Source organism: Acidovorax sp. 106 (genome assembly GCF_003663825.1).
Classification (GTDB): Bacteria; Pseudomonadota; Gammaproteobacteria; order Burkholderiales; family Burkholderiaceae_C; genus Acidovorax.
This window is the reverse complement of record NZ_RCCC01000001.1, coordinates 1-111,694: the sequence shown is the minus strand read 5'-3', so window position 1 is coordinate 111,694 and position 111,694 is coordinate 1. Positions and strand designations below refer to the sequence as shown.

Annotated in this window: 110 protein-coding genes, 8 tRNA genes and 1 pseudogene (1 of these 119 cut by a window edge); 76 read left to right on the top strand and 43 right to left on the bottom strand. The window is 62.7% G+C overall.

The window, feature by feature from the left end:
• Positions 1-1,178: the start of a trifunctional transcriptional regulator/proline dehydrogenase/L-glutamate gamma-semialdehyde dehydrogenase gene (putA, locus tag C8C98_RS00590; protein ID WP_121455934.1), read on the bottom strand. It extends 2,569 nt beyond the left edge of the window; 1,178 of the gene's 3,747 nt are visible here — the first part of the coding sequence; it begins with the start codon at positions 1,176-1,178; its stop codon lies beyond the left edge, outside the window.
• Between the two features lie 139 nt (positions 1,179-1,317).
• On the opposite strand from putA, the gene C8C98_RS00585 reads away from it, so the two are divergent.
• The 3 genes from C8C98_RS00585 (at position 1,318) to rlmD (ending at position 3,804) form a co-directional block, all read left to right on the top strand.
• Positions 1,318-1,794: an Lrp/AsnC ligand binding domain-containing protein gene (locus tag C8C98_RS00585; RefSeq protein WP_099655997.1), complete on the top strand. Its 477-nt coding sequence runs from the start codon at positions 1,318-1,320 to the stop codon at positions 1,792-1,794.
• Positions 1,795-1,944: 150 nt separating this feature from the next.
• A complete protein-coding gene (locus tag C8C98_RS00580; RefSeq protein ID WP_099655996.1) occupies positions 1,945-2,250 on the top strand; it encodes a hypothetical protein in 306 nt (101 codons plus the stop codon).
• Positions 2,251-2,331: 81 nt separating this feature from the next.
• Positions 2,332-3,804 carry a 23S rRNA (uracil(1939)-C(5))-methyltransferase RlmD gene (gene rlmD, locus C8C98_RS00575; protein WP_121452711.1) on the top strand — a complete coding sequence of 491 codons (1,473 nt, stop codon included), beginning with the start codon at positions 2,332-2,334 and terminating at the stop codon, positions 3,802-3,804.
• Between the two features lie 143 nt (positions 3,805-3,947).
• On the opposite strand, the gene C8C98_RS00570 is transcribed toward rlmD, so the two are convergent.
• Entirely contained in the window at positions 3,948-4,313 is a 366-nt protein-coding gene (locus C8C98_RS00570; protein WP_121452710.1) for a hypothetical protein, read from the bottom strand.
• 486 nt (positions 4,314-4,799) lie between these two features.
• On the opposite strand from C8C98_RS00570, the gene C8C98_RS00560 reads away from it, so the two are divergent.
• Positions 4,800-5,207, top strand: coding sequence for a heme-binding protein (locus tag C8C98_RS00560; protein WP_121452709.1), 408 nt, complete (start codon positions 4,800-4,802; stop codon positions 5,205-5,207).
• A 197-nt stretch (positions 5,208-5,404) separates the two neighbouring features.
• On the opposite strand, the gene hemP is transcribed toward C8C98_RS00560, so the two are convergent.
• From hemP to C8C98_RS00505, 11 genes are all read right to left on the bottom strand, one after another.
• On the bottom strand, positions 5,405-5,575 hold the full coding sequence (hemP, locus tag C8C98_RS00555) for a hemin uptake protein HemP (protein WP_370450432.1): 171 nt from the start codon (positions 5,573-5,575) through the stop codon (positions 5,405-5,407).
• A 231-nt stretch (positions 5,576-5,806) separates the two neighbouring features.
• The gene (locus C8C98_RS21715) at positions 5,807-5,947 is read right to left on the bottom strand and encodes a hypothetical protein (protein WP_158600120.1); all 141 of its coding nucleotides are present in this window, start codon (positions 5,945-5,947) and stop codon (positions 5,807-5,809) included.
• A gap of 246 nt (positions 5,948-6,193) precedes the next feature.
• A complete protein-coding gene (locus C8C98_RS00545) occupies positions 6,194-6,604 on the bottom strand; it encodes a biopolymer transporter ExbD (protein ID WP_099655990.1) in 411 nt (136 codons plus the stop codon).
• 3 nt (positions 6,605-6,607) lie between these two features.
• Positions 6,608-7,327, bottom strand: a complete 720-nt coding sequence (locus C8C98_RS00540) for a MotA/TolQ/ExbB proton channel family protein (protein ID WP_121452706.1) — start codon at positions 7,325-7,327, stop codon at positions 6,608-6,610.
• Between the two features lie 15 nt (positions 7,328-7,342).
• Complete coding sequence (locus C8C98_RS00535; RefSeq protein WP_099655988.1) at positions 7,343-8,035, bottom strand: energy transducer TonB; 693 nt, start codon at positions 8,033-8,035, stop codon at positions 7,343-7,345.
• Between the two features lie 101 nt (positions 8,036-8,136).
• Positions 8,137-8,409 carry a bacterioferritin-associated ferredoxin gene (locus C8C98_RS00530; RefSeq protein WP_121452705.1) on the bottom strand — a complete coding sequence of 91 codons (273 nt, stop codon included), beginning with the start codon at positions 8,407-8,409 and terminating at the stop codon, positions 8,137-8,139.
• A 160-nt stretch (positions 8,410-8,569) separates the two neighbouring features.
• The gene (locus C8C98_RS00525; RefSeq protein ID WP_121452704.1) at positions 8,570-9,685 is read right to left on the bottom strand and encodes an alpha-hydroxy acid oxidase; all 1,116 of its coding nucleotides are present in this window, start codon (positions 9,683-9,685) and stop codon (positions 8,570-8,572) included.
• A 101-nt stretch (positions 9,686-9,786) separates the two neighbouring features.
• Complete coding sequence (locus C8C98_RS00520; RefSeq protein ID WP_121452703.1) at positions 9,787-10,476, bottom strand: Fe2+-dependent dioxygenase; 690 nt, start codon at positions 10,474-10,476, stop codon at positions 9,787-9,789.
• 48 nt (positions 10,477-10,524) lie between these two features.
• The gene (locus C8C98_RS00515) at positions 10,525-12,723 is read right to left on the bottom strand and encodes a TonB-dependent siderophore receptor (protein WP_121452702.1); all 2,199 of its coding nucleotides are present in this window, start codon (positions 12,721-12,723) and stop codon (positions 10,525-10,527) included.
• Between the two features lie 367 nt (positions 12,724-13,090).
• On the bottom strand, positions 13,091-13,408 hold the full coding sequence (locus C8C98_RS00510; RefSeq protein WP_099658705.1) for an SWIB/MDM2 domain-containing protein: 318 nt from the start codon (positions 13,406-13,408) through the stop codon (positions 13,091-13,093).
• Positions 13,409-13,630: 222 nt separating this feature from the next.
• Positions 13,631-14,590 carry a DMT family transporter gene (locus C8C98_RS00505; RefSeq protein ID WP_121452701.1) on the bottom strand — a complete coding sequence of 320 codons (960 nt, stop codon included), beginning with the start codon at positions 14,588-14,590 and terminating at the stop codon, positions 13,631-13,633.
• Between the two features lie 28 nt (positions 14,591-14,618).
• Here C8C98_RS00505 and C8C98_RS00500 point away from each other — a divergent pair, with 28 nt between their 5' ends.
• The 12 genes from C8C98_RS00500 to C8C98_RS00445 all read left to right on the top strand — a co-directional run bounded on the left by C8C98_RS00500 (position 14,619) and on the right by C8C98_RS00445 (position 25,404).
• Positions 14,619-15,026: a gamma-glutamylcyclotransferase gene (locus C8C98_RS00500; RefSeq protein ID WP_121452700.1), complete on the top strand. Its 408-nt coding sequence runs from the start codon at positions 14,619-14,621 to the stop codon at positions 15,024-15,026.
• Between the two features lie 269 nt (positions 15,027-15,295).
• The gene (gene aceA, locus C8C98_RS00495; RefSeq protein ID WP_121452699.1) at positions 15,296-16,627 is read left to right on the top strand and encodes an isocitrate lyase; all 1,332 of its coding nucleotides are present in this window, start codon (positions 15,296-15,298) and stop codon (positions 16,625-16,627) included.
• A 293-nt stretch (positions 16,628-16,920) separates the two neighbouring features.
• Positions 16,921-18,840, top strand: a complete 1,920-nt coding sequence (gene thrS / locus C8C98_RS00490) for a threonine--tRNA ligase (protein WP_121455933.1) — start codon at positions 16,921-16,923, stop codon at positions 18,838-18,840.
• A 79-nt stretch (positions 18,841-18,919) separates the two neighbouring features.
• Positions 18,920-19,525, top strand: a complete 606-nt coding sequence (gene infC / locus C8C98_RS00485) for a translation initiation factor IF-3 (RefSeq protein ID WP_121452698.1) — start codon at positions 18,920-18,922, stop codon at positions 19,523-19,525.
• 199 nt (positions 19,526-19,724) lie between these two features.
• Complete coding sequence (gene rpmI / locus C8C98_RS00480) at positions 19,725-19,928, top strand: 50S ribosomal protein L35 (RefSeq protein WP_008904041.1); 204 nt, start codon at positions 19,725-19,727, stop codon at positions 19,926-19,928.
• Positions 19,929-19,954: 26 nt separating this feature from the next.
• The gene (gene rplT, locus C8C98_RS00475; RefSeq protein WP_121420463.1) at positions 19,955-20,314 is read left to right on the top strand and encodes a 50S ribosomal protein L20; all 360 of its coding nucleotides are present in this window, start codon (positions 19,955-19,957) and stop codon (positions 20,312-20,314) included.
• Positions 20,315-20,415: 101 nt separating this feature from the next.
• Positions 20,416-21,468 carry a phenylalanine--tRNA ligase subunit alpha gene (pheS, locus tag C8C98_RS00470; protein ID WP_121452697.1) on the top strand — a complete coding sequence of 351 codons (1,053 nt, stop codon included), beginning with the start codon at positions 20,416-20,418 and terminating at the stop codon, positions 21,466-21,468.
• Between the two features lie 122 nt (positions 21,469-21,590).
• Positions 21,591-24,041 carry a phenylalanine--tRNA ligase subunit beta gene (gene pheT / locus C8C98_RS00465; RefSeq protein WP_121452696.1) on the top strand — a complete coding sequence of 817 codons (2,451 nt, stop codon included), beginning with the start codon at positions 21,591-21,593 and terminating at the stop codon, positions 24,039-24,041.
• A 13-nt stretch (positions 24,042-24,054) separates the two neighbouring features.
• Entirely contained in the window at positions 24,055-24,396 is a 342-nt protein-coding gene (locus C8C98_RS00460; RefSeq protein WP_121452695.1) for an integration host factor subunit alpha, read from the top strand.
• 100 nt (positions 24,397-24,496) lie between these two features.
• Positions 24,497-24,913 (top strand): MerR family transcriptional regulator, encoded by a 417-nt coding sequence (locus C8C98_RS00455; RefSeq protein WP_121452694.1) that lies wholly within the window; start codon positions 24,497-24,499, stop codon positions 24,911-24,913.
• 35 nt (positions 24,914-24,948) lie between these two features.
• A tRNA-Pro gene (locus tag C8C98_RS00450) sits at positions 24,949-25,025 on the top strand.
• Between the two features lie 79 nt (positions 25,026-25,104).
• Positions 25,105-25,404: a single-stranded DNA-binding protein gene (locus C8C98_RS00445; RefSeq protein WP_121452693.1), complete on the top strand. Its 300-nt coding sequence runs from the start codon at positions 25,105-25,107 to the stop codon at positions 25,402-25,404.
• Positions 25,405-25,536: 132 nt separating this feature from the next.
• Here the strand turns inward: C8C98_RS00445 and C8C98_RS00440 are convergent, their stop codons facing one another.
• From C8C98_RS00440 to C8C98_RS00410, 7 genes are all read right to left on the bottom strand, one after another.
• Positions 25,537-25,728, bottom strand: coding sequence for a hypothetical protein (locus C8C98_RS00440; RefSeq protein WP_121455932.1), 192 nt, complete (start codon positions 25,726-25,728; stop codon positions 25,537-25,539).
• Positions 25,729-25,948: 220 nt separating this feature from the next.
• Positions 25,949-26,024, bottom strand: a tRNA-Thr gene (locus C8C98_RS00435).
• Positions 26,025-26,036: 12 nt separating this feature from the next.
• Positions 26,037-27,044 carry a class 1 fructose-bisphosphatase gene (locus tag C8C98_RS00430; RefSeq protein ID WP_121452692.1) on the bottom strand — a complete coding sequence of 336 codons (1,008 nt, stop codon included), beginning with the start codon at positions 27,042-27,044 and terminating at the stop codon, positions 26,037-26,039.
• Positions 27,045-27,059: 15 nt separating this feature from the next.
• Complete coding sequence (pepN, locus tag C8C98_RS00425; protein ID WP_121452691.1) at positions 27,060-29,801, bottom strand: aminopeptidase N; 2,742 nt, start codon at positions 29,799-29,801, stop codon at positions 27,060-27,062.
• Positions 29,785-30,462, bottom strand: a complete 678-nt coding sequence (locus C8C98_RS00420) for an HAD family phosphatase (protein ID WP_121452690.1) — start codon at positions 30,460-30,462, stop codon at positions 29,785-29,787. Before C8C98_RS00420 ends, pepN begins: the two co-directional genes overlap by 17 nt.
• Positions 30,463-30,584: 122 nt before the next feature.
• Positions 30,585-31,689, bottom strand: a protein-coding gene (prfB, locus tag C8C98_RS00415) for a peptide chain release factor 2 (protein WP_121452689.1) whose coding sequence is annotated in 2 segments (ribosomal slippage) — positions 30,585-31,607 and positions 31,609-31,689 — 1,104 coding nt in all. Because the reading frame shifts where the segments join, the coding sequence is not laid out codon by codon here.
• Positions 31,690-31,913: 224 nt separating this feature from the next.
• A complete protein-coding gene (locus C8C98_RS00410; protein ID WP_121452688.1) occupies positions 31,914-32,822 on the bottom strand; it encodes an alpha/beta fold hydrolase in 909 nt (302 codons plus the stop codon).
• Positions 32,823-33,420: 598 nt separating this feature from the next.
• Between C8C98_RS00410 and C8C98_RS00405 the strand changes: the two genes are divergently transcribed.
• From C8C98_RS00405 to C8C98_RS00335, 15 genes are all read left to right on the top strand, one after another.
• A complete protein-coding gene (locus tag C8C98_RS00405) occupies positions 33,421-34,260 on the top strand; it encodes a MurR/RpiR family transcriptional regulator (protein WP_121452687.1) in 840 nt (279 codons plus the stop codon).
• A 217-nt stretch (positions 34,261-34,477) separates the two neighbouring features.
• On the top strand, positions 34,478-35,509 hold the full coding sequence (locus C8C98_RS00400; RefSeq protein ID WP_121455931.1) for an amino acid ABC transporter substrate-binding protein: 1,032 nt from the start codon (positions 34,478-34,480) through the stop codon (positions 35,507-35,509).
• Positions 35,510-35,542: 33 nt separating this feature from the next.
• The gene (locus tag C8C98_RS00395) at positions 35,543-36,526 is read left to right on the top strand and encodes an ABC transporter permease subunit (protein WP_121452686.1); all 984 of its coding nucleotides are present in this window, start codon (positions 35,543-35,545) and stop codon (positions 36,524-36,526) included.
• Between the two features lies 1 nt (position 36,527).
• Entirely contained in the window at positions 36,528-37,598 is a 1,071-nt protein-coding gene (locus C8C98_RS00390) for an amino acid ABC transporter permease (protein WP_121452685.1), read from the top strand.
• Entirely contained in the window at positions 37,595-38,338 is a 744-nt protein-coding gene (locus tag C8C98_RS00385) for an amino acid ABC transporter ATP-binding protein (RefSeq protein WP_305001305.1), read from the top strand. Before C8C98_RS00390 ends, C8C98_RS00385 begins: the two co-directional genes overlap by 4 nt.
• The gene (locus tag C8C98_RS00380) at positions 38,335-39,294 is read left to right on the top strand and encodes an isoaspartyl peptidase/L-asparaginase family protein (protein ID WP_121452684.1); all 960 of its coding nucleotides are present in this window, start codon (positions 38,335-38,337) and stop codon (positions 39,292-39,294) included. Before C8C98_RS00385 ends, C8C98_RS00380 begins: the two co-directional genes overlap by 4 nt.
• Positions 39,295-39,464: 170 nt before the next feature.
• A complete protein-coding gene (locus C8C98_RS00375; protein ID WP_121455929.1) occupies positions 39,465-40,475 on the top strand; it encodes an AraC family transcriptional regulator in 1,011 nt (336 codons plus the stop codon).
• A 200-nt stretch (positions 40,476-40,675) separates the two neighbouring features.
• On the top strand, positions 40,676-41,965 hold the full coding sequence (andAc, locus tag C8C98_RS00370; RefSeq protein ID WP_233574403.1) for an anthranilate 1,2-dioxygenase large subunit AndAc: 1,290 nt from the start codon (positions 40,676-40,678) through the stop codon (positions 41,963-41,965).
• A gap of 11 nt (positions 41,966-41,976) precedes the next feature.
• Positions 41,977-42,459 carry an anthranilate 1,2-dioxygenase small subunit AndAd gene (gene andAd, locus C8C98_RS00365; protein ID WP_121452683.1) on the top strand — a complete coding sequence of 161 codons (483 nt, stop codon included), beginning with the start codon at positions 41,977-41,979 and terminating at the stop codon, positions 42,457-42,459.
• A 7-nt stretch (positions 42,460-42,466) separates the two neighbouring features.
• The gene (gene andAb / locus C8C98_RS00360) at positions 42,467-42,844 is read left to right on the top strand and encodes an anthranilate 1,2-dioxygenase ferredoxin subunit AndAb (RefSeq protein ID WP_233574402.1); all 378 of its coding nucleotides are present in this window, start codon (positions 42,467-42,469) and stop codon (positions 42,842-42,844) included.
• 59 nt (positions 42,845-42,903) lie between these two features.
• Positions 42,904-44,130, top strand: coding sequence for an ABC transporter substrate-binding protein (locus C8C98_RS00355; RefSeq protein ID WP_121452682.1), 1,227 nt, complete (start codon positions 42,904-42,906; stop codon positions 44,128-44,130).
• A 200-nt stretch (positions 44,131-44,330) separates the two neighbouring features.
• Positions 44,331-45,251, top strand: a complete 921-nt coding sequence (locus C8C98_RS00350; RefSeq protein WP_121452681.1) for a branched-chain amino acid ABC transporter permease — start codon at positions 44,331-44,333, stop codon at positions 45,249-45,251.
• Between the two features lie 3 nt (positions 45,252-45,254).
• The gene (locus C8C98_RS00345; protein WP_233574401.1) at positions 45,255-46,271 is read left to right on the top strand and encodes a branched-chain amino acid ABC transporter permease; all 1,017 of its coding nucleotides are present in this window, start codon (positions 45,255-45,257) and stop codon (positions 46,269-46,271) included.
• The gene (locus tag C8C98_RS00340; RefSeq protein ID WP_121452679.1) at positions 46,268-47,026 is read left to right on the top strand and encodes an ABC transporter ATP-binding protein; all 759 of its coding nucleotides are present in this window, start codon (positions 46,268-46,270) and stop codon (positions 47,024-47,026) included. The genes C8C98_RS00345 and C8C98_RS00340 overlap by 4 nt, the downstream gene beginning before the upstream one ends.
• Positions 47,023-47,742 carry an ABC transporter ATP-binding protein gene (locus C8C98_RS00335; RefSeq protein ID WP_121452678.1) on the top strand — a complete coding sequence of 240 codons (720 nt, stop codon included), beginning with the start codon at positions 47,023-47,025 and terminating at the stop codon, positions 47,740-47,742. The genes C8C98_RS00340 and C8C98_RS00335 overlap by 4 nt, the downstream gene beginning before the upstream one ends.
• A 123-nt stretch (positions 47,743-47,865) precedes the next feature.
• On the opposite strand, the gene C8C98_RS00330 is transcribed toward C8C98_RS00335, so the two are convergent.
• A complete protein-coding gene (locus C8C98_RS00330) occupies positions 47,866-48,828 on the bottom strand; it encodes an IS1595 family transposase (RefSeq protein WP_121452643.1) in 963 nt (320 codons plus the stop codon).
• A gap of 217 nt (positions 48,829-49,045) precedes the next feature.
• Here C8C98_RS00330 and C8C98_RS00325 point away from each other — a divergent pair, with 217 nt between their 5' ends.
• On the top strand, positions 49,046-50,107 hold the full coding sequence (locus C8C98_RS00325; protein WP_121452677.1) for an aldo/keto reductase: 1,062 nt from the start codon (positions 49,046-49,048) through the stop codon (positions 50,105-50,107).
• A gap of 124 nt (positions 50,108-50,231) precedes the next feature.
• Here the strand turns inward: C8C98_RS00325 and C8C98_RS00320 are convergent, their stop codons facing one another.
• Positions 50,232-51,647 carry a M20 family metallopeptidase gene (locus tag C8C98_RS00320; protein WP_121452676.1) on the bottom strand — a complete coding sequence of 472 codons (1,416 nt, stop codon included), beginning with the start codon at positions 51,645-51,647 and terminating at the stop codon, positions 50,232-50,234.
• 6 nt (positions 51,648-51,653) lie between these two features.
• The gene (locus tag C8C98_RS00315) at positions 51,654-52,658 is read right to left on the bottom strand and encodes a tripartite tricarboxylate transporter substrate binding protein (protein WP_121452675.1); all 1,005 of its coding nucleotides are present in this window, start codon (positions 52,656-52,658) and stop codon (positions 51,654-51,656) included.
• 203 nt (positions 52,659-52,861) lie between these two features.
• Here C8C98_RS00315 and C8C98_RS00310 point away from each other — a divergent pair, with 203 nt between their 5' ends.
• The 3 genes from C8C98_RS00310 (at position 52,862) to plsY (ending at position 55,138) form a co-directional block, all read left to right on the top strand.
• A complete protein-coding gene (locus C8C98_RS00310; protein ID WP_121455926.1) occupies positions 52,862-53,827 on the top strand; it encodes a LysR family transcriptional regulator in 966 nt (321 codons plus the stop codon).
• A gap of 76 nt (positions 53,828-53,903) precedes the next feature.
• Entirely contained in the window at positions 53,904-54,395 is a 492-nt protein-coding gene (gene ybaK / locus C8C98_RS00305) for a Cys-tRNA(Pro) deacylase (protein ID WP_099655958.1), read from the top strand.
• 113 nt (positions 54,396-54,508) lie between these two features.
• Entirely contained in the window at positions 54,509-55,138 is a 630-nt protein-coding gene (plsY, locus tag C8C98_RS00300; RefSeq protein WP_121452674.1) for a glycerol-3-phosphate 1-O-acyltransferase PlsY, read from the top strand.
• A 42-nt stretch (positions 55,139-55,180) separates the two neighbouring features.
• Here the strand turns inward: plsY and C8C98_RS00295 are convergent, their stop codons facing one another.
• Genes C8C98_RS00295 through C8C98_RS00285 form a run of 3 tightly spaced genes read right to left on the bottom strand, consistent with a single transcriptional unit; the run spans position 55,181 to position 57,362 of the window.
• The gene (locus C8C98_RS00295) at positions 55,181-56,209 is read right to left on the bottom strand and encodes an HD-GYP domain-containing protein (protein ID WP_121452673.1); all 1,029 of its coding nucleotides are present in this window, start codon (positions 56,207-56,209) and stop codon (positions 55,181-55,183) included.
• Between the two features lie 11 nt (positions 56,210-56,220).
• A complete protein-coding gene (locus C8C98_RS00290) occupies positions 56,221-56,868 on the bottom strand; it encodes a TIGR02281 family clan AA aspartic protease (protein ID WP_121452672.1) in 648 nt (215 codons plus the stop codon).
• Positions 56,869-56,876: 8 nt separating this feature from the next.
• Positions 56,877-57,362: a YajQ family cyclic di-GMP-binding protein gene (locus tag C8C98_RS00285; protein WP_099655954.1), complete on the bottom strand. Its 486-nt coding sequence runs from the start codon at positions 57,360-57,362 to the stop codon at positions 56,877-56,879.
• Positions 57,363-57,434: 72 nt separating this feature from the next.
• On the opposite strand from C8C98_RS00285, the gene murB reads away from it, so the two are divergent.
• Positions 57,435-58,508, top strand: a complete 1,074-nt coding sequence (murB, locus tag C8C98_RS00280; RefSeq protein WP_121452671.1) for a UDP-N-acetylmuramate dehydrogenase — start codon at positions 57,435-57,437, stop codon at positions 58,506-58,508.
• Between the two features lie 29 nt (positions 58,509-58,537).
• Here the strand turns inward: murB and C8C98_RS00275 are convergent, their stop codons facing one another.
• Both C8C98_RS00275 and C8C98_RS00270 read right to left on the bottom strand, forming a co-directional pair.
• A complete protein-coding gene (locus C8C98_RS00275; RefSeq protein ID WP_121452670.1) occupies positions 58,538-60,949 on the bottom strand; it encodes an ATP-binding protein in 2,412 nt (803 codons plus the stop codon).
• Positions 60,919-61,368 carry a hypothetical protein gene (locus C8C98_RS00270; RefSeq protein ID WP_121452669.1) on the bottom strand — a complete coding sequence of 150 codons (450 nt, stop codon included), beginning with the start codon at positions 61,366-61,368 and terminating at the stop codon, positions 60,919-60,921. The genes C8C98_RS00275 and C8C98_RS00270 overlap by 31 nt, the downstream gene beginning before the upstream one ends.
• 94 nt (positions 61,369-61,462) lie before the next feature.
• On the opposite strand from C8C98_RS00270, the gene C8C98_RS00265 reads away from it, so the two are divergent.
• Positions 61,463-62,217, top strand: a protein-coding gene (locus C8C98_RS00265; RefSeq protein ID WP_121452668.1) for an IS5 family transposase whose coding sequence is annotated in 2 segments (ribosomal slippage) — positions 61,463-61,796 and positions 61,796-62,217 — 756 coding nt in all. Because the reading frame shifts where the segments join, the coding sequence is not laid out codon by codon here.
• Between the two features lie 163 nt (positions 62,218-62,380).
• On the opposite strand, the gene argG is transcribed toward C8C98_RS00265, so the two are convergent.
• The 4 genes from argG to C8C98_RS00245 all read right to left on the bottom strand — a co-directional run bounded on the left by argG (position 62,381) and on the right by C8C98_RS00245 (position 65,429).
• A complete protein-coding gene (argG, locus tag C8C98_RS00260) occupies positions 62,381-63,718 on the bottom strand; it encodes an argininosuccinate synthase (protein ID WP_099741534.1) in 1,338 nt (445 codons plus the stop codon).
• A 28-nt stretch (positions 63,719-63,746) separates the two neighbouring features.
• Positions 63,747-64,064: a pyrimidine/purine nucleoside phosphorylase gene (locus C8C98_RS00255; protein ID WP_121452667.1), complete on the bottom strand. Its 318-nt coding sequence runs from the start codon at positions 64,062-64,064 to the stop codon at positions 63,747-63,749.
• Between the two features lie 146 nt (positions 64,065-64,210).
• Entirely contained in the window at positions 64,211-64,873 is a 663-nt protein-coding gene (locus tag C8C98_RS00250) for a glycine zipper 2TM domain-containing protein (RefSeq protein ID WP_121452666.1), read from the bottom strand.
• A 175-nt stretch (positions 64,874-65,048) separates the two neighbouring features.
• The gene (locus C8C98_RS00245; protein ID WP_121455925.1) at positions 65,049-65,429 is read right to left on the bottom strand and encodes an arsenate reductase; all 381 of its coding nucleotides are present in this window, start codon (positions 65,427-65,429) and stop codon (positions 65,049-65,051) included.
• Between the two features lie 46 nt (positions 65,430-65,475).
• Between C8C98_RS00245 and folC the strand changes: the two genes are divergently transcribed.
• The 11 genes from folC (at position 65,476) to C8C98_RS00190 (ending at position 71,981) form a co-directional block, all read left to right on the top strand.
• Positions 65,476-66,801, top strand: a complete 1,326-nt coding sequence (gene folC, locus C8C98_RS00240; RefSeq protein WP_121455924.1) for a bifunctional tetrahydrofolate synthase/dihydrofolate synthase — start codon at positions 65,476-65,478, stop codon at positions 66,799-66,801.
• 23 nt (positions 66,802-66,824) lie between these two features.
• On the top strand, positions 66,825-67,616 hold the full coding sequence (locus C8C98_RS00235) for an SPOR domain-containing protein (protein WP_121452665.1): 792 nt from the start codon (positions 66,825-66,827) through the stop codon (positions 67,614-67,616).
• Between the two features lie 24 nt (positions 67,617-67,640).
• Complete coding sequence (locus C8C98_RS00230) at positions 67,641-68,135, top strand: CvpA family protein (protein ID WP_121452664.1); 495 nt, start codon at positions 67,641-67,643, stop codon at positions 68,133-68,135.
• Positions 68,136-68,212: 77 nt separating this feature from the next.
• A complete protein-coding gene (purF, locus tag C8C98_RS00225; protein WP_121452663.1) occupies positions 68,213-69,718 on the top strand; it encodes an amidophosphoribosyltransferase in 1,506 nt (501 codons plus the stop codon).
• A gap of 104 nt (positions 69,719-69,822) precedes the next feature.
• The gene (gene gltX / locus C8C98_RS00220; protein WP_121452662.1) at positions 69,823-71,235 is read left to right on the top strand and encodes a glutamate--tRNA ligase; all 1,413 of its coding nucleotides are present in this window, start codon (positions 69,823-69,825) and stop codon (positions 71,233-71,235) included.
• 61 nt (positions 71,236-71,296) lie between these two features.
• Positions 71,297-71,372, top strand: a tRNA-Ala gene (locus C8C98_RS00215).
• Positions 71,373-71,409: 37 nt separating this feature from the next.
• Positions 71,410-71,485: transfer RNA gene (locus C8C98_RS00210), tRNA-Glu, on the top strand.
• A gap of 50 nt (positions 71,486-71,535) precedes the next feature.
• A tRNA-Asp gene (locus C8C98_RS00205) sits at positions 71,536-71,612 on the top strand.
• A 53-nt stretch (positions 71,613-71,665) separates the two neighbouring features.
• A tRNA-Ala gene (locus tag C8C98_RS00200) sits at positions 71,666-71,741 on the top strand.
• Positions 71,742-71,778: 37 nt separating this feature from the next.
• Positions 71,779-71,854: transfer RNA gene (locus tag C8C98_RS00195), tRNA-Glu, on the top strand.
• Positions 71,855-71,904: 50 nt separating this feature from the next.
• Positions 71,905-71,981, top strand: a tRNA-Asp gene (locus tag C8C98_RS00190).
• A 258-nt stretch (positions 71,982-72,239) separates the two neighbouring features.
• Here the strand turns inward: C8C98_RS00190 and C8C98_RS00185 are convergent.
• From C8C98_RS00185 to C8C98_RS00165, 5 genes are all read right to left on the bottom strand, one after another.
• Complete coding sequence (locus C8C98_RS00185; RefSeq protein WP_121452661.1) at positions 72,240-72,998, bottom strand: 3-hydroxyacyl-CoA dehydrogenase; 759 nt, start codon at positions 72,996-72,998, stop codon at positions 72,240-72,242.
• 160 nt (positions 72,999-73,158) lie between these two features.
• The gene (locus tag C8C98_RS00180; RefSeq protein WP_121452660.1) at positions 73,159-74,211 is read right to left on the bottom strand and encodes an extracellular solute-binding protein; all 1,053 of its coding nucleotides are present in this window, start codon (positions 74,209-74,211) and stop codon (positions 73,159-73,161) included.
• Positions 74,212-74,358: 147 nt separating this feature from the next.
• Positions 74,359-74,778 carry an RNA-binding S4 domain-containing protein gene (locus tag C8C98_RS00175; protein ID WP_099655939.1) on the bottom strand — a complete coding sequence of 140 codons (420 nt, stop codon included), beginning with the start codon at positions 74,776-74,778 and terminating at the stop codon, positions 74,359-74,361.
• Positions 74,779-74,802: 24 nt separating this feature from the next.
• On the bottom strand, positions 74,803-76,260 hold the full coding sequence (locus C8C98_RS00170; protein ID WP_121455923.1) for a sensor histidine kinase: 1,458 nt from the start codon (positions 76,258-76,260) through the stop codon (positions 74,803-74,805).
• A gap of 31 nt (positions 76,261-76,291) precedes the next feature.
• A complete protein-coding gene (locus tag C8C98_RS00165; protein WP_099743496.1) occupies positions 76,292-76,981 on the bottom strand; it encodes a response regulator transcription factor in 690 nt (229 codons plus the stop codon).
• A 189-nt stretch (positions 76,982-77,170) separates the two neighbouring features.
• On the opposite strand from C8C98_RS00165, the gene C8C98_RS00160 reads away from it, so the two are divergent.
• The 12 genes from C8C98_RS00160 (at position 77,171) to C8C98_RS00100 (ending at position 91,650) form a co-directional block, all read left to right on the top strand.
• A complete protein-coding gene (locus C8C98_RS00160; RefSeq protein WP_121452659.1) occupies positions 77,171-78,127 on the top strand; it encodes a tripartite tricarboxylate transporter substrate binding protein in 957 nt (318 codons plus the stop codon).
• Positions 78,128-78,213: 86 nt separating this feature from the next.
• A complete protein-coding gene (locus tag C8C98_RS00155; RefSeq protein ID WP_121455922.1) occupies positions 78,214-78,732 on the top strand; it encodes a tripartite tricarboxylate transporter TctB family protein in 519 nt (172 codons plus the stop codon).
• Between the two features lie 12 nt (positions 78,733-78,744).
• Positions 78,745-80,259 carry a tripartite tricarboxylate transporter permease gene (locus tag C8C98_RS00150; protein WP_121452658.1) on the top strand — a complete coding sequence of 505 codons (1,515 nt, stop codon included), beginning with the start codon at positions 78,745-78,747 and terminating at the stop codon, positions 80,257-80,259.
• Between the two features lie 407 nt (positions 80,260-80,666).
• Positions 80,667-81,428: a DUF2325 domain-containing protein gene (locus C8C98_RS00145; protein ID WP_121452657.1), complete on the top strand. Its 762-nt coding sequence runs from the start codon at positions 80,667-80,669 to the stop codon at positions 81,426-81,428.
• A 112-nt stretch (positions 81,429-81,540) separates the two neighbouring features.
• Positions 81,541-83,079: a sigma-54-dependent Fis family transcriptional regulator gene (locus C8C98_RS00140; RefSeq protein ID WP_121455921.1), complete on the top strand. Its 1,539-nt coding sequence runs from the start codon at positions 81,541-81,543 to the stop codon at positions 83,077-83,079.
• Positions 83,080-83,248: 169 nt separating this feature from the next.
• On the top strand, positions 83,249-84,451 hold the full coding sequence (locus tag C8C98_RS00135; protein WP_121452656.1) for a substrate-binding domain-containing protein: 1,203 nt from the start codon (positions 83,249-83,251) through the stop codon (positions 84,449-84,451).
• Positions 84,452-84,810: 359 nt separating this feature from the next.
• The gene (locus tag C8C98_RS00125) at positions 84,811-85,596 is read left to right on the top strand and encodes an ABC transporter ATP-binding protein (RefSeq protein WP_121452655.1); all 786 of its coding nucleotides are present in this window, start codon (positions 84,811-84,813) and stop codon (positions 85,594-85,596) included.
• Positions 85,593-86,324 (top strand): ABC transporter ATP-binding protein, encoded by a 732-nt coding sequence (locus tag C8C98_RS00120; protein ID WP_121452654.1) that lies wholly within the window; start codon positions 85,593-85,595, stop codon positions 86,322-86,324. The genes C8C98_RS00125 and C8C98_RS00120 overlap by 4 nt, the downstream gene beginning before the upstream one ends.
• A 103-nt stretch (positions 86,325-86,427) precedes the next feature.
• Complete coding sequence (locus tag C8C98_RS00115; RefSeq protein WP_121455920.1) at positions 86,428-87,411, top strand: branched-chain amino acid ABC transporter permease; 984 nt, start codon at positions 86,428-86,430, stop codon at positions 87,409-87,411.
• A 12-nt stretch (positions 87,412-87,423) separates the two neighbouring features.
• Positions 87,424-88,497, top strand: a complete 1,074-nt coding sequence (locus C8C98_RS00110; RefSeq protein WP_121452653.1) for a branched-chain amino acid ABC transporter permease — start codon at positions 87,424-87,426, stop codon at positions 88,495-88,497.
• Between the two features lie 88 nt (positions 88,498-88,585).
• A complete protein-coding gene (locus C8C98_RS00105) occupies positions 88,586-90,718 on the top strand; it encodes a D-(-)-3-hydroxybutyrate oligomer hydrolase (protein ID WP_121452652.1) in 2,133 nt (710 codons plus the stop codon).
• Between the two features lie 68 nt (positions 90,719-90,786).
• Positions 90,787-91,650: an alpha/beta fold hydrolase gene (locus C8C98_RS00100; protein ID WP_121452651.1), complete on the top strand. Its 864-nt coding sequence runs from the start codon at positions 90,787-90,789 to the stop codon at positions 91,648-91,650.
• A gap of 29 nt (positions 91,651-91,679) precedes the next feature.
• On the opposite strand, the gene C8C98_RS00095 is transcribed toward C8C98_RS00100, so the two are convergent.
• Positions 91,680-91,934 carry a DUF2789 family protein gene (locus C8C98_RS00095; RefSeq protein ID WP_121452650.1) on the bottom strand — a complete coding sequence of 85 codons (255 nt, stop codon included), beginning with the start codon at positions 91,932-91,934 and terminating at the stop codon, positions 91,680-91,682.
• Positions 91,935-92,101: 167 nt separating this feature from the next.
• Positions 92,102-92,344, bottom strand: coding sequence for a glutaredoxin (locus tag C8C98_RS00090; RefSeq protein WP_121452649.1), 243 nt, complete (start codon positions 92,342-92,344; stop codon positions 92,102-92,104).
• Positions 92,345-92,469: 125 nt separating this feature from the next.
• Between C8C98_RS00090 and C8C98_RS00085 the strand changes: the two genes are divergently transcribed.
• From C8C98_RS00085 to C8C98_RS21475, 9 genes are all read left to right on the top strand, one after another.
• Entirely contained in the window at positions 92,470-93,036 is a 567-nt protein-coding gene (locus tag C8C98_RS00085; RefSeq protein ID WP_121452648.1) for a lipocalin family protein, read from the top strand.
• Positions 93,033-94,070 (top strand): NAD(P)/FAD-dependent oxidoreductase, encoded by a 1,038-nt coding sequence (locus C8C98_RS00080; protein ID WP_121452647.1) that lies wholly within the window; start codon positions 93,033-93,035, stop codon positions 94,068-94,070. The genes C8C98_RS00085 and C8C98_RS00080 overlap by 4 nt, the downstream gene beginning before the upstream one ends.
• 43 nt (positions 94,071-94,113) lie before the next feature.
• Positions 94,114-95,691 (top strand): cryptochrome/deoxyribodipyrimidine photo-lyase family protein, encoded by a 1,578-nt coding sequence (locus C8C98_RS00075; RefSeq protein ID WP_121452646.1) that lies wholly within the window; start codon positions 94,114-94,116, stop codon positions 95,689-95,691.
• 3 nt (positions 95,692-95,694) lie between these two features.
• Positions 95,695-95,877, top strand: coding sequence for a DUF2256 domain-containing protein (locus tag C8C98_RS22215; RefSeq protein WP_121452645.1), 183 nt, complete (start codon positions 95,695-95,697; stop codon positions 95,875-95,877).
• Entirely contained in the window at positions 95,874-97,190 is a 1,317-nt protein-coding gene (locus C8C98_RS00065; RefSeq protein WP_121452644.1) for a DASH family cryptochrome, read from the top strand. Before C8C98_RS22215 ends, C8C98_RS00065 begins: the two co-directional genes overlap by 4 nt.
• Positions 97,187-98,749 (top strand): cryptochrome/photolyase family protein, encoded by a 1,563-nt coding sequence (locus C8C98_RS00060; protein ID WP_121455919.1) that lies wholly within the window; start codon positions 97,187-97,189, stop codon positions 98,747-98,749. The genes C8C98_RS00065 and C8C98_RS00060 overlap by 4 nt, the downstream gene beginning before the upstream one ends.
• A gap of 186 nt (positions 98,750-98,935) precedes the next feature.
• The gene (locus C8C98_RS00055) at positions 98,936-99,658 is read left to right on the top strand and encodes an SDR family NAD(P)-dependent oxidoreductase (protein WP_199726533.1); all 723 of its coding nucleotides are present in this window, start codon (positions 98,936-98,938) and stop codon (positions 99,656-99,658) included.
• A gap of 173 nt (positions 99,659-99,831) precedes the next feature.
• The gene (locus C8C98_RS00050) at positions 99,832-100,794 is read left to right on the top strand and encodes an IS1595 family transposase (protein WP_121452643.1); all 963 of its coding nucleotides are present in this window, start codon (positions 99,832-99,834) and stop codon (positions 100,792-100,794) included.
• 114 nt (positions 100,795-100,908) lie between these two features.
• Complete coding sequence (locus C8C98_RS21475; protein ID WP_147436313.1) at positions 100,909-101,913, top strand: hypothetical protein; 1,005 nt, start codon at positions 100,909-100,911, stop codon at positions 101,911-101,913.
• Positions 101,914-102,104: 191 nt separating this feature from the next.
• Here C8C98_RS21475 and C8C98_RS00040 read toward each other — a convergent pair whose 3' ends face one another.
• Positions 102,105-104,036, bottom strand: a complete 1,932-nt coding sequence (locus tag C8C98_RS00040; RefSeq protein WP_121452641.1) for a sigma-54-dependent Fis family transcriptional regulator — start codon at positions 104,034-104,036, stop codon at positions 102,105-102,107.
• Between the two features lie 274 nt (positions 104,037-104,310).
• Between C8C98_RS00040 and C8C98_RS00035 the strand changes: the two genes are divergently transcribed.
• From C8C98_RS00035 to C8C98_RS00010, 7 genes and pseudogenes are all read left to right on the top strand, one after another.
• Positions 104,311-105,786, top strand: a complete 1,476-nt coding sequence (locus C8C98_RS00035) for a benzaldehyde dehydrogenase (protein ID WP_121452640.1) — start codon at positions 104,311-104,313, stop codon at positions 105,784-105,786.
• Positions 105,787-106,006: 220 nt separating this feature from the next.
• Positions 106,007-106,774: a coniferyl-alcohol dehydrogenase gene (locus C8C98_RS00030; protein WP_121452639.1), complete on the top strand. Its 768-nt coding sequence runs from the start codon at positions 106,007-106,009 to the stop codon at positions 106,772-106,774.
• Between the two features lie 181 nt (positions 106,775-106,955).
• Positions 106,956-107,396, top strand: coding sequence for an alpha/beta hydrolase fold domain-containing protein (locus C8C98_RS21840; protein WP_199726532.1), 441 nt, complete (start codon positions 106,956-106,958; stop codon positions 107,394-107,396).
• Positions 107,397-107,474: 78 nt separating this feature from the next.
• Entirely contained in the window at positions 107,475-107,723 is a 249-nt protein-coding gene (locus tag C8C98_RS22210; protein WP_199726627.1) for a hypothetical protein, read from the top strand.
• A gap of 363 nt (positions 107,724-108,086) precedes the next feature.
• Positions 108,087-108,774, top strand: a pseudogene (locus tag C8C98_RS21945) (transporter).
• A 171-nt stretch (positions 108,775-108,945) separates the two neighbouring features.
• A complete protein-coding gene (locus C8C98_RS00015) occupies positions 108,946-109,365 on the top strand; it encodes a YkvA family protein (RefSeq protein WP_370450291.1) in 420 nt (139 codons plus the stop codon).
• A gap of 114 nt (positions 109,366-109,479) precedes the next feature.
• The gene (locus C8C98_RS00010) at positions 109,480-110,106 is read left to right on the top strand and encodes a glutathione S-transferase family protein (RefSeq protein ID WP_370450290.1); all 627 of its coding nucleotides are present in this window, start codon (positions 109,480-109,482) and stop codon (positions 110,104-110,106) included.
• A gap of 106 nt (positions 110,107-110,212) precedes the next feature.
• On the opposite strand, the gene C8C98_RS22205 is transcribed toward C8C98_RS00010, so the two are convergent.
• The 3 genes from C8C98_RS22205 to C8C98_RS22195 form a co-directional block, all read right to left on the bottom strand.
• Entirely contained in the window at positions 110,213-111,109 is an 897-nt protein-coding gene (locus C8C98_RS22205) for a S16 family serine protease (protein WP_370450289.1), read from the bottom strand.
• The gene (locus tag C8C98_RS22200) at positions 110,998-111,273 is read right to left on the bottom strand and encodes a Lon-insertion domain-containing protein (RefSeq protein WP_370450287.1); all 276 of its coding nucleotides are present in this window, start codon (positions 111,271-111,273) and stop codon (positions 110,998-111,000) included. Before C8C98_RS22200 ends, C8C98_RS22205 begins: the two co-directional genes overlap by 112 nt.
• Positions 111,173-111,694 (bottom strand): AAA family ATPase (locus C8C98_RS22195; protein ID WP_370450285.1); only part of this gene is annotated, 522 nt, incomplete at its 5' end. The genes C8C98_RS22200 and C8C98_RS22195, both read right to left, overlap by 101 nt.

The following is a 111,694-nucleotide window of genomic DNA, read 5'->3' as shown; positions in this document are numbered from 1 at the left end:
TCGGTGTGCACCTTGCGGGTGTAGACGGGGTAGTCCTCCAGGCCATCGACCTGGGCGCGCTTGATTTCGCTGTCCCAGTACGCGCCCTTGACCAGGCGCACCATCAGGCGCCGCTGGGTGCGGCGGGCCAGGTCGACCACGTAGTCGATGACGAAGGGGCAGCGTTTTTGGTAGGCCTGGATCACAAAACCAATGCCGTTCCAGCCCGCCAGGGTGGGTTCGTGGCACAGGCGCTCCAGCAGGTCCAGCGACAGCTCCAGCCGGTCGGTTTCTTCGGCGTCGATGTTCAGGCCAATGTCGTACTGCTTGGCCAGGGCCGTGAGGCGCGCTACCTGCGGGTACAGCTCGTCCATCACGCGGCCAAACTGTGCACGGCTGTAGCGCGGGTGCAGGGCCGAGAGTTTGATAGAGATACCCGGCCCTTCGTAGATGCCGCGACCGGCAGAGGCCTTGCCAATGGCGTGGATGGCTTGCTCATACGAGGCGTAGTAGTGCTTGGCGTCTTCGCTGGTCAGCGCGGCTTCGCCCAGCATGTCGTACGAATACCGAAAGCCCTCAGCTTCCATCGTGCTGGCGTTGCGCAGCGCTTCGTCGATGGTTTCGCCGGTCACAAACTGCTCGCCCATCATGCGCATCGCCATGTCCACGCCCTTGCGGATCAGGGGCTCGCCGCCCTTGCCGATCAGGCGGCTGAGCGAGTTGCCCAAGCTACCTTCGCTATGCGTGGCCACCAGCTTGCCGGTGATAAGCAGGCCCCAGGTGGCGGCGTTGACGAAGAGCGACGGGCTCTTGCCCAGGTGGGCATCCCACTGGCCGTGGCTGATCTTGTCGCGGATCAGCGCGTCGCGTGTGGCCTTGTCGGGGATGCGCAGCAGGGCCTCGGCCAGGCACATCAGCGCCACGCCTTCTTGCGACGACAGCGAAAACTCCTGAAGCAGCCCCTGCACGATGCCCGCACGCCCGGCGCTGGCCTTGCGTTCGCGCAGCGCCTTGGCAATGCGCAGCGCCAGTTGCTCGGCGGACGCTGCTTGATCGGCAGGCAGGCGGGCCTGGGCCAGCAGCGGGGCCAGGGCCTCGGGCTCGGGGCGGCGGGTGGCGGCGGTGATGGCTGCGCGCAGCGGGTTGTTCAGCGGTGTGCGGGGAGCGAAGTCGGCAAACGGGGCGGAGGGCTGCGTCATGGCGGTGTCTTTCAGGGATTTGGCGGGGCCCAACACGGTGGGAAGTGTTGGTTGGGCGCGTTATTGGCGATGATCCTTGGGTTGGCGATGAATAAATGGTCGAAAATTGGCATTGAAGCCGAATAAAACTCTAATCGACATGCAAACAGAACCCGATCTGGACCGGATTGACCGCAAGATACTGTCAATCCTGCAGGAAGACGGCCGCATTGCCAACCTCAAGCTGGCCGAGGCGGTGGCCCTGTCGCCCACGGCCGTGCTGGCGCGGGTGCAGCGTCTCACGCGCGATGGCTTCATCCTGGGCTACGAGGCGCGCCTGAACCCCCTGAAACTGGGTGCTGGCATGTTGGTATTTGTGGAGGTGCTGCTGGACCGCACCACGCCCAATGTGTTCGACCAGTTCAAAGCCGCCGTGCAGGTGCACCCCGAGATCATGGAATGCCACATGGTGGCGGGCGGGTTTGATTACCTGCTGAAAACCCGCTCGGCCGACATGAACGCCTACCGTGTGTTTGCGGGCAATGTGCTGTGGCAGCTGCCCGGCGTGCGCGAGACACGCACCTATGCGGTGATGGAGGAGGTCAAGCACACCAACCATTTGCACCTGCACATTTGACGGTGGGTGACTGCCTGAGGTGTGGCAAGCAGCTGTATCCAACTGTTTCGAGCGGCTGGCAGTGGCTGCGGATGCAACGTTTGCGCTTGGGCTGCGAGGGGGTGGCGCCGCATAATGCAACCAATTTCAGTCTATACCGAGGAGAAGAAGATGCCCGCATTGCCTTACGCAGCCGCTGCCGCAGCATTGGCCGCCACGTTGTTCAGCCCCGCTGCATCGGCCGCCTGCTATTACATCTATGCCGCAGATTCCGAGCTGATCTACCGCTCGTACGAAGCCCCGGTGGACCTGTCCTTCCCGCTGCACCAAACGCTGTCTTCGGTGGCGCCGGGCGGCAAGATGGTATTCACCCTGGACACACAAGGCTGCGAAGTCGTCATCAACAAGCTGCCCAGCCGCACCAAGCCTTCGGCAGCCAGCGCAGCCCCCCGCGCACGGCGCGCTGACCGGGGCTAAACCCCTCTCAGGCCAGCCCTCAAACACCGGCTGGCCACCCATCGGGCGGCCCAGGGGTCCCGAGCCTGAGACAATCGGGGGATGAGCGAACAGACAGAACCACACTCCCCACCAGAAATTCAAGACACCGCAAACCTGCCAGACCTTCCGGATCTTCCCGAGGGCTGGCTTGCGGTGCAGTCCATGGACCTGGACGCCCAGGGTGTTGCCCGCAAGCCCGATGGCAAGGTCGTCTTCATTGATGGCGCCCTGCCGTTTGAGTGGGTCAGTGCCAACACCCACCGCAAAAAGAACAACTGGGAACAGGCCAGCCTGACGGACATCCACCGCGAGTCCTCGCAGCGCGTGCGCCCAGGCTGCCCGCATTTTGGCCTGCACGGCGGCTCCTGCGGCGGCTGCAAGATGCAGCACCTGGACACGCGTGCCCAGGTGGCCGTCAAGCAGCGGGCGCTGGAGGACAACCTCTGGCACCTGGGCAAGGTGAAGGCCGAAACCATCCTGCGCCCCATCGAGGGCCCCGCCTGGGGCTACCGCTACCGCGCTCGCCTGGCCGTGCGCCATGTCATCAAAAAGGGCACGGTGCTGGTGGGCTTCCATGAGCGCAAGAGCCGCTACGTGGCCGACATGGAAGTCTGCCCCGTGCTGCCGCCCCATGTCAGCGCCATGCTCATGCCCTTGCGCGGCCTGATTGCCGACATGGATGCGCGGGACACCTGCCCGCAGATTGAGCTGGCCTGTGGCGACCACGTCACGGCCCTGGTGCTGCGCCACCTGGAGCCTTTGTCTGCCGAAGACATCGCCCGCTTGCGCGCCTTTGCGGCCCAGCACCAAGTGCAGTGGTGGCTGCAAGCCAAGGGGCCTGACACCGTCAAGCTGCTGGACGAAGACAGCGAGCCACTTTCGTATGCGCTGCCCGACTTTGGCATCACCATGCCGTTCAAGCCCACCGACTTCACGCAGGTGAATCCGCACATCAACCGCGTGCTGGTGTCGCGTGCCCTGCGCCTGCTGGATGTGCAAAAGCACGAACGTGTGATCGACTGGTTCTGTGGCTTGGGCAACTTCACGCTGCCATTGGCCACCCAGGGGCGCGAGGTGCTGGGCATTGAAGGCAGCGAGGCGCTGGTGGCCCGCTCGCGTGAAAACTACAAGTCAAATCAGGCTCTAAGGCAAGAGAAGCAAGCGCTGGCAGCTACTGATTTCGTAGCGCGCAACCTGTTTGAAATGACGCCTGCCATGCTGATCGCCGACGGAGTCGCCGACAAATGGCTGGTGGACCCCCCACGCGAAGGCGCCTTTGCGCTGGCCAAGGCCCTGGCAGACATCGAGCAGGCCCGCCAAGGTGCCGAAGATGTGCCCCCCTTGCCCGAGGGGGCGGAGCACTGGACCCCTCCGAAGCGCATTGTGTACGTGAGCTGCAACCCCGCCACCTTGGCGCGTGATGCCGGTTTGCTGGTGCACTTGGCAGGCTACCGCTGCGTGGCGGCGGGCATGGTCAACATGTTCCCGCACACCGCGCACGTCGAGAGCATGGCGGTGTTTGAGCGCGCCTGACGGTTCAGGGCCAGCGCTTTCGTCGCTCTGGTCCTGCCCTCCAACCACCAAGCCACATGCCCACGCGCTGGGCTGGGGGCGTCTCTTATAGGCTGTTTGGGTTGGGGCTTTAAATGCGGGGCTTGCCCGCACCGGCCGCGCCGTCAGTGCTTTGCGCTGGCGCTTTTGCTGTCGGTAGATGCAGACGCGGAGGCTGCCTTCTTTTCCGGTTTGTCGGTCTTTTCGATGACCGATGGGCTGCCTTCGAGCTTGTTCTCGCGCATGTAGGCGTCCATCTCCTTCCAGCCTGCAAACACCGATGCCTTGGAGGCCTTGGGGTTCAGGGTGTAGCAGTCTTCCAGCCCGCGCAGGGCATGGCGGCAGGCGCCGCCAATGGCTTTGGATTCCTCCTCGCGCTGGGCAATGCGCGGGTCGGGCCAGATGCCTGGAATCTCGCAGCCAGCCAGCAGCAGCACCGCAGAAACGGCAAACGCTTTGAGCAGGGCAGGGTGGGGGTGTCTGGATCGCATGTACCTCCATTATCGGCATCGGCACGCACTTATTGAGAACCTGTTTACGATCTTTTCGGGGTCGCGCAAGTGCCTTGCCGGGATGGGCTGCTAGGCGCAGCGCGCAGCCAATAGCCCGTGCTATTGGCAAGCGTTGCAACAACGCAGACTGCCCGGCAAGGCACTTGCCCGAAGGGTTGGAGTGAAATCGGGCGATTGGACGCCCCAGCTGCTTGCATGGGCACGAGCCCATGCGGCGCAACCGAGGCATCCACTCATCCCGATTGCACTCCAACACGATCCCCTAAAAGGCCGTAAACAGGTTCTCAGGCCTGCCGGGTGCTCGATGTCAACAAAGCGCGGCAAAGCCATGGCGCGCCGGAGGCACAAGCCAGCGGCCCGTGGCCTTGTGCCCTGCAGGCCGCTATGCTTGGCGTGCTTTTTGCCCGCATGGCTGGCTTGCCCTGCCATCCAACGACTTTTTTCTTCCAAACCGGTAACACTTTCATGAAGACCAAACACGAACTCGAACTGGCAGACATCAAATGCATTGCCGCAGCCGCTGAAGCCGAAGCGCTGAAGAACCAATGGGCCGTCACCATCGCCATCGTGGACGATGGCGGCCACCTGCTGTGGTTGCAGCGCTTGGATGGCGCCGCTGCGGTGTCCTCGCACATCGCCCCCGCCAAAGCCCGCACGTCCGCCCTGGGCCGCCGTGAGAGCAAGGGGTATGAAGACGTCATCAACGGTGGCCGCACTTCGTTCCTGAGTGCTCCCACTCTGGAAGGCATGCTCGAGGGTGGCGTGCCGATCCTCAAGGACGGGCAGTGCCTGGGTGCTGTGGGTGTGAGCGGCGTGAAGTCGACGGAAGACGCGCAGATTGCCCGCGCTGGCATTGCCGCCCTGGGCCTGTAAGGGTGCCCTTGGGCGCTGGAGCGCACCGCCCGCCGTAAACCAGGCGGGCACAAAAAAACCGGTCACTGACCGGTTTTTTTGATGGGGGAAACGATGTCGCGGGGAAAAAAAGCCTGGCTACGCGGGATAAACCGTTGGCTGGCAAAAACGACCCTTTCGGACTGCTGATGAGCCCGGGAGTCGCCCCACGATGAAACTCATTTGGTCAGGATCAACTTGCCCAGTTTGGTGGCCTGCAGGCGGTACAAGGAGCCGTTGTGGCTGATTGCCACGGCTTTTTGCCCCTGCAGCAGGGTGCTGCTGTCCACCGCCAGCGCCGGGCCTTCCGAGGCGGCCGATGGCACGGCAGTGGCGTTGGCCGAGGCCATGGAAGAGCGCAAGAACGAGGCGGTGGTCAATGTGGCTTGCATGTCTGTGTTCCTGAAGCGGTGTGATGCTGATCGATGTGCTAATGATAACGATTCGCAATTACTTGGCAAGCGATTTCTGAAAATATTTCAGATATTTCTGTGCCGAGGTGTGACAAGGCGATGTTTGGGTGGCTGCTTGCCGCCAGAGCGCCACGGTTCGTGGCAGTCCATCGTCGGGCAAGGCGCCAGTCACCGCTCGGTATCGTTGCCTTGCTTGCCAGTGACGGCGGAGACAAAAATCTCGATCGCTAGAAACACCACGTACAGAACGCCCGCCAACCTGCCTTGCCCGGCGAACAGCAGGCCCAGGCAGATGGCAGCGCAGACCATGTGGATGGCGGGGTGGAGTTTTATCAGCGTCTCCTGAGCGTTTGTGCCTGGCCCGCCCACGGTGGCAAGGCTGTGGCATCGGGTGTGTGCGTATTCTGGCGGCGGGGTATGCCGTGCCCTGGACCAAGGCCGCACCTGCGGCCACAGGCCTCCCAACGCAAAAAGCCCCGTGCACAAGGCCCGGGGCTTTGAGAGGGGCTCCTTGCGGAGCCTGGGGGTGTGGAGCGGTCCACAGCGCCTGCTGGGTTACTGCTGCGGGTCCGTCACAAACCCGATCTTGCGCACGCCAGCACGTTGGGCGGCCGCCATGGCGGTGGCCACCTTCTCGTAGCGCACGGCCTTGTCGCCACGGATGTGCAGGTCGGGCTGCGGCTCCTTGGCGGCTTCGGTTTGCAGGCGGGGGAAGAGTTCCTCTTCCGTCACTTCCGACTCGTTCCAGTAGTACTTGCCTTCGGACGACACGCTCAGGCGCACGGTTTCGGGCTTCACGTCCTCGGGCTGGTTGGTGGCCCGTGGCAGATCGACATTGACCGAGTGTTTCATCACCGGCACGGTGATGATGAAGATGATGAGCAGCACCAACATCACGTCCACGAGAGGCGTCATGTTGATCTCGTTCATCACCTCATCGGAGCTGTCCTGGGTTCCAAACGACATGGCTTAGCCGCCTTTCTTCATGGGCAGCACCTTGCCTTGTTCGCCACCGGCGTTCACGCGGGCACCGGTGACGAAGTAGGCGTGCAGGTCATGGGCAAAGCTGTTGAGGCCGCCCAGAATGGACTTGTTGCCGCGCACCAGGGCGTTGTAGCCCAGCACCGCAGGGATGGCCACGGCCAAGCCCAGGGCGGTCATGATCAGCGCTTCACCGATGGGGCCGGCCACTTTGTCGATGGTGGACTGGCCCGACGTGCCAATGGCCAGCAGCGCGTGATAGATGCCCCACACCGTGCCAAACAAGCCGATGAACGGAGCGGTGGAGCCCACCGAGGCCAGGATGGCCAGGCCCGACTGCAGGCGGGCGGTGAATTCGTCAATGGTGTTGCGCAGGCAGCGCGTGACCCAGTCGCTCACGTCCAGCGCATCGTGCAGGTGCGCCTTGGTGTTGCGGTGGTGGGCGGTGGCTTCGCGGCCTTCCAGGGCCAAGTGGCGGAAGGGGTTGGTGGGGTCAGCACCCAGCTTGTTCATGCCGGCGGCAAAGTCTTCGCTGTGCCAGAAGTCTTGCGCAGCGCGGGCGTGCTTCTTGAACTTGATGATGTCGATGGCCTTGATCAGGATGACGATCCACGAGGCCAGGGACATGCCCAGCAGCAGAATGGCCACGGCACGGGTAACAAAGTCGCCTTGAATCCAGACATTGGCGATACCGAATTGCGATTCCATGAAAACTCCTGATGATTATTCGAGAACAAAATTGACGGGGACCAGGTTCCACATGGTTTCGGGAACACCGTTGCGTTTACCGGGCACAAAGCGCCAGCGCATCACGGCCTCCTGGGCCTGGCGGTCCAGGCGTTCGTAGCCGCTGGACTTGTTGACTTCCACCTTCTGCGGTGTGCCGTCGGTGCCGATCAGCACACGCAGCACCACCTTGCCTTGCTCACCCATGCGCTTGCTGATGGCGGGGTAGCTCGGCTTGGGGTTGTTGAGGTAAGCCGCATCGCTCGACGGCAGCTCAATCTTGGGTGGGGCCGGGGGGGCCGGGGGGGCTGCAGGTGCGGCGGCCACGGGCTCGGTGATGGGGGGCGCGGGGGGCTGCGGCGTGGTGGCCCCGGTGGGCGCGTTGGGCGCCGGGGTGGGGTCGTTGATGGCCAGCGGCATGGGCGCTGGCTTGGGGGCTTGCACTTTGGGGGCTGTTTTGGGCGCAGGCGGTGTCGGCGCGGGCTTGGGTGGTGGCGGCGCTACCTTGGGGGCCGGCGGGTTGATGAACTCGCTGAGCAGTTCGGCAGGAACAATGATCTCTGCCGCCTTGCGCACCAAGCCCGACTGCAGGGCCCAGATGGCAGCCACGTGAAAAAGCACGACGCTGCTGACGATGACGGTGTTGCGACTCAAGCCCCCGGCAGGGGCAAAACGATCAGGCTGCGACATAAAAATGATAGCTGCTAGCGCTTACAGAATAAGCGCTAGAGGCCTAAATGACCTTTGATTTTATTTGCGAAAGATCCACCAGGCGGAGCCCGCCACCAGGATCAGGCTGCCTGCGAGTGTAGAGAGGAGGTCCATGCCTTGCTTTCCGTGATGGAGCTGGCAAGCTGGATCGTCTGCGGCACAGATTCATTGTGCACCGCAGCCATCGGATGGGTTGCACTGCATTGCGCCACCACGTCGCGGGCGCAGCTTTCGCAGCGGCCGCATTGGGTGGCAACGCCCAGCTCGAACTGGATTTCGTCAAAGCTCAGACCTGCCCGGGCGTGGCGGGCAATTTCTCGGTCCGAAACTCGGCGGCATACGCAGACGATCATGGCGGCAAGCTCAGTAGCTGGCTGTTGGTAATGATCGAATTATAAATACGAATCCATCGCATTTGCAATGCATTCCCTTGCGCCCGTGTGGTTGACAGTGCGCAAGTCGCTTTGGAACTGGGTCTTGCGCCGGTTCAATGGCTGCCCAGCAGTCTGCCCATCAGTCTGCCGATAGTGCTGCCGGTGCATCTGCCAGGATTTTGCAGCCTGTGAGCGCCATGGCCACTTCCAGCTCGTCGCGCAGCAAGCGCAGCACGTGGGCGACCCCCGCTGCACCTGCATGGGCCAGCCCGTGTACGGCGGGCCTGCCCACCAGCACTGCGCTGGCACCCAGCGCCATGGCCTTGAGCACATCGGTGCCCCGGCGTATGCCGCCATCCACCAGCACGGGCACGGCGCCCGCCACGGCTTGCGCAATGCGGGGCAGGGCCACTGCGGTGGGCGGGGCGGTGTCGAGCGTGCGGCCACCGTGGTTGGAGACGATGATCCCGTCGGCCCCCACCGCCATCGCCTGGACAGCGTCGGCCGGGTGCAACACGCCCTTGAGCAGCACGGGCAGGCGGGTGATGGATTTGAGCCAGGCGATGTCGTCCCAGGTGGGGGCTTGGTGCAGCAGGCCATCGAACAGCGCGCTTTGCCCAGGCTGCAGGGCTGGGGTGGGCGGGGGCTGCAGGCCGGCCAGGTTCACCGGGCCGATGCCGGGCGGCAGGTGGAAGTGGGCGCGGCGCTCCCGGTCGCGGATACCGCTGGTGGGGGCATCCACGGTCAGCACCAGGGCTTCGTAGCCTGCGGCTTCGGCGCGTTGCACCAGGGCCTGGGTAAAGCCCCGGTCGTGTTGCAAATACAGCTGAAACCACAGTGGCCCACGCCCTGGGTCGCTGAGCACGGCCTGGGCGACATGCTCCAGCGGCAGGCTGGCCTGGGTGCTGAGCACCAGCCCCGCGCCCAGCGCGGCGGCGGCATAGGCGGTGGCCAGTTCGCCGTCGGGGTGGGCCATGCGCTGGAATGCAATGGGCGCCAGCAAGATGGGGTGCGCCAGCGTGCGGCCCAGCAGGCTGACGCGGGTGTGTCCGCCCGCCAGGGGGCGCAGCACGCGCGGCCACAGGGTCAGGGCATCCCACGCGCTGCGGTTGGCGCGCAGGGTGATCTCATCGGCCGCGCCGCCACTGAAGTAGGCCCAGGCGTTATCGTCCAGGTGCTGCCGGGCGTGCTGTTCGTGGTCGGCCAGGCAGACCACGGTGGGGGGAACCTTTTGCAGTGCGGGGGAATGGGTCATTGCAATGAAAAAAGCACCTGGCGCTTGTTCTGTAAGCGCAAGGTGCTATCAAATAAGGAGTGATTCGGGGCAGATGCCATTCGGGGATGGTGCCATGGCCCTCACACATCGGCCCACATACGCAGCAGGTTGTGGTACGTGCCGGAGAGAGCAATCACTGCAGGGTCGGTCTCGCCCACGCTTTGGCGCAGCTTGAGCAAGGCCATATCCATGTCAAACAGCAGCTGGCGTTGCTCCAGCCCGCGCACCATGCTCTCCACCCAGAAGAAGCTGCAGATGCGGTGCCCGCGTGTGACAGGCGAGACCTGGTGCACGGTGCTGCTGGGGTAGAGGATCAGGTCGCCCGCGGGCAGCTTGATGCGCTTTTCGCCCAGGGCCTGGGCGATGACGAGTTCTCCACCGTCGTAGTCTTCCGGCGGGGTCAAAAACAGGGTGCACGACAGGTCGCTGCGCACCCAGCAGCCATCGGCCTTGGAGTGCATGACGGCGCTGTCCACATGGTTGCCGTAGTGGTTGGCGCCGTCGCCGTAGTTGTTGAACAGCGGGTTGAAGATGCGCCGTGGCAGGGCCGCTGAAAAAAACAGGGCGCTGCGGTGCACGGCCGCCTTGACCTTGGCCTGCAGCTGGGCTGACAGCTCGCTGCTTTGCGACAGCTGCAGGTTGTTCTTCTGGTGCAAAGCCTGGCCCCCGGCACTGCGTGCTCCGTCCACCCAGGGGGCGTCTGCACCGAGCGATTGCCTGAAAAAGGCGATTTCCTCTGGGGTCAGAACGTTCTGGATGTGCAGGAACATGGTGTGCAGGTGGTTGCAGGCTTTACAGGCAGCGGGTTGGGCTGCGGGTCAGAAGCGGGTCTTCAGGGTGAGCTGGACCGAGCGGGCAGCGCCAGGGACGTAGAAGCCGCGGTACAGCGAGTCGGCATAGACCTTGTCAAACAGGTTGTTCACGTTGAGCTTGACGGAGGTCTTGTCGTCGATAGCGTACTCGACCATGGCATCGATCACGCCGAAGCCGCTGGCGTACACCGCACGCGAGCCTTCGGGGTTTTGCTTGCCACGGTAGGTCACGCCAGCGCCCGCACGGATCTTAGATGTGATCGCGTAGGTGCTCCACACGCTGCCGCTGTGCTTGGGGGTGAGGCCAGGGCGGTCGCCTTGCACCTGTGCACCACCACCGTTGGCGGCCAGGGCCACATTGCTGCGGTCGATCTTGGCTTCAGGAATCCAGGTGTGGTTCCAGAACACTTCCCATTGGGGCGAGATGCGGCCAGCCAGGTTGAACTCCATGCCGGTGGCGTGGCGCTTGCCCGACAGCAGCTCTTGCGCAGCGGCGGTGTCAGGGTCGGTGTTGCGCTCGTTGTATTTCTCGCTGTAGAACATGGCCACACCCAGCAGGGCGCGGCGTTCAAACAGCTCGAACTTGCTGCCGATTTCGATGTTGCGGCTCTTTTCAGGCGGCGTGTTGGCCGTGCGGTTGGTGGCGCTGCTCAGGTTGATGCCGTACTGGTACGTGTCGCCCGAGGTGTTGTACGAAGTGCCGTACGACACGTAGTACGAAGACAGTTCGTTGGGCTGGAAGATCAGGCCGACACGGGGGCTGACCAGGCTGTCGGAGACTTCGTTGGTGACGGAGCCTGCCGTATTGCGGTAGGAGTTCTTGAAGTCGTCATAGCGCAGGCCGCCCACCAGCTTCAGCGTGTCGGTCAAAGACAGGGTGTCTTGTGCGTACAGGCCCAGGTTGCGCGACTTGAAGGTGTTCCACTGCACAGGGGTGCGGCCATCGACCACGGCAGCGCCGTTGTCGGGTGCGCCCACGATGGTGGTGGGGCGGGCCGTGGTGTTGGCGTAGTTCTGGTTGCGCTTGGCATCGTCGTCGTAGTAGTCGACGCCAGCCAGCACGGCGTGCTTCTTGCCACCCCAGTTGAAGGTGTTGCTGTAGTCGCTTTGCGCTTGCAGCACATCGCTTTCGCCAATGCGGCCCTTGGAGCCACGGGTCAGCACGGTGCTGTCGTTGATCTGCCCGAGGGTGATGGCGCTGTTCTGGAAGCCAATCGTGCTGGCCAGCATGTCGCGCTTGTAGTTGCCCCAGCGCAAGCGGGTGTTCAGCTCGCCGCCGTCGTTAAAACGGTGGATGTGCCCCAGCGTGACGTACTTCGACTCGGTGTTGTTGTAGTCGCTTTGCAGCCCGTAGAAGTTGCGGGCAGGCAAGGTGGTGTTGATCTTGCCGTCGGCCGACAGGCGCCAAGGGTGGTTGTAGATCGGACGGCCTTCGGTGGTCAGGTAGTAAGCGCCGATCGAGAATTCGTCGCGGGTGCCAATGCCCCAGGCGAAGGTAGGCGCAATGCCGCGCTTGTCTTGCTTGGCGCCGAAGTTATCGGATTCCTGCACCATGGCGTTCAGGCGGAAGGCTGCGTTTTCGCCGGTGATGAAGTTGAAGTCGCCTGTGGCGCGGTGGGTGTTGCCCGTGCCGTAGGTGTAGGAGGCTTCGTGCTGGTTGATCAGCAAGGGGGCCTTGCTCACCTGGTTGACCACGCCGCCGGTCGAGCCCTTGCCAAACAGCATGGAGGCCGAACCCTTGAGCACTTCAACGCGGTCGTTGTTGAACGTGTCGCGCTCCAGCAGGGGGGCGTCTTTCATGCCATCGTTGTAGATGTCACCGGCCTGGCCCAGCGAGAAGCCGCGCAGACGCACGTCTTCCTCGCCCGTTTCGCCCGCCAGGAAGGTCACGCCCGCCGTGGTGCGCAGCACTTCGCGGAAGTCGTCCTGGTTGCGGTCGTTCATCAGCTTTTCGGTGAACACCGTGACGGACTGGGGGATGTCCTTGATGTCTTGCTTGCCCTTGCCCACTGTGGTTTGCTTGAGCAGCAGGGTGTCCTTGCCTTGGGGGGCGGCTTGCTCTTTCACCGTCACGGTGGGCAAGGCGACCTCAGGGGTGGCGCTGGATTGTGCCCAGCTGCCCATGGATGCGGCCAGCATCATGGCGCCCAGAGGCAGCAGGGCTTTGTCGGACTGGGGGGCAATGGATGGTGTGGATTGCAGCATGCTGCTGCCGCGCGGTGCGCTTGTTGTTGCCAAGATGGCCTCCGTGGATGGTGTGGTGCGGGTGGTGTGACCCAGTCCCGAAGCGCTGCAACGGCAGTTGCACGGAGAGCGAACGGTGGGCGTACCAAAGCAGACCAGAGGCAGTGGCTAGAACCGCAGCGCTGCGCTGGGTTGTACATGGCTGTGCATTGTCGGCTGTCACACATTCTATCAAATGAGGGTCATTCTCATTTGTATTGATGTTTGCAAACAACAACTTTACACGGGCCTTAGAGCGGGCTCCTGGGTTCGCCAGGGCGGGATTTATGTGCCCCAAAAGCAAAAAGCCGGCAAAGCCGGCTTTTTGCTTGACCGATCGGGTGCCCGATCAGCTGACGTGCTTGCCAATCAGGCCAGCCAATTCAAACATGGAAACCTGGGGCTTGCCAAACAGTTCCTTGAGCTTGGCATCGGCGTTGATGTTGCGCTTGTTGGTGGCGTCTTGCAGGTTGTTGGCCTTGATGTAGACCCACAGCTTGCTGATGATCTCCGTGCGTGGCAGCGGTGCGGCACCGACCACCGCAGCCAGAGCTGGGCTGGGGGTGAGGGCCTTCATGAAGGCCGCGTTAGGGGTGCGCTTTTTTGCCGGTGCTGCAGCCTTGTCGGCGGCGGCTGTCTTTGCCGGAGCTTTTTTTGCAGTTGCCATGTTGGGTTTTTCCTTTTTGGACATCAATCTTCACCAGAGAAAAGCTGCTTTCCCACTGGCCGCCCGATGCTACTTTGAAAAAAACGGGTTTCCAAGGGAGAAAAGGCTTTTTTTGCCTCGATTTGTAGCAAGGGCTACCCCTTGTCACCGATGGGGGTTCCTGTGCTTGACAAATTTTTGACAAAGCGCTGTTTTTGAGCGACTGCACCAGCTGTCAAGATGTCATTGCGGCCCATGGCCCACCCGGGCTGCTGTGCGCGATGGAACGGTGGCCAGCAGCACGCTGCCCAGCGCAATACCCAGCGCCAGCATCTGGATGCCCGTCAGTTGTTCGCCCAGCACCAGTACACCCACCAGCGCCGCGCTGACCGGCAACATGACGGTGAAGATGCCGCCTTGCGCTGCAGGCACCGATTTGAGCCCGGTCATCCAAAGCCACACCGTCCACATGCTGGCAGCCAGTGCATAAAACACCAGCAGCACCCAGTGGCCCGTGCTGACCTGCGCAAAATTGAAGCTCCAGGCGGTGTAAAGGCCCAGCGGAGTGGCCAGCACAAAGCCCCACAAGTTGATGAGGGAGGTGATGCGCTTGGGCCCCAGGCTGCCGGTGAGTTTTTTGCCGATGACTGAGTAGGCCGCCTCGCACAGTACCGCACCAATCAGCAGCAACTGGCCCAGCCAGACCAGGTTGGATGAATTTTTGCCTTCTAGGGCAATCGATCCGTGCGCTGGGTGCTCTGTTTTTGATAGTGATAGCAGGGCGATGCCCAGCACGGCCAGCGCCACGGCGGCCCAGGTGCGGGGGGCAATGCGTTCGCGCAGAAAGGCCCAGCTCATCACGGCCACTGCCGCAGGAATGGCCGCCATGGTCACCCCGGCGGAGAGTGCATTCGTCAGGCTGACGCCAAACAGCATGCACAGGGTGAACAGGAAGTTGCCCAGCAATGACTCCAGAAAGAGCAGTCTTTTGGTTTGGGGGCTCAGCGGGGGCTCTTGCACCGGTTTGCGCAACCAGCTCAGCATGGCCAGCCCGCCGATGCCAAAGCGCAACCACGCCAGCAAAAACACGGGAATGGCGGCCGCCAGAGGCTTGGACAGCGCCACGTAGCTGCCCACCAGGGCCATGCTGAGTGCCAGGCAAAAGTACGCAACGGTGCGGTTGGGGTGGGGCACTAGACTCATCGGTTCACCAAATCAAGGAGCCCGCATCATGCCCGATGAGCCATTGCCGCCACGGCAGGCGCGCTGTGTTTTTGTTTATGGCACTTTGCGCGCGGGTGGGGCCAACGACATAAGGCGGCTGCACCCTGCACCGCGATGGGTGGGGGCTGCCCATGTGTCTGGCGATCTGTACCACCTTGGTGCCTACCCCGGCTTGCTGCTGCGTGCAGGCGGCCCGCCCGTGGTGGGCGAGGTGTACCAGATAGATCCCGCTCTGGAGCCCGTGCTGGATGCGATCGAAGGCTTGTCGGGGCCGTACGCAACGGACGAGTATGTGAAGCGTGAAGTGCCTGTGCTCTGCAATGGGGCGGTGCTGCACTGTCTTGTGTATGAAATCAACCCTCGTTATGTTGATAGTGCGGCATGCATCGTGCATGGGGATTGGATGAAGGCCTGACTCTTTTGGGTGTTTGTTTTTTGTATTACGGAAATTGATTTTTGCAATACGAAATAAGGAGTTTGGTGCGGCGTCGCAAATTTTCTCAATATGAGAAAACAACTCTCGCATTGAGATATTTGTACTCTAAGTATTTGTTTTAAAACAAGAAAATTTATATCTTCTATAAGACATAAGAGCTTGCTCAACTCTTATAGAAGACTTAGAGTTATCTCCATGGGCAGCAGCGAAGCCGCCCGGTGTTTTCAACCAACCTCAGGAGTGTCCACATGCCTCAATCCCTCAACGAACAACTGAGCCGCGAACAGCAAATTGCCGCCCTGGAAAAAGACTGGGCGACCAACCCCCGCTGGAAGGGTGTGAAGCGCGGTTACTCCGCTGCCGACGTGGTGCGTCTGCGTGGCTCGCTGCCCATTGAGTACACCCTGGCCAAGCGTGGTGCTGAAAAACTGTGGGACAAGATCAACGGCGGTGCCAAGAAGGGCTATGTGAACGCGTTCGGCGCCATCTCTGCTGGTCAAGCCATGCAGCAAGCCAAGGCGGGCCTCGAAGCCGTGTACCTGTCGGGCTGGCAAGTCGCCGCCGATGGCAATACCTCCGAAACCATGTACCCCGACCAGTCGTTGTACGCCTATGACTCGGTGCCCACCATGGTTCGCCGCATCAACAACACCTTCAAGCGCGCTGACGAAATCCAGTGGGGCCGTGGCATCAACCCCGGTGACAAGGAGTTCATCGACTACTTCCTGCCCATCGTGGCGGATGCTGAAGCCGGTTTCGGCGGCGTGCTGAACGCCTTCGAGTTGATGAAGAACATGATCCAGTCGGGCGCTGCTGGCGTGCACTTCGAAGACCAACTGGCTGCCGTGAAGAAGTGTGGCCACATGGGCGGCAAGGTGCTGGTGCCAACTCAAGAGGCCTGCGAAAAGCTGATCGCTGCACGTTTTGCGGCTGACGTGATGGGTGTGTCCACCATCGTGCTGGCCCGCACCGATGCAGAAGCTGCCAACCTGATCACGTCCGACCACGACGCCAACGACAAGCCTTTCCTGACCGGCGAGCGCACGCAAGAAGGCTTCTACCGCGTGAAGAACGGCCTGGAACAAGCGATTAGTCGGGGTGTGGCCTACGCCCCCTACGCCGATCTGGTGTGGTGCGAAACTGGCGTTCCCGACATCGGCTTCGCCCGCGAATTTGCGCAAGCCGTGCACGCTGCCTGCCCTGGCAAGCTGCTGTCGTACAACTGCTCGCCCTCGTTCAACTGGAAGAAGAACCTCAACGACAAGCAGATCGCTTCTTTCCAGGAAGACCTGTCGGCCCTGGGCTACAAGTACCAGTTCATCACGCTGGCTGGCATCCACATCAACTGGTACAACACTTTCCAGTTCGCCCATGCATACGCCAACGGCGAAGGCATGAAGCATTACACCGAAATGGTGCAAGAGCCTGAATTTGCAGCACGCGAAAAGGGCTACACCTTCGTGTCGCACCAACAAGAAGTGGGCGCAGGCTACTTCGACGACGTGACCACGGTGATCCAAGGCGGCTCGTCCTCCGTGAAGGCCCTGTCGGGTTCGACCGAAGAAGAGCAGTTCCACTGATCTGCGCGGCTGGTCGCGCTATCTGAGCCCGGGCATGCCCGGGCTTTTTTCTGTCTGCTGGCAAGGGATGGTTAAAATATCAGCAAGATTGATTCACAAGAGCGAGAAAGGCATCCTGGTTATGACACCGCGAACTACGACGGAGATCCTTACCGGCCACTAGTGGCTGGCCGTTCGCGCCTGTACGAGATGCACTCTCCCCTCCAAAAAGCGCGGCCGGTTCCGCGCTTTTTTGTTTTGAATTTTTCGTGGGCCTTTGCTGCCCGCTGCCTCTTATCTTTATGGACATCCCCATGATTCACATTACGCTCCCTGATGGCTCGCAGCGCGAATTTCCTGGCCCGGTCACGGTGGCTGAAGTCGCTGCATCGATCGGCACTGGCTTGGCCAAAGCGGCACTGGCGGGCAAGATTGGCGAGAAGGTGGTGGACACCAGCTACCAGATCACGGCAGACAGCCCCTTGTCCATCGTGACCGCCAAGGATGCCGATGGCCTGGAGGTCATTCGCCACTCGACCGCGCACTTGCTGGCTTATGCGGTCAAGCAGCTGTTTCCTGATGCGCAGGTGACCATTGGTCCGGTGATCGAAAACGGCTTTTATTACGACTTTGCCTACAAGCGCCCCTTCACGCCAGAGGACTTGGTGGCGATCGAAAAGCGCATGGCCGAATTGGTCGCCAAAGACGAGCCGGTGGTGCGTCGGGTGCTGCCGCGCGACGAGGCTGTGGCTTATTTCAAGGGCCTGGGCGAGCACTACAAGGCAGAGATCATTGCCAGCATCCCCAGCAATGAAGATGTGAGTCTGTACCGAGAGGGTGATTTTGAAGACCTGTGCCGTGGCCCTCACGTGCCCAGCACCGGCAAACTGAAGTTCTTCAAGCTCATGAAGGTGGCGGGCGCTTATTGGCGCGGCGATCATCGCAACGAAATGCTGCAGCGCGTGTATGGCACCGCCTGGGCGTCCAAGGATGATTTGCAGCAGTACCTCACGATGCTGGAAGAGGCTGAAAAGCGTGATCACCGCAAGCTGGGGCGTGAGTTGGATCTGTTCCACATCGACGAGCACTCGCCCGGTACGGTGTTTTGGCACCCCAAGGGCTGGACGGTGTGGCAAGAGGTGGAGCAGTACATGCGCCGCGTGTACCGTGACAATGGCTACCAAGAAGTCAAAGGCCCGCAAATCCTTGACCAGAGCCTGTGGGAGAAAACCGGGCACTGGGACAAGTACCGCGAAAACATGTTCGTGACGGAGTCGGAAAAGCGCGATTACGCGCTCAAGCCGATGAACTGCCCTGGGCACATCATCATTTTCAAGCAGGGCATCAAGAGCTACCGCGACCTGCCGCTGCGGTTTGGCGAGTTTGGCCAATGCCACCGCAACGAACCCACGGGAGGGTTGCACGGCATCATGCGTGTGCGCGCTTTCACACAAGACGATGGGCACATTTTCTGTACTGAAGATCAAATCCAGTCTGAAGTGGTGGCGTTCACCCGGTTGCTGCAAAAGGTCTACAAGGACTTTGGCTTTTCGGACATCATTTACAAGCTGTCCACCCGCCCAGAAAAACGCATTGGCTCCGAAGAAAGCTGGGATCGTGCCGAGCAGGCTTTGGCCGACGGCTTGCGCGCGTCAGGCTGCGATTTTGAATACCTGCCGGGCGAAGGCGCGTTCTATGGTCCCAAAATCGAATACACGCTGAAGGACGCGTTGGGTCGCCCGTGGCAATGCGGCACGATCCAGGTGGACCCCAACCTGCCCGAGCGCCTGGATGCGGAGTTTGTGGGTGAGGACGGCGCACGCCACCGGCCCATCATGCTGCACCGCGCTATCGTGGGCAGTCTGGAGCGCTTTATTGGCATCTTGATCGAGCAGCACTCTGGTGCGTTGCCCACTTGGCTCGCGCCAGTGCAGGTTTCGGTGCTCAATATCACCGACTCTCAAGCCGATTACTGTCGTGAAATTGCAGCAAAACTGCAAAAAGCGCTGCCCAATCAAGGCCTTAGAGTGGCAGTGGACCTGCGCAACGAGAAGATTACGTATAAAATACGTGAGCATTCGTTGCAGAAGCTGCCCTACATCCTCGTCGCGGGTGACAAGGAAAAGGCGGCAGGAGCCGTCGCAGTGCGCGCCCGAGGCAATCGTGACCTCGGTGTAATGTCTGTGGATGCGTTCATCGAACTCATCGCCAAAGACATTGCTGACAAAGCCTGATTTTGAATGAATCTAGCTCTGGGGTGCGCCAGTTGCGCGGGTGTAGCTACAATTTTCGTAGCATTTTGATTCAAGGAAGATAGCCATCGCTACTGAATTTCGTGATCGTCGCCACCGTGAAGAGCGCAAACACCGCCTGAACCGTGAAATCATGGCCCCAGAAGTTCGTCTCTCTGGGCCTGAGAACGAGCCTTTGGGTGTGGTGAGTTTGATGGAAGCCTTGCGCATGGCGGGCGAACTGGATGTGGATCTGGTGGAGATTGCTGCTACAGCCAATCCCCCGGTGTGCCGCCTGATGGACTACGGTAAGTTCAAGTATCAGGAGCAAAAACGCGCTGCTGAAGCCAAGGCCAAGCAGACGGTCATCGAGATCAAGGAAGTCAAGTTCCGTCCCGGTACGGACGATGGCGACTACAACATCAAGATGCGCAACATTCGTCGCTTTTTGGCGGATGGTGACAAGTGCAAGATCACCTTGCGTTTCCGCGGGCGCGAAATCACCCATCAGGAACTCGGTTTGGCTCTGCTCAACCGTATCCGTGATGAGTTGGCAGACTCCATCCTCGTCGAGCAGTTTCCCAAGTTGGAAGGCCGCCAGATGATCATGATGATTGCCCCTGGTAAGAAAAAGCCTGCTGCTGCAAAGCCTGCAGCGGAGAATGCCCCTGGCGGTACTCCTGCTTGAGTAGGGATCGTTCTGGCGTGATTCAGATTCGATAGGTTTGTTGGTGTGCCATCTGTAAAAGGATGGGGCGCCTGGCAAAGGCGGTGCTTGCACCGTCAAACCTTGAGGGGCAACCTTCGGGGTAGAAGTGGCTCGGGGCCAACAAGTTTGCAGATCGGTTTGCAAACGCCTCACGAGCACAACTAAAAGGAGCATTCAAATGCCCAAAATGAAAACCAAGAGCAGCGCGAAAAAACGTTTCCGCGTTCGTCCAGGTGGCACCGTCAAGCGCGGTCAAGCCTTCAAGCGTCACATCTTGACCAAGAAGACCACCAAGAACAAGCGCCATCTGCGTGGTGCGGTTGCTGTGCACGAGACCAATATGGGCTCGATTTCACAGATGCTGCCCGGCATGGGCGTTTAATTTACTGACGAACAAGGAGTACATACATGCCTCGCGTCAAACGTGGTGTAACGGCCCGTGCCCGTCACAAGAAAGTTCTCGCCCTTGCTAAGGGTTTCCGTGGTCGCCGCGGTAACGTCTACCGTATCGCCAAACAGGCGGTAATGAAGGCTGGGCAATATGCCTACCGTGACCGCCGCACCAAGAAGCGCGTGTTCCGCCAGTTGTGGATCGCCCGTATCAATGCCGCTGCCCGTGAACTGGGCCTGACCTACAGCCAGTTCGCCAACGGCCTCAAGAAGGCATCCATCGAGATCGACCGCAAGATGCTGGCCGACCTCGCCGTGCACGACAAGGCTGCTTTCGGCAGCATCGTGAACCAAGTCAAGGCCAAGCTGGCTGCTTGAGATCACGATAAGGAGCTATCATTTTGATAGCTTCTTGCGCAATAACAGCAAGGGCTAGAGCTTGAAAAGGCACTAGCCCTTGTTTATTTTCAAGAGTCGATATGAACGAGTTGGATTCTCTGGTCGAAAGCGCAACGCAGCTGTTTGCGCAGAGCGCTACCCCTGCTGATCTGGAAAACGCCAAGGCGCAGTTTCTGGGCAAATCAGGCCGTGTGACGGAGCTCATGAAGGGGATGGCGCAGCTGTCCGTCGAAGAGAAGAAGTCCCGTGGCGCCGCCATCAACCTGACCAAGCAAGCGATTGAGGCTGCGTTGACTGCGCGCCGGCAGGCTCTGGCGGATGCGGAGCTGCAAGCCCAACTCAAGGCTGAGGCCTTGGATGTGAGTCTGCCAGGTCGTCAGCGCGGCCAAGGTGGCCTGCACCCTGTTTCGCTCACGCTGGAGCGTATTGAGGGCATTTTTGGCTCCATGGGTTTTGATGTGGCCGAAGGCCCCGAGATCGAGACCGACTGGTTCAATTTCACCGCACTGAACACGCCGGAAGACCATCCCGCGCGTTCCATGCATGACACCTTCTACGTGGAGGGCGGCACTGCCACCGCCCCCAACCTGCTGCGCACGCACACCAGCCCGATGCAGATTCGCCATGCCGTGCAGCATGTGAAAAAGCACCGCGCTGCACTGGATGCGGGCCAGTCCATGCCTGAAATCCGTGTCATCGCCCCAGGCCGCACCTACCGTGTGGACAGCGATGCCACGCACTCGCCCATGTTCCACCAGTGCGAAGGCCTGTGGATTGGCGAGAACGTGAGCTTCAAGGATTTGAAGGTCATCTTCACAGACTTCTGCCGCACCTTCTTCGAGAGTGACGACCTGGTGCTGCGCTTTCGCCCGAGCTTCTTCCCCTTCACAGAGCCGAGCGCCGAGATCGATATCCAGTTCCAGACAGGGCCCTTGGCGGGCCGTTGGCTGGAAGTGGCTGGCTCGGGCCAGGTGCACCCCAACGTGGTGCGCAACATGGGGCTCGATCCTGAGAAGTACATCGGCTTCGCCTTCGGCATGGGGCCTGACCGCCTGACCATGCTGCGCTATGGCGTGAACGACCTGCGCCTGTTCTTCGACGGCGACATCCGTTTCCTGTCGCAGTTCCAATAACGCAAAAAAGTGAGCACGCAGCGCATGTATCTATTGGGTTTCAGAGTCTTTTAAGGCTGAAACCATTGGTTAAAAAGCGCTAGCAGCTCCTTTTTTAAGAGCAAACGCCAAAGAATCTCACTATGCAATTTCCCGAGTCCTGGTTGCGCGAATTCTGCAATCCACCGCTGACCACCCAAGAGCTGGCCGACACCCTGACCATGGCAGGGCTGGAGGTTGAGGAGCTGCGCCCCGTCGCTCCGCCCTTCACCAAGATCGTGGTCGGCGAGATCAAGGAGGCTGTGCAGCACCCTGATGCCGACCGCCTGCGCGTGTGCCAGGTCGATGTGGGGCAGGGCGCCTTGCTCAACATCGTTTGCGGGGCGCCCAATGCCCGTGTGGGCATCAAAGTGCCTTGCGCGTTGGTGGGCGCTGAGTTGCCCCCGGGTGATGATGGAAAGCCTTTCCTGATCAAGGTGGGCAAGCTGCGTGGAGTGGAAAGCCAGGGCATGCTGTGCTCAGCCCGTGAATTGAAGCTGTCGGAAGACCATGGCGGTCTGCTGGAGCTGGACGCCTCGGCCCCTGTGGGTCAGGACATCCGCGCACATTTGAATCTGGATGACACACTGTTCACTCTCAAGCTCACGCCCAACCTTGCGCATTGCCTGAGCGTCTACGGCATTGCCCGTGAAGTGTCTGCTTTGACAGGGGCGCTGCTGCGGCAGCCCTCGTTCCCGGCAGTGCCAGCCCAGCTGGCAGACAAGCTGCCCGTGAAAGTGAGCGCTCCCGATTTGTGCGGTCGTTTCTCGGGTCGCATCGTGCGCAACGTGAACACGCGCGCTGCAACCCCCCAATGGATGCTGGACCGCCTGGCCCGCTGCGGTCAGCGCGGTGTGTCGCCACTGGTGGACATCTCGAACTACGTGATGTTTGAGCTGGGCCGCCCCTCGCATATTTTTGACCTGGACAAAATCCACGGTGGCCTTCAAGTCCGCTGGGGCAAGGCGGGTGAGCAGCTCAAGCTGCTCAATGGCAACACCATCACCGTCGATGACAAGGTGGGTGTGATCGCCGATGACAGCCAGGTCGAATCGCTGGCCGGCATCATGGGTGGTGATGCCACGGCGGTGTCTGATGACACACGCCACATCTACATCGAAGCTGCTTTCTGGTGGCCCAAGGCCGTGGCGGGGCGCTCGCGCCGTTTCAACTTCTCCACCGACGCAGGCCATCGCTTTGAGCGGGGTGTGGACCCCAGCCTCACGGTGGAGCACATCGAGCGCATCACACAGCTCGTTCTCGATATCTGCGGCACGGCCGATGCGGCTTGTGGCCCCATCGATGACCACACGGTCAATCTGCCCATGGCACAGCCTGTCGCATTGCGCGTGGCGCGCGCGGCCAAGGTCATCGGTATGCCGCTGACCCAGGCTCAGTGCGTGGACGCGCTCCAGCGCCTGGGGCTGCCGGTGTCTGAATCTGACGGTGTGGTGACGGTAACCCCGCCCAGCTACCGCTTCGACATTGCCATCGAGGAAGACCTGATCGAGGAAGTGGCCCGCATGGTGGGTTACAACAACCTGCCCACCACACCGCCCTTGGCGCCCATCACCCCCAAGCTGCGTGCCGAGGCCCAGCGCAGCCCGTTCGCTGTGCGCCGTGCGCTGGCAGGGTTGGGGTACCAAGAGACCATCAATTTCAGCTTTGTGGAAGAGCGCTGGGAGCAGCAGTTGGCAGCCAATGCCAACCCTATCAAGCTGCTCAATCCGATTGCCAGTCAGATGAGCGTGATGCGCTCCACCTTGCTGGGCTCGTTGCTGCAAGTGCTCAAGTTCAACCTGGACCGCAAGGCCGAGCGGGTGCGCGTGTTTGAACTGGGCCGCGTGTTTTTGCGCGATGCCTCTGTGGCCAACACCGACACCACGGTCGAGGGCTTTCACCAGCCCATGCGGGTAGCGGGCGTGGCCTATGGTGCCAGCGACATCCTTCAGTGGGGCCGCAAAGAGCAAGGCATTGATTTCTTCGACGTTAAGGGGGATGTCGAGGCCTTGTTGGCGCCACTGCGTGCCACCTTTGAACCCGCAACCCACCCTGCCATGCACCCTGGCCGTTGCGCCCGCGTGCTGGTGCAAGGCCGTGCCGTGGGCTTTGTGGGCGAGTTGCATCCCCAATGGCGCCAGTCTTGGGAATTGCCCCAGGCGCCCGTGATGTTCGAGCTGGAGCTGGATGCCGTGCTGCTGCGCACGGTGCCCCGTTTCACCGCCGTGGCCAAACACCAGGCCGTGGAGCGTGATCTGGCCATCGTCGTGGCAGAGCGTGTGACGCACAGCGAAGTCATGGCGGCGGTCGAGTCTGCCGTGCCAAGCACCTTGCTGCGCTCTGCCGTGTTGTTTGACGTGTACCGTCCCAAGGCGCTGAAGCCCGGCGAAGAGCCATCCACCACTGCAGGCGTGGCGGCCGGTGAAAAGAGTTTGGCGGTGCGCCTGACCTTGGGCAGTGGCGAGGCTTCGCTCACTGAAGCCGAGATTGAAGCGGCGGTGCAGGCCGTCATGGCCCAACTGGTGGCGCGCACGGGCGGCCGCCTGCGCGTTTGATACTGGCGTGGAGATGGCCCAAGTGATTGAATTCGCAGTCGACAGCCTAGAGACCAACGCGCTGACCAAGGCTCAGCTGGCAGACCTTTTGTTTGACCAGATTGGGCTGAACAAGCGCGAGTCCAAAGACATGATTGACGCATTCTTTGACCTCATCGTGCAGAGCCTGATTGAGGGCAAGGATGTGAAGCTGTCGGGGTTTGGTAACTTTCAGATCCGAACCAAAGCCCCCCGGCCCGGGCGCAACCCGCGCACGGGTGAGGCCATTCCCATCCAGGCCCGGCGGGTCGTCACTTTCCATGCCAGCAGCAAGCTTAAAGAGCAGATTCAGGGTAGCGCGGCAGAGTCCGTGTGAACCTTTTCCTGTTTTGAATGGGAATCCGTGGATTCGCGCTGGCGGCCATGCGGCCTCTGCAGTACGCTAAGCGGTTTTCGAGTACACCTGTCTTCCCTTCATGGGCACAACGCTTCCTCACATTCCAGCCAAGCGTTACTTCACCATTGGTGAAGTCGCTGAACTCTGCGGCGTAAAGCCTCACGTGCTGCGCTACTGGGAGCAGGAGTTCACGCAACTGCGTCCCATGAAGCGGCGCGGCAACCGCCGCTATTACCAGCACCATGAAGTGTTGATGATCCGGCGGATACGGGATTTGCTGTACGACCAGGGCTTCACCATCAGCGGCGCACGCAACCGGTTGCAAGAGCTGACGCACCTTGAGCGCGACAACAGCGTTGCGTTGGAGGACGATAGCCCGGACGTGTTGGGTGCAGAGCTTGCCGATCCTTCTGCTATGGCGGTGCGAAACGACAAGGTTTTGGACTTTGCCGCAGTCCGCCAAGAATTGTTGGAGATAAAGGCTCTCCTTTCCTAAGGGGCCTGTTTTTGTGTATATAATCTAAGTCTTGTCGGCGTGTAGCGCAGCCTGGTAGCGCACTTGCATGGGGTGCAAGGGGTCGCGAGTTCGAATCCCGCCACGCCGACCATTGATAGCAAAAGCCCGGTTCCGTAAGGAGCCGGGCTTTTTTGCTTTTGGCCAGAGTCTGTCTGGAAGTGGAGGATCAGATGATTGATGGTTTGGTGGCAGGCAGGCTGTGGAGTGCTGCGGAGCGTCGGGTGGACAAGGCGGGCAAGTCCTATACGGTGGCGCGCTTGCGCGTGACGGGCGTGGATGTCGATGGCGTGCTCGTCAATCTCATCGCCTTTGATCCCAGGGTGTGCGAGCTTTTGCACGAGGCCCAAGAGGGCGAGGCCGTGTCCGTGTCGGGTGCGTTGACCCCCAAGGTCTGGACCGACAAGCAGGGCAATACCAAACCCGCACTGGACATGGTGGTGCACCGCGTCTTGATGGTGCGTCCAGACTGACAGGAGGCACTGCATGCCAAGGTATGCACGGGGTTTCAATGAGCCTGATGAGTCAGCACAGCAAAAGGTACTGATGGTTCAGGCAACGATGTCTATAGCCTTTCAACGACTGTGCAAGCCCATGGCGGGCCGTCAGGGCCTGTTTGGCTTTGGTGTCGTGTCAAAGCCGAGTGCAATGAGCTCTTCGGGCGAAAGCTCAATCTCTACGACCTCCGGCTGCCGGGGCTCAATGGTTCGGCGCCGCTCATAGCTGGCGGGTGGCTCATTTTGCGTTTGCCGGCGGTCGATGCCGCTTCTGCGGTCGGTGGGGGTTCTGTTTTGCATGGTGTGATGGCCTTTCCTGCTTTGCGCGGAGTCCCGATAATTGCGGGCTGTCCGCCTGTACATGGCAACCCAGCGGGCGTTCCAAGTGTCCACAATTTGCCGCCATTCGCAAACAAAGTTTGCGCCAACCCACTGAATTTCAGAAGGGGCCGAGTGGTCTGTCGGCACAGCCAAAGCCCATGAAAAAAGCCCTGACTCTTGCGAATCAGGGCTTTTCATTTGGTGCCGGAGAGATGAATCGAACACCCGACCTTCTCATTACGAATGAGCTGCTCTACCGACTGAGCTACACCGGCGTTAGCCTCAAATTATAGCGTCGAATGGTAGCTGGTGACCCGCTCCACCTCGTTCTTGGAGCCGAGGATGACGCTGACGCGTTCGTGCAGTTGCTGTGGCTGGATGTCCAGGATGCGGCCTTTGCCGTTGGTGGCGGCACCGCCAGCTTGCTCTACCAGCCAGCCCATGGGATTGGCTTCGTACATCAGGCGCAGCTTGCCGGGCTTGTGGGGTTCGCGCTTGTCCCAGGGGTACATGAACACGCCGCCACGGGTCAGGATGCGGTGCACGTCGGCCACCATCGAGGCAATCCAGCGCATGTTGAAGTCTTTGCCGCGCGGGCCTTCCTTGCCTTGCAGGCATTCGTCGATGTAGCGCTTTACCGGCTCATCCCAGTGGCGCATGTTGCTCATGTTGATGGCAAATTCCTTGGTGTCTTCAGGAATGCGCACGTTCTCTTGCGTCAGCACGAAGGAGCCTTGCTCGCGGTCCAGGGTGAACATGGCCACGCCGTCGCCCACGGTGAGTACCAGGGTGGTTTGCGGGCCGTAGATGCAGTAGCCAGCGGCCACTTGGCGGTTGCCGGCCTGCAGGAAGTCGCCTTCCTCCACGCCACGGTCGTCATCGGGCTTCTTGAGCACGCTGAAGATGGTGCCGATGCTCACGTTCACATCGATGTTGCTGGAGCCATCCAGGGGATCGAACAGCAGTAGGTATTCGCCTTGCGGGTAGCGGTTGGGCACCAGGTAGATGCCGTCCATTTCTTCCGAGGCCATGGCCGCCAGGTGGCCGCCCCATTCGTTGGCTTCGATGAGCACTTCGTTGGCGATGATGTCCAGCTTTTTCTGGACTTCGCCTTGTACGTTCTCGCTATCGGCGCTGCCGAGCACGCCGCCCAGCGCGCCCTTGTTGACGGCTTGGCTGATGCCTTTGCAGGCCCGCGCCACCACTTCCAGCAGCAGGCGCAGTTGAGAGGGAATATGGCCGTCAACGCGCTGTTGTTCGACCAGGTAGCGGGTGAGGCTGATGGGTTTTGCCATGGGGAGACTCCTTGTTTATTCGGCCAGTGCGCGGTTGACGACTTCGCGCACGTCGTTGCTCAGGCCCTCGCGGGCGGCCACGCGGGCGATGGCTTCGCGGGCGGCGGTGCGCCAGGGCTCGGCCAGCTTCTTCCAGCGGTCCAGTGCACGGGCCAGGCGGGCGGCCACTTGCGGATTGATCGCGTCCAGCTCGATCACGCGGTCGCTCCAGAACACGTAGCCACCCGCATCCAGGCGGTGGAAGGCGCCGGGGTTGGCGCTGCAGTAGCTGAAGATCACGCTGCGCGCGCGGTTGGGGTTCTTGAGACTGAAGTCGGGGTGCTGCATGAGCTGGCGCACGGCGGGCAGCACGTTGCCGCCCCGGTCGGGCGCGCCCGCTTGCAGGGAAAACCACTTGTCGATGACCAGCGGCTCGTTCTTGAACAGTGCATGAAAGCGCGCCAGGGCAGGGGCTGCCAGTTCGTGGCCGCTGGCCACCAGGGCCGTGAGGGCGTTGAAGCGGTCGGTCATGTTGCCCGCGTCCTTGAAGCGCTGGTAGGCCTTGCCGGGCCACACGGCATCGCCCGTGATCTGCGCCGCGATGCACAGCATGTGCAGGGCCATGCCGCTCAAGGCGCGGCGACCGCTGGAGACGCTGTCAGGCTGGTAGCCGCCGGTGTTCTGGTGCTGCTCCCAGGCGGCTTCCCAGTCGGCGCGCAGGGCCAGCGCCAGTTCTGTGCGCATGGCTTCGCGCACGGCATGGATGCGCTGCGGGTCCACCACGTCCAGCTGCTCGGCGATGTAGGTCTCCGACGGTAGGGTGAGCACCAGCTCTTTGAAGGCTGCGTCCAGCCCGGGGTGGCGCAGCACGGCGCGCATGGCCTCGACGAAGGCCGCGCCCAGGATTTTGGGCTCAGAAGTGGCTGTGGCGTTCGCCAAATCAGCGCTACTAGCTATGCTATTGATAGCAATGCGCAGCGCCAGGCGCTGGCCTGCTTCCCAGCAGTTGAAGGCGTCGGTGTCGTGCGCCAGCAGGGTGAGCAGCTCAGCGTCGGTGTAGTCGATGTCCAGCACCACCGGGGCGCTGAAGTTGCGCAGCAGCGAGGGCACCGGGGCGCTGTCGAGGTTGGTGAAGGTGAAGGTTTGCGATGCCTCGGTCAGCACCAGCACTTGCGACAAGGCGCCGGTGGCGGCCTCGCCCGCCAGCTGCAAGGGCTGGGGGGAGCCTGAGGTGCTCATCAGGCCCAACTCCACGGGGATGACGAACGGCTCCTTGGTCGGCTGGCCGGGCGTGGCGGGGCAGCTTTGCGACAAGGTGAGGGCGTAGCAGCGCGTGGCGGCGTCATACACCCCGGTCGCACGCACGCGGGGCGTGCCCGCCTGGCTGTACCAGCGCTTGAACTGCGGCAGGTGCTGCGCCAACGGGCTGGCGGGGTTGGCATCGGCTATTGATCGCACGAAGTCGTCGCAGGTCACGGCCTGGCCGTCGTGGCGTTCGAAGTACAACTTCATGCCCTTGGCAAAACCTTCGCGGCCCACCATGTTGTGCTGCATGCGCACCACCTCGGAGCCCTTTTCGTAGATGGTGACGGTGTAGAAGTTGTTGATCTCGACGTAGCTGTCGGGCCGCACCGGGTGGGCCATGGGGCCCGCGTCTTCGGGGAACTGGGCGGTGCGCAGCACGCGCACGTCTTCAATGCGCTTGACGGCGCGGGCGGACGGGCTGCCCGCCAGGTCCATGCTGAATTCCTGGTCGCGGAAGACGGTGAGGCCTTCCTTCAGGCTCAGCTGGAACCAGTCGCGGCAGGTCACGCGGTTGCCTGTCCAGTTGTGGAAGTACTCGTGGCCGACCACGCTTTCGATGTTGGCAAAGTCGGTGTCGGTGGCGGTGGCTTCGCTGGCCAGAACGTACTTCGTGTTGAAGATGTTCAGGCCCTTGTTCTCCATGGCGCCCATGTTGAAGTCGCTGGTGGCGACGATCATGAAGCGCTCCAGGTCCAGCGGCAGGCCAAAGCGCGCTTCGTCCCAGGCGATGCTCGCCATCAGCGAATTCATGGCGTGCTCAGTCTTGCCCAGGTCGCCCGGGCGCACATACACCTGCAGCAGGTGGTCCGTGCCCGCGCGGGTGCGGATTTTTTGCTCGCGCGCCACCAGCTTGCCCGCCACCAGGGCGAACAGGTAGCAGGGCTTTTTGTGGGGGTCCACCCACTTGGCAAAATGCCGCGCACCGTTGGGGCCGTCTTCCAGGTCGCCACTGTCCACCAGGTTGCCGTTGGACAGCAGCACCGGGTATTGCGCCTTGTCGGCCCGCAGCGTCACGGTGTAGCTGGCCATCACATCCGGGCGGTCCAGGAAGTAGGTGATGCGGCGGAAACCCTCGGCCTCGCACTGCGTGAAGAACGACTCGTTGCTCACGTACAGGCCCATGAGCTTGGTGTTCTTGGCGGGTGCGCAGGTGGTGAAGATCTCGATGGCGCAGGGCTCGTCGCCTTCGGGCAGGTTCTCCAGCACCAGCTGGCCGCCGTCCATCTTGAACGAGGTGCCCTGGCCGTTGACGAGCACGCGCGCCAGGTTCAGGTCTTCGCCGTGCAGGCGCAGGGGTTGCGCGGCCACGTCGGGGTTGCGGCGCAGCACCATGCGGTTGAGCACGCGGGTCTTGGCAGGGTCCAGGTCGAACGTGAGTTCGACGCTGTCGATCCAGTAGGCGGGGGCGGTGTAGTTCTCGCGGTGGATGGCTACAGGCACGGCCTGTCCGTCTTCTTTAGACAGTTGCAACATGGATGCTCTCCAAAAAGTCGGTGTTCATGAGTTCGGTGTAATCGCGCACGGCGGCCAGCACATGGGGCCCCGCCAGTTGCGCGGGGCTGTGCGTGCTGCACACCGCCACGGCGCGCATGCCAGCGCGGCGGGCGGCTTCAATGCCAAAAGGGGCGTCTTCAAAAACGATGCAGTGCGCAGCGGGCACGTCCAGCCTGCGGGCGGCTTCCAAAAAAATCGAGGGCTCCGGCTTGCCAGGCAGGCCTTCATCGCCGCGCACCACCGCCAGGGGCTGCGGCTGCATCTGCAGGCGCGACATGGCGAACTCCACGTTGTGGATGTCGCCCGCCGTGCCCACGGCCACCTTCAGGCCGCGGTCCGCCACCTGTTGGGCAAATTGGCGAAAGCCCGCCACCTCGGCAAATTGCGGGCCAAACAGTGCGCGGTAGATGTCTTCTTTTTCACGGGTCAGCGCGTCGGCCTCGTCCTGCGACACCTCGCGGCCCAGCAGCTCGCGGATGCATTCGGTGCCGTTGCGCCCGGTGGTGCGCGCCATGAGGTCGGGCACATCCAGGGCCATGTCGCGGCGGCGGGCAAACTCCACCCAGGCCTTGGCGTGCCAGGGCATGGAGTCGATCATGGTGCCGTCCATGTCGAAGATGATGGCTTGGGTGGGTGTCATGCCGCCTTTCGGGTGCGGGTTGGGTGCAGGGTGTGGGGTTCAGTGGCTGGTCAGCGGCCAGAGGGCGCGGCGCCCACCGCACGCAGGCGGTGGGCGGGTGGCGGCGCAGTGCGCTGCGCCCATCACACCCCTTGCTTGAGCGAGGCCTCGATGAACGCGTCCAGGTCGCCGTCCAGCACCTTTTGCGTGGCCGAGATTTCGACGTTGGTGCGCAGGTCCTTGATGCGGCTGTTGTCCAGCACATAGCTGCGGATCTGGTGGCCCCAGCCCACGTCGGTCTTGGTGTCCTCCAGCTTCTGCTGCTCTTCCATGCGCTTGCGCATCTCAAAGTCGTACAGGCGGCTGCGCAAGCGCTGCCATGCCACGTCACGGTTGCTGTGCTGGCTGCGGCCGTCTTGGCACTGCACCACGATGCCGGTGGGGATGTGCGTCAGGCGCACGGCCGAGTCCGTCTTGTTGATGTGCTGCCCGCCCGCGCCCGATGCGCGGAAGGTGTCGGTGCGCACGTCGGCTGGGTTGATGTTGATCTCGATGGAGTCATCGATTTCGGGGTACACGAACAGCGACGCGAACGAGGTGTGGCGGCCGCCCGAGCTGTCAAACGGGCTCTTGCGCACCAGGCGGTGCACGCCGGTTTCGGTGCGCAGCAGGCCGAAGGCGTACTCGCCCTCGATCTTGATGGTGGCGCTCTTGATACCGGCCACGTCCCCCGGGGTTTCGTCTTCGACAGTGGCCTTGAAGCCCTTGCGTTCGGCGTACTTGAGGTACTGGCGCAGCAGCATGCTGGCCCAGTCGCAGGCCTCGGTACCACCGGCGCCCGCCTGGATGTCGACGAAGCAGTTGAGCGGATCGGCCTCGTTGCTGAACATGCGGCGGAACTCCAGCTCTTCCACGGCAGCGCGCATCGTGGCGACTTCGGCCTCGATGGTCAGCAGGCCGGCTTCATCGCCTTCTTCCTTGCTCATCTCGTACAGCTCGGCGTTGTCGGCCAAGTCGCGGGTGAGCTTTTCCAGTGTGACGACCACGCTGGAGAGCGACTTTTGTTCCTTGCCCAGCTCCTGGGCCTTCTTCGGATCGTTCCAGACCGAAGGGTCTTCCAGCGAGGCGTTTACCGTGCGCAGGCGTTCAAATTTGGCATCGAAGTCAAAGATACCTCCGTAACTCTTGCGTGCGCAGAGCCAGGTCTTCGAGGGTGGTGCCGATGAGGTTGGTGCGTTCTGCGTCCATGATTCTTGTCCTGCGTGTTCTGTGGAATAACCCGCGATTTTCTCATGGGAAGTGAATCTGCCCTACCAATGCCCCCAGCGGGGCTTTGCGTCTGCACAGCCGGGGCAGGCGGCTGCTCGGTGTTTCGGATGCCTTGTCAAAAATGATAGCTGCCAGCGCTTGATTTATAAGCGCTGGAGGCCATTTTGATGCATGGTGGCTTCGCTGGTGGTTTAACTGGTGGTTCAGGCGGCGTCCAGAAATTGCTCCATGAGCTGCGCCACTTGCTGCGGCTGGTCGTGGTGCAGCATGTGCCCGGCGTCCTGCACGACGGCGGTGCGCACGTCGCGCACATGGGTCAGGCGCTGGTGGTATTCGGCCAGGCTGTATTTGCCTTTCCACCACAGGCCCAGGCTGTCGTCGCTGGCCTCCACGGCCAGCAAGGGGGCGGTGATGTTTTCGTAGAGCGCCAGCGCCTCGTCCAGGCGGTACAGCTGGGCGCTGGAGATCTTGTGGGCCGGGTCGCCCAGGATGGCCCACTGGCCCTGGACATTGGGCCGTGCCCAGTGGCCCGCCAGCCATTGGGCCTTGTCTTCGGACAGGCGCGGGTTGGTTTTCATCAGGCGGCGGGCCACGCCGTCCTGGCTGTCGTAGCTTTTCAGGGCCACATCGCCCTGGTGCAGTTGCTTGATCTCGTCGATCCATTGCCCGTAGCGCTTGGGCGCCTGCTCGGGCCGCGTGGCAGGCATGCCAAAGCCTTCCAGGTTGACGAGGCGGCGAATGCGCTGCGGCCGCACACCCGCATACATCATGGCCACGTTGCCGCCCATGCTGTGGCCCACCAGGTCCACGGCTTCGCCGGGTGCGTAGTGGTCTAGCAGCAGGTCCAGGTCGGCCAGGTAGTCGGCAAACACATAGTGGTCCACCGGCGCGCCGGTGGTCAGGCCAAAGCCGCGCCAGTCGGGCGCGATGATGCGGCGCTCGCGCTGCAGCGCGTCCACCGTGAACTGGTACGACGCACCCACGTCCATCCACCCGTGCAGCAGCACCAGCGTGGGCAGCGGGCTGGTATCGGGCCCCCAGTGGCGGACGTGGTAGTTCAGGTGGCGCAGGGCCCGTGTGCTGCTGCGCGAGGGTTTGAGGACTTGGTACATCGGTGCTGGGGTGATCGCGGGAAAAAGGGGGAGGGAGGCTAGGCGGCCAGTGTGTGGCGGGATGTTACGTCGGGCACCCCGGTCTCGCTGGCGCAGGGCTGTCGCGCAGGCGGCTTGCAGCGGCACGCCGAATTCCCCTTGCGTCGTTGTCCGGTCCTGTTGTGCTGCTTGTGGTGTCTGCGACGGAACACCTATGGCGGAGCTGTCGGGATTGGAAGTCGTTGGGGGCCCATGCGGCCCATGCGGCACACATGGCTCTGGCTGGAATCGTGGTTGCGTTCGGCGTTCCCAGTCCGACAGCCTCCCGAAGCACTTGGTCTGCTGGGAGCCGCTGGGCTTGGTGTCGGTGCTCTGGCATCGGTGTGCCGCCACGGGTGTTGCAACCCAGGTGGCAGGGTGTGGGCGGGTATTGATGTGCGACTGCATCAGAGGCCATGCCCGAGCGCTACCCCGGATTTTCACCGGCGCGGCATCGCCACGAATCCGCACGGTTCCCAAGCAGGCCCAGAAAAGGCCCAAAAAGATCAAAATGAATGGATTCATTCATGTAAACTAATGTTTGAATAAATTCATTCATCAACCTTTTGGTGAGTTCTCCATGAGTGTTTTGCAAGGCTTGCGGCATTCGGCCCAGTCAGGCTCCCCGGCGATTCGCAAGGTGGGCGAGTGGATGGCGCTTCATCCGCTCAAAGCGATTTCCTTGTCTGCGGACGAGATTGCTGTCCAGGCCCATGCATCGCAATCGGCGGTCAATCGGTTTGCCACGCATGCGGGTTTTTCCAGCATGGCAGAGCTGAGGGCGGCCCTGATGGCTGAGTTGCAGGACGTGCAGGAGCCGATTGCGAAGTTGCAACGCAGTGGTGATTTGTCCAGCGAACACCCCTTTGCAGATGCCCAGTCGGGCCTGTTGCAGGCCGCCCATGGGCTGGACATTCAGGCGCTGGAGCGGTGTGCCAGCACTTTGCTGAAAGCCCGCCATGTCTACACCCTGGGGCTTGGGATGAGCCACTTTGCTGCCGGATTTGCCGCCAGTGCGCTGCTGCCGTATGTGCAAGGGGCCACCCATGTCTCTGAGGGGGGCGGGGCCGAGCAGATTGCCCGCCGCATGATGCATCTGGGCCAGGGCGATGTGCTGATGGCAATCGCTGTTCCGCGCTATTCGATGGACACCGTGACCCTTGCCGGCGCCGCACGTTCGCGCGGTGCGTTCGTGGTGGCTGTCACCGACAAGATGGCATCGCCCCTGGCACCCGTGGCCGATCTGGTGATGCTTGCTCCTGCCGAACACCGCGTGATGTCGCACAGCTATGTCTCCATCGTGGCATTGATCGAGGCGGTGACGGCCAGCGTGATGCGGCTGAACTCAAAGGCTGCATCCATCACCACCGACATGTACGACGCCGTGCTCCCCCATCTGTTGCAGATGCGTCGGCGTTAGCGCCTGAGCAACCTGCTATGCCCATGATCCCCTGCTTGAGCGGTCACGCCGCAAGCGTGGCCGATCCATTCACTGCAGGCATTGGCCGCTCGGTGTGTGCGGCGGTTTTTGGGTGGCCTGGGTGGTGCGGGTGCTGTGGCTACGCCGCGGGGTCTTGCGGTCATTTGCGTTTGTTTGTTTGTCCCATGCAACTTTTCACTCACAGGAGATGATTTTTATGAAACTGGCCAAAACCTTCACCGGCGCTTGTTTGGCTGCCGTAGCGCTGTGCATGTCTGTGCCCGCCATGGCGGGCAAGGTGCTTGATGGTGTCAAGAAGAACGATGTCTTGACTTGCGGGGTGCACACAGGCCGCGCGGGCTTTGCGCAGGCTGATGGCTCGGGCAATTGGAGCGGGCTGGATGTTGACTTCTGCCGGGCTGTTGCGGCTGCCGTGCTGGGCGATGCCAAAAAGGTGAAATTTGTGCCTACTTCCGGGCAGACCCGTATCACGGCGCTGCAAAGCGGCGAGATTGACCTGCTGGCGCGCAACACGACCTTCAACTTTACCCGCGACACAAGCCTGGGGCTGTTGTGGACGGGCATTAACTTCTACGATGGTCAAGCCTTCATTGTGAAAAAGCGCCCTGGCCTGCGCAGCGTCAAGCAACTGGACAAAGCCACTATCTGCATCGACTCTGGCACCAGTACCGAGCGCAACTTGCAGGACTACGCCCGCAACAACAAGTTCACCTACCGCCCAGTGGTGTTTGACAACCAGGAGGCGTCCAAGCAGGCGTTCGCGTCGGGCCGTTGCCAAGCCTATACGGGGGACTATGCCGCCCTGGCCATCTTGCGTGCCACTGATCTTCCCAACCCCGCAGACTACGAGCTTTTGCCCGAAATCATCAGCAAGGAGCCAGTGGGCCCCGCCGTGCGCCGAGGCGATGAAGAGTGGTTTTCCATTGTCCGCTGGACCTTGCAGGCCATGCAGGTGGCCGAAGAGATGGGTCTGAACCAGGCCAACATCGATGCGCAGGTTGCCAAGAGCCAGGAGGTGGCGGTTCGCCGCTTTATCGGCGAGAGTGACGACATTGGCAAATCCCTGGGGCTGGACAAGAAGTGGGCCTACCGCGTCGTCAAGCAGGTGGGCAACTACGGTGAGAGTTTTGACCGCAACTTGGGCGCTGGCAGCTCGCTCAAGCTGGAGCGGGGCTTGAACCGTCTGTACACGCAAGGTGGCTTGGTGTATCCGCTGCCGCTGCAGTGATGCGGGAACGCCTTGAAACGAGAGCGCCCTGGCATGAATCCAGACACTGAGGGTCGCGTGGTGGCAAGCCCGCCACGCAAGCCCGTATCGATGCTGGCCTGGCTGTTGCAGGTTTGTCTTGTGGTTTCCCTGGCGGCCTTGCTGGCTTGGCTTGTGCACAACGCGCAGGCCAACCTGCGCGAGCGCAACATGGCGGCAGGTTTTGGCTTTCTCTTTAGCGACTCTGCGGGATTCGCGATTGGAGAGGGCTGGATTCCCTTTGGGGAGGATGACAGCTATTTCTGGGCGCTGCTGGCCGGTGCGCTGAACACCGTGCGTGTGGCGGTCCCGGCCTTGGTGCTGGCCTCCTTGTTGGGTTTGGTGCTGGGCATTGCTTCAGTTGCTCAAAACCCGCTGCTGCGAGGCTTGGTGCACACCATCGTGGACGTGCTGCGCAACATACCGCTGCTGGTGCAGGTCCTGCTGGTCTACATCATCGCCACCGAAGCCCTGCCCAACCCGGAGGATGCGCTGTCGCTGGCCGGGTTCTACCTGAGCAAAAGTGGGTTGATTTTGCCCTGGGGCCAGGTGGAGGTGACACCTTTCGGCGTGCACGGCACCCATGTTCTGAGCACCGAGTGGATGAGCCTGGTGCTCTCGCTCATGCTCTACGCAGGCGCTTATTGCTCGGAGATTGTGCGGGCTGGCCTGCAGTCGGTGGCACGTGGCCAGAGCGAAGCTGCGCATGCGTTGAGCCTGTCCCGTTGGCAGACCCTGCGGCTGGTTTTGATTCCTCAAGGTCTGCGTGTAGCGATCCCTCCCTACACCAGCCTCATGCTCAGTACGGTCAAAAACTCGTCGCTGGGGGTGGCCATCGGGTACCCAGACATCGTGTCCGTGGCAACTACCACCATGAACCAGACGGGCCGTGCCATTGAATGCATTGCCGTGATTGGATCGGTGTACCTGCTCATCAACATACTGGTGTCGTTTGTGATGGCACAAATCAATCGCCGCGTTGCGATCAAGGAGCGATGAGATGACCGTCATGACGCAAGCCCCGCAGTTGCCTGCGTGGCATCGGCGCTGGTCGAAGGCGCTGTTTTCCTCTTGGGGCAGCATGCTGGTCACGGCCATGGTGGCTCTGGGACTGGTGCTGGCCTGCTATCACTTGCTGCGCTGGGGGGTTGTAGAGGCGACCACCGCCATAGACCCCGAGCTTTGCCGCAACTCGGCGGGAGCCTGCTGGGGAGCTGTGCGCTACAACCACCGCATGATCTTGCTGGGCCGCTATCCCTTGGGTGAGGGCTGGCGCCCTGTGCTGGCTGTGCTGCTGCTGTTGGCCGCTGTAGCGATGGCGGCAACCCCCCGGTTCTTTGGCGGCAAGGGGGTGGCGATGGTGGCAGCCGCGCTGGTGGCCTTCATCGCTTTGATCGCGGGCGGTTTTGCTGGCCTGGCACCGGTGGCGACCGACCTGTGGGGCGGCTTGCCCCTGACGCTCATGCTGGCCACTCTGGCGGTGATGGCTTCCGTGCCGCTGGGCATGGCATTGGCTTTGGGGAGGCGCTCTTCGCTGCCGTTGCTGCGCTGGGTGTGCACGGGCTATATCGAGCTGGTGCGTGGCGTGCCACTCATCACGCTGCTTTTCTTCGGTGCCTTTGTTCTGCCGCTCGTGCTGCCTGCCTCGTGGCGTGTGGATGCCATGGTGCGCGTGGTGGTCTGTTTGGTGGGGTTCTCGGCCGCGTATTTGGCCGAGGTCTTTCGGGGAGGGCTGCAGGCCATCCCCAAGGGGCAATTCGAGGCGGCGCATGCGCTGGGTCTGTCGCGATGGAAGGCTTTGCGCCTGGTGGTGATTCCGCAGGCCGTTCGCGTGACGATACCGCCCATCACCAGCCATTTCATTGGGGTGCTCAAGGATACGTCCTTGGTCGCCATCGTGAACATCTATGACCTGACAGGCAGCCTCAAGATGGCGCTGACCAACCCGGATTGGCGGCCCTATTTTGCTGAGGCCTACCTGATGGTGTCTGCCATTTATCTCGTCCTTGGGCTGTGCATTGTTCGCTATGGACGCTTTCTTGAAACCCGCTATGCATTGGACAGACGATGAGCGAGCCTATTTTGCAGATTGAGGGCGTACACAAGTGGTACGGTCATTTCCATGCCTTGACGGATTGTTCTCTGGAGGTGGCCAGGGGAGAGCGCATCGTCATCTGCGGCCCATCCGGCTCGGGCAAGTCCACGCTGATCCGATGCGTCAATGAGATCGAATCGATTGACGGCGGGCGCATTCTGTTCAAAGGCGTGCCGATGGATAAAAGCGCTGCAGCAGCCCGAGCCCGCCGACACATTGGCATGGTGTTTCAGCAGTTCAACCTCTTTGCTCACCTGAGCGTGCTGGAGAACCTCATGCTGGCACCTATGCATGTGCTGGGTGTGTCGCGCGCGCAGGCCGAGCAGCAGGCCATGGCGCAACTGGCCCGCGTGCACATCGCCGCGCATGCCCACAAGTACCCTGGCCAGATGTCGGGCGGTCAGCAGCAGCGCGTGGCTATTGCGCGGGCTTTGTGCATGAATCCCGAGCTCATGCTTTTCGACGAGCCCACATCGGCCCTGGACCCTGAAATGGTGAATGAGGTGCTGGAGGTCATGGTGGAGCTGGCAGGGCAGGGCATGACCATGTTGGTTGTGACCCACGAGATGGGCTTTGCCCAGCAGGTGGCCGACCGTGTGGTGTTCATGGATGGGGGGCAGATCCTGGAGGTGCAACCGCCCAAATCCTTCTTCGAGAATCCGCAAAGTGAGCGCAGCCAGGCATTTTTGGGCAAGATTTTGAGGCATGGTGTATGAGTGAATATGTGATTGCGGTGCACGGCGGAGCCGGCACCATTTCTCCGGGGCAGGTGGACGTGACCCCTTACCACGAGGGGCTTAAGGCCGCGTTGCAGGCCGGGGGAGATGTCTTGCGCCGGGGAGGTAGCGCACTGGATGCGGTGCAGGCGGCGGTTCAATCGCTGGAGGACTGCCCGCTGTTCAACGCGGGACGCGGTTCGGTCTATACGTCTGACGAGCGGCACGAGATGGACGCGTCCATCATGGATGGGCAATGCCGCAAAGTCGGGGCCGTGGCTGGGGTGCATGGAGTGCGCAACCCTGTGGCGCTGGCCAGGGCGGTGATGGACCATACCCAGCATGTTTTGCTGGTGGGCGATGGCGCACTGAAGGTGGCCAGGGAACAAGGGCTGGCGACAGAAGATGCCGCCTACTTTCACACAGAAGAGCGCCTGGCCCAGCTTCACCGGGTGCGCGCCCAGGGCAGGGGTGCCATGGCGCTGGATCACACCGGGCAGGCGATCGTGGGTGCAAACCCCGCACCCATCTGCGAAGACAGCAAGTACGGAACCGTGGGCGCCGTGGCCCTGGATCTGGCCGGGCATCTGGCGGCAGCTGTGTCTACCGGAGGCATGACCAACAAGCACCCGGGCAGGGTGGGGGATTCGCCCATCGTGGGCGCGGGCATCTACGCCAACGATGCCAGTTGCGCGGTGGCATGCACCGGCACGGGCGAGCAGTTCATGCGCGCCTGCGTGGGGCACGATGTCCATGCCCGCATGGCCTACCAGGGCGACAGCCTGGAAAGCGCAGCCCATGCCGCAGTGTTCGGGGACCTGCTGGCCATGGGGGGCTCCGGGGGGCTGATTGCGGTGGATCACCGGGGCCACGTGAGCATGCCGTTCAACTCACTGGGCATGTACAGGGGGGTCTTGCGGAGCAACGAGCCTGCCCAGACCTTCATCTTCCAATAAACGGCGTACGGTGTAAGGCCTGCGCCCGCAACTGGACCTGGCATTCGAGGGGGCGCCCAAGCCAGTGGTGGTGTCGGGTATAGGCCGGGTATAGAAATTGCTGGTTGATGGGAATCAAGGCGCGGTGCAGATCAACGCACCACGCCCAGCCAGCGAGACCTTGCCTGATGATGAGTCTGCCCGCCCCTGCTCTGGATTTGACGGCACTGCAGCAGCACACGGTGTTCACCTCTCGTGCCCGTGTGGACTCGCACGACTGGGTCGCTCGCGAGTTTTCAGACCATGGACTGAAATGGTGCGCCGGCACCGTGGACACCGCCTTGTCCAAGGTGCGTGTGCGTCAGTTGCAACTGTTTTTGCTGCAATACGGTGCAGAAGTAGAGATCAGGCCCAGGCCGTTCGACGATTTCGTGCTGGTGCATCTATCGCTCAGTGGCGTGGCGGAAATTGTCTCTGACGGCGCCTCCATCTGCCTGCCAGTGGGCGCAGCAGCCCTGATTGCACCCCGGCGCAATTTGCATATGCGCTGGCAGCAGGGAGCACGCCAACTGATTTTGAAGGTGCCCTGCAGCCTGCTGAGGGCTTGGGCGCCCCAGGCATTGCAGGGCGATACCCTCTTTGTGAAACCGCTGCTGCCGCTGACTTTAGGCCAGGGACAGCAGTGGCTCTTCCTCATGCAATCGCTGCTGCATGTGAGCCAGCAGGCGGTGGAGAGCACTGCGCACGCGCGCTGGGTGGATCACATGGAGAGCAACGTGGCGCTGTTCCTGGCCTCCTGCGCGCAGAGCGTGCCGGTGCCTTCTGCTCCCACGCTGCCTTTGCTCGACGGGGGCGCCGACAGTCTCTTGCAGGCCGTCCATGGCGACGTTCGCCGCCTCGACAGGCTCGATGCCTACCTGCGCAGCCGCCTGTGCGCGCCCGTCGCGCTCGAGGACCTGGCCCGCGCGGCCGGGGTGAGTGTGCGGGGCTTGAACCAGCTGTGCCAGCGCCACCACGGCACATCGCCCATGGCGCTGCTGCGCAACCGGCGCCTGGATGCCGTGCGTGCCCGGCTGTTGCAGCAGCCCAGCCCGTGTGTGACCGATGCGGCGCTGGAGCTTGGCTTTGGCCACCTGGGGCGCTTTTCCAGCTACTACCGCGAGCGCTTTGGCGAGCTGCCGAGCCAGACGGCGGGCGGGTAGCAGCCTTTTTCTCAATTTGCTCTATGGGCCCTCGCGCTTGGCTCCGCGCAGGGATGGGGCTGCCGCATGCGCGAGTGATGGATGCTGCTGCACAGATTTGCAAGAAGCGGACAGACCCAGCGCCTTGCGTGCCGATAGTGGATAGCGCCCAGGCGCCGCGATTTCTAGCATGAAGGCATCCCCATCGAAGAGGTTTGCCCATGTCCGACATCCCCGTGGTCCCTGTGATTCCCATTGCGCCACCCGCATCGCTCAAGGCACAGCGGCAGGTGCATTTCCCGCAGCCCGACGGCTCCAGCGTGCCCTACAGCGTCTTCAGTTCGCAAGAAGTATTCGACCGCGAGCAAGAACGCATCTTTCGCGGCCCGGTGTGGAGCTTTCTGGGCCTGGAGGCCGAGATCCCCAACGTGGGTGATTTCAAGTCCACCTTCATCGGCGACACGCCGGTGGTGGTCACCCGCACTCCCGAGGGCCTGGCCTGCTGGGTCAACCGCTGCGCGCACCGGGGCGCCATGGTGTGCCGAGAAAAGCGTGGCAACGCCGCCAGCCACACCTGCGTGTACCACCAGTGGAGCTTTGCGGCCAATGGCGACTTGCAGGGTGTGCCGTTCCGCCGGGGCCAAAAAGGCATGGTGGGCATGCCCAAAGACTTCAAGCCCGAAGAACACAACCTGCACAAGCTGCGCGTGGACAGCTACAAGGGCCTGCTGTTTGCCACCTTCAGCGACCAAACCCCGCCGCTGCCAGAGTACCTGGGCCCCGAGATGCGCCCCTGGATCGACCGCATCTTCCACAAGTCCATCGTCTACCTGGGCTGCACGCGGCAGTACTCCAAGTCGAACTGGAAGCTGTACTTCGAGAACGTGAAGGACCCCTACCACGCGAGCCTGCTGCACCTGTTCCACACCACGTTCAACATCTTTCGCGTGGGCATGAAGGCGCGCTCCATCCCCGACGCCACGCACGGCCTGCACAGCATCATCACCGTGACCAAGCCCGAGGTGGACACCGACACGGCAGCGGCCTACAGCGCGCAGAACATCCGCTCAATGGACGAAGGCTTTGCGCTGGAAGACCCGGCGCTGCTGGGGCAGATCAAAGAGTTTGATGAGATGACCACCAACCACATCCAGCCCATCTTTCCGCAGCTGGTGGTGCAGCAGATCCACAACACGCTGGTGGCCCGTCAGCTGCTGGCCAAAGGCCCCAGCAACTTTGAGCTGGTGTTCCATTTCTTCGGCTACGAAGACGACACGCCCGAGCTGCGCGAACTGCGCCTGTTGCAGGCCAACCTGGTAGGGCCTGCAGGCTACATCTCGATGGAAGACACCGAGGCCACCGAGCTGGTGCAGCGCGGCACTGCGCGCGATGGCGACAAGCACTCCTACATCGCCATGGCGCGCGATGCCCCCGAGCAGCAAGACACCGTGATCACTGAAAACCTGATCCGCCGCTTTTGGGTGGGCTACCAAAAGCTCATGGGCTACTGAGGAAACACCGAATGAACAAGCAACAACGACTGCCGCTGTGGACCGAGCTGCTGGAGCTGCAGCACCGCTACGTGCACGCGCTGGACAACAACCGGCTCGAAGACTGGCCCGGCTTCTTCGTGGAAGACTGCCGCTACGAAATCATCCCCAAGGAGAACTTCGACGCAGGTCTGCCCGCGCCCATTGTGTATTGCCGCAACGCCGGCATGCTGCGCGACCGGGTGCTGTCGCTGCGCAACGCCAACATCTTTGAAGACCATGTGTACCGCCACGCCACCTCGGGCCTGGTCATCACGGCGGTGGAGGAGGGCGTGGTGCACACGCAGTCCAGCTACATCGTCGTCATCACCGGCCAGGCGGGCGATTCGAGCGTGTACCAGGCGGGCACATACCTGGATGAGGTGGTGCAGCACGAAGGCGAGTGGCGCTACCGCAGCAAGCGCGTGGTCTACGACACCCTGCGCGTTCCCACCCTGTTGGCCACTCCCATCTGAGGTTTTCATGCATACAGAACAAGACACCCCCACAACTTTGCATGCCCTGGACACCGTGGCCCAGGCCACTGCCACCGCCCAAAGTTGGCACGACGTGGGCGAGCCCGATGATTTTCCGGACGGTGCCGTCTGGCCCGTGGTGGCGGGCGGCCTGCCGGTGGCCGTGTTCCGCCAGGGCGAAGGGCTGTATGCCCTGCACGACCTGTGCACCCACGGCGCGGCCAAACTGTCCGATGGCTGGGTGGAAGACGGTTGTGTGGAATGCCCCTTGCATCAGGGCACCTTTGACATCCGCACGGGTGCCCCTTGCAAGGCCCCTGTCACCGAAGCGGTGCGTACTTTCCCGGTGCGCGTGGTGGCGGGCAGGGTCGAAGTAGGGCTGTAGCATTCGCGGTTGCCAACTGCGTATCGCTTTTTTTCACCTTCAACTCCACAGGACAGACGATGGCCCCCACATTTCGCCCTTTCTCCGGACCTGCCCTGCGCCGCGCCGCGCAATGGACCCTGCTGGCGGCGCTGGCCACCAGCGCTTGCTTGTCGGCCCAGGCCCAGGGCACGGCCGCCGCGCCCATCAAGGTCGGGATTGCGCTGGATGTGTCCGGCCCCTTTGCGGGCCCTGGTGCCGAGGCGCGCGATGGCTTTGCGCTGGCCATCAAGCAGCTGGGCAGCAAGCTGGGCGGGCAGCCCGCACAGTTCATCCAGACCGACATGGCGGGCAGCCCTGACCAGGCCAAGCAACTGGTGGATCGTTATGTGCAACGCGAAAAAATAGACCTCTTCACCGGCCCCATTGCCAGCAACGTGGCCCTGGCCGTGGCCCCCACCTTGTTTGCGGCCAAGGTGCCGTACCTGTCAAGCAATGCAGGCCCGAGCCAACTGGCGGGTGCGCAGTGCAACGCCTACTTCTTTGGCACGGCTTACCAGAACGACCAGTTCCACGAGGCCGCAGGCCAGTTTGCCGCCGACCAGAAATTTGGCCGCATGGTGCTGATCGCCCCCAACTACCCGGCGGGCAAAGACTCTCTGACCGGCTTCAAGCGCAAGTTCAAGGGCCAGGTGGCCGATGAGATCTACACCAAGGTGGGGCAGATCGACTACGCCACCGAACTGGCCCAGCTGCGCGCCGCCAAGCCCGATGCGGTGTACTTCTTCCTGCCCGGCGCCATGGGCATCAACTTCATCAAGCAGTTTGTCGGCGCGGGCCTGTCCAAGGACATCACTCTGGTCACCAGCGGCTTCTCGGCCGACGAAGACGTGATCACCGCCGTGGGCGAGCCCATGCTGGGCCTGTTCAACACCACCCACTGGGCGCATGACCTGGACAACGCCGCCAACAAGGCCTTCGTGGCCGCCTTCCGCAAGGAATACGCGGGCCGCACACCGTCGCTGTACGCCGCGCAGGCGTTTGACGCCATCATGGCCATGGACGCCGCCGTCAAAGCTGTGGGCGGCAAGGTCAGCGACAAAGACGGGCTGATCAAAGCCCTGGTCAAGGCGCAGTACCCCTCGGTGCGTGGCAACTTCCGCTACGCCAACAACCACTACCCCGTGCAGAACTTCTACTTGCGCACCGTGGGCAAGAACGCCGAAGGCCGCATCACCAACAAGACCATCCGCACCGTGCTGGAGAACTACGGCGATGCGTATTCGGCGCAGTGCGGCCTGAAGTGACAGCTGCCTGAGCCGCCGCGCGCCTGCCCCCCCGCTAGGGGCAGCGCAGTCCTGGGGCTGCCGCCGATGGGCAGCGCCTGCTTGGGCCGTGCGCGGCGCCTGGACAAGCTCGGCGCGTACGGCTGCGATGCATTCAGTCCGAATCCATACGCTGTGACCCATCTGAACCAGCAATCCACCTTGCACATGCACGCCACACGATGAATCCGATACTTATTTTCGAGCAGTTGCTCAACGGCGCGGGCTACGGGCTCATGCTGTTTTTGATCGCGGCGGGGCTCACGCTGGTCTTCGGGATCATGGATGTGATGAACCTGTCGCATGGCTCGCTGTTCATGGTGGGCGCTTACGTGGCGGCCACGGTGCATGTGCACAGCGGCTCGTTTGCCGGGGCGGTGGCCGTGGCCGTGGCGGCCACCATGCTGGTGGCCGTGCTGCTGGAGGTGACGCTGATGCGCCGCCTGTACGGGCGCGACCACCTGGCCCAGGTGCTGGCCACGTTTGGCGTGATTTTGGTGGCCGACGATGCGGTGAAGATGGTGTGGGGCCCGTCGCCCGTGATGGCGCCCACGCCCGCTGCGCTCTCTGGCCCGGTGGATCTGTTCGCCGGGCTGCCATACCCCTCATACCGCCTGGTGGTGCTGGGTGCGGGTGTGCTGGTGGCGGGGCTGCTGTACCTGCTGGTCAACCACAGCCGCGTGGGCATGCTGGTGCGCGCGGGTGCGTCAGACCGCTGGATGGCCGAGCTGATGGGCGTTCGGGTCAAGCGCGTGTTCAGCGGCATTTTTGTGCTGGGTGCTGCGCTGGCGGCGCTGGCAGGCGCGTTGATGGGGCCTATCATGGCGGTGCAGGTGGGCATGGGTGAATCCATCCTCATCCCTGCGCTGGTGGTCATTGTCATTGGGGGCATTGGCTCGGTGCGCGGCGCCTTTGTGGCCGCGCTGCTGGTGGGCCTGGTGGACACCATGGGCCGTGCGTTTGTGCCGCAGCTGTTGCGTGCCACCTTGCCCCCCGCGCTGGCGGCAGACCTGGGCCCGCTGTTTGCCGAGGTGGCCATGTATGCCCTGATGGCCGCCGTGCTGGCCTTTCGCCCTGCGGGGCTTTTCTCTGCAAGGGCCTGAACCATGTCGGACGTACCGATGAACTCTGCTGCCGTAGCGGCCCCGGGCGCAGCCGCACCGCGATGGCTGGGGGTGGCATTGCCGCTGGCCTTGCTGTTGCTGCTGGCTGTCTTTCCGCCCATTGCATCAGCCCTGGGTCTGGACTTTTACATCGGCTTTGTGCGCCGCGTGCTGGTGGTGGCGCTGGCCGCCGCGAGCCTGAACTTCATCATGGGTTTTGGCGGCATGGTGGCGCTGGGCCATGCGGGGTTCATGGGCGTGGGGGCGTATGCCGTGGTGGTGCTCAGTGATGCAGGCTGGGGCTCGGCCTGGATCATGTGGGCTGCAGCCATGGGTTTTGCCGCGCTGGCGGCCCTGTTGATTGGTGCGGTATCGCTGCGCACCAAGGGCGTCTACTTCATCATGATCACGCTGGCTTTTGCGCAAATGCTGTACTACGTGTTTGTGTCGCTGCGCAGCTATGGCGGTGACGACGGCTACACGCTGATGGTGCGGCCCGCTTTGGGCCTGGGGCTGAACAGCGCCGATGAATCCACGCTGTATTGGGTGGTGCTGGCGCTGGTGGCTGCGGTGCTGTGGTGGATGGACCGGGCCACAAAGTCGCGCTTCGGTGTGGCCCTGGCGGGCATTCGCGACAACGAGACCCGCATGCGGGCGCTGGGCTACCCGGTGTACGCATTGCAACTCACGGCCTTTGTGCTGGCCGGGGCCATTGCGGGCCTGGCCGGGGCGCTGCTGGCCACAGGCAACAGCTTTGTCAGCCCGTCGATGATGCACTGGACACAATCGGCCACGCTCATCGTGATGGTGGTCATCGGCGGCCTGGGCCGCCGCTGGGGGGGGGCGCTGGGTGCGGCGGTGTGGTTGGTGCTGGAGGAGGTGCTCAAGCTCAACACCCACTACTGGCACATGCCGCTGGGCCTGCTGCTCATTGCCACGGCGCTGTATGCACCCCAGGGGCTGGCGGCATGGGGTGGTCTGCGCAAATTGCGCCAACTGCGCGAGGGGAGCAAGCCATGAGCCTGTTTCAAGTACAGGGCCTGGTCAAGCGCTTTGGCGGCCTGCTGGCCACCGACCATGTGAGCCTGTCGGTGCAGCACGGCGAAATCCATGCGCTCATTGGCCCCAACGGCGCGGGCAAGACCACGCTGGTGAATCAGATCTCGGGCCTGCTCACGCCGGACGAGGGCCGGGTGGTGCTGGGCGGTGTGGACATCACGGCGCTGCCCATGCACCGGCGCGTGGCGCATGGCCTGTCGCGCTGCTTTCAGGTCACGCGCATCTTTCCCAAGCAGAGCGTGCGCGACAACCTGCTGCTGGCGGTGCAGGCGCACAGCGGCTCCAGCTTTCGGTTTTGGCAGCCACGCGCCCAGGCGCGGGGCCTGTACGCCCAGGCCGAGCAACTGGCCGAGCGCGTGGGGCTGCAGCACAGCTTGGGCGCCACCGCCGGGGCGCTGCCCCACGGTGCGCAGCGCACGCTGGATGTGGCGCTGGCCCTGGCCTCTGCGCCCAAGCTGTTGCTATTGGACGAGCCCATGGCCGGCATGGGGCCGGACGAGTCGCAGCAGATGGTGCAGCTCATCGAGACCCTGCGAAGCGACATGGCGGTGCTGCTGATCGAGCACGACATGGAGGCCGTGTTCCGCCTGGCCGACCGCATCTCGGTGCTGGTCTATGGCCGGGTACTGACGGCAGGCACGCCTGACGAGATTCGCAACCACCCCGAGGTGCAGGCCGTGTACCTGGGCACCGAAACGCTGGAGACCGCCGCATGAGCACCCCCGAGCCCTTGTTGAACTGCCAGGCCGTACAGGCGGGCTACGGTGCCAGCCAGGTGCTGTTTGGTGTGGACCTGCAGATTGCGGCGGGCGAGGTGGTGTCGCTGCTGGGGCGCAACGGCATGGGCAAAAGCACCACCATCAAAACCCTGGTGGGTGCGCTGCGCCCCACGGCAGGCCAGGTGCGCTTTGCGGGCCAGGCCACCACCCGCATGCCCACCGACGCCATTGCCCGCCTGGGCCTGGCCATCGTGCCCGAGGGGCGCCATGTGTTCCCCAACCTCAGCGTGCGCGAGCATCTGGTGGCCTTTGCCGACAACCGCAGCGGCCTGCGCGATGCGTGGGACATCGAGCGCATCTACGGCGTGTTTCCGCGCCTCAAAGAGCGGCAGCACCACCTGGGCAGTCAGTTGTCGGGCGGCGAGCAGCAGATGCTGGCGATAGGCCGGGCGCTGTCGACCAACCCGCGCCTTTTGATCCTGGACGAAGCCACCGAAGGCCTGGCTCCGGTGATCCGCGAGGAAATCTGGCGCTGCCTGGGCACGCTCAAGGCGGCGGGGCAGACCATTTTGGTGGTGGACAAATACGTGCACCGCCTCATGGGCCTGGCCGACCGCCATGTGATTTTGGAGCGCGGGCGCGTGGTGTGGCAGGGCGACTCTGACGCCCTGAATGCCGACCGCAGCCTGTGGGCCCGTTACCTCACGGTGTAGGGGTGTAGCGCTGCGCGGGGCGGCCCCGGTGCGGTAGGGCGCGGTGCAGTAGTGTGTGCGGATGCTATTAATTTTATAGCTGCCAGCGCTTTATTTATATGCCATAGAGGTCAATTTGCCTGATTAGCTACTTACCTCAGATACCCGCAGCACTTTCAAAGGCAGTGGCCCAGCAGTCACCAAGGCTTTCAACAGCCTGGGCAGCATGGCAGGCAGATCAAAGCGGCGGTTGAATCGCCAGCAGAACTCGGCCAAGTAGCGCTGTGCATACCTGGTATGGTCAAACGAGTGATAGGTGCCCGCCATGCTGGTCTTGAGGTTGCCCAGCAAGGTGTTCACCCAACGCAGCTGAGGTGTCTGTGCCCCCTTGCGCCCACCGCCAGTCACGTAGCGCTCATGCGTAGCCTGCGCCTGCTGCACTTGCGCAAAGGCCCGAGTGCCGTCGCTGACCACGTGGCAGCGCGCCGCTAGGTGAGCCTGTGCCCATTGCCGCATGTGCTCGTTGGTGAAGTCCGCCACAGGTGTCAGGCACATGTACAGGGGCCGGCCATCGGTGCTGGTCTGCACCGCAGCGACGAAGGCCGTCTTGTTGGCTGCGCGGCGCCCGCCGTTGATGTGTCCTGCCCGCTCGCCCCCAAGGTAGGCATCGTCAATCTCCACCCGCCCTTGCAGCAGGTAGCGCGCATCGCGCTGGGCCATGGCCTGCATCAGTTTGTGCTTCATCAGCCATGCCGTTTTGTAGGACACGCCCAACTGGCGCTTGAGCGCCAGGGCGCTGATGGCATTCTTGTTCTGCGTCAGCAGGTACATGGCCAGGAACCACAGCCTCAGGGGCACATGGGAGTGTTCCATTACAGTGCCCACGATGGAGGAGCTTTGGTAGCCACAAAGGAAGCACTCCCACAGCAGTCGACCCGTGCCATTGCGGGTGTGAAAAAAGCGCTTGCAGCCGCAGTGCGCGCACCGCCAGCCCAAGGGCCATCGTGCGCCCACCAGGGCCTGCTCGCACTGCTGCTCGCTGCAGTAAAGGCTCTGAAACTGAGGCAGTGACAGGCCCCGTTGGAACTGGATCGCGTTGATGGACATCGCTTGCTCCTTGGCGCCGAGAACTCGGCATGTCCGTTGGAGTCCTGCGCCTAGGCTTTGTTCTGCTCACTCTGAGATATGTCGCTAATCAGGCAATTTGACTTGAATTTTTCAACTCTGCAGCCACAAGCCCCCGCAGCGCACCCTGGCACCCATGCTGGTGCCAGCCGTCGCGGCGGTCACCCCGTAAACTGGCAGGCTTGCCAACGGAGACCCCATGAAAGCCATTCAGCTCGGACACAGCGATCTTCAAGTCACCCCCATCTGCCTGGGCACCATGACCTTTGGTGAACAGGTCAGCGAAGCCGATTCGCACGCCATCCTCAGCCACTCGCTGGCACGCGGCGTCAACTTCATCGACACGGCCGAGATGTACTCGGTGCCTGCCAAGGCCGAGACCTTTGGCGCCACCGAAACCATCATCGGCAACTGGTTTGCCAAAAACCCCGGAGCCCGCCAAAAGCTGGTGCTGGCCACCAAGGTGGCGGGCCCCTCGCGCGGCATGCCCTGGGTGCGCGAGGGCAAGGGCATGACCCCGGCCGACATCGTTGCATCGTGCGAAGGCAGCCTGCGCCGCCTGCAGACTGATGTGATTGACCTCTACCAGATCCACTGGCCCGAGCGCCACGTGCCCGCCTTTGGCACGGTGTACTACGACCCTTCCCAAGAAACCTCGGCCACGCCCATCCACGAGCAGCTGCAGGCGCTGGCGGGTTTGGTTAAGGCGGGCAAGGTGCGTTACATCGGCCTGTCGAACGAGACCCCCTATGGCGTGCATGAATTTGTGCGTTTGGCCGAGCAGCACGGCCTGCCGCGTGTGGCCACGGTGCAGAACCCCTACTGCCTCATCAACCGCACCTGGGAAAACGCGATGGACGAGACCTGCCATCGCCTGAACGTTTCGCTGCTGGCCTATTCGCCCCTGGGCTTTGGCCTGTTGACGGGCAAGTACGACGAGCACGCTCCCACCGACGCCGGTGCCCCCCAGGGCGCACGCATTGCCCGCTACGAGTCGGTGCGCAAGCAGCGATGGGGTCGCCCCGAGGCCCTGGCCGCCGCCCGCCGCTACAACCAGCTCGCACGCGACAACGGCCTCACGCCCACGCAGATGGCGCTGGCGTTTTGCTACACCAAATGGCAAGTGGCCAGCACCATCATCGGCGTGACGTCGGTGGCGCAGCTGGACGAAGACCTGAACGCCTGGGGCACCACGCTGTCGCCCGAGGTGCTGCAGGCGATTGATGCCATTCGCTGGGAAGTGCGCGACCCGGCATTGTGATGACTCCCCCTGAGTCGCCTGCGGCGCCTTCCCCCTGAGGGGGACGACACCCTCGCTGCGGGGCGGCCCTTGCTTGGTGTCCCTGGCCCGGGGCGCGCCAGTTTTGGAGGGCAATGGGCGATTTTCAGGCAGGGTCAGCCAGCGCGCCTTGCTTCCACGGTGCGCTGCCTGGCTCGCCCAGATCCCAGAACAGCCCGGCCATCACGGCCAGGCCTTCGCGGGCGACGGAGCCGAGCAAATGCTCGTTGGGCGCATGCTGCGCGCAGGCGGGGTACGAGTGGGGAATCCACAGCGTGGGCAGGCCCAACTGGTCGGCAAAGATGTCGTTGGGCAGCGAGCCCGCCAGGTTGGGCAGCAGCGTGGCGCTTTGGCCTGCGCTGCGCTCCATGCTGGCCAGCGTCCAGTCCACCCAGGGGTTGTCCAGGTCCAGCCGCGTGGCGCCGCACACCATGCCCATGGTGATGTCCACCTGCTCAAAGCCGTGGGCGTCGAGGTGCTGACGCAGTGCGGTCTGCGCGTTCTTCCAGTCGGTGCCCACCACAAAGCGCAGCTGGCAGTGCGCCACCGCCTGCGAGGGGATGGCGTTGATGGGCCGCTGTGCATTGCCCGAGCCCAGGGCCAGCACTTCCAGCGTGTTCCAGCCCACCAGTTGCTCGGCAGGTGTCAGGCCCGGCTCGCCCCAGCCGGGGGTGAGGGCGGGGTCGTCCGCACCCGTGCCAATGGCCACGTCTCTGAGTGCGGCGCGCAGCTTGTCGGGTACGCCAGCAGGCAGAAGGCTGGGCACCAGAATGCGCCCGTGTGCATCGACCATGCTGGCCAAGGCGTGGCTGAGCACGGTGGCAGGGTTGGCCAACACGCCGCCCCAGTTGCCCGAGTGGTAGGCCTTGTCGCGGCTGCGCACCGTCAGCGAAAAATTGAGGGCACCGCGTGAGCCCAGGAATAGGGTGGGGCGCTCCACATTGATGCGCGGGCCATCGCTGGCCACGAACAGATCGGCGTGCAGGGCTTCGCGGTGGTCTGCGCAAAAGCGGGCCAGGCCGGGCGAGCCCGCTTCTTCGCCCATCTCCAGCAGCACGGTGATGTTGTAGCCAAGCTTGCCGCCACGGGCTTGCAGGGTGTGCGCAAGGGCCGTCAGCACCACGGTGTGCTGGCCCTTGTTGTCGGCGGTGCCCCGGCCGTACCAGCGGTCGCCCTCTTGCGTCAGCACCCAGGGCGAGAGGCCCTCGCGCCAGCCGCTTTCCTGGCCGTTGACCACATCGCCGTGGCCGTAGGTGAGCACGGTGGGCAGTGCGGGGTCTTCCACCCGGCGTGCCAGCAGCAGGGGGCCGCCGTGGGGCTCGGGGTTGTCGATCACCTGGCAGTCAAAGCCCAGTGTTTGCAGGCCGGGCACCATTTCTTCAGTCAGGTAGGTGCGCAGCTCGGGCGGCACGGTGCCGGTGTCGCTTTCGGTGCGCCAGGCCACGCGGCGGGCCAGGTCGGTGGCGAAGGCGCCGCCGTCAAAGTGCTGCTGCACGCTCTGGATGAGTTGTTCTCTGCTCATGGGTGTTCACTCCACGGTGATCTGTGCACGGTGCGCCAGGGCGCGATAGCGTCCGATTTCGTCTTCCATGGTTTTGTGCATGGGCTTGGGGCCGATGAACACAGGTTCCATGCCCTGGGTGAGGATTTGCTCTTGCATTTGAGGGTCGCGCATGACGGCGTCGACTTCTTTGAGCAGCTTGTCGATGATGGGCGCGGGGGTGCGCGCAGGTGCGGCCAGGGCATACCAGCCATCAAAGGTGGCATCGGGCAGCTTCAGCTCTTGCACTGTGGGCACTTTAGGCAGCGCCTTTGAGCGCTCAGTGCTGACGACTGCCAGGGCGCGCAGCTTGCCCGATCGCACATGAGGCCCCGCGCTGGCCACGGTGTCGATGGCGAGCTGGATTTCTCCGCCAATCAAGCCCATCATGGCCTGGGCGCTGCCGCGGTAGGGCACGTCTTGCAGGCGCACGCCAGCGGCTTGCTCGAGCAAAGCGCCCACCAGGTGCGGCGCAGAGCCCGAGCCAAACGTGGCGTAGTTGATGGTTTTCGGCGCCGCCTTGGCTGCCGCCAGCAGCGATGCAAGGTCTTTGTGGGGCGAGCTGGCATTGACCACCAGCACCAGCGGCGCCTTGGCCACGATGGCGATCGGGGCCAGGTCTTTGAGCGGGTCGTACGGCAGCTTGGGCCGCAGGGCGGCGTTGACGGTGTAGCTGGAGGAGCCAGACACCAGTAGCGTGTAGCCGTCGGGTTCTGCCTTGACGACGCTTTCAGTGCCAATGATGGTGGAGGCACCGGGTTTGTTGTCGACCACCACGGGGCTGCCCAGGCGGGTGGCGAGCTTTTGCGCCAGGGCCCGTGCCACGGCGTCGGTGCCGCCACCGGGCGGAAACGGCACGACAAGGCGAATGGGGCGCTGCGGCCAGGCGGTGGGGGCACTGGCTGCGCTGGAGGGCTGCTGCGCGCTGCTGGCCATCGTGGCCAGAGCGCCACAGGTGGCGAGCAAAAGGGTGAGTGAGGCGCGGCGTTTCATGGAATGGCTCCTGGGGTGGTGGCTTGGGCTGTGCGGCGGGCTTGGGGCTTTTGCTGCTTGGTGCTTCATGCCATAGGGTCGATTGGAGCCTTGAAACACGCAAGATGGGCGCCTACTATTCGTTCTGATTCATAGAGAATAGGCAAAAAAGTGTTGCCTTTATTGCAACGCAATATGGCGCCGATTTTGGGCAAAGGATGGTCATGCAGTTCTCACTCTTCAGTTTGCCCTTGCGGTATTTCTTTGAGGTGGCGCGCACAGGCTCGGTCAACCAGGCGGCGCAGCGCTTGCATGTGGCAGCGTCGGCGGTGAGCCGCCAGTTGGCCAAGCTTGAAGACTCAGTAGGTGTGCCGCTGTTCGAGCGCCAGCCCCGTGGCATGGCCCTTACGGCCGCAGGTGCGCGGCTGCTGGCGCATGTCAATGCGCAAGAGGCGCAATCCCACGGGTTGGTGCAGCAGTTGCAGGATTTGGCCACTCAGCAGGCACAGCAGGTGCGCGTGGCGTGTACCGAGGGCTTCGCGGTGGGGTTCTTGCCCCGCGTGATGTCGGCTTTCCGGGAGCAGCACCCCTCGGTGCAGATGCAGCTGCAGGTGGTGGTGCCGCAGGACGCCTCGGCCTTGCTGCTGCGGGGGGAGGTGGACCTGGCCCTCAAGTACAGCCTAGCGCCCGACAAAGGGCTCCAGGTGCTGCACTCGGCCGTGGCCCCGGTGTATGCCGTGGTGGTACCGGGACACCCGCTGGCCCGCCAGCGCAGTGTGCGCGTGGCCGATGTGGTGTCTTACCCGCTGCTCATGGGCGGCGCCAGCATCACCGGGCGGCAGTTGTTTGATTTGAGCTGTACCGTGCAGGGCTTGCGCTATGTGCCGGCTGTCGAGAGCAATTTCTCTTCGGCCCTGCTGCCGCTGCTGGAGGGGCTGGACGTGGTGCTGGCGGGCTACCTGACAGCCGCCCATTGGGTAGAAGACGGGCGCTTGGTGGCTGTGCCGTTTGAGGAGGCCCAGTTGCAGCAGCGCCGCCTGCAGGTGCTGGCACCCGAGGGACGTGAGCCGTCGGCCTTGGTACGGGCGTTCACCGAGGCTATGGTGGCCGCCATTGGTGAATATGGAACGCGCAAGGTAGGGCGTCGCAAGAAGGCCGCAGTGGCCAAGGCCACAGCGAAGGCGGGGTGAGCCGGGACGCCCCTGTGCGGGGCGCCGTGCAGGGTAAGCAGGGTGGTTACCATTGGGCGTTACCTTGCGTTGCACTATGGCCAAGAGAGATCACGTTTCAGAAACCCCGGCGACCCAACTGCTCAAAGCCAACAAAGTGGCTTTTACCGAGCACCCTTATGAATACCTGGAGCACGGAGGTGCCCAGCACAGTGCGGCTGTGCTCGGGCTAGATCCATTCACAGTGGTCAAGACCTTGATCATGCAGGACCAGGATGCGAAGCCGCTGGTGGTTTTGATGCACGGTAACCGCAAGGTGTCCACCAAGAATCTGGCGCGCCAGATCGGAGCCAAGTCGGTGGAGCCCTGCGCCCCTGAGGTGGCCAACCGCCACAGCGGTTATCTGGTGGGCGGCACGTCACCTTTTGGGACGCGGCGCACCATGCCGGTTTACATCGAAGAGACGATCCTCGGCTTGCCTCGCATTGCCATCAACGGCGGGCGCCGGGGCTTTCTGGTCCAGATCGACCCGCAGGTGTGCGTGCAATTGCTGTCTGCCAAGACAGTGCAGTGTGCGCTGGCAGAATAGCCAGCCGCTTTTACCAGCCGTTTTTTGCCCACCGTTTTTGTAGCCGCTGTGTAGCGTTGCTTTTGTGCCCCTGCGGAGTTTGCCCGCATGGAGCGTCTACCCAAGGAGTTGTTTTGACCGCCGCGTACCCTCTGTTTGCCACCCTGGCTGCCTATTTGCTGGGCTCATTGTCTTTTGCCGTGATCGTGACCCGCGTGATGGGGCTGAGCGACCCGCGCACCTATGGGAGCAAAAATCCGGGTGCCACCAATGTGCTGCGCTCTGGCAGCAAGGTGGCTGCCATCGTGACGCTGTTGCTCGATGCCGTGAAGGGCTGGGTGCCCGTGGTGCTGGTGCGCTGGTTTGGCAAGCCCTATGGTCTGGAAGACGGCACGATCGCGCTGGTGGGCCTGGCCGCATTTCTCGGGCATCTGTGGCCGGTGTTTTTCCGCTTCCAGGGGGGCAAGGGGGTGGCCACGGCGCTGGGGGTGTTGGTGGGCATCAGCGGCTGGCTGGGTCTGGCTACCGCGCTGACTTGGCTGTTGGTGGCGGTGGCCTTTCGCTATTCGTCCCTGGCTTCTCTGGCGGCGGCCATCATGGCCCCCGTGCTGTACCTGCTGCTGGATGGCGTGCAGTGGTACGCGGAGCAAAGTATCACCGTCGCTATCGCTGCCATGGCCTTGCTGCTGGTGTGGCGGCACCGTGAAAACGTCTCGCGCCTGCTGGCTGGCAAAGAGTCGAAATTGGGAAAATCCAAAAAATAAGCACCACCGACTCAGCTGGTGGCGTGCACGCTTGCCCAAGCCTCACTGCAATCCGAGCGTGGCGGGGGTGGTAACCAAGTTGTGTATGTCGGCGTGGTGCTGGGCCGCGTAAAGGCCCAGCCGCACCATGGTCTGCTGGTGCAGATCGACGGTCACTGCAGAGCGCGCCAGTGCCGACTGGATGCGAGGTTTGCCCAGTGCGGTCGAGTGCAAGATGGGCTGGGTTTTGTGGTGACCAGCTCGGTCCAGCAAGCTGGCCACTACTGGGTGGTTGGCCTTGTCGCTGCGGCGCAGAACAATGGCAGTGTCGCCGTTGTCGAGCCGGACAAAAGTGCCTGGTGGGCACAGGCCGATGGCGCGCACCAGGACGTAACTCACTTCATCGTGCTGCTCAACTTCCTGGCCCACAATGGCCCGGACGGAGTCGGTGGCACTGCGGCCAGCACGTGATTTGCGGGGGCTGATCATGGCCGCGTAGCGGTCAATCGTCCCTAGGATGCGGGTCAGGCGGTCTTGCGGTGCCTGGGTGGCCAGTGGCACCCGATCGGCAATGGGAGCATGGTGCTGCCCCACCACATCCAGCCACAAGGGATCGTTGATGAAGACACGTTCCAGCAGAGTCTGGCTGTCCAGGGGGTGGCTCTGGATGGCTTCTTTTTGCGGTGGCGTAGGCTTTTCGCGTTGCTCTGCCAACTCGTCCTGCAAGACCGTCATGCCGATGTTCATGGTGAGCGCTGCGCGCACGAGGCTGTCGCGCTCGTTGGCAGGCAGCTTCAGCTCGCGGGCCATGATGTCGCACAGCGTGGCGCACACCAGCGCGTGCGATGCGCTGTAGCCTGCGGTGGAGGTGGCCGCCAGTTGAAACATGAGGTACAGCGCTGCGTCATTGTCGTGCGCCACCAGGTCCTGCAGCCACAAATCCAACTGCCGGATCTTTGCTGAAAAGTCCTGCACCAGCAGGGGTTTGGACAGCAGCAGCGAGAGCGCTGACTCCAGGTCAGACCAGAGGCTGAGCAGGTCTTCGTATTCACCGTCGTGGTGTGGTTTGCCTGAGGGCAGGGGGGCCGACATGGTGATGAGGCTCAGTTGCGCTTTTCCAGCACCATTTGGTCGTTGTTGCGGGTCATTTGAAACTGGCCCAGGAAGCTGTTGCCCAACAACACATAAGGCATGGGTTGGGGGGTGACCACGGCATCAATGCCAAACACTTCCACATCGCCAATGCGTACCGAATCGAGTCGGATGCGCCAGCCCTGCGCGACCCCATTGGCGGTGCTCAAGCGCATGGGCTGGCCTTGCAGGTATTTCAATCCCATGCGGTCAGCGTCTGTCTTGCCAATGGCAACCGACGATGCGCCCGTGTCCACCACATACTGCATGTGCTGGCCGTTGATCTGGCCGGTGTTGATGAAATGGCCCCGGCTGTCTGCGGCCAGCACAACGCGCTTGCCGGCGGAGGCACTGCCCACGCTCACCGGCGCCTCGCCCAGGCGCAGCGAGCGCCGAGCACCATCTATTTCCACCGTGGCGTCTTCTTTGCCGACCGACAACACCTTGACGCCTTGGTGGCTCTCGCCTGCGCCAACACCGCGCGGCGCGCCGCCATTGACCACCAGCAAGGCCTTGCCACCCAAAATGCCTGCCAGGGCGACCGCCGATTGGGCGTCAGCCAGCATAGGACTCAGCAGGACGAGCGCTACGGAGAAAGCCAATGCTGGTGAGTGTTTCATCGGTGGTGTCAGTCGCGGAAATTGTCGAAAGACAGCGGGACGTCGGTGACGTCTTTGCGAATGAGTGCCATGGCCGCTTGCAGGTCATCGCGCTTGGCGCCTGAGACGCGGACTTTGTCTTCCTGAATAGCGCCTTGCACCTTCAGCTTGCTGTCTTTGAGTAGTTTCTGGATCTTCTTGGCCAGTTCGCTCTCGATGCCGTTACGCACCTTGATGACTTGCTTGACCTTGTCTCCGCCCATTTTCTGCACGTCGCCCTTGTCGAGGAAACGGACATCCACGCTGCGCTTGGTCAGCTTGTTGCGAAGAACGTCTTCGATCTGTGTGAGCTGAAATTCAGCGTCGCCAATCATGGTGATCTCTTTGTCTTTGATCTCAATGCTGGCGGAAGTCCCTTTGAAGTCAAAGCGTGTGGAGATCTCCTTGACGGTGTTTTCCACCGCATTTTTGACTTCTACGAGGTTGGCTTCACAAACGGTATCAAAGGAGGGCATAGCGGCTTTCACTGGCTTGGCAAAACAAAAGGGGCAGTCGCGCACGGGTGCCCCGGTGCGACAATCCTGGCAATGGTAGTCGAGAAAAACGTCCCTTTACAGCCCTGGAACACCTTCGGTATTGCCGCTCGCGCGTTGTCGCTGGTGCGCATCCAGAGCGCGGTTGATTTGTTGCAGGTGCGCGCAGCGCCTGAGCTGTGTGATGCCCCCTTCTTTGTCCTTGGAGGCGGTAGCAACATCGTGCTGACGGGAGACGTCAAGCCGGTGGTGCTCAAGATGGAGATCAAGGGTTTTCGTCTGGTGCAAGAGACCCCCAAGGCCTGGATTGTCGAAGCGGGGGCGGGTGAGCTGTGGCACGACTGTGTGGCGTGGACGCTGCGCAATGGTTATCCTGGCCTTGAGAATATGGCGCTGATCCCTGGCACGGTAGGGGCAGCGCCGGTGCAAAACATTGGTGCATATGGCGTGGAGCTGCAAGACCGCTTTGAGTCGCTGGACGCAGTGGATATGCGCACGGGCCAGTCCTTTACCTTGACCGCCGAGCAATGTGCGTTTGGATACCGTGATTCTGTGTTCAAGCACGGTGCTTCCACCCCTGCTGTGCAGGGCGCAGATTTGCGCAACATGGGGCTGGCTGGGCGCGCGGTCATCACCCACGTGCGTTTTCGTTTGCCTCGCCCCTGGCAGCCTGTGCTGGGCTATCTGGACCTGGAGCGCCGCCGTGAGCAAGCGGGTGTGGACAGCCCCGATGCTTGGCAAATTTTTGAATGGATTTGCGAGATTCGCCGGGCCAAGTTGCCTGACCCCGCCGTGGTTGGCAATGCAGGTAGTTTTTTCAAGAACCCGACGGTCACCCCAGAGCAATGCACAGACATCATCGCCAGAGAGCCCAAAATCGTGCACTACCCCATGCCAGACGGCAGCGTGAAATTGGCCGCTGGCTGGTTGATTGATGCCTGTGGCTGGCGTGGCAAATCGATTGGCAAAGCCGGTGTCTATGAGAAGCAGGCGTTGGTGCTGGTGAACCGAGGTACGGAGCAAGACAGTGTCACAGGTGGCGAAGTGATGACGCTGGCCAAGGCCATACAGACCAGCGTGTACGAGCGGTTTGGCATTCGATTGGAGCCTGAACCTGTTGTGGTTTGATCCAGCCGCTTTTGCATTTAGCCCCGGCGTCAGGCGGGGGCTGGGATTTTTTCGGTGGCGGCCGGTGGGTTGCGGTGGCGGTCGAGCGCATTCTCTACATCGGTCAGCCCCATGCGCAGGCAAAGCGCGTGGGTCATCTCCCAGGTCGCGAGCAACTGCGTGTGTGCCTCTCGAAGGCTTCTGCCGTTTTCCTCGTGTTTTTCCAATTCAAAGGCCAAGTCCGCCAGCTTCTGGAACCCCAGGTTGGCGGAGGCGCCTTTGAACCCATGGGCGGCAGCGCGCAAGCTCTCCGGTTCTCCCTCTTGCAAGGCTTGCAACAATGCGTCGAGACTGCCCGATTCATCGCTGAAATAGCCTTGCAGCAGAGATCGGTAACCTTGAAGGTTCACGCCGATGCAAACCTCTCCCACCATGTGCATGTTGATATGTGCAGTGACATCACCGGAGCGGAAGCGCCGACGTGGTGCCCGTTGGGCGGCGGGTTTCGGCGCCTCGGGCGCTGCGGGGGCGCATGGGGCTTCCCGAAGGTCCGCTACAGGGACGGTGGCAGGGGCGCTTTTTTCGTTTGCAGAGAACATGTCTACAAGCAGGGACTGGATCGTGTCCACGCTCACGGGCTTGCCGATGAACGTATTCATGCCCACATCGCTGGCCCGTTGGCGGGTTTCTGCGAAGACATCAACGGTCAGGGCAACAATGGGTACCTTGGCAAATTGGGGCCACTGGCGAATTTGCTGGGTGGCCTGGAATCCATCCATGATCGGCATGTGCAAGTCCATCAGCACCAAGTCTGGTTGCTTTTTCTGAATCTCAAGGCAGGCCTGTTCTCCATTTTCTGCAAATCTTGGGTGGTGCCCCATGCTGGTGAGTAGCGCTCCCATGTACTTCCGATTGACCATCTGGTCATCAGCCACCAGAACGTCTAGCCCCGCCAGCTCTGATGGGCCCACTGATGTTGGCCGTTCGCTGGGCTGAGTGGCTGCATTGGGTGGGGCTGCCTGCGGTAAGGGGAGTGTGACGGTGAATGTGCTGCCATGGCCCTCCGCGCTTTGGACTGTGATGTCGCCCCCCATGCGCCGAGCAAGGTTGCGAGAAATTTCCAGCCCCAGGCCTGTTCCCCCGAAACGCCGGGATGTGCTTGCATCTCCTTGGGTGAATCGCTCGAATAAGCGGGCCAAGGTCGTTGCATCCATACCGATGCCTTGGTCCGCTACTTCCAGTTGCAACTGGTAAATACCTTCGGTGCCCGTTGTGGCTTGAGGGGCGCGCCCGATTTTCACCGTCACTGCACCGCTGTCACTGAACTTGATGGCGTTGGTCACCAGGTTGAGAACAATCTGCTTGAGGCGGGTGCCGTCGGCTTCCACCCATGCCGGAAGGTCTGCCGTTGTGTGGATGGCAAAGCCCAGCCCTTTTTGGCTTGCCAGTGGGCGCATGAGTTGATCAATGCTGGCTACCAAGGGCTGCAGTGGGATGGCGATGGGGTGGATGCCCATCTTGCCGGACTCCATGGCGGAGACGTCGAGAATGTCATTCAACAGGGACAGCAGGTGATCTGCCGAGCTGCGGGCCGTGTAGACATATTCCCGCTGGCTGTCGTCCAGGCGCGTGCGCTCCAGCAGCGTCAACATGCCCAAAACACCATTGAAGGGGGTGCGCAATTCATGGCTCATATTGGCCAGAAACTGGCTTTTCCGTCGGTTGGCTTCTTCTGCTGCATTGTTCGCAGCCCGAAGGTTATCTGTCAGCGTCTGCAGGGCAATGCGTTCTTGCTCTTGCCTGGTCTGGCGCCACGCCAAGGCACCTGCGGCGAGTAGCAGAAGGACCAACTGGGCAAAGATCAGAGCCATGATTTGCTGACCTTGGGTGAGCATGGTGGACTCTTGCTCTTCCAGTAGCCCAGCGATATGGCTCGTGGCCGCCATCGTCAATTCCTGCACATCCGGCCCCAGTTCATTGAGCTCGGCGAGCAGTGGGCGCAGCTCGTGCGGTTGAGGGCTATGTCCGTTCTGTAGCACCCTATCCACTTGGGTCACCAAAGCCTCAAGCCGGGGCATGACTTTGGTGTACTCATCCCTCTCTTGCAAGGCCGTGGTACTTGGCGCGTCGTGCATCAGCTGAAAGCGACTGGCAAAGATATCGCTGCGCAGCCGCAACTCATTCAGGGCCAGGGGAGGGGTGCTTCGTGAGGCCAGATCTATCGACTGCCGAAGGCGCAGAAACTCTCGTTCCAATTGGAACGTGAGTGCAGTGATCGAGTCGCTGCGCAAATCCCCGCTTTTGCGAATGGCTTGCTGTTGCGTGAGCTGCAGCACAAGCAAAACAGCCATGGCTGCGGCCATCAATATAGTGCCCAGCGCAAGCCAAAACAGGTAACGCTGGTTGGTGCGGCGAGCTGGCATCGATGGGATCAGTCGACTTTGATGGATTTCAGCTGCCATGCAGAGCGGCCGTAGTATTTGGATGACTTCAGCTCTGGCTTGGAATCAAACGGGTAGATGATGAACAGCGGTCCCTTGGTGCGTACTGAAATAGGCATGTCGTCGATGCGGTGGGCGATGATGACATCGAACAACGCCGCATCTTCAGCGGGGATGGTTGTTTTGTAGTCGTTCAATGCCAAGGCTGTCAGCGTTTTTCCGCTGGACTTTACGGCTCCCAATACATCGCGAAGGAGGGGGCCTGTGAACTTGGTGGGGTTTTTGTCCCAAGGAGTCTTGGTCACAAAGGTCTGCTGGGGCAGTTTTTGCAGCATGTCCAAGTCAAATACCGCTGTGTTTTCCCGGTTGGCATCAACAATTTTGCCGGAAATGGTCAGAATGACTTCGCCGGAGGGGGGCTGTAGTGCCCAGACAGGCATCGCAATGAATGAAGCCGCTGCAATTTTTGTGAGCCATCTAGGGCCTGTTGAGAATCAAGCACAACGGCTCGAAGGGCTGTGATGCAATAGGCAGATGAGCATTCGATGGGTACTGACAGACGAGCAATGGGCCAAGATGGAGCCGCACTGCCTTGGCAAGCCAAGTGATCCTGGACGCAGCGGCACAGACAACCGCCGCTTCGTTGAGGCAGTGCTGTGGATTGCCCGCACAGGCAGCCCCTGGCGAGACCTGCCTCCAGAGTTCGGCAAGTGGAACACGGTGTTCAAGCGCTTTAGAGACTGGGTCAAGGCCGACGTATTCCAACACCTGTTCGATGCAGTGAGCGAGCAGCCAGACATGGAATATGCGATGGTGGATGCCACGATTGTGAAAGTGCATCGGCACGGCCAGGGGGCAAAAGGGGGACTTCGGGCCAGGCCATAGGCCACTCGCGGGGAGGCATGACCACGAAGATACTGGCGCTGACGGATGCATTGGGCAATCTGGTGAAGTTTGTCTTGATGCCAGGGCAGCGCCATGACACCAAAGGAGTCAAAGAGCTGATCGCCGATGTGCGCTTTGATGCCTTGCTGGCCGACAAGGCCTTCGATGTGAACTGGCTGATCCAGGAGTTGGACAAGCGCGGCGCACAGGTGGTGATCTCACAGATGCCACGTCGGAGATCACCGCTGGAGATTGACCGGGAGGTCTACAAATGGCGTCACTTGATCGAGAACTTCTTTTGCAAGCTCAAGGAGTTCAAACGCATCGCAATGCGCAGCGACAAGACGGATACCAGCTTCGCGGCGATGATCCACCTCGCGGCTGCGGTTATCAACGCTCGCTGATTCTCAACACGCCCTAGACAGCAAAGAAATGGAATGCATGGCTGACCTCCAATGAGTGGAATGAAAAGTGATCAATATTTTATGATAAAAATGATTTAAATGATTATTTTGAGTAAAAAAACGCCCTCGAAATGAGGGCTGTTTTTTTGGTGCCATCACCGCGTTATTTTTGCCCCGAAGTCAGGGTCAGCAGATCGTTTTGCGAACCTGGCAGCAGCAACCCTGCTCGAGAGTAAACGCCCAGCTTGTCGCGGGTGTCCGAAATGTCCAGATTGCGCATAGTCAACTGACCGATTCGGTCGAGTGGGGAGAACGGCGCGTCTTCCACCTTTTCCATCGACAAACGTTCTGGAGCGTAGGTGAGGTTTGGGCTTTCGGTGTTGAGCAGCGAATAGTCGTTGCCACGGCGCAGTTCCAGCGTCACCGTGCCGGTGACGGCACGAGCCACCCAGCGCTGGGCTGTCTCACGCAGCATGATGGCTTGCGGGTCAAACCAGCGGCCTTGGTACAGCAGTCGGCCTAGCTTGAGGCCGTTCATGCGGTATTGCTCAATGGTGTCTTCGTTGTGAATGCCTGTGACCAGACGCTCATAGGCAATGTGCAACAGTGCCAGGCCAGGAGCTTCGTAGATACCGCGGCTCTTGGCTTCAATGATGCGGTTTTCGATCTGGTCACTCATGCCCAGGCCATGCCGCCCGCCGATGCGGTTGGCTTCCAGAATCAGATCGACAGGGTCGCTGAATTCCACGCCGTTGAGAGCAACGGGTTGGCCTTCCTCAAAGCGCACCGAAACCTCTTCGCGTTTGACTTCGACTTCGTCCTTCCAGAAAGCAACGCCCATGATCGGGTTAACGATACGGATGCCACTGTTCAGGAATTCCAGATCTTTGGCTTCGTGCGTTGCTCCCAGCATGTTGCTGTCGGTGCTGTAGGCCTTTTCAGCGCTCATCTTGTAGCCAAAGCCAGCCTTGGTCATGAAGGCAGACATTTCTGCACGACCGCCCAGTTCGTCGATGAACAGTTGGTCCAGCCAGGGCTTGTAGATTCGCAGAGACGGGTTGGTCAGCAGACCATAGCGATAGAAGCGCTCAATGTCATTGCCTTTGAAGGTGGAGCCATCCCCCCAGATGTTGACATCGTCTTCCTTCATGGCCGCCACCAGCATGGTGCCGGTGACTGCGCGGCCCAAGGGGGTGGTGTTGAAGTAAGTCAGACCGCCTGTGGAGATGTGGAAAGCGCCAGCCTGGAGGGCTGCAATCCCTTCATGGGCCAATTGCAAGCGGCAATCGACCAGGCGGGCCTTTTCGGCGCCATATTCCATGGCTTTGCGGGGAATAGCGTCGTAGTCCGGCTCATCGGGCTGTCCGAGGTTTGCGGTGTAGGCGTAAGGGACTGCGCCCTTGAGCTTCATCCAGTGCAGAGCCGCACTGGTATCGAGGCCGCCTGAAAAGGCGATGCCGACTTTTTGCCCTGTCGGCAGGTTTTGAAGAATGGTGGCCATGTGCTGGGGTTGTTTGCGGTTGCAGGATTTAGCCGAAGTGGCAGATGTAGTGGTACGACTCGGTGACGCGGATGTCAAACTTCGAGTTGCCAGGGATACTGAATTTATCGCCTGGATTGGATGGAATCCAAGTGTCCGTCCCGTCCAGCTTGTACTCGCAGGAGCCAGCGACGCATTCCATGATTTCTGGTGCACCGGTATTGAACGTCAATGTGGCCGGCAGCACCACGCCCACCGATTTTTTGGTGCCATCTGCCAAGGTGATGCCGTGGCTCACGCACTTACCGTCAAAGTACACATTGGCCTGGGTGTTGACGGTCACACCGTCGATAGTTTGGGTGGTCATGGTCGTGTGTGCAAAAAGAATTCAACTTTTGATTTTAGGTCAGAGGGCCTATGGAGCGATTCGTTTCAGGTGCCACCCAACTCAAACTCTCGTGAGACCATGAAAAAAGAGCCCCTTAGGGCTCTTTGGTTTGTCCCAAAACGGAGTTATCTCCAATAAGGGTTGCCGTGATGCGGTGGGTAGTAAGGGCGTCGGCCATCGATATAGCCATACTCGATAACCGTGACGGGCGGTGTTACGTAGGCTGCCGGTGCGGGGTAGGTGGAAGTGACGACACCAGGCTGCACATAGGTGTTGCCTGATCCATATTGGCTGTAACCGTTGGGCTGTGTGGAATAGCTTTGACCGTTTTGCGGTTGCACGCTCAAAGGAATCCAGGCGCCGGGGTCATTTTGCGTACGGGTGGTGTACTGGCGGCCTGCGTACTCGTAGAGCACGTTGTAGCCCACAGTGCGGTTTTCGTAGTAGGTCTCAGTGGTGCAGCGCTGCACATTTTGGTATTGGGGTTGGCCGCTTCCCTCAATCTGGTTGCCAAGTACTGCGCCACCAATCACGCCCAATGCTGTGGCTGCCGTTCTGCCATGGCCCTTGCCGATGGCATTGCCTGCGGCCCCGCCTGCGATGGCGCCCATAACAGCACCCGCGCCCGTGTTGCGTGAGCCGCTATAGACAGTCTCGTTGCCACACACCTGCTGTGGTATGCCGACCTGCTGAACGATGGGGGTGGAAGAAAGGACGCGCCCCTGCTCTTGTGCGAACGCGGGGAGTGCGCAGATTACAAGTGCTGTAACGATGGCGGTTTTTTTCATGGGAAGCTCCTGTCTGTGAGCACATACAACGCACGATGCGCAAAAAAAGTTTAGTGCTACCTCGTCGTTTTGAGGGCTAGAAATGTGAAGTTAGGTAAAAACCATGTGATTTTTCACATTTCACTACGCAATAGCCACCAGCCACGGCGCATGCAAATGGCCGGGCTCCACTTCACTAAGCGCTGGGTTGAATGTGTTTCATCCAAGTCTCTGGAGAGAATCCGACTGTAAGTTGCGCCTCGGTTTCGCTGCCCCATTCGACGATTGGGCGTTTGATCAGGCTGGTGTTTGCTTGCATCAGGGCCAGTGCATGCTCCAGTTGGCCAGCACTTTCCTGTTGGGTAGGAGTGAGTCCGCGCCAAGTGGTTCCCTTGCGGTTGAGTACCTTGTCTAAGCCAGCAGTGCTGCACCAAGTGGCAAGTCGCTCTGCGGACACCCCCTCTTTTTTAAAGTCGTGGAACTGGTGCTCAAGGCCATGGGTGGTCAGCCAAGCCCTGGCTTTTTTGACTGTGTCGCAGTTGGGAATGCCGTACAGGGTGATTTGAGGTTGTTTCATGGGTAAATCATGCCCCATGCGCAGGCTGGGCGACAATTGGCTGCGTATGCACACCATTCCCCAAACACTGGAAGGCTGGCTCCGTCATTGCGAGCAGCTGCACCCCGTCGGTATCGATATGGGCCTGGAGCGCGTCCGTGAGGTTGCGCACCGGATGTCGTTGAAATTTGATTGTCCCGTCATTACCGTGGCAGGCACCAATGGCAAGGGTTCCACCTGCGCCATGCTGGAGGCGGTTGCACTCCAGGCAGGCTATCGCACGGGGGTTTACACCTCACCCCACTTGGTTCATTTCCAGGAGCGGTGTCGTGTCCACGGAGAAATCGTGGGTGCCAACGATTTGCTGGCCCATTTTGAGGCGGTAGAAGCCGCTCGCACGATGGGCGGAAGTGAGATATCTCTCACCTACTTTGAATTCACGACTTTGGCGATTTTGCGGTTGATGAGCCATGCCTTGCTGGATGTTGCCATCCTGGAGGTAGGCCTGGGCGGGCGTCTGGATGCGACCAACATCATTGATGCCGACTGCGCCATCATCACCAGCATCGATATTGATCACATCGAGTATCTGGGGCCGGACAGGGAGACGATTGGTCGTGAAAAGGCCGGAATCATGCGCACCGGGCGCCCTGCCATCGTGAGTGACCCGATGGCTCCCCAGAGTGTGGTCGATCATGCGAGGGAGATTGGGGCCGATCTTTGGCGCGTCGGCCATGATTTCAACGTAGCCGGCGACAAGCAGCAATGGAGTTGGGCGGGAAGAGGGCGCCGGTACGCCGGGTTGGCCTATCCTGCCTTGAGAGGCGCCAATCAATTGGTCAATGCAGCGGGGGTGTTGGCTGCTTACGAGGCTCTCAGGGAGCGGCTCCCGGTGACTGCGCAAGCGGTGCGCAATGGGATGGCGATGGTTGATTTGCCGGGGCGTTTTCAAATTGTTCCTGGTCAGCCCACTTTGGTGTTGGATGTTGCTCACAATCCACATTCTGTAGCTGCGCTCTCGGCCAATTTGGATGCAATGGGTTACTTTCCTGTGACCCATGCGGTGTTTGGTGCCATGGCCGACAAAGACCTGGGGCCGATGCTGGCCAAAATTGGACCATTGGTGGATCGCTGGTATTTCACAAGTCTTCCAACGCCCCGCGCATTGACGGGGGCGGAGCTGTTGCAAAAATGGAATGCTGTGCAGATGGTCGCGGGTGGTCGCAAGGATGTGTCATCTAGCGCGTTCGCGGATCCGCTGCATGCCCTGCAGGCAGCTGTCGATGCAGCAGACCCGGCTGATAGAATTGTGGTCTTTGGCTCGTTCTACACAGTGGGCGGGGTTCTTGTGAACGGAACTCCTCGCCTGAACGCCAAACATTTGGGCGCATAAGGTCCACACGAGTCTTTTTCCCCATGGCATTTTTCAAGTTTCGGTGGCCCGGTCAAAGTGATCCAGCCGACAAACCGACCAAACGCAGCCGTACCCCCCAGGCCGAGAGCATCGAAGTGATGCGGCGCCGCGCCCGGCATCGCTTGATGGGGGCTGCCGTGCTGGTGTTACTCGGGGTTATGGGTTTCCCCTTGTTGTTTGACACGCAGCCAAGGCCCATCCCTGTGGATGTCCCCATAGAAATTCCAGATCGCGGCAAAGTGGCGCCTTTGGTGGTGCCGGCGCGGCAAAGCGATGCCGATCAAGCGAAGCCCGGCAATGTTGCGGCGGCTAGCGGTGCCCAAAGCCGAGCAGGCGCGGAGCGGGTGGCCGCGAGTGCCACACTGGGCGATGGTGAGGAAATTGTTGCTTCCAGCCACAGCAGCCGTAGTGCACCCAGGGCTAGCTCTGCGGCCTCTCCCGCACCGAAGCCTGAAGCTAAGAGCGCGGCTGCTGCGGCAGTCAAGCCTGCCAAGACCGAAGAGGGGGCGCGAAGCAAGCCTGTAGGAGAGGTGCGGCCGCCTGCAGCGCCCGATCGCACGGATGATGAGCGTTTCATTGTGCAGGTCGGTGCTTTTGCCGATGCCGATAAGGCGAAAGAGGTCCGCCTCAAGCTAGAGCGTGCGGGGCTCAAAACATACACCCAGGTCGTCGATGCCAAAGATGGAAAAAGAACCCGTGTCCGTGTAGGTCCTTACGCTAGCCGTGCGGAGGCGGACAAGGCTGCTGCACGCATCAAGGGATTGGATTTGTCGGCCTCTGTGCTGACGTTGTGAGTCAGCGCAGTTGCTGATTGCTTCATGCATCCTCTGGATTGGATTTTTGTCGGAATATTGACGGCCTCGTTGCTGATCGGAGCGTGGCGTGGTCTGGTGTTTGAGTTGCTCTCATTGGCTGGGTGGGTGGCAGCGTTTTTTGTGGCGCAGTGGTTCGCTGCGGATGTGGGGCGCATGCTGCCTATTGCAGACGCCGATAGCGCACTGAGCTATGCCAGTGGGTTTGCCGTTGTGTTCATTGCTGCGGTGTTTGCTTGTGGCTTTATTGCGTGGCTCGCCAAGAAGTTGGTGGAGGCGATTGGGCTACGTCCAGCAGACAGGGTTTTAGGGGCTGGATTCGGCTTGGCGCGCGGCGGTGTGTTGCTGCTGGCCGTTGCTGTGTTGGTGGGCTTGACGCCTTTGCGTGATGAACCTTGGTGGACGGCTTCTTTGTCGGCACCTGTGTTGAGTGAGGCGCTCGGTGTTTTAAAGCCTGTGCTGCCGCAGAAATTTGGAAGCCTGCTTCCTTTGTCGGAATGAGGAGCGAGTGCGTACCTGTAACTCGTTCATGAAAATTGCTTTGTGCAGAACCCTCTGCAATCGGATGGAATAAAACTATGTGTGGAATCGTTGGTGTTGTCAGTACTGCGCCGGTTAATCAACTGATTTATGACGCTTTGTTGCTTTTGCAGCACCGTGGGCAAGATGCTGCTGGTATCGTGACCCAGCAAGGCCGCAAATTTTTTATGCACAAAGCCAAGGGTATGGTGCGCGACGTATTCCGCACTCGCAACATGCGTGCCTTGCCTGGCAATGCGGGCTTGGGCCAAGTGCGCTATCCCACTGCAGGCAACGCCTACAGTGAAGAAGAGGCTCAACCCTTTTACGTCAATGCGCCTTTTGGCATTGTGCTGGTGCACAACGGCAATTTGACCAATGCTCAGGCCCTGCGCACCGAGCTGTTCCTGACAGACCACAGGCATACCAACACGGAGAGCGACTCAGAGGTGCTACTCAACGTGTTTGCGCACGAACTGGAGCGTGCGACCCGAGGTGTTCCTCTGCAGCCAGAAGATGTCTTCACTGCGGTGCGTGCTGTGCACCAGCGTATCAAAGGCTCTTATGCTGTGATCGCCTTGATTGCTGGCCATGGATTGCTGGCATTCCGTGATCCGCATGGTATCCGCCCCTTGGCGATGGGTCGCAGCCAAGATGGTACGGTCATGGTGGGCAGTGAGTCGGTGGCGCTCGAGGGCACTTCACATGTGTTTGAGCGCAACATTGAACCTGGCGAGGCGGTCTTCATCACCCTGGACGGTACAGTGCACTCGCGCCAATGCGCCCAAGCACCGCAGTTGAATCCTTGCATTTTTGAGTTTGTGTACCTTGCTCGGCCTGACTCCGTGTTGGATGGAATCTCCGTCTACCAGGCGCGCTTGAATTTGGGCGAAGCGCTTGCCAAGCGCGTTGTGTCTACTGTGCCGCCCAATGAGATTGATGTGATCATTCCCATTCCGGAATCGAGCCGTCCAAGCGCCACACAACTGGCCCACTTGCTGGGCATTCCCTACCGAGAAGGTTTTGTGAAGAATCGCTATGTGGGGCGTACTTTCATCATGCCCGGGCAGGGGGTTCGCAAAAAATCAGTGCGCCAAAAGCTCAACGTGATCGGCAGTGAATTCAAAGGCCGCAACGTGTTGCTGGTGGATGACTCCATCGTTCGCGGAACGACATCGCGTGAGATCGTCCAAATGGCACGCGACGCAGGGGCTCGTAAGGTGTATCTGGCCAGCGCAGCCCCTCCGGTTCGCTATCCCAATGTGTACGGCATCGATATGCCCACCAGCAAAGAGCTGGTGGCGCACGGACGCACGGTGGAAGAAATTCGCCAGGCCATCGGCTGTGATGCGCTGATTTACCAGGATGTGGAAGCCATGAAACGGGCTGTGGGGTCGCTCAATAGCGCCATCTCTGGTTTCGATGCATCTTGCTTTGACGGCGTATACGTCACAGGCGACATCACTGCAGAAGACATTGCGCGCCTTAATGAAGGCCGCGTAGGGGCGGAGGAGGGGGAGGAGGACACCTCTCGGCTTGCTTTGCCCAATGCCCAGGAAGCCTGATCTCCCTTTGGTTGCCCTTCCTTCAGTGGGTGACCGAGCCCTTTGATTCATTGATTTACCCCTGAGCTGCGCGGCACACCTCGCGTTGGCTCACCTCTATTGCCATGACAGAAACCAATGTTGCGCGTGTGCGCACCCGCTTTGCTCCTTCTCCCACTGGGTTTATCCATTTGGGAAATATTCGCTCTGCGCTGTACCCCTGGGCGTTTGCGCGCGCTACGGGTGGGGATTTCATTTTGCGCATCGAAGATACAGACGTAGAGCGGTCCAGCCAAGCCGCTGTGGATGTGATTCTGGAAGGCATGCAGTGGCTGGGTATGGAGCCCGACGAAGGTCCGTTCTATCAAATGCAGCGCATGGACCGTTACAAGGCCGTGCTGGCCCAAATGCTGGCAAAAGGCGATGTATATCCCTGCTATATGAGTGTGGCCGAGCTGGATGCACTGCGTGAGGGCCAGATGGCTGCCAAGGAAAAACCCCGTTACGACGGTACCTGGCGCCCTGAGGAGGGCAAAACACTGCCTGCGATCCCTGAGGGCGTTCAGCCGGTGCTGCGGTTTCGCAACCCCAAAGACGGTGTAGTTGCCTGGGAGGACAAGGTCAAAGGCCGTATTGAGATTCGCAACGACGAACTCGACGATTTGGTGATTGCACGCCCCGATGGCACCCCCACCTACAACTTCTGTGTGGTGGTGGATGACATTGACATGGCGATCACCCATGTGATCCGTGGCGATGACCATGTGAACAACACGCCGCGCCAGATCAATATCTTCCGTGCCTTGGGGACCGAGCCGCCCGTGTATGCGCATTTGCCTACTGTGCTCAACGAGCAGGGCGAGAAGATGAGCAAGCGCAATGGCGCCAAGCCAGTGACGCAGTACCGCGACGAAGGGTATCTGCCCGAGGCCATGATCAATTACCTGGCCCGCCTGGGCTGGAGCCATGGCGACGATGAAATTTTCAGCCGCGAGCAGTTCTTGCAATGGTTCAACTTGGACCATCTGGGGCGCAGCGCTGCACAGTTTGATGATGCCAAGCTGCGCTGGGTGAACGCGCAGCACATCAAAACAACCGCAGACGAGGCGTTGGCTGTTTTGGTGGCGGAGCAGTTAGTTCAACGCGGCATTGATCCGTCAGTACTGGACGACGGTCGTTTGCCGCGCATTTGTGGTTTGTTCAAGGATCGTTGCGACACCACCGTGGCTTTGGCGGATTGGGCCTTTGTCTTTTACGGCGATGTCAAGCCGCAAGCTGCTGAAATGGAGCAGCATGTGACTCCCTCCATTTATGCGGCCCTGGATTCCCTGGCTGCAGCCCTGGCTGCTTGTGCATGGGACAAGGCTTCCATCGGTGCTGCGTTCAAAGCCACGTTGGCAGAGCAGGGTCTCAAGATGCCTCAACTGGCCATGCCAGTGCGGGTGTTGACCGTGGGTACAGCCCATACGCCTTCCGTGGACGCTGTGCTTGAACTGGTTGGCCGCGAAAAAGTTCTCGCACGTTTGCAAAACCGCTAAATATCTGTATATAATTCAAGGCTGTGATGACGATGACTTAGATTTAAGTCAAAGCCATTAAGGGGGTATAGCTCAGCTGGGAGAGCGCTTGCATGGCATGCAAGAGGTCATCGGTTCGATCCCGTTTACCTCCACCAAATTTGTCAGTATTAGTTCGGTTAGTTCCAAGGTTTTGACCCCATCGTCTAGAGGCCTAGGACATCACCCTTTCACGGTGAGTACCGGGGTTCGAATCCCCGTGGGGTCGCCAAGTTGTAGCGCTTGGCTTGTGTCAGAGACGCAAGCAAAAGCTATCTACCAGGAGTGGTAGTTCAGTTGGTTAGAATACCGGCCTGTCACGCCGGGGGTCGCGGGTTCGAGTCCCGTCCACTCCGCCAAATCCAGAGTCTGAAGTCATTCAGGCTGGGTCTTCAAGTAATTGAAGCACCGTGGGGGTATAGCTCAGCTGGGAGAGCGCTTGCATGGCATGCAAGAGGTCATCGGTTCGATCCCGTTTACCTCCACCAAATTTGTCAGTATTAGTTCGGTTAGTTCCAAGGTTTTGACCCCATCGTCTAGAGGCCTAGGACATCACCCTTTCACGGTGAGTACCGGGGTTCGAATCCCCGTGGGGTCGCCAAGTTGTAGCGCTTGGCTTGTGTCAGAGACGCAAGCAAAAGCTATCTACCAGGAGTGGTAGTTCAGTTGGTTAGAATACCGGCCTGTCACGCCGGGGGTCGCGGGTTCGAGTCCCGTCCACTCCGCCAAAATAAAACGCCGCAATGGTTCCATTGCGGCGTTTTTCTTTTTTGGCTCTGTCGAGGGTAGATCTGATGCCTGCTTGAAGCATTTCCCTGGCTTTCCGCATCCTCAGATACCCTGGCCTATGGCTTGATGCTGGCTGCCCTGTGGCAGCTGCAGTTGGGTGGATTGCCCTCCGGTCTGGTGGCATCTCTCTGATTTTTACTTCAAAAGGCTTGCAGCGCCTTACGGGTAAGCGCTACAAGCTATGAAAAATGTAGCGATTAACGGGGCGCTAGGCGAATGGCGCCATCCAGGCGTATCACCTCGCCGTTGAGCATGTCGTTTTCAAAGATGTGCAAGGCGAGTTTGGCGTAGTCTTCCGGGGTGCCCAGGCGGCTGGGGAAGGGTACGCCTGCGGCCAGCGCATCCTGCACTTCTTGGGGCATGCCGAACAGCATGGGGGTGCCAAAGATGCCAGGGGCGATGGTCATGTTGCGTATGCCGTTGCGCGCCAAGTCGCGGGCGATGGGCAGGGTCATGCCGACGATGCCGCCTTTGGATGCGGAGTAGGCGGCTTGGCCAATTTGTCCGTCGTACGCCGCCACGCTGGCTGTGGAGATCATCACGCCGCGCTCGCCAGTCACTTCGGGGGTGTTTTGGGACATGGCCTGGGCGGCCAGCCGGATCATGTTGAAGCTGCCCAGCAAATTCACCGTGATGGTCTTGCTGAACAAGGCCAGCGAGTGCGCCCCATTTTTGCCCACGGTTTTCTCGGCGGGGGCAATGCCGGCGCAGTTGACCAGCCCCATCAGCTTGCCCAAGGACACGGCTTTATCCACCACGGCCTGGCCGTCGGCTTCGCTGCTGACATCGCAGCGCATGAAGGTGCCACCAATGTCTCGCGCCACAGCCTCGCCTTTGTCCGCCTGCATGTCCGCAATCACCACGGTGCCGCCGCGCAGCGCCAGCATGCGTGCCGTGCCTTCACCCAGTCCCGAAGCGCCGCCGGTCACGATGAATACTTTGCCTTTAATCTCCATGAGCCATCTCCTTTGTGAATTACGTTAACGTAAACGTCAATTATCCTTCAGGCGCATTCTCAAACCCCAAAACTCTCTGTCTTTGGTGCTTGCATTGGGCTTGCGGGCACAAAAAAGCCCGGCAGAGCCGGGCTGGTAGGACTGGAAGGAGGCCCTCAGATCACTGGAAGCCGACGCGGTCCAGCATCTGTTGAACCTTGGTCACGTTCGCACCCACGGCGCTGATCGGGATGGTTTCGCTCTTGAACGGCGCGCCACCGGTCATGGCCTTGAGGGCGGGGTTGTCCAGCGTCACGCCCTTGACGGTAGGCCACTCGTTGTTGCCGTTCGCAAAGTAGTTCTGGGCTTCTGGGCTGGCCAGGTATTCCAGGAACTTGACGGCGTTAGCTTGGTTCTTGGAGTAACGGGCCACGGCGCCGCCAGCGATGTTCATGTGGGTGCCCCAGGAGGATTGGTTGGGGAACACGACCCCCACCTTGTTGACCACGGCCACGTCCTCGGGCTTGTTGGAGCGCATCATGCGCGCCAGGTAGTAGGTGTTGGTCACGCCGATATCGCACTCACCAGCGGCCACGGCCTTGATCTGGTCGGTGTCGCCGCCCTTGGGAGGGCGTGCCAGATTGGCCACCATGCCCTTGAGCCAGGCTTCGGCCTTTTGCTCGCCCATGTGCTCCGTGACGGCGCCGAACAGGCTCAGGTTGTAAGGGTGCGAGCCCGAGCGAATGCACAGCTTGCCCTTGTTCTTGGGGTCACCCAGAGACTCGTAGGTGTCCACATCGGTCTTTTGCACCTTGACCTTGTTGTAGACGATCACGCGCGCGCGGGTCGACAGGCCAAACCAAGAAATGCCGCCGTCGGCTGCAGGCGCGCTGCGCAGGTTGGCGGGAATCGCATCGTTGAGCAACTTGGACTGGATCGGTTGGAACAGACCGTCCACTTCGCCCTTGTACAGGCGCGCAGCGTCCACCAGCAGGATGACGTCGGCTGGCGAGGCTGTGCCTTCGGCCTTCAGGCGCGCCAGGATGCCTGCATCGTCAGCGTCCACACGGTTGATTTTGATGCCAGTGGCCTTGGTGAAGCCGGTGTACAGGGCCTCGTCGGTCGAGTAGTGGCGTGCGGAATAGAGGTTCACCACTTGTTCTTGGGCCAATGCGGCGCCCGCAGTGGCGGCCAGTGCGCAGGCGGTCAGCAAGGCTTTCACGGTCTTCGACATGGAATGCTTCTTTCGGGGTTATGACCCCAGGATGATAAAACAAACGCGAATTATTCTTAATAAAACCCGTGTGGCGCGAGGGTGTCAGGCGGCTTAGAACAGGTTCTTAGACGCTGCAGCTGTTTTGATCTGCGTGAGGCTGGGCGCTCACTCGTCGATGGACGCGCTCCAGCGGCTGCCCCAGTCCTGGGCACGCTCGATGTTGCGCCGATCGCGTTTGGTGGGGCGCCCGTCTTGCAGGGTGGCTGCGGGCTCGGGAGCCAAGCGCCTTTGTTCTGCCGCCTGCTCGCGGGCCGCAATGCTTTCCACCGTCTCCTCGTACAGCAACTGGGCCACAGGGGCGGGGCCACGGGCACCGCTGAGGGCCCGCACCAGCACCGTGCGGGCCACGGGGCCTTGGCGCAAAGCCACGGTGTCGCCGCAGCGCAGGTCGCGCGCGGGCTTGGCCTGCTGGCCGTTCACGGTCACGCGGCCTTTGCTGATTTCTTCGGTCGCCAGGCTGCGGGTTTTGTAAAAGCGCGCGCACCAAAGCCATTTGTCCAGGCGCATCGTTTCGGTCACATTCATGGGGGTGGATTGTGCCGCGTTGCCTTATTCGCCGTCTTGGGGGATGGTGGGGTGGCCCGCGTCAGGCTGCGGCCGCGCGAGCGGCAGGCGCACCACGGCGTCCAGCCCCAGCACCCGTGTTCCCTGTTCGCGATTGGTCAGCGCAATGCTGCCTTCCAGCGCCTGCACGATCTCCTGGCAAATGGCCAGGCCCAGGCCACTGCCGCTGCGCACATCGCCTGCAGAAAATGGCTGAAAGAGCCGCGCCGCCAGCTCCGGCTCAATCCCTGGGCCGTGGTCGCTGATGGTGAGCGCGGTGTGGTGTGCGTCGCTGCGCAGGTCCACCGTCAACTCGCTGCCGGGCGGCGCGTGGCGCACCGCGTTGTGCAGCAGGTTGCGGGTCAGCTCGCGCAGCATCCACTCATGGGCGCGCACGGGTGCGGCCTCGGTTTGAATGCCAAAGTCCAGGTCGCGTTGTGCGATCAGGGGCGAGATCTCCAGCGCTACGGTGCGCAGCACCTCGTCCAGCCGGGTGATGGGCGGCTCGCTTTGCTGGCGCAGTTGCTCCACCTTGGCCAGGGCCAGCATCTGGTTGGCCAGTTGGGTGGCGCGGTCCACGGTGTCGCTGATTTCATGCAGGGCCTGCTCGGCAGGCATGTCGCCCCGCAGGGCCGATTGCACCTGGGTTTTGAGCACGGCCAAAGGGGTGCGCAGTTGGTGCGATGCATCGCGCACAAACCGCTTTTGGTGGCGCAGCAGGTGGCGCAGCCGCTGCATGACCTGGTTGGTGGCGGCAATCAGGGGCTGCAGTTCGCGCGGGGCTGTGGGCGCGGCGATGGGGCTCAGGTCACCTTCGCCACGGGCCTGCAGTTGCAGGCTCAGGTGCCGCACGGGGCGTGTGGCGCGTTGCACGACCCACAGTACGGTGAAGGCGATCACTGCAATCAGCAAGGCCTGCCGCAACAGGGTCTTCCACAGAATCTGCAGCGCCAACGTCTCGCGCACCTCCAGCGTCTCGGCCACCTGGATCACTGCCATGCCGCGCCCCTCTGCGCTGGCCACGGGCTGCAGCAGCACGGCCACCCGCACGGGTTGGTTGCGAAAGACATCGTCGTAAAAATCCACCAGCGCCGCGTAGGGCGGCTTCAGCGGGATCTTGCCGCGCCACTCGGGCAGGTCGTCAAAGCCTGAGATCACCTCGCCGCTTTGGGTGGAGACGCGGTAGAACATGTGGCTTTGATTGTCTGCCTCAAACGCCTCCAGCGCAGAGTAGGGAACGATGGCCCGGATGTGGGCGTCGTCGTCAAAGCCCTCCACATCCAGCTGTTCGCTGATGCTTTTGGCCGATGCCAGCAGAGTGCGGTCGTAAGCGGTGTTCAGCGAGGCCAGCGTCTGGTGGTAGAGACTGTAGGTGTTGAAGCTGATGAACGCCACCACCGGCAGCAATATGCCCAGCAGCAGCCTGCGGCGCAGCGAGTGGGTGGCTTGCAGCGGCTCGGTCATGCAGGGCGCTTTCTTTGCTTCTCTTGCCTTCTCAGGCTTGTGCATCGGTGCGCAGCAAATAGCCCAGCCCGCGCAGCGTCATCAGCGTCAGCCCCGTGCCCGCCAGTTTTTTGCGCAGACGGTACACCACCACTTCGATGGCTTCGTACTGCACATCCAACTGGCCCGGGAACACCAGCTCATACAACCGCTCCTTGGTCACGGCATGGCCCGGCTGGGCCAGCAGGGCGTGCATCAGGGCCAGCTCGCGCGGGGTCAGCTCCATCACCTCGCCATTCAGGTACAGCGCACCGCTGTCCTTGTCATAGCGTATGGCGCCGATTTGCGTGGTGTTGCTGCCCACCGGGGTGGCGCCTGGGTCGGCGCTGCGCCGCACCAGGGCGCGCAGGCGGGCCTCCAGCTCATCCAGGTCAAAGGGTTTGGGCAGGTAGTCATCCGCCCCGGCATTGAGGCCCATGACGCGGTCGCCCACGGTACCCCGGGCGGTGAGGATCAGCACCGGTGTGCGCAGGCCCAGGGCGCGGGCGCGTTGCAGCACTTGCAGCCCGTCCAGGCCGGGCAGCGTCAGGTCCAGGATCACGGCGTCCGGCACCCGGCCCACCCATTGGGTGAGAGCGGCTTTGCCGTCGCCCACAGCTGCCACCTCCATGCCACGGCGCGTCAGCGCCCGCTGCAAGGTGGTCTGCATGGTGGGGTCGTCTTCTACAAGGAGCAATTGCATGCGCGGCACCATAGCACCGACTGGGCCGTGGTTTCCAGAGTTTTCAAGGGGAAATGCCGGATTGCGACACCCAGGCTGGGGCGCGGCAGGCCATCGCCGTATGGGTGTTTTCCCTGAGTTCGCAGACAGCCTTTTGACAGGCAGAGCACGCATCATCGACAGATTCGCCAACCGTTCCAGGAGACACCGATGCGTCGCGATACCTTCCTCAAGTCTTTGGCCGCCCTGGCCGCCGCTGGCAGCCTGCCAGTGTCGGCGCAGACTGCCGCTTTGAAAATGATGATCCCCGCCAACCCTGGTGGCGGCTGGGACACTACAGGCCGTGCCCTGGGCAAGTCCATGCAAGAGGCGAGCGCTGCTTCCTCGGTCTCGTATGACAACAAGGGCGGCGCTGCGGGCGCCATCGGTCTGGCGCAGTTCGTCAACTCCAGCAAGGGCGACCCGAACGCCCTGATGGTGATGGGTGCTGTGATGCTGGGCGGCATCATCACCGGCAAGCCGCCCGTGGGCCTGGACAAGGTCACCCCCCTGGCGCGCCTGACCAGCGAATACAACGTGTTCGTGCTGCCCGCCAATTCGCCTTTCAAGACCATGAAGGACGTGGTCGAGCAGCTCAAGAAAGACCCCGGTAGCGTGAAGTGGGGCGGTGGCTCGCGTGGCTCCACCGAGCACATCGCCGCCGCCATGATTGCGCGTGAAGTGGGTGTGGACCCTGCCAAGATCAACTACGTGGCCTTCCGTGGGGGTGGCGAGGCAACGGCCGCCATCCTGGGTGGCAACGTCACCATCGGCGGCAGCGGCTACAGCGAGTTTGCCGAGTACATCACGGCCGGCAAGATGCGCGCTGTGGGCGTCACATCGGCCACCCGCCTCAAGGGCGTCAATGTGCCTACGCTCAAGGAGCAAGGCATCAACGTGGACATCGGCAACTGGCGCGGCGTGTATGGCGCCCCTGGCATCACGGCCGAGCAGCGCAAGGCTTTGATCGATGCCCTGGCCAAAACCTTCAAGCACAAGGCCTGGCAAGACGCCATGGACAAGAACGGCTGGACCCCTGCATGGCTGGCGGGCGACGAGTTCTCCAACTTCGTGGACGCTGAATTTGCCAGCCTGCGCGCCACGATGGCCAAGTCCGGAATGATCTAAAGCGAGGTAGGGCTGCAGCGGCTTTGCGTCTGCCCTGATGGGGTGGGCGCAGCGCCGCTGTGCCAGTTGGTGCGAAAGAAAAAATCATGACACAACAACATTCATCGCGCTCCAAGCCGCTACAGACCCTCATTGGCGTAGGCATTGTGGCGCTGGCGGGGTTGCTGGCCTGGGGGGCCAGTTCTGTCAGCTCAGAGGCGGGCTACGGTGGCGTGGGGCCGAACTTCTTCCCGTGGGTGGTGGCCATCGTGCTGTTGATCTGCGGGGTGCTGTGCGTGGTGCACGCGCAGACCGGCGGCTTTCGCGCGCTGGAAGACGGCTCGGGCGACGAGCGCGCGCACTGGAAGGGCTTCATCTGGGTGTCTGCCGGTTTGCTGCTCAATGCGCTGCTCATCACCACCCTCGGCTTCATCCTGAGCTGCGCGCTGTGCTTTGTGCTGTCGGTGCGGGGCTTCAAAAGCTCTGAAGGCGAGCTGGACCTGCGCCTGCAGGCCTGGATCAAGGACTCGGCCATTGGCTTCGCCGTAGCGGCGCCGGTGTACTGGATGTTTACGCAATTGCTGGCCATCAACCTGCCTGGCCTCACCAACACGGGGTGGCTGTAAAGCCCGCACGCTATGGATACGCTCAATCTCTTGATGCAGGGGTTCATCACCGCTGCAACCCCCATCAACCTGCTGTGGGCCTTTGTGGGCTGCATCATTGGCACCGCCGTGGGCGTGTTGCCAGGCATTGGCCCCGCAGTAGCGGTGGCCATGCTGCTGCCCATCACCGTCAAGGTCGAGGCCACGGCCTCCATGATCTTCTTTGGCGGCATCTACTACGGTGCGATGTACGGTGGCTCCACCACCTCTATCTTGCTGAACACGCCGGGTGAGGCGGGCTCCATGGTCACCGCCATGGAAGGCAACAAGATGGCCAAGCATGGCCGCGCCGGCGCCGCGCTGGCCACGGCGGCCATTGGCTCGTTTGTGGCGGGCACCATCGCCACCATCCTGGTCACGTTTTTTGCGCCGCTGGTGGCTGAGTACGCGGTGCGACTGGGTCCGCCAGAGTACTTCATGCTGATGGTGCTGGCCTTCACCACCGTGAGCGCGGTGCTGGGCAAGAGCACGCTGCGTGGCATGGTGGCACTGTTTGTCGGTTTGGCCATGGGCCTGATCGGCATCGACCAGATCACCGGCCAAGCCCGCTACACCGGTGGCGTGCCCGAGTTGATGGACGGCATCGAGGTGGTGCTGATTGCCGTGGGCCTGTTTGCCGTGGGCGAAGCCCTGTACAACGTGATGTACGAAGGCAAGGCGGATGAGACCCAGAACCGCCTGACCAGCACCCACATGACCAAGGAAGAGTGGAAGCGCTCCTGGCCTGCCTGGATTCGTGCCACGTTCATCGGGTTCCCGTTTGGCACCGTGCCCGCGGGCGGCAGCGAGATACCTACCTTCCTGAGCTACGCCGCTGAAAAGAAGCTGAGCAAGCACAAGGAAGAGTTTGGCACCACCGGCGCCATCGAAGGCGTGGCGGGCCCCGAGGCGGCCAACAACGCGGCCATCACCGCCACGCTGATTCCGCTGCTCACGCTGGGCATCCCCACGTCCAACACCACGGCCATCTTGCTGGGTGCGTTCCAGAACTACGGCATCCAGCCCGGCCCGCAACTGTTTGATACCAATGGTGCGCTGGTGTGGGCGCTGATTGCGTCGATGTACATCGGCAACGTGATGCTGCTGATCTTGAATCTGCCCCTGGTGGGCCTGTGGGTCAAGCTGCTGAACATTCCCAAGTCGTACCTGTACGCGGGCATTCTGGTCTTCTCCACGCTGGGCGTGTATGGCATGCGCCAAAGCGCTTTCGACCTGGTGCTGCTGTATGCGATTGGCCTCTTGGGCGTGGTGATGCGCCGCTACGACTTCCCGGCTGCGCCGGTGGTGGTCGGCATGATCCTGGGCCCCTTGGCCGAGGCGCAGATGCGCAACGCCGTGTCGATCGGCGAAGGCAAGTGGACGATTTTCCTGGAGCGCCCAGGCTCGCTCACCCTGATCGTCATCGTGCTGGCCGTGCTGATCGTGCCGCGTCTGCTGCGCCGCTGGGCGGCCAAAAAGATCCAGGCGGTAGAGGCCAGCGCAGGCTGACCTTCTTCCCGCCGCCGCTGCACACGTGCTGCGGATGGGTGACCCAGAGGGTGTGCAGCAATGTCTGCACACCCTTTTTTCATGGGCGCTGACAAAAGGGGGTTGGGGGTAAGAGCGTGGTCGCAGTGCGGGTGCGGGCCGTTGGAGGGCAGGGCGATAGCCTGCGATGTGTGCACGCGGCAAAGCCGCGAAACGGGCAGGTGTTGCACTGACCCCAGTGTGGATTGGCAAGGCACAGCCAAGGTGCTGCGGGGTGGGAGGAGAACCGGGCCACCCACCCCCCATCACGCTGGCTTCGCAAGCAGGCATCGGGGGGTGGTCCCCCGATGCCCTCCCACCAGGTACTTGCTTTCACGCCGCAGATTGTACTCTAAAATGCGAATCGTTCTTATTTGCAAGGATGGCGCATGCACTCACTATCGCAAGAGTTTCTGGCCCTGTGCCGCCAATTGGGCGAAGCGCAGACCCGTTGCAGCGCCGCCATGGCCGCGCAGGCTGCCGAGCTGGAGCGGCTGCAGCGCGAAGTGGTGCGGTTGCGCGCGGCCGTCATCGTGCGCGACACCCGGCTGGAGCAAGCCCGCGCAGCGCTGGAAGAAGCCCGGCAGGCCCAGCCACCCGGATTGCCCCGGCGCAAAGAGATGGCGCGGCACATCCGCATGCTGGCCGAGCGGGTGGCCATGCTCTCGCGCGAATGTTTGCGCTGGCGCTTGCACGCCGTGGTGGGGGCCGGCGGGGGGGAGGGGGCTGGCTTGTTGGCCGATGCGCCTGTGGCGAACCCGGCAGCGGCCGCCACCCATGCAGGCCAGCCCCAAGCAAGCCACAGCGCCGCGCTCGCGCAGCCTGATCTGGACGAAAGCCTGGCCGCCGCAGACCTGGTGATCTGCCAGACCGGCTGCATCAGCCACGACGAATACTGGCGCGTGCAAGACCATTGCCGCCGCACAGGCAAGCCCTGCATTTTGGTGGACCAGGCCAGCCCGACGCCTGGTGTGCATGTGCTGCAGCAACCTGTGGTGGTGCTGCGCATGGCCCAGGGCCTGCGGGCTGTGCGCGGCGTGCCGGGATGGGAGCGGCCCGGCGACCTGCCCATGGGGGCGCACGCAGCGCTGCAAACCACCCTCGATGCCCATGCCATCCATGCCGAGGTCTGTGAACGGGTTCATAAGTAAAAAGGCCCCCAGCGATTATTCATAAAGCGCTGGTAGCTATATTTTTAGTAGCGCTTGGCGACCCCATGTGCAGCAGGGCAATGGCCCACGGGCCCCGCGCTACCATCGCCCCATGCCCCCGTTCAAAGACGACACCCCGGCACTGCCGCTCGATGCCCAAGGCATTCTGGAGCTGGCCGCGCGCTCCATGTTCCAGCTGTTTTCCAGCGTCAGCCAGGGCATGCTGCTCATTGACCTGAGCGGGCGCATCGTGTGGATCAACGAGGGCTACCTGCGCTTTCTGCCCGACCTGGGGTTTTCGTCCGTCGACCAGTTTGTGGGCCGCATGGTGGAGGACGTGATCCCCAACACCCAGATGCACCGCGTGCTGGCCACCGGCCAGCCCGTGCTGGTGGATTTGCTCACCAACCATGCGGGCACTTTTGTGGTCAGCCGCATTCCGCTGCGCGACGAGGCCGACCGCGTGATCGGTGCCATCGGCATCGTGCTGTTTGACCACCCCGAGACCACGTTGCAGCCCCTCATCAGCAAGTTTGCGCTGCTGCAGCGCGACCTGGACGACGCCCGGCGCGAGCTGGCCAGCCAGCGCCGCCGCACCTTGGTGGGGTCGGGCTTGGGCGACGGGCAGCGCCGCGCCAAGTACACCTTCGCCAGCTTCATTGGATCGAGCCCTGCCGCCGCCGAGGTCAAGCGCCAGGCACGGCGTGCGGCGCAGTCCAGCAGCCCGGTGCTGCTGCTGGGCGAGACGGGCACGGGCAAAGAGCTGCTGGCCCACGCCATCCATGCCGCATCGAGCCGCGCCAGCGGCCCCTTTGTCAGCGTCAACATCGCCGCCGTGCCCGACACGCTGCTCGAAGCCGAATTCTTTGGCGTGGCCCCCGGCGCCTACACCGGTGCCGACCGCAAGGGGCGCGACGGCAAGTTCAAGCTGGCCGATGGCGGCACGCTGTTCCTCGACGAAATTGGCGACATGCCGCAAAGCCTGCAGGCCAAGCTGCTGCGGGCGCTGCAAGAGGGCGAGATCGAGCCGCTGGGCAGCAACAAGCTCGTGCCCTTCAATGTGCGCATCCTCGCCGCCACCTCGCGCGATTTGGCCGCGCTGGTGCGCGAGGGCAGGTTCCGCGAAGACCTGTTCTATCGCCTGCATGTGCTGCCCGTGCGCGTGCCGCCCTTGCGCGTGCGGCGCAGCGACATCCCCGCGCTGGTTGAGGCCTTGGGCGAAGACCTGGCCCTGCGCAATGGCACACCGCCACCCGAGCTGCAGCCCGACGCCCTGGCCCTGCTGGCGGGCCAGCCCTGGCGCGGCAACATCCGCGAGCTGCGCAACGTGCTGGAGCAGGCGGTGATGCGCAGCGACTCCAGCATCATCGACGCCGCCCAACTGGCCCGCGTCCTGCGCGAGGCGGGTGTGGAGCCCGCCGCCCCGGCGCCCGTGGCCGAGCTGAGCAGCGCCACCGCGCTGGAATCCGACGGCGATGCCCGCTACCTGCGCCCCCTGGCCGAGCAGGTGGAAGAGCTGGAGCGCCGCGCCATTGCCGCCACGCTCAAGGCCAACGGCGGCAACAAATTGGCCACCGCACGGCAGCTGGGCATCTCACGGGCCACGCTGTATGAACGTCTGGAAAACCCTGATCTAAAAACAGACAGTTGACTGAATTTCAGTCGTTGATTTGTCTGGAAATTGACCATATGGGTGAAATGATCGTGGCCACTCTGGTGTGGCACCCAATCAAATCAACCACTTGCGCGCCCCTGTGCAATCCGCGCTCGCTGGCACGCCATGTGCACTACAGCCTGCATAACCACAGGAGACAACCGCCATGCAACGCCGCACCCTGGTCACTGCTGCCGCCACCGTTACCGTTCTCGCTGCCAGCCTGGCCACCCCCGCCTGGGCCCAGTCGGGCGAAATCCGCATCGCCCACATCTACAGCAAAACCGGCCCGCTGGAGGCCTATGGCAAGCAGACGCAGACCGGCCTGCTGATGGGTCTGGACTACGCCACCGGCGGCACCATGCAGGTGGGCGGCAAGAAACTGGTGGTGATCGAGAAAGACGACCAGGGCAAGCCTGACCTGGGCAAGAGCCTGCTGGCCTCGGCCTATTCCGACGACAAGGCCGACATTGCCGTAGGCCCCACCTCCAGCGGCGTGGCGCTGGCGCTGCTGCCCGTGGCCGAGGAATACAAAAAGATCTTGCTGGTAGAGCCCGCTGTGGCTGACGCCATCACCGGCGACAAGTGGAACAAGTACATCTTCCGCACCGGCCGCAACAGCAGCCAGGACGCCATCAGCAACGCTGTGGCGGTTGACAAGGCGGGCACCACCATCGTCACCCTGGCGCAAGACTACGCCTTTGGGCGTGACGGCGTGAAGGCCTTCAAGGAAGCCATTAAGAACGCCAAGCTGGTGCACGAGGAATACCTGCCACAAAACACCACCGACTTCACCGCAGGCATCCAGCGCGTGGTCGACAAGCTCAAGGACCAGCCTGGTCGCAAGGTGGTGATGGTGATCTGGGCCGGGGGCACGCCGCCCTATGCCGCGCTGGCCGCGCAAGAGCTGTCCAAGCGCTTTGGCATTGACGTGGCCACGGGCGGCAACATCCTGCCCGCCATGGCCAGCTACAAGGCCTTCCCTGGCATGGAAGGGGCCACGTACTACTACTTCGGCATCCCCAAGAACCCCGTGAACGAGGCGCTGGTTGCGGCCCACTACAAGCAGTTCAAGGCCCCGCCAGACTTCTTCACCGCCGGGGGCTTCACCTCGGCCATGGCGCTGGTCACCGCCCTCAAGGCCACCAACGGCGAGACCAATACCAACAAGCTCATCAAGACCATGGAAGGCATGAGCTTTGACACGCCCAAGGGCAAGATGACCTTCCGCAAGGAAGACCACCAGGCCCTGCAGAGCATGTACCACTTCAAGATCAAGGTGGACCCGGCCTTTGCCTGGGGCGTGCCCGAGCTGGTGCGCGAGATCAAGCCGGAAGAGATGAACGTTCCCATCCGGAACAAGAGGTGAGCATCCCCCTGAGCGGCTTTGCCGCTTCCCCCTTCTCTCGTTTCGCTGCGCGAAGCGGGAAGGGGGACGCCACCAGCGCGGCGGGGCGGCCCTTGCGCGGTGGCCGCTGACATGGGCCGTGCCAAGTGCAGCCATCGCGCCCGGTTGCTGCGAATTTGATAGCTGCTTGCGCTTATTCAATAAGCGCTGGGGGCTGTTTTGACTCTGAATTTTCTGTCCATGGCCATTCCTCCAACCGTTCGGGCTGAGCCTGTCGAAGCCGGGGCACTGCGGGTGCGCAGTGTCTGGGGCGATGCAGGGCGCGCGGGTGTGGGCGGCTCGGACCGGTCTCCAGCCCCAGCCATCAACCCATTGCCTCCATGCTTGCAACCCACAACCTGACCATCCGCTTTGGCGGCCATGTGGCGGTCAATGGTGTGACCTGTGCCTTTGCGCCGGGCACGCTCACCGCCATCGTGGGCCCCAATGGCGCGGGCAAGACGACGTATTTCAACCTCATCTCGGGCCAGCTCAAGGCCAGTGCGGGCAGCGCGCAGCTGGGCGGGCAAGACCTGACAGCGCTCAGCCCCTCGGCCCGCACCCGTGCGGGGCTGGGCCGGGCGTTTCAGCTCACCAATCTGTTCCCCAACCTGAGCGTGCTGGAGAACGTGCGCCTGGCGGTGCAGGCCACGCAGGGTGGCCCGCACCGCCGGGGGCTCAACCTGTGGAGCATCTGGAGCGACCACCGCCAGCTCACCGAGCGGGCCGAATCCATCTTGCACACCGTGGCCCTGTTCGAGCGGCGTGACACCCCCGTGGCCAGCTTGCCGCATGGCGACCAGCGCAAGCTGGAAGTGGCCTTGCTCATGGCGCTGGAGCCGCAGGTCTACATGTTTGACGAGCCCACCGCAGGCATGAGCCACGACGAGGCCCCGGTGATCTTGAACCTGATCCGCGAACTCAAAAAAGACAAGACCAAGATCATCCTGCTGGTGGAGCACAAGATGGACGTGGTGCGCGAGCTGGCCGACCGCATCATTGTGCTGACCAACGGCACGCTGGTGGCCGATGGCGCACCCGCCGAGGTGATCGCATCGCCGGTGGTGCAGGAGGCGTACCTGGGCGTCTCCAAAGATGAGCCCATAGAACAGAGGGAGGCCGCATGAGCAGCACCGCCAACCTCCTGGAGCTCAAAGGCGTTCACACGCACATCGGGGCGTACCACATCCTGCACGGCGTCGATCTCGCCATCCCCAAGGGCCAGCTCACCATGCTGCTGGGCCGCAACGGCGCGGGCAAGACGACCACGCTGCGCACCATCATGGGCCTGTGGCAGGCCTCGCAGGGCAGCATCCACTTCAACGGGCGCGACATCACCCGCCTGCACACACCGCAGATTGCGGGGCTGAACATTGCCTATGTGCCCGAGAACATGGGCATCTTTGCCGACCTGACGGTGAAGGAAAACCTGCTGCTGGCCGCACGCAAGGCCAGCAACGCAGCGCAGATGGACGCGGCCCGGCTGCAATGGATCTTCCGGCTGTTCCCGGCCGTGGAGAAGTTCTGGAACCACCCGGCAGGCAAGCTCAGCGGCGGGCAAAAGCAGATGGTGGCCGTGGCCCGCGCCATCATCGAGCCGCGTGACCTGCTCATCGTGGACGAACCCAGCAAGGGCCTGGCCCCCGCCATCATCAACAACATGATCGAGGCGTTCGACCAGCTCAAAAAGAGCGGAGTGACCATCTTGCTGGTTGAGCAAAACATCCACTTTGCCAAACGCCTGGGCGACAACGTCGCCGTGATGGACAACGGCCGCGTGGTGCACGCCGGCAGCATGGCCGCGCTGGCGGCGGACGAGGCATTGCAGCAGTCGCTGCTGGGGCTGTCGCTATGAAATACAAGTCAAATCGGACTCCAGCGCATATATATCAAGCGCAGGCAGCTATCAAAAAAGAAGTAAATCATGACCCCGTAGGAGGCCACGCATGACCGCCCGCATGACTGCCAGCGACTTCGACTGGAAGCCCCTGGCGCTGGTGCCGCTGCTGGCGCTCATCACGCTGCCGCTGGTGGGCTCGCCCAGCACCTGGCTCACGCTCACGGTGGCGGGGCTGGCCATGGGCATGATCATCTTCATCATCGCGTCGGGCCTCACACTCGTGTTTGGGCTGATGGACGTGCTCAACTTTGGCCACGGTGTGTTCATTGCGCTGGGGGCCTTTGTGGCTACCAGCGTGCTGGGCGCAATGGGCGACTGGACGGGCTCTGACCAGCTGTGGCGCAACATGGTGGCAGTGCTGCCCGCCATGCTGGTGGCCATGGCGGTGGCGGGCGCGGTGGGCCTGGCGTTTGAGCGCTTCATCGTGCGGCCCGTGTACGGCCAGCACCTCAAGCAGATCCTCATCACCATGGGCGGCATGATCATTGGCGAGGAACTCATCAAGGTCATCTGGGGCCCGCAGCAAATCCCGCTGCCGCTGCCGGGCGGCATGCGCGGCTCGCTGCTGCTGGGCGATGCCGCCATCGAGAAATACCGCCTCGTCGCCGTGGCCGTGGGCCTGGTGGTGTTTGGCGTGCTGGCCTGGACGCTGTCGCGCACCAAAGTCGGCCTGCTCATCCGCGCCGGTGTGCAAGACCGCGAGATGGTCGAAAGCCTGGGCTACCGCATTCGCCGCCTGTTTGTGGCGGTGTTTGTGGTGGGCTCGGCCCTGGCGGGGCTGGGCGGCGTGATGTGGGGCCTGTACCAGCAAAGCGTGGTGCCGCAGATGGGCGCGCAGGTCAACGTGCTGATCTTCATCGTCATCATCATCGGCGGCTTGGGCAGCACGGGCGGGGCGCTGATTGGCGCGCTGCTGGTGGGCCTCATGGCCAACTACACCGGCTTTCTGGCCCCCAAGGTGGCGCTGTTTTCCAACATCGCGCTCATGGTCGCCATCCTGCTGTGGCGCCCCCAAGGCGTGTACCCCGTCACGAACCGTTGAGGAGCCGCAAGCATGTTGAACCGACTTCTCTCTGGTGACTATCCCCGCAGCAAGCTGCTCGCAGCCATCTTGCTGGCCGTGCTGCTGGGCCTGGCGTTGGCGCCGTTTCTGTTTCCTGGCGTCAAGGCGCTGAACGTGGCGGCCAAGGTGCTGGTGTTTGTGGTGCTGGTGGCCAGCTTTGACTTGCTGCTGGGCTACACCGGCATCGTCAGCTTTGCGCACACCATGTTCTTTGGCATTGGGGCCTATGGCATTTCCGTGGCCACCACGCGCATGGGGCCCACGTGGTCGGCCCTGCTGGTGGGGGTGGGCGGGGCGTTGCTGCTGTCGCTGCTCTTGTCGCTGGCGGTGGGCCTGTTCTCGCTGCGCGTGCGGGCCATCTTTTTTGCCATGATCACCTTGGCCGTGGCGGCGGCGTTCCAGACGCTGGCCTCGCAGCTGTCGGACATCACCGGCGGTGAAGACGGCCTCACCTTCAAGGTGCCCGAGGTGCTGTCACCCAGCTTCGAGCCGTTTGACGATCCCTTCCTGGGCGTGGCCATTGATGGGCGGTTGATTTGCTACTACCTGCTGTTCGTCACGGCGGTGGTGCTGGTGCTGGCATTGCTGCGCATCGTCAACTCGCCCTTTGGCCGCGTGCTGCAGGCCATCCGCGAGAACGAGTTCCGCGCCGAGGCCATTGGCTACCGCGTGGTGGTGTACCGCACCACGTCCAGCGTGTTGTCGGCCCTGTTTGCCACGTTGGCGGGCTGCATGCTGGCGCTTTGGCTGCGCTACAACGGGCCAGACACCTCGCTCAGCTTCGAAATCATGATGGACTGCCTGCTCATCGTCGTCATCGGCGGCATGGGCACCATCTACGGCTCGGCCATTGGCGCCGTGCTGTTTTTGGTGGCGCAAAGCTATCTGCAAGACCTGCTGCGCCTGGGCAGCGAGGCCGCAACCAGCCTGCCCTGGCTGGCCGCCTTGCTGTCGCCCGACCGTTGGCTGTTGTGGCTGGGCGTGCTGTTTGTGCTGTCGGTCTATTACTTCCCCACCGGCGTGGTGGGGCGCTTGCGCGCTGCGGCGGCGCACAGGCCGGGATGAGGGTGCGGAGTTTCTGACTTCGCGGCTCCATGACTTCTTGAATCGGTGTGATGGTCGTGCAACAAAAACCAAACCTGGAGACAAGCGCATGAAAACCTGTGTTCGCCCGTTCCTGCCTGCGGCCGTGGCCGCTGCTGTGTTGGCCGCCTGCGGCGGCGGTGGGGGAGATGGCAGCAACGCCATCCCCAACACCAAGCCTGCGTACCTGGGGCCCATCCAGGCCACGGCTTACGACGGCACCACCGACGACCTGCTTACCGCCGGCCTGGGTAAAACCGGCCTGGCCGCAGCGGCCGCCCCGGCGTATGCCGACCCCCTCAAGCCCACGGCGGCCGAGCTGCGCCGCACCACCATCCACACCAACTACCGCGCCTTGCTCGACATGACAGCGGCAGGTGGTTATGGCAGCCTGTATGGCCCCAACGTCGATGCGCAGGGCAACATCACCGCCAGCGAGGGCAAGGTGGCAGGCACCGAATACATCGCCTTTGCCGACGATGGCAGCGGGCGGCAGAACGTCACCCTCATGGTGCAGGTGCCTGCCAGCTTCAACCCGCAAAAACCGTGCGTCATCACGGCCACGGCATCGGGCTCGCGCGGGGTGTATGGCGGCCTCAGCACGGGCGAGTGGGGCCTCAAGCGCGGCTGCGCCGTGGCCTACTCAGACAAGGGCACAGGCGCTGCCCCGCACGACCTGCAAAACGACACTGTGCCGCTGATCAATGGCACCCGTGCCACGGCCACGGCGGCAGGCAAGAACGCCGCGTTCAACGCAGGCCTCTCGGCCAGCGAACTGGCCGCTTTCAATGCAGCCACGCCCAACCGCTTTGCCTTCAAACACGCCCACTCGGGCCAGAACCCCGAGAAAGACTGGGGCCGCAGCACACTGCAGGCGGTGGAGTTTGCCTACTATGTGCTGAACGAACGCTTTGGCACGCTGGACAACGGCCAGCGTCTCAAGACGCTGAACCCCTCCAACACCATCGTCATCGCGTCCAGCATCTCCAACGGCGGCGGCGCCGCCATTGCGGCGGCAGAGCAAGACACCCAGGGCCTGATCAGTGGCGTGGCGGTGTCTGAGCCCGCCGTGGAATTGCCCGCCAACCCTGGCGTGACGGTGCAGCGCGGCAGCACCGCCGTGGCCGTGACTGGCAAGACGCTGGTGGACTTCACCACCTATGCCAACCTCTACCAGCCCTGCGCGGCGCTGGCGCCTTCCATCAGCAGCTCGCCCTACGCAGTTGCCTTTGGCGCGGGCTTTGCGGCCAGTGCCCTGCCCATTGCGCCCAACCGCTGCTCCGCCTTGGTCGCAGCGGGCTTGCTCACGGGCAGCACCCCCGCCGCGCAGGCAGAGCAGGCGCTGCAAAAGCTGCGCGACTATGGGTGGGAGGCCGAATCGAGCGACTTGCACGCATCCCTGGCTGCGTTTGAAGTGGCCCCGGCTGTGGCGGTCACCTTTGCCAATGCACTCTCTCGCGCCAGCGTGAAGGACCACCTCTGCGGCTACAGCTATGCCGCCACCACATCCACTGGCGCCGTGGGGCCGATGGCGCCTGCGGCGCTGGCGGGCATGTTTGCCACGGGCAATGGGGTGCCGCCTTCCAGCGGGGTACAACTCATCAACAACAACGGCAAGTTGGGGGCAGGGCGCGACTTTTTGTCGGTGTCTGCCAGCGGCCTGGCCGACTGGAACACCGCCGGTGCGCTGTGCCTGCGCAACCTGGTCACCGGCACCGATGCCGCCGCGCAAAAACTGCAAGCCGGGGTGGACGAAACCCGCCGCAATGGCAACCTGCGCGGCAAGCCCGCCATCATCGTGCACGGCCGCGCTGATGCGCTGCTGCCCGTCAGCCACACCTCCCGGCCCTACGCAGCCCTCAACCGCAAGGTGGAAGGCAGCGCGAGCAAGCTGCGCTATGTGGAGGTAACCAACGCCCAGCACTTCGACAGCTTCATCGGTTTGCCCTCCGTGCTGCCCGGCTACGACACGCGCTATGTGCCCCTGCATGTGTATTTGAACCGCGCTCTGGACGCTATGTACGACCACTTGGCGAGCGGCAAAACACTGCCCGCCAGCCAAGTGGTGCGCACCGTGCCACGCGGCGGCACGCCCGGCAGCGCCCCGGCCATCACCACCGCCAACCTGCCCCCTATGGCGGCCACACCGCTTGTGGGCGATGCCATTGCCATCACTGCGGGGTCCATCGCCATCCCCGACTAGGCGCCCATGCTAGGCAAGGCCCATCAGGGCTTTGCCTGGCAGTTTGTCCCGTTTCACAGGCCATCACCATGTCTCCCATCTCCCGCTACGCCACCTGCGCTGGTTACGAAATCCACTACACCGAATGGGGCCAGCCCGACGCCCCGGTGGTGATCGCATGGCATGGCCTAGCGCGCACCGGGCGCGATATGGACGACCTGGCTGCGCATCTGGCAGACCGCTACCGCGTCATTTGCCCAGACACCATCGGCCGGGGCCTGAGCCAGTGGAGCCGCCAGCCGCTGCACGAATACCGCCTGGCGTTCTATGCCCGCATCGCTGCCGACCTGTTCGATCAACTGGGCATTGAGCGTGCGCACTGGGTAGGCACCTCGATGGGCGGCGCTATTGGCACGGTGTGCGCTGCAGGGGTATTTGAGCCCAGCTTGCGGGGGCGCATTGCCAGCCTGCTGCTCAACGACAACGCCCCGCGCCTGGCCGATGCCGCACTGGAGCGCATTAAGGCCTATGCGGGGCAACCGCCTGCGTTTGATACGGTGGCCGAGCTGGAGGCATTCTTTCGTCAGGTGTATCAGCCCTACGGCTGGCTCAGCGATGCGCAGTGGCGGCGGTTGACCGAAACATCAACCCGCCGCCTGCCCGATGGGCGCGTGACGCCGCACTACGACCCGGCCATGGTGCAGCAGTTCACGCACCACGAAAATGATTACCTGATCTGGGATCACTATGACCGGCTGAACATTCCCGTGCTGTGCCTGCGCGGCGCCGATTCAGACTTGGTGCTGCCCGAAACCATCGAAGAAATGCACCGCCGTGGCCCCGGCGCCAAGGGGCTGCTGCAGGTGGTGGAGGTGCCCGGCTGCGGGCACGCCCCTGCGCTGAATGTGCCGGAGCACTATGCACTGGTGGATGGGTTTTTAGCGCGCGGCTGAGCGCCGTTGCCCCACGTTAACTGGGGGTGTCAGGCCTTTTGAATACCCCGGCTACAAGCCAGGGCCTGGCCCAGTTGCTCCGCCACGATGGCCCAGTCGGCATCGGCCGCAATCGCTTCCCGCAGAAACTTGGCCTGGGCCGGGCTCCATACCGCGACATCGGGCAGGCTGCACTGGGCCGCATTCGGGCGGTGTGTCGCAATAAAGTGGGTGATGGACGCTTCGTCAGAGGGCAGACCCAACTGGGCAAACAGATCGGAAAGGGTGTGGATTCCGGATTCCATGGGGGCTCCTTCGGTCGGTGGACGTTGCCAAGGGCGGGCATCTGCCCCGTGGGGGCAATGGCCTGCGCTTGGGTGTGCCTCTCATTCGAACACGGCCCGAATGGCGTGCCTTGTAGGACTCTGCAGCACTTGGCAGTGGGCGCCCAGCGTGCAGGCCGCCGCCTGGGTCAAAGCCCCAGTTGCTTGAGCGCGGCCTGCAGCCCCGTCAGCCCGCCTACGCGCTGATCGTTGATGAACACCTGGGGCATTTGTCGCACGGCCGGGCCGCACTTGTCGTAGAAGGCCAGGCGCTCGGCTTCGTCGTCGATCTTGATTTCTTCGTAGGGCAGCGAGCGCGCCTTCAGCAGGCTCTTGGCCGATTCGCACTGGGGGCAGGCGGACTTGGAGTAGACAGTGATCTTGAGGGTCATGGGTTCGATTTTAGGTGCTGGCCTGTGCTGGCACCCGGCACGCTGTCAGTGCCCGGTGGCCCTTGGGGGTCAGTTGCTATGGATTGGGTATACCATTTGGTTTGTTTTGTGACTGATTGGTTTTTATGACCGCACCCACCCTTTTACTTCGGCGCGCAGTCCTGGTTGCTGCGCTGGGCACTGTTGCCGTGTTGGCGGGGTGCTCATCCACCCAGCCTCCCGAGGGCATCACCCCCGTCACGCCGTTTGACTTAGCCCGCTATGAGGGGCGCTGGTACGAGGCCGCGCGGCTAGACCATTCGTTTGAGCGTGGAATGACCGACGTGTCTGCCACCTACCAGCGCCAGGCCGACGGCAGCGTGCGCGTGCTCAACCGGGGTTTTGACACCGCCAAGAACGACTGGCGCGAGGCCGAGGGCAAGGCCAAATTCACAGGCGATGCCAACACGGCCTCGCTCAAGGTATCGTTCTTTGGCCCGTTCTATGGCGGCTACCACGTGGCCGCGCTGGATGCGGACTACCAGTGGGCCCTGGTGGTGGGGCCAGATCGCAGCTACTGCTGGATCTTGTCGCGCAGCAAGCAGCTAGCGCCAGCCGTGCGCGAGCAGCTCACGGCCCGCGCACAAGCGCTTGGCATAGACACCCAAGCCCTCATCTGGGTGACCCACGAACGCACCGACCCGAAACCATGAGCCGCTCCGCAACCTCCACCTTGCCCATCTCCGTGATCGGTGCAGGCCTGGCGGGCCTGTCGTGCGCGCAGGCCTTGCTGCAGGCGGGGCACACCGTGCATGTGTTCGACAAAAGCCGGGGCCCCTCTGGCCGCATGAGCACTCGCCGTGCCGAGGACGCGGCAGGCCCCTGGCAGTGCGACCACGGCGCGCAGTACTTCACCGCACGCGATCCGCAGTTCCGCGCCGAGGTGGCCCGCTGGCAGCAGGCCGGGGTCGCTGCAGTGTGGGACGCTCGCCTGGCCAGCTTTGACGGCACCGCGTGGACCACGCCCGCCACCCCGCTGGAGCGCTTTGTGGGCACGCCACGCATGACGTCGCCTGCTGGCTGGCTGGTGCAGGGCCTGCAGCAGGTGGGCGACCGGGCGCTGGCGCAGTGGCAAACCACCGTGCAAAAGCTGGAGCGCACCGCCGATGGCTGGGCCATCACCTCGGCCGAGCAGGGCTTGCACGCGCAGCGCTACAGCGCCGTGCTGCTGGCCGTGCCAGCACCGCAAGCCGTGCCCCTGCTGCACCCCGTAGCCTCCACGGGCGCTGCGGTGGCCGCCAGCGCACGCATGCGCGGCAGCTGGGCGGTGATTGTGCGCTGCGCCGCGCAGGTTGGCCTGCCGTGGGACGGTGCCTTTATCAACACCGGCCCGCTGCGCTGGGTGGCGCGCGACAGCAGCAAGCCTGGTCGCACGGCCCCCGCAGGCACTGAAACCTGGCTGCTGCACGCCAGCCCCGAGTGGAGCGAAGCCCACATTGAAGACACTGCCGAGAGCGTGACCGACACCTTGCTGGCTGCGTTCCAGTCGCTGGGAGGCCCTGCGCCCGCCACGCTGCAAGCCACCGCCCATCGCTGGCGCTATGCCGACACCGAGCCCGCCCTCACGCTCGGCTACTGGTGGGATGCCGACGCCCAGCTGGGCATGTGCGGCGACTGGATCAGCGGCGGCAAGGTCGAGGGCGCGTGGCTCAGTGGTCAGTCGCTGGCCCGCGCCTTGGTGGGCTGATCGCGGGCTGACGAGGCCAAAGCGGGACAGGGCAGAGCAGGGTATGGGCTACACCGTCGTCTGGTTCAAACGCGACTTGCGCGTGCACGACCACGCGCCGCTGCACCACGCTGCCGCCCAAGGCCCGGTGCTGTGCCTGTATGTCATCGAGCCCAGCCTGTGGGCCCAGCCCGATGCCGCTCTGCAGCACTACCACTTTGTGCAAGAAAGCCTGCACGACCTGGCCCAGGCCCTGCAGCGGCGGGGCGCCACGCTGCAAGTGGCCGTGGGCGAGGTGGTGGACGTGCTGGCCCGCCTGCACGCGCTGGCACCTTTCCACACCCTGGTGGCGCATGAAGAAACGGGCAACGCCCACACCTATGCCCGCGACCTTGCCGTGGGCCGCTGGTGCCACGCGCAGGGCGTGGCCTGGCGCGAATGGCCGCAGCACGGCGTGGTGCGCCGCCTGCGCTCGCGCGACGACTGGCATGGGCACTGGCAGACCTTCATGCACGCGCCCGTGGTGCTTGCACCTACACCCGGACCCGCACCAGAGGCCCTGCACACCCGCACGCTGCCGTGGCCCGCACAGCCCTGGCCCAGCGGTGCCGCGCTGGGCCTGCCCGCGCACGACCCGCCCCAGCGCCAGCGCGGGGGGCGCAAAGAGGGGCTGCGTGTGCTGCAAGACTTTTTGCTGCAGCGCAGCCAGGGCTACCGGGGCGGCATCTCATCGCCGCTGACAGCGCCCAGCGCCTGCTCGCGCCTCTCGCCCTACCTGGCTATGGGCTGCCTGGGCATGCGCGAGGTGGTGCAGGCCACCCAGCGCCGCCAGCAACAACTCAAGGCCAGCACCGAGCCTGGAGCCGCATGGCAGCGCAAGGGGCTCACCGCCTTCATGAGCCGCCTGCACTGGCATTGCCACTTCATCCAAAAGCTGGAGTCTGAGCCCGCGCTGGAGCACCACAACCTGCACCGGGGCTACAACGGCCTGCGCGAAGGGGAATGGAACCCCGCTCACTTTGATGCCCTGGTGGCCGGGCGCACCGGCTGGCCCATGGTGGATGCCTGCGTGGCCATGCTGCGCGAGACGGGGTGGGTCAACTTCCGCATGCGGGCCATGCTGGTGTCGGTGGCCTCGTACCCGCTGTGGCTGCACTGGCGGCCCGTGGGCGAATGGCTGGCCCGCCAGTTTCTCGATTACGAACCCGGCATCCACTGGAGCCAGCTGCAAATGCAGGCGGGCACCACGGGCATCAACACCACCCGCGTCTACAACCCCATCAAGCAGGCGCAAGACCACGACCCGCACGGCCACTTTGTGCGCCAGTGGCTGCCCGCCTTGCGCCGCGTGCCCGATGCCTGGCTGTTGGAGCCCTGGCGCATGCCGCCCGATGTGCAAGCCCGCTGCGGCGTGCGCGTGGGCCACGACATTGCCGTGCCGCTGGTAGAGCTGGACTCCGCCACCCGCACCGCCAAAGCCCGCGTGCACGGCCTGCGCGCCCAGCCTGCCGTGCGCGAGGCCAAAGCCGCGATTGTGGAAAAGCACGGCTCCCGCCAGTTTCGCGATGGCGGCAGCCCCCAGGCACGCGCCCGCGCACGCAACGCCGCCCAGCACCCCCAGCAGCAAACCCTGGACTTTTGAACCATGCGCATGCGCAAAAAACAAGACCTTCCGCAAAAGACCTGCCTGCACTGCGGCCTGCCCTTTACCTGGCGCAAGAAGTGGGAGAAGGTGTGGGACGAGGTGAAATACTGTTCCGACCGCTGCCGCAGCGAACGCAAGCGCGGCGGCACTTCGCAAGGCTTGGCAGAGGAGGGCACCGCATGAGCACCGTGCTCTTCTGGTTTCGCAACGACCTGCGCCTGCACGACCAGCCCGCGCTGCATGCAGCGCTCACCAGCGGTGCCACGCACCTACTGCCCGTGGTGTGCCTGCCTGCGCCCGATGAACGCACGCCCTGGTGCTTCGCGCGCGTGGGCCCGCACCGCCGCGCCTTCACCGCCGCAGCGCTGCGCGGGTTGCAGCAACAGACGACCGTATTGGGCAACCCATTGCTCATCTGCCAAGCCCCGCCCGCCGCCGCCCTGCCGCAACTGGCACAGGCTGTGGGCGCCACCACCGTGGTGTGCGAAGACATTGCCGCCCCCTACGAGCAGGCCGAGATCGCGGCCCTGCGCGCGGCAGGCCTGCAAGTGCGTACCGTATGGCACAGCAGCCTGCTGCACCCGGCCGACATGCCTTGGCCTGCCTCTGACCTGCCCGGTGTGTTTACCAGCTTCCGCCAGAAGGTGGAGCGCGCAGGCATTACCCCCGCCGCGCCTTTGCCTGCACCCGCCCAGCTGCTGCCGCCACTTGATGTGCCCGCGCCCGTGCTGCAGGCGGTGGGGGCGGAGCAGGGCGCTGCAGCCATCCAGCCACCCGCACCGCCACAGGGCAGCGATGCCCGCTCATCCTTCCCCTACGGCACCCCCGGCTGCGATGGGAGCGAGGGCGCCGTACTGGCCCACCTGGCGCAGTACCTGGCCCGCAAGCTGCCCCACAGCTACAAGGACACGCGCAATGGGCTCACGGGGCTGGATTACTCCAGCAAGTTGTCGCCTTGGCTGGCCACGGGTGCGCTGTCTCCCCGCCAGATTTATGCCGACCTGAAAGCCTTTGAGCGCAACCACGGAGCCAACGATGGCACCTACTGGCTGTGGTTCGAGCTGCTGTGGCGCGACTACTTTCGGCTGCTGCACCTGCAATACGGCGCGGGGCTGTACCGGGCGCGCGGCCTATCCGAACTGCCACTCGCCCAGCACAACCAGCGCGGTTTTGAGCGCTGGTGCCAGGGCGAGACGGGCGAGCCGCTGGTCGATGCCGCCATGCGCGAACTCGCGGCCACCGGGTATCTGAGCAACCGCCTGCGCCAGGTGGTGGCCAGTTACCTCATCTACGACCTGCGGGGCGACTGGCGCGCAGGCGCGGCATGGTTTGAATCGCAACTGGTGGACTACGACGTGTACAGCAACCAAGCCAACTGGCTCTACATCGCGGGGCGCGGCACCGACCCGCGCGGGGGCCGCCGCTTCAACCCCACCAAGCAGGCGCAAGACCACGATGCCGACGGCAGCTACCGCCGCCTATGGGGCACGGCATGACCACGCCACAACCCTCCACCCCACAGCGCGCCCACACGTTGCGCCTGCTGCTGGGCGACCAGCTCAACCCCGAACATTCGTGGTTTGCCAGGCCGGACGAAGGCGTGGTCTATGTGCTGATGGAAGTGCGGCAAGAGACCGACTACGTGCTGCACCATGCGCAAAAAATCCTCGCCATCTTCGCCGCCATGCGCGACCTGGCCCGCCACCTGCGCGAGGCCGGGCACCGCGTCCGCTACGTGGCGATTGACGACGCGAGCAACCGCCAGTCGATGCCCGACAACCTGGCCGCCCTCATGGCCCACTACGGAGCGCAGACGCTGCAATACCAGCACCCCGACGAATGGCGGCTGGACGAGCAACTGCGCACCTGGGGTGCCGAGCAAGCCTTTGCCGTGCAGGCCGTCACCAGCGAGCACTTCTACACCACCCGCACCGAAATGGCCGAGGTGTTCAAGGGTCGCAAACAGTGGCTCATGGAGCATTTCTACCGCCGCATGCGCCAGCGCCACAGCGTGCTGATCGACGCAGCGTGCGAGCCCGAAGGCGGCCAGTGGAACTTCGACCACGACAACCGCAAGCCCTGGCCCGGCACGCCCGCATTGCCGCCCGATGCCCGCCCCACGCACGACCACAGCGCCCTGTGGGCCACCATCCAGGCTGCAGGCGTGCAAAGCTTTGGCAGCCCGCAGGCTGCGCAACTGCGCTGGCCGCTGAACCGGGCTGAGGCGCTGGCGTGGCTCGACCACTTCATCACCACCACGCTGCCGCACTTTGGTGCGTATGAAGACGCGATGAGCACGCAGAGCGCGCGGCTCTTCCACTCGCTGCTGTCCTTCGCGCTCAACACCAAAATGCTGCGCCCGCACGAGGTGGTGCAACGCGCCCAGGCTGCGTACCACGCAGGCACCGCGCCCCTGCCTGCGGTGGAGGGCTTTGTCCGCCAGATCCTCGGCTGGCGCGAATACGTGCGCGGCATCTACTGGGCCCACATGCCCGGCTACGACGAGCGCAACGCCTTGGGCCACAACACGCCGCTGCCGGAGTGGTTCTGGACGGGCCAGACCCGCATGCGCTGCATGCAGCACGCCGTGGGCCAGTCGCTGGAGCATGCGTATGCCCACCACATCCAGCGCCTCATGGTCATCGGCAACTTTGCGCTGCTGGCGGGGCTTGACCCGGCCGCTGTGCACCGCTGGTACTTGGGCGTGTACATCGACGCCTTTGAATGGGTGGAGGTGCCCAACACCGTGGGCATGAGCCAATTTGCCGACGGCGGCCTGCTGGCCACCAAACCCTATGTGAGCAGCGCTGCCTACATCGACCGCATGAGCGACTACTGCAGCGGCTGCCACTACGACAAAAAGCAAAAAGTGGGTGAGCGGGCCTGCCCGTACAACGCGCTGTACTGGGACTTTTTTGCGCGCAACGAGGGCACCCTGGGCAATAACTTCCGCCTGGGTATGGTGTACCGCCAGCTGCAAAAGATGCAGGGGCCGCAACTCGATGCGTTGCGTGAGCATGCGGCCAGCTTGCGCACGCGGCTGGATGCTTTGTAGCCACTACCCACCATGCCTTCCGCCTTCGTTCCTCCGTTCGCCCTGAGCCCGCCGAAGGGCTGCATCGCCACCCCCCACCCGTTCAGCCTGAGCCTGTCGAAGGCCACCCCCGTGCCCCGGCTTCGACAGGCTCAGCCCGAACGGTGGTTGTTTGAATACAGACACTGACCCAGAGAGGTTTCGACCATGTCCACCCCATCCCTGCCATCCCTGCAATCCCTGCCCCACGGCTACCGCGCCCTCGTCATCGGCTCCACCGGTGCCATCGGCAGCGCCTTCCTCGCCCACCTGCAGTCCGACCCACGCTGTGCCCTGGCCGTGGGCCTGGGCCGCAACACCCACCCTGCGGTGGACTTGGATGACGAAGCCACCATTGCCGCCGCCGCCCAGCAGCTCAATGCCCAGGGCCCGTGGCACTGCATCATCCACGCCGCAGGCCTGCTGCACGGCCCCCACGGCATGCCCGAAAAGCGTTTGGGCCAGTTGAACTACGCGCAGATGGAAGCCACTTTCCGCACCAACACCTTCGGCCCCGCTCTGGTGCTGGCCCACTTTGCACCGCTGCTGCCCAAGCAGGGGCGCACCCTGTTGGCCGTGCTCTCGGCCAAGGTGGGCAGCATTGGCGACAACCGCCTGGGCGGCTGGTACAGCTATCGCGCCAGCAAGGCCGCGCTCAACATGCTGGTCAAAACCGCATCCATCGAAGTAGCCCGCACCCACCCGCAGGCCGTGCTGGTGGCGCTGCACCCGGGCACCGTCAACTCGGCCTTGTCGGCCCCATTCAACGGCGCGGAAATTGGTCGCCCGGCTGTGGACACAGCGGCGGACATGCTGCGGGTGCTGGATGGCTTGCCGGTGGAGGACACGGGCGGGTTTTATGCGTACAGCGGGGACAAGCTGCCGTGGTAGCTGCTCTTGTACGTGCAGGGAGTTTGCTATCGTTTTGATACTGCATGCGACTGTCTATTAAGCGCTGGAGGGCAATTTGGCCTGATTAGCGACATATCTCAGAGTGAGCAGAACAAAGCCTAGGCGCAGGACTCCAACGGACATGCCGAGTTCTCGGCGCCAAGGAGCAAGCGATGTCCATCAACGCGATCCAGTTCCAACGGGGCCTGTCACTGCCTCAGTTTCAGAGCCTTTACTGCAGCGAGCAGCAGTGCGAGCAGGCCCTGGTGGGCGCACGATGGCCCTTGGGCTGGCGGTGCGCGCACTGCGGCTGCAAGCGCTTTTTTCACACCCGCAATGGCACGGGTCGACTGCTGTGGGAGTGCTTCCTTTGTGGCTACCAAAGCTCCTCCATCGTGGGCACTGTAATGGAACACTCCCATGTGCCCCTGAGGCTGTGGTTCCTGGCCATGTACCTGCTGACGCAGAACAAGAATGCCATCAGCGCCCTGGCGCTCAAGCGCCAGTTGGGCGTGTCCTACAAAACGGCATGGCTGATGAAGCACAAACTGATGCAGGCCATGGCCCAGCGCGATGCGCGCTACCTGCTGCAAGGGCGGGTGGAGATTGACGATGCCTACCTTGGGGGCGAGCGGGCAGGACACATCAACGGCGGGCGCCGCGCAGCCAACAAGACGGCCTTCGTCGCTGCGGTGCAGACCAGCACCGATGGCCGGCCCCTGTACATGTGCCTGACACCTGTGGCGGACTTCACCAACGAGCACATGCGGCAATGGGCACAGGCTCACCTAGCGGCGCGCTGCCACGTGGTCAGCGACGGCACTCGGGCCTTTGCGCAAGTGCAGCAGGCGCAGGCTACGCATGAGCGCTACGTGACTGGCGGTGGGCGCAAGGGGGCACAGACACCTCAGCTGCGTTGGGTGAACACCTTGCTGGGCAACCTCAAGACCAGCATGGCGGGCACCTATCACTCGTTTGACCATACCAGGTATGCACAGCGCTACTTGGCCGAGTTCTGCTGGCGATTCAACCGCCGCTTTGATCTGCCTGCCATGCTGCCCAGGCTGTTGAAAGCCTTGGTGACTGCTGGGCCACTGCCTTTGAAAGTGCTGCGGGTATCTGAGGTAAGTAGCTAATCAGGCAATTTGGCTTGGGGGTTTTTCGATGCGAGCGGGTGCTAGGGGTGAAGTGCAGACCTGACCCCTCTGATCCTCCAGTGGGCCTAGAATTTGTAACTAGGAGGGTAGAACATGGACGACGCGAAGACCTTTGTGCTGGGAATATTTCAAACAGTGAGAGAGCGATTTGGCAACCCACTTGTGAGTGCATTTGTAGTGGCTTGGGCAATTTGGAACTTTCGTCTACTTTTGGTTTTTTTGGGCAGCGGCGATGGGGGCTGGAAAGCCAAAATCAGCTATATCGATAATTACCTCTTTCCTAAGCAATTAGACTGGCTAATCCACGGCTCTCTAATTCCTCTTGGGATAGCACTTACATGGATTTATCTACTTCCTCCGCTACTCAGAAGAATTGCTGCCGATCACGAAAAAAATTTGAACCGTACTCGTGATGCCATTTTTAGTGCAACAGAAGTTCGCACGCTTTCCTCTGAAGAGGCTCTCCACCTTCGCTCGGTGATGATTAAACAGAGGGCAGAGTGGCAGACAGAAAAAGCAGAAACAGTCCAATCACTTGAGAATTTCGCCAAGCGTACTGAAGAGCAGGCCAAGGCCCTTGAATTATCGAAGAAAAGGGAAAATGAGCTTGAGGATGAGATTAAAAAGCTCAAGGCTCCCCCGCCCAAAAAACCATTCGATTTCAATGGAAAATCAACGGAAGAGAAAGCTAAAGCTATCGGAATTCAACTGGATTTGATGGCTGCTTCAAATAATGCACTGGTGACTTTTGATGGAAAGAGAGTCAAATGGCCGTGGTCTACCAATGAGGATGCCAAATTTAATATTCCGCTTGCCCGCTTTGTTGAGAGTCCGTTACGCGAAGAGACGATGGCAGCGACTTTGCTCATCTATAAGCTAGGTTATGTAGGGAAAAAAATGTCTTTCAAAGATTGGGAGGCATTGCTCGAAAAGCATGGATTCAACCGTGCTGCTCAAGAGGTTAACCATCTTTATTTGGTTGGTGTTCTCAGTGGTTTGTCTGCTGAACCAGCATTCGCTGTGAATGAACAAAATATTCCTTTGTGGCTAGCTCAAATCGGGTTCGCCATAACAATCTCTGAAAAGCCATCGGATTAATATTGCTGAAGGCGCTGTGTGCGAATGGTGGGAATTGTAGGTTCATCTATCCTGCACAACCCTACTGTTGGCACGCGGTCTTGAATATGGGTTGGTTGGACAATTTTTGCCATATTTCTGTATTGCTGGATGTGTTTTGATGAAATATGTCCAGATGCTTTATGGTTTTAACAGGCTGAATCTGTGATTCACTATTTCCCAATCCCAAACTTCTTCACCCGATAAGCCATCGTCGCGCGGCTAATCCCCAACAACCGTCCCGCCAGCGCCACATTCCCCCCCGCACTCTGCAACGCCTGCCGCAGCATCTGCTCCTCCGCCTGGTGCAGCGGCGCCACCACGGGCTCAGCGGCTGGCGCTAGCGCCGCACCAGCCCGCGCACTCGCTGCTGCAGTGGATTGGGGAACCTGCACCGCAGCCCCCACCCCCGCCACCCCCTGCGCATGCAACGTCCCCCCGCTGTTCCCCTGCAAGTGCAGCGACATCACCCCGCCGCCACTTTGCTCACCCCCCGCAAACAGGTGGTGCGGCTCAATTGGTTCGCCGTCCGTCGCCAAGATCACCGCCCGTTCAATCAGGTTCTGCAACTCGCGGATGTTGCCGGGGAAGGGGTAATGAAACATCGCCTTCACGGCAGCCTGGCTAAAGCCGGGCACCTGGCGCTGGTGCTTGCGCTGGTAGTGGGCCAGGAAGTGGCTCATCAGCAGGGGGATGTCGTCGCGCCGGTCGCGCAGTGGGGGCAGGTGGATGGGGAAGACGTTGAGGCGGTAGAACAAGTCTTCGCGGAAGGTGCCTTCGCGCACGGCCTGGCGCAGGTTGACGTTGGTGGCGGCCACCAGGCGCACATCTACGCGCACGGTGCGGGTGCCGCCCACGCGCTCTACCTCGCCTTCTTGCAGGGCGCGCAGCAGTTTGCCTTGGGCTACCAAACTTAGCGTGCCGATTTCGTCAAGGAAGAGGGTGCCGCCGTGGGCGCGCTCAAACCGGCCAGGGCGCGATGTGCCTGCGCCCGTGTAGGCGCCGCGCTCCACGCCAAAGAGTTCGCTCTCGACCAGCGTCTCGGGGATGGCCGCGCAGTTGATGGCCACAAAGGGCTGGCTGCTGCGCGGGCTGATGCGGTGGAGCATGCTGGCAAACATCTCTTTGCCCACGCCCGATTCGCCGGTGAACAGCACGGTGGCGGCGGTGGGGGCCACGCGCTGCAGCATGTGGCAGGCGGCGTTGAAGGCGGATGAGGCGCCCACCATGGTGGCGTTTGCCGTGGGATCAGCGGCGGTGCCTGCATTGCCTGACGCCGCCTTGCCCGGTGGCACGCCCAGGTAGGTGGTGCGGGCCTTGCCCTGCGCCCCTTCTGGCATGGAGGTGGGCAGTGTTGCGGGCGGGGTGCCCACAAAGTCCTGTGCGTTCAGATAGAACAGGTCTTGCTCGGGGTCGTCCCACAGTTCGGCCGATTTGCCCACCACGCGGCAGTGCGCCGCGCCGGACGAGCGGCAGTCCACCTCGCGGAAGACGATCATGCGGCCAAACAAGGTGCTGACGTAGCCGGTGGCGTAGCCCACCTGCATCCAGCACGCGGGCGAGCCGCCCACGCCGTAGGCGGCGATGTGTTCGTCGTCTTCGCTGGAGTTGTGCCAGAGGAATTCACCGTCGTAGTCGCCCAGCTCGGCGTTGTAGCGGGCGTGCACCACCTCCACCTGCACCACGCCCTCCAGCGCGTGCAGGCGGGTGCCGGCCATGGCGGCGGCGGTGGGCTCGGCATCGGGCCACTGCTGGCGCACCAGGCGGGCATCGCGCGCGCCGCTGACGTAGCCCGCGCGGGTGAGCAGGCCGCGTGCCTTGTCCAGGCCAATGCTGTCGATCAGCTCGCGCCGCAGCGAGCCCAGCGCCTCGGTGTGCACCAGCACCATGCGCTGGTCTTGCAGCCAGATGCGCCCGTCGCCGGGCGAGAAGAACAGGCATTCGCTGATGTCGGCCACCGTGGGGTGGGCGTGCTGGCTGATGCCGTGGGTGTCAAACCCGCCTAGGGCACGGGGGGCTGCGGCGGGCACGGTGCCCAGCAAGGCCTGGCCTTGGCCCACGGCGTTGCGGTGCAGGTCGGCCAGAGAGATGCGGCGTTTGGGCATGGGCGTGGATTCACCAAAAGTTCATCAAAAAGTGATCATTTGATCCATTGTGATGGACGCATTTGATGATGAATGGTAACTATTTGGCGGCAAAAAATCGCCCGCGCCAGCCGTTTTTTTGCCTAGGGAAAGTCCGTAGCGCTCCCTCTCAAAAAGCCCCTGTTTCGGGCGTTTGGGGGTGCCGTGGCCCCGGTGGCTGGTATGCCCGTTGCAATTTCAGTCCACACCGCTGCAGCCATGCGGTGGGTTTTGATTTCAACCAAGGAGCAATGCGATGGGTGTTTCAGAAAAACCAGGCCTGCTGGACAACCGCCTGTGGGCGGGCAAGGCCTTTGATGGTGCGTGGTCTACCGCGCTGAGCACGGCGCGTGATGCGGTCGAGCCAGCCACGGGCCAGGTGCTCAGCCGCGTGGGCATTGCCAGTGCGGCAGACATGCAGGCCTCCATTGGCCGGGCGCAGCAAGCGCAGGCCGCGTGGGCGGCCACGGGGCCGCGCGAGCGTGCGGCGGTGTTCCACCGCGCGGCCAGCATTTTTGAGCAGCACTTTGACGAGCTGGCCATGACGGTGGCCCGCGAAACCGGCGGTATCGTGCCCAAGGGCCAGCACGAGGTGCGCGAGGCCATCACGCTGTGCCAGCTGGCAGCAGCTTTGCCCATGCAGGCCCAGGGCCAGGTGCTGCCCAGCACGCCGGGGCGCCTGTCGATGGCGCGGCGCGTGCCGCATGGTGTGGTGGGGGTGATCTCGCCGTTCAACTTCCCGCTCATTCTGGGCTTGCGCTCTGTGGCCCCCGCGCTGGCGCTGGGCAATGCGGTGGTGCTCAAGCCCGATACGCGCACGCCGGTGAGCGGCGGTTTCATGATGGCCCGCGTGTTTGAAGAAGCGGGCCTGCCCAAGGGCTTGCTGCAGGTGGTGCCCGGCGATGCCGAGGCGGGCGAGGCGCTGGTGGTGGACGAGCGCGTGCCCATGATCGCCTTCACCGGCTCGCCCGCCGTGGGCCGCCGCATTGGCGCGCTGGCGGGGCAGCACCTCAAAAAGGTGTCGCTGGAGCTGGGCGGCGCCAACAACCTCATCATTTTGGAAGACGCCGACCTGGACGCCGCAGCCAGTGCTGCCGCGTTTGGCGCGTGGTTCCACCAGGGGCAGATCTGCATGGCATCGAACCGCATCCTGGTGCACGAGTCGATTGCCGAAGCCATCTTGCAGCGCATGGTGGGCAAGGCCACGCACCTGCCTGTGGGCGATGGCGCCAGCGGCCAAGTGGCCCTGGGGCCGATGATCGACGCCAAGCAACTGCGGCACTTTGACAGCGTGATCAAGGACAGCGTGGCCCAGGGCGCCAAGCTCGAAGCGGGTGGCACCTTTGAGGGCCTTTGCTACAAGCCCACGGTGCTCTCGGGTGTCAAGCCTGGCATTCGTTCGTTTGACGAAGAGCCCTTTGGCCCGGTGGCCAACCTCGTCACCTTCCGCACCGACGACGAAGCTGTGCAACTGGCCAATACCAGCCAGGGTGGGCTGGCGGCTGCCGTCATCAGCCCCAACGTGGGCCGCGCCCTGGCGCTGGGCCAGCGGCTGCGTGCGGGGATGGTGCACATCAACGACCAGACGGTGAACGACGAATGCATTAACCCCTTTGGCGGCCCTGGCCTGGGGGGCAATGGCAGCAGTGTGGGCGGGCCTGCAGACATGGACGAATACACGCAGTGGCAGTGGATCACCGTGAAGGATGCGCCACCCGCGTTTCCTTTCTGACAGCGCATCAACCTCCCGTTCCGCCTGAGCTTGTCAAAGGCAGGGCGGGCTCCGTACCCTGGCTTCGACAGGCTCAGCCCGAACGGTTGGGGGATGGCAAGACGCTGCTCAAGGCGCGCCAGCCCGTTCGACGGAGCACCCCCAGCCCGTTCACGCTGAGCTTGTCGAAGCGCCGCGCTCACCCCTCGCACCACAACAACATTTGCAGGAGACAACTTTCATGACCCTCAACAACAAAACCATCGTCGTCACCGGCTGCTGCTCCGGCATCGGCGCTGACTTTGCCAAGCTCGCCCGCCAGCAGGGCGCCCGCGTGATTGGTGTGGACCGCAATGCGCCCACGCTCACGCTCGACGGCTTTGTGCCCATAGATCTGGGTGATCCTGCGGCGATTGACGCCGCTATGGCACGGCTGCCCGCCAAGGTGGATGCGCTGGCCAATATTGCGGGTGTGCCCGGCACATCGCCCGCCGAGCTGGTCGGCCGCGTCAATTACCTGGGCCTGCGCCACTTCACGCACCGCGTGCTGGAGCGCATGGGCGAAGGCGGTTCCATCGTCAACATTGCCTCCATCCTGGGGGCAGAGTGGCCCCAGCGCCTGGAACCCCACCGCGCCCTGGGGGCCACCGCCAGCTTTGAAGAGGGCGCCAAGTGGCTGGCTGCGCACCCCGTGCCGCAAGAGACCTGCTACCAGTACTTCAAGGAAGCGCTGATTGTGTGGACGTACACCCAGTCGCAAAAGATCTTCATGGAGCGCGGTGTGCGCATGAACTGCGTGGCCCCCGGCCCGGTGTTCACGCCCATCCTGGGCGACTTTGTGCAGATGCTGGGCCAGGAGCGCGTGGAGAAGGATGCCCACCGCATGAAGCGCCCGGCCTTCAGCGACGAAGTGGCGCCGGTGATCGCCTTCCTGTGCAGCGATGCGGCCCGCTGGGTGAGCGGCATCAACCTGCCTGTGGATGGCGGACTCGCCTCCACCTACCTGTGATCGAAGGGCCCGCACATGTCCGCACAACAGCTCCAGGCCATCTTGCAGATGGCCACGCAAAACCCGCCGCCACCGCAAGCCACCCCCGCGCAGTTGCGCGCGTGGTTTGATGCCAGCAATTCGCAGATGCCTATGGCCCAGGGGCTTCCCGTCCGCACACTGCACATCCCCAACGGGGCGGGTGGCACTATGGCGGCCGAGTTGCCTGAGCACGGCCCATGCCGATGCGCGCAGGCTTGTCATCTACCACCACGCGGGTGGTTTTGTGTTTGGCTCGCTGGCGTCGCACCGGGCGCTGTGCTCGTACTTGGCGCAGTTCAGCGGGGCGCCGGTGCTCAATGTGGACTACCGGCTGGCGCCGGAACACCCCGCGCCCGCCGCGCACGACGATGCGCTGGCTGCGTACGAGTGGGCGCTGGCCCAGGGCTACGCCGCGTCGGCCATCGTGCTGGCGGGCGACTCGGCGGGCGGGCAACCTGGCCTTGTCCACGGGCAGTGCGTGCCCGCGACCTGGGCATGCCGTTGCCTGCGGCCATCGTGGCGTTGTCGCCCGCGCTGGACATGGCGTCGGAAGGCGGGTCCCACCACACCGTGGACGACCCGTTCATCACGCGCGAGCTGATGGGCTTTTTCAACGCCATGTACGTGCCAGGCGGCGACGTGCGTTCGCCCACGGGTCACACCGTTCTACAGCGCCAACCTGCAAGGGCTGCCGCCCGTGCAACTGCAGGTGGGCAGCCAGGAGCGCCTGCGCGACGACGCCGTCACCATGGCCGCGCGCCTGAAAGCAGCGGGGTGTGGAAGCGGACTGCACCGTGTGGGGACGGGCATGGTGCATTGCTTGGCAGCTGTTTGCGCCCCGTGCTGGATGAAGCACTGGCTTCGCTGGAGCAAGCGGGCCGGTTCATCGCAGCGCCACCAGCGCACGGCGGTGGCGGCTGCTGCATAGCGCAGCGCACCCTCAGCCCAACGACCCCAAGGGCCGACGCATCGGCCGCACCGGCAAGGCCGGGGAGCGAGCCTGCGCGCCTTTTGGTCGGGCATTCCTGAAAAAACTGTTCACACAACAAAAAGGAGACAAGCACCATGAAACATCGGACAAAAAACACACCATCCTCCAGCACACGCCGCCTGGCACTGGCTGGCACTGGCCCGGCACGCTGTGCACCGGGTCTTTGCCACCGAGGGCGGGGGCTCCACCTACCCGTCGGCACTGAAACTTCACCGCAAGGGGCAGCGCCACCGCCCGGCTTGTATGTGCTGGAGTACCTGAACCGTTACACCGCCACGCGGGTGAACGACGCGCAAGGCGATGCCGTGCCTGTGCCCGGCTTCAAGGTGCGGGCCAACGTGCGGCGGACGCGCACATCTGGTCACCCCGGTAGAGTTGCTGGGGGGCAATCTGGCGGCCCACACCATCTTGCCGCTGGTAGACCTTTCGGTGCGTGCCGGGGGCGCAAGCGATTCGCGCACTGGCCTGGGCGATGTGACGGTGGGCGGTGGTTGCCTGGCACCACTCGGCCAAGTTGCACACGGTGGCGGGGCTGGACGCCGTGCTGCCCACCGGCGCGTACGACCGCAACCGCCAGGCCAACATCGGGCGCAATTACCTCTCGTTGCAGCCCATTGGCGTGGTGACGTGGATGGACCCGCATGGCCTGAACGCCGACGTGAAGGCCACGCTCAACTTCAACCGCACCAACGACGACACGGGTTACCGCTCAGGGCGCGAGTTCATTGCCGACTACGCCCTGGGCTGGGGCCTGGGGGGCGGCTGGATTGTGGGTGTGAGCGGGTATGTTTACCGGCAGTGGAGTGACGACAAGCTCAATGGCGCGGTGGTGTCCGGCGCACGCGGGCGCAGCCAATCCATAGGCCCGTCCATCCGCTACGCCAACGACAAGGGCTGGCTCATCACCGCCAAGGTCGAAAAAGAGTTTGGCGCACGCAACCGTGCGCAGGGCTCGGCGTTTTGGCTGCGCACCACAGTGCCGTTCTGAGTTCATTGATGCACGCCGAGGGCCTGGCTTTGGGGCCTGGGTGTGCACGCGCTCTGTATGTGCTGTCATGCGCTTTGATGGGGCTTTGCTTGCAACCCCTGCGTTGCTGAAGTGCGAGGCAGGCGACCTCTCTTTGGATCCAAGCGTGGTACATCATGGGAGCTGTGCCCGTTGGCACATCGAAAGATTGGCATGGGCATCGGCAGCACGTTGAAGATTTGGGCCAAGCGCGTCAAGCGCGATGGGGTAACCCTGTGGTTTGCTGGCAAGCACCCCAAGACGCCTTGGTATGCCAAGGCGCTTGGGCTGTTTGTGGTGGCGTATGCGCTGAGTCCGATTGACCTGATCCCCGATTTCATTCCCGTGCTGGGTTATGTGGACGATGTGTTGCTGTTGCCTGGTTTGATCTGGCTGACCTTGCGGCTGTTACCGCCCGATGTGCTGGCCGATTGCCGTGGCCAGGCCGATGCCTGGATGCAGGCCAAGGGCGCCAAGCCCCGCAGCATGGCAGGGGCCGTGCTGGTGGTGGCTTTGTGGCTGGCCGCGGGGGCCGCTTGTGGATGTGGTTGCGGCCGCTGGGTTGAGGGCTAATGTCAGGTGCTCGGCGCCTGTGGCGATTTTTTGTGACACTGCTCAGCCCGGGGCAGATGGCCTGCCCCTTTGGGATACCAAGGAGGAGTGTGCGATGTACCGTCTTCACAGCTTTTGCCAGTCTGGCAATTCGTACAAGGTGGCGTTCTTTTTACGGGCACTGGGCGTGGCGCGTGGGAGCCCGTGTTTGTGGACTTCATGAACGGCATGACCCGCACGGCGGATTGGCGCGAGCAGACCAATCCCATGGGCGAGGCGCCGGTGCTGGAGGATGGTGAGCGCAGCCTGACGCAGTCGGGGGTGATCCTGACTTATCTGGCCCAAAGGCATGCGCCAGCGTATCTGGGGGAGTCTGAGGACGACAAGCTGGAGGTGCTGCGCTGGCTGCTGTTCGACAACCACAAGTTCACCAGTTACTTCGCCACGTTCCGTTTCATGAAGGCCTTTGGTGCCACACCGCCCGAGCCCGCACTGATGGCCTGGCTGCAGGGGCGCATGGACAACGCGTTTGGCATTGTGGACAAGCACCTGGAGGGCCGCACCTTCATGGTGGGTGAGCAGCCCACGATTGCCGACTTCTCGCTGTGCGGCTACCTGTTCTACCCGGTGGAGGAAAGCGGCTACGACGTGGCCACGCGCTACCCGCACATCCATGCATGGCTGCAGCGCTTGCGCCAGCTGCCGGGTTGGGCAGTGCCGTATGAGATTTTGCCGGGCGAGCGCATTTTGCCCAAGTGGTAGGGCGGCCACTTTCGCCCCGCCGGTGGCAGGCTGGGTTTGGGGGCGTAACCCCCGTGCCCCTTGCTACCAACCAAGCCTGCTTCGCTTGGGGGCGCGCTGGTTGGTATCAGTCTGCGCCAGGCTTGTGTGCCCACCGCGCTGCTGGACGTGTGCGGCCCCGGCGCGTGTGCCCTGCACTTTGGCAGGCGCGTCGGTAGGCACGCAGGGTTTGCTCGGCACGGCTGAGCACGGTTTCTTCGAGTGCGCTGGCGTGGTCTGGAGGCAGGGCGCCGGGGGCCATGCCAGAGGCTTCGCCCGTGAGCAGTGCAATGCCCTCGCTTACATGGCCCACGGTGTAGACGTGGGGCACGGCCTCTAGCACCTCGCGTGGCAGCATCAGGTGGCGCTGGTTGCGTGACGGGATGAGCACGCCCTGCGTCCCATCCAGTCCTGCTGTGGCGCAGGCGCGAAACCAGCCCTCGATCTTTTCGTTGATGCCGCCCACGGGCAGCACCTCGCCATGCTGGTTCAGTGCGCCGGTCACGGCAATGCCTTGGCGCAGGGGTAGGCCCGACAAGCTCGACAGCAGCGCGTACAGCTCGGCGCACGAGGCCGAATCGCCTTCTACGCCGCTGTACTCCTGCTCGAACACGATGGAAGCATTCAGCGCCAGGGGGGCTACGTGGCTGAACAGCGCGGTGAGGTAGCTGTGCAGGATGAGCACGCCCTTGTCGTGGATGGGGCCGGACATGTCCACCTCGCGCTCAATGTTGAGCAGGCCTTCCTGCCCCGCGAACGTGCGGGCGGTGATGCGCACCGGAAAGCCGAAGCGGTAGTCGCCCAGGTCGATCTGGGTCAGGGCATTGATCTGGCCGGTGACGCTGCCGCTCAAGGTGATGAGGCGCTCGCCCTCTACGATGGATTCGTGCAGTTGCTCTTCCGGGTAGTTGTGGCGCAGTTGGTGGCGTGTTGGGCTGCGTGCACGTCGGCAGGCTCTACCAAGGCGCCGCTGCGGGCTTGGCACAGGGTGGCGGCTTCCATCAGCAGGGCCTCGATGTGAGCGAACTGGGCGCTTTGGCGGCCTTGGTCATCGGCTTCGCGGGGGCTTGCTCCAGCAGCAAGGCCACGGCGGGGGCGCTGAAGTGGGGCAGGCCCCGGCGTTTGCAGCTGTGCGCCACAAAGATGCACTGGCCTGGCGCGTGGCGGGGCTGGCGGCAAAGCGCTCGACAAAGTCCACCTTGGCGCGAAAGCGCCGGGCGGTGTCGGGGTCGGCGTCTTGCAGGGCGTAGTACTCGTCCACCGATCCGATCAGCACGATCTTCACATTCACGGCCACCGCCTCGGGTTGCAGGGCCACGGGTGCGCCGCTGCTGTTGCTGCCAGACTCGTCGATGTGCAGGCGGTTGCAGCGCAGAAAGCGGCGCAGGCGGGCCCACAGGCCTTCTTCGGTCGTCAGGTCGTGCAGGTGCAGCAACAAGAAGCCGCCATGCGCGCGCAGCAGGCTGCCTGCGCGGATGCCGGTGTAGTCGGCGTGCGGGGTGTCGCCGTCGCTGTGCGCCTCGATGCTGCCAAAACAGGCTGCGGTGCTGGGGGTTGTCTTCGACGATGA

Bases quoted from the DNA above. Each gene is read 5' to 3' on its own strand.
- C8C98_RS00320 (WP_121452676.1), bottom strand. From the start codon at position 51,647: ATGAGCAGAGAACAACTCATCCAGAGCGTGCAGCAGCACTTTGACGGC.
- C8C98_RS00400 (WP_121455931.1), top strand. From the start codon at position 34,478: ATGAAACTGGCCAAAACCTTCACCGGCGCTTGTTTGGCTGCCGTAGCG.
- C8C98_RS00445 (WP_121452693.1), top strand. From the start codon at position 25,105: ATGATTGATGGTTTGGTGGCAGGCAGGCTGTGGAGTGCTGCGGAGCGT.
- C8C98_RS00420 (WP_121452690.1), bottom strand. From the start codon at position 30,462: ATGACACCCACCCAAGCCATCATCTTCGACATGGACGGCACCATGATC.
- C8C98_RS00040 (WP_121452641.1), bottom strand. From the start codon at position 104,036: ATGCCCAAACGCCGCATCTCTCTGGCCGACCTGCACCGCAACGCCGTG.
- C8C98_RS00570 (WP_121452710.1), bottom strand. From the start codon at position 4,313: ATGCGATCCAGACACCCCCACCCTGCCCTGCTCAAAGCGTTTGCCGTT.
- andAb (WP_233574402.1), top strand. From the start codon at position 42,467: ATGCATACAGAACAAGACACCCCCACAACTTTGCATGCCCTGGACACC.
- C8C98_RS00460 (WP_121452695.1), top strand. From the start codon at position 24,055: ATGGCCCAAGTGATTGAATTCGCAGTCGACAGCCTAGAGACCAACGCG.
- C8C98_RS00035 (WP_121452640.1), top strand. From the start codon at position 104,311: ATGGGTGTTTCAGAAAAACCAGGCCTGCTGGACAACCGCCTGTGGGCG.
- C8C98_RS00080 (WP_121452647.1), top strand. From the start codon at position 93,033: ATGAGCCGCTCCGCAACCTCCACCTTGCCCATCTCCGTGATCGGTGCA.
- C8C98_RS00150 (WP_121452658.1), top strand. From the start codon at position 78,745: ATGGATACGCTCAATCTCTTGATGCAGGGGTTCATCACCGCTGCAACC.
- C8C98_RS00285 (WP_099655954.1), bottom strand. From the start codon at position 57,362: ATGCCCTCCTTTGATACCGTTTGTGAAGCCAACCTCGTAGAAGTCAAA.
- C8C98_RS00270 (WP_121452669.1), bottom strand. From the start codon at position 61,368: ATGCCTGTCTGGGCACTACAGCCCCCCTCCGGCGAAGTCATTCTGACC.
- C8C98_RS00540 (WP_121452706.1), bottom strand. From the start codon at position 7,327: ATGGAATCGCAATTCGGTATCGCCAATGTCTGGATTCAAGGCGACTTT.
- C8C98_RS00380 (WP_121452684.1), top strand. From the start codon at position 38,335: ATGAGTGAATATGTGATTGCGGTGCACGGCGGAGCCGGCACCATTTCT.
- C8C98_RS00165 (WP_099743496.1), bottom strand. From the start codon at position 76,981: ATGCAATTGCTCCTTGTAGAAGACGACCCCACCATGCAGACCACCTTG.
- C8C98_RS00350 (WP_121452681.1), top strand. From the start codon at position 44,331: ATGAATCCGATACTTATTTTCGAGCAGTTGCTCAACGGCGCGGGCTAC.
- C8C98_RS00175 (WP_099655939.1), bottom strand. From the start codon at position 74,778: ATGAATGTGACCGAAACGATGCGCCTGGACAAATGGCTTTGGTGCGCG.
- C8C98_RS00050 (WP_121452643.1), top strand. From the start codon at position 99,832: ATGTCCATCAACGCGATCCAGTTCCAACGGGGCCTGTCACTGCCTCAG.
- C8C98_RS00525 (WP_121452704.1), bottom strand. From the start codon at position 9,685: ATGACCCATTCCCCCGCACTGCAAAAGGTTCCCCCCACCGTGGTCTGC.
- C8C98_RS00120 (WP_121452654.1), top strand. From the start codon at position 85,593: ATGAGCAGCACCGCCAACCTCCTGGAGCTCAAAGGCGTTCACACGCAC.
- pheT (WP_121452696.1), top strand. From the start codon at position 21,591: ATGCAATTTCCCGAGTCCTGGTTGCGCGAATTCTGCAATCCACCGCTG.
- C8C98_RS00095 (WP_121452650.1), bottom strand. From the start codon at position 91,934: ATGGAATCCGGAATCCACACCCTTTCCGATCTGTTTGCCCAGTTGGGT.
- folC (WP_121455924.1), top strand. From the start codon at position 65,476: ATGCACACCATTCCCCAAACACTGGAAGGCTGGCTCCGTCATTGCGAG.
- C8C98_RS00250 (WP_121452666.1), bottom strand. From the start codon at position 64,873: ATGAAAAAAACCGCCATCGTTACAGCACTTGTAATCTGCGCACTCCCC.
- C8C98_RS00075 (WP_121452646.1), top strand. From the start codon at position 94,114: ATGGGCTACACCGTCGTCTGGTTCAAACGCGACTTGCGCGTGCACGAC.
- C8C98_RS00545 (WP_099655990.1), bottom strand. From the start codon at position 6,604: ATGTCGTTTGGAACCCAGGACAGCTCCGATGAGGTGATGAACGAGATC.
- C8C98_RS00585 (WP_099655997.1), top strand. From the start codon at position 1,318: ATGCAAACAGAACCCGATCTGGACCGGATTGACCGCAAGATACTGTCA.
- C8C98_RS00330 (WP_121452643.1), bottom strand. From the start codon at position 48,828: ATGTCCATCAACGCGATCCAGTTCCAACGGGGCCTGTCACTGCCTCAG.
- C8C98_RS00090 (WP_121452649.1), bottom strand. From the start codon at position 92,344: ATGACCCTCAAGATCACTGTCTACTCCAAGTCCGCCTGCCCCCAGTGC.
- andAd (WP_121452683.1), top strand. From the start codon at position 41,977: ATGAACAAGCAACAACGACTGCCGCTGTGGACCGAGCTGCTGGAGCTG.
- C8C98_RS00055 (WP_199726533.1), top strand. From the start codon at position 98,936: ATGTCCACCCCATCCCTGCCATCCCTGCAATCCCTGCCCCACGGCTAC.
- C8C98_RS00510 (WP_099658705.1), bottom strand. From the start codon at position 13,408: ATGGCAACTGCAAAAAAAGCTCCGGCAAAGACAGCCGCCGCCGACAAG.
- C8C98_RS00135 (WP_121452656.1), top strand. From the start codon at position 83,249: ATGCAACGCCGCACCCTGGTCACTGCTGCCGCCACCGTTACCGTTCTC.
- C8C98_RS00100 (WP_121452651.1), top strand. From the start codon at position 90,787: ATGTCTCCCATCTCCCGCTACGCCACCTGCGCTGGTTACGAAATCCAC.
- andAc (WP_233574403.1), top strand. From the start codon at position 40,676: ATGTCCGACATCCCCGTGGTCCCTGTGATTCCCATTGCGCCACCCGCA.
- C8C98_RS00290 (WP_121452672.1), bottom strand. From the start codon at position 56,868: ATGAAACACTCACCAGCATTGGCTTTCTCCGTAGCGCTCGTCCTGCTG.
- C8C98_RS00430 (WP_121452692.1), bottom strand. From the start codon at position 27,044: ATGGCAAAACCCATCAGCCTCACCCGCTACCTGGTCGAACAACAGCGC.
- C8C98_RS00155 (WP_121455922.1), top strand. From the start codon at position 78,214: ATGACACAACAACATTCATCGCGCTCCAAGCCGCTACAGACCCTCATT.
- C8C98_RS21715 (WP_158600120.1), bottom strand. From the start codon at position 5,947: ATGGTCTGCGCTGCCATCTGCCTGGGCCTGCTGTTCGCCGGGCAAGGC.
- C8C98_RS00520 (WP_121452703.1), bottom strand. From the start codon at position 10,476: ATGTTCCTGCACATCCAGAACGTTCTGACCCCAGAGGAAATCGCCTTT.
- C8C98_RS00560 (WP_121452709.1), top strand. From the start codon at position 4,800: ATGAAGACCAAACACGAACTCGAACTGGCAGACATCAAATGCATTGCC.
- C8C98_RS00235 (WP_121452665.1), top strand. From the start codon at position 66,825: ATGGCATTTTTCAAGTTTCGGTGGCCCGGTCAAAGTGATCCAGCCGAC.
- C8C98_RS21475 (WP_147436313.1), top strand. From the start codon at position 100,909: ATGGACGACGCGAAGACCTTTGTGCTGGGAATATTTCAAACAGTGAGA.
- C8C98_RS00375 (WP_121455929.1), top strand. From the start codon at position 39,465: ATGAGTCTGCCCGCCCCTGCTCTGGATTTGACGGCACTGCAGCAGCAC.
- C8C98_RS00275 (WP_121452670.1), bottom strand. From the start codon at position 60,949: ATGGCAGCTGAAATCCATCAAAGTCGACTGATCCCATCGATGCCAGCT.
- C8C98_RS00455 (WP_121452694.1), top strand. From the start codon at position 24,497: ATGGGCACAACGCTTCCTCACATTCCAGCCAAGCGTTACTTCACCATT.
- C8C98_RS00140 (WP_121455921.1), top strand. From the start codon at position 81,541: ATGCCCCCGTTCAAAGACGACACCCCGGCACTGCCGCTCGATGCCCAA.
- C8C98_RS00335 (WP_121452678.1), top strand. From the start codon at position 47,023: ATGAGCACCCCCGAGCCCTTGTTGAACTGCCAGGCCGTACAGGCGGGC.
- C8C98_RS00310 (WP_121455926.1), top strand. From the start codon at position 52,862: ATGCAGTTCTCACTCTTCAGTTTGCCCTTGCGGTATTTCTTTGAGGTG.
- C8C98_RS00325 (WP_121452677.1), top strand. From the start codon at position 49,046: ATGAAAGCCATTCAGCTCGGACACAGCGATCTTCAAGTCACCCCCATC.
- C8C98_RS00160 (WP_121452659.1), top strand. From the start codon at position 77,171: ATGCGTCGCGATACCTTCCTCAAGTCTTTGGCCGCCCTGGCCGCCGCT.
- C8C98_RS00530 (WP_121452705.1), bottom strand. From the start codon at position 8,409: ATGATCGTCTGCGTATGCCGCCGAGTTTCGGACCGAGAAATTGCCCGC.
- C8C98_RS00315 (WP_121452675.1), bottom strand. From the start codon at position 52,658: ATGAAACGCCGCGCCTCACTCACCCTTTTGCTCGCCACCTGTGGCGCT.
- C8C98_RS00515 (WP_121452702.1), bottom strand. From the start codon at position 12,723: ATGCTGCAATCCACACCATCCATTGCCCCCCAGTCCGACAAAGCCCTG.
- gltX (WP_121452662.1), top strand. From the start codon at position 69,823: ATGACAGAAACCAATGTTGCGCGTGTGCGCACCCGCTTTGCTCCTTCT.
- C8C98_RS00170 (WP_121455923.1), bottom strand. From the start codon at position 76,260: ATGACCGAGCCGCTGCAAGCCACCCACTCGCTGCGCCGCAGGCTGCTG.
- C8C98_RS00580 (WP_099655996.1), top strand. From the start codon at position 1,945: ATGCCCGCATTGCCTTACGCAGCCGCTGCCGCAGCATTGGCCGCCACG.
- rplT (WP_121420463.1), top strand. From the start codon at position 19,955: ATGCCTCGCGTCAAACGTGGTGTAACGGCCCGTGCCCGTCACAAGAAA.
- C8C98_RS00180 (WP_121452660.1), bottom strand. From the start codon at position 74,211: ATGTCGAAGACCGTGAAAGCCTTGCTGACCGCCTGCGCACTGGCCGCC.
- thrS (WP_121455933.1), top strand. From the start codon at position 16,921: ATGATTCACATTACGCTCCCTGATGGCTCGCAGCGCGAATTTCCTGGC.
- C8C98_RS00405 (WP_121452687.1), top strand. From the start codon at position 33,421: ATGAGTGTTTTGCAAGGCTTGCGGCATTCGGCCCAGTCAGGCTCCCCG.
- C8C98_RS00145 (WP_121452657.1), top strand. From the start codon at position 80,667: ATGCACTCACTATCGCAAGAGTTTCTGGCCCTGTGCCGCCAATTGGGC.
- argG (WP_099741534.1), bottom strand. From the start codon at position 63,718: ATGGCCACCATTCTTCAAAACCTGCCGACAGGGCAAAAAGTCGGCATC.
- C8C98_RS00395 (WP_121452686.1), top strand. From the start codon at position 35,543: ATGAATCCAGACACTGAGGGTCGCGTGGTGGCAAGCCCGCCACGCAAG.
- C8C98_RS00505 (WP_121452701.1), bottom strand. From the start codon at position 14,590: ATGAGTCTAGTGCCCCACCCCAACCGCACCGTTGCGTACTTTTGCCTG.
- C8C98_RS00355 (WP_121452682.1), top strand. From the start codon at position 42,904: ATGGCCCCCACATTTCGCCCTTTCTCCGGACCTGCCCTGCGCCGCGCC.
- hemP (WP_370450432.1), bottom strand. From the start codon at position 5,575: ATGGCCTCGGCCAACGCCACTGCCGTGCCATCGGCCGCCTCGGAAGGC.
- C8C98_RS00340 (WP_121452679.1), top strand. From the start codon at position 46,268: ATGAGCCTGTTTCAAGTACAGGGCCTGGTCAAGCGCTTTGGCGGCCTG.
- C8C98_RS00255 (WP_121452667.1), bottom strand. From the start codon at position 64,064: ATGACCACCCAAACTATCGACGGTGTGACCGTCAACACCCAGGCCAAT.
- pheS (WP_121452697.1), top strand. From the start codon at position 20,416: ATGAACGAGTTGGATTCTCTGGTCGAAAGCGCAACGCAGCTGTTTGCG.
- C8C98_RS00030 (WP_121452639.1), top strand. From the start codon at position 106,007: ATGACCCTCAACAACAAAACCATCGTCGTCACCGGCTGCTGCTCCGGC.
- C8C98_RS00500 (WP_121452700.1), top strand. From the start codon at position 14,619: ATGCCCGATGAGCCATTGCCGCCACGGCAGGCGCGCTGTGTTTTTGTT.
- C8C98_RS00085 (WP_121452648.1), top strand. From the start codon at position 92,470: ATGACCGCACCCACCCTTTTACTTCGGCGCGCAGTCCTGGTTGCTGCG.
- C8C98_RS00345 (WP_233574401.1), top strand. From the start codon at position 45,255: ATGTCGGACGTACCGATGAACTCTGCTGCCGTAGCGGCCCCGGGCGCA.
- purF (WP_121452663.1), top strand. From the start codon at position 68,213: ATGTGTGGAATCGTTGGTGTTGTCAGTACTGCGCCGGTTAATCAACTG.
- C8C98_RS00065 (WP_121452644.1), top strand. From the start codon at position 95,874: ATGAGCACCGTGCTCTTCTGGTTTCGCAACGACCTGCGCCTGCACGAC.
- C8C98_RS00115 (WP_121455920.1), top strand. From the start codon at position 86,428: ATGACTGCCAGCGACTTCGACTGGAAGCCCCTGGCGCTGGTGCCGCTG.
- C8C98_RS00060 (WP_121455919.1), top strand. From the start codon at position 97,187: ATGACCACGCCACAACCCTCCACCCCACAGCGCGCCCACACGTTGCGC.
- C8C98_RS00110 (WP_121452653.1), top strand. From the start codon at position 87,424: ATGTTGAACCGACTTCTCTCTGGTGACTATCCCCGCAGCAAGCTGCTC.
- C8C98_RS00385 (WP_305001305.1), top strand. From the start codon at position 37,595: ATGAGCGAGCCTATTTTGCAGATTGAGGGCGTACACAAGTGGTACGGT.
- C8C98_RS00295 (WP_121452673.1), bottom strand. From the start codon at position 56,209: ATGTCGGCCCCCCTGCCCTCAGGCAAACCACACCACGACGGTGAATAC.
- C8C98_RS00245 (WP_121455925.1), bottom strand. From the start codon at position 65,429: ATGAAACAACCTCAAATCACCCTGTACGGCATTCCCAACTGCGACACA.
- C8C98_RS00105 (WP_121452652.1), top strand. From the start codon at position 88,586: ATGAAAACCTGTGTTCGCCCGTTCCTGCCTGCGGCCGTGGCCGCTGCT.
- C8C98_RS00125 (WP_121452655.1), top strand. From the start codon at position 84,811: ATGCTTGCAACCCACAACCTGACCATCCGCTTTGGCGGCCATGTGGCG.
- pepN (WP_121452691.1), bottom strand. From the start codon at position 29,801: ATGTTGCAACTGTCTAAAGAAGACGGACAGGCCGTGCCTGTAGCCATC.
- C8C98_RS00390 (WP_121452685.1), top strand. From the start codon at position 36,528: ATGACCGTCATGACGCAAGCCCCGCAGTTGCCTGCGTGGCATCGGCGC.
- C8C98_RS00535 (WP_099655988.1), bottom strand. From the start codon at position 8,035: ATGTCGCAGCCTGATCGTTTTGCCCCTGCCGGGGGCTTGAGTCGCAAC.
- rpmI (WP_008904041.1), top strand. From the start codon at position 19,725: ATGCCCAAAATGAAAACCAAGAGCAGCGCGAAAAAACGTTTCCGCGTT.
- C8C98_RS00410 (WP_121452688.1), bottom strand. From the start codon at position 32,822: ATGTACCAAGTCCTCAAACCCTCGCGCAGCAGCACACGGGCCCTGCGC.
- murB (WP_121452671.1), top strand. From the start codon at position 57,435: ATGGTAGTCGAGAAAAACGTCCCTTTACAGCCCTGGAACACCTTCGGT.
- C8C98_RS00185 (WP_121452661.1), bottom strand. From the start codon at position 72,998: ATGGAGATTAAAGGCAAAGTATTCATCGTGACCGGCGGCGCTTCGGGA.
- ybaK (WP_099655958.1), top strand. From the start codon at position 53,904: ATGGCCAAGAGAGATCACGTTTCAGAAACCCCGGCGACCCAACTGCTC.
- C8C98_RS00230 (WP_121452664.1), top strand. From the start codon at position 67,641: ATGCATCCTCTGGATTGGATTTTTGTCGGAATATTGACGGCCTCGTTG.
- rlmD (WP_121452711.1), top strand. From the start codon at position 2,332: ATGAGCGAACAGACAGAACCACACTCCCCACCAGAAATTCAAGACACC.
- C8C98_RS00440 (WP_121455932.1), bottom strand. From the start codon at position 25,728: ATGCAAAACAGAACCCCCACCGACCGCAGAAGCGGCATCGACCGCCGG.
- aceA (WP_121452699.1), top strand. From the start codon at position 15,296: ATGCCTCAATCCCTCAACGAACAACTGAGCCGCGAACAGCAAATTGCC.
- C8C98_RS22215 (WP_121452645.1), top strand. From the start codon at position 95,695: ATGCGCATGCGCAAAAAACAAGACCTTCCGCAAAAGACCTGCCTGCAC.